Here is a 115,343-nt window from a genome sequence, read left to right as displayed (position 1 = left end):
GCCGAGGCCGAGAACGAGGATCTTGGGGTTGCTCATCTCGACCGTGTTCAGGGTGATCTCGCCCGGGACGAAGGGGTACAGAGCGAACACGCCGAGCACGATCAGATTGTTGAATACCGGTGCCCATGCACCGGGCTTGAAGTTCTGCCGGGTGTTCAGCACCGCGGTGAGCAGGCCGGAGAGCCCGTAGAACATCAGCGCTGGCAGCACCAGGTAGGTGAACGCGATGGTCAGGTCCTCGTTGACCTTCGGATCGCCGTCGAGCATCAGCCGCGCGAGCAGCGGGGCTGCGACGGTTGCCGCGAGCGCTACGGTGCCGAGCAGTGCGACCGCGATGGTGAACAGGCGTCGCACGAAGTCGCGGCCGCCGTCGGCGTCCTCCTGCTCGGCCCGCACCAGCACCGGAACGACGATGGCACCCAGGACGGCACCCAGGACCAGCTCGGAGATCATGTTCGGCAGGATCGTCGAGACCGTGAACGCGCTGGCGATCGCGGGGCCGAGAGTGGCCGTCATGGCGACCTGCTTGGCGAATCCGGTGATGCGGCTGACCAGTGTCGCTACCGCGATCGAGCCCGATGCGGCCAGCAACGACTTCTGGGGCCTGGGCTCGGGTTGCGGTGCAGGTCCGGTCTCGCCCGGAGGAATCCTCGTCGGCGGTACCGTCCCCGACGGCGGCTGGGGATAGTCCTCGTCACGGAACCGCGGAATGAGCTGGGTGACCGCGTCGTCGGCTGCCGGCTGACCGTCGAGCGGGGGCGGTGCCGGATACGAGCGCATCTCCGGAGGTGACTGCCGCTCCCACGGCGCGGATCGCGGTGGCGTCGTACGCCGGAACACCTGTGCTGCGGGCATACGCGACCTCGGCAGGTCCCCGTCGTACGGGACGTTTCCTGTCATGGTCTCTCGTACCCTTCGTCGGCCGGGTCGGGTTGGCCTCTGAATCGATGCCAGAGTCGTCGACCTGCAAGTAACAGTAGGAGAGCGCCGGCGCAGGCGGTAATTATGGCGAGCGCCTGACCGTACGCGTTCGACCGTACGGACACCGTGGACACTTCGCCGAGCCTGCTGCCGTCGAGTGTGGTCACGGAGAAGTCGACCGACAGATTGCGGGTGTCGTCGACCTCGGCCGGGATGGTGATGGTTCGTGATCCGCGAGCGGGGAGCTGGGTGATACCGACGTCGCTGATGGTCATTTCCGGGGGCGCATCGACCCGAAGCAGCACGTTGACCGGTATCGGCAGGTCGTTGCGCGCGACCAGTAGCAACGGGCTCTGCTCGGAGGCGAGCGTGTACACGCCGCCCGGTGCCAACACGGTCACCGATCCGTAGATGGCGTCGATGCCGAGCCTGGTAGCGGCAAGCCGGGTGAATGCTGTGGTGCCGGTCTTCTCGGCCATCGAACTGGCTCGGCCCGCCGTGGATAGCGCGCGCAGCATATCCTCGCGTAGCGGCGCTGTGAACAGGCGCGGGGTGAGTGCCGACTGCGGGTCCTCGACCAGCGACTGCATCAGGGTCTCGATCCGAGCGCTCTGCGAGCGCACCAGCCCGATGGTGCCGGTATCGAGTTCGGTGGCCGCATCGATGCTGCTCACGGGAGTTCCCGAGGTGGGCTCGGCCAACAGTTGCGACAGCGGGCGGGGCGTCGCCAACCCGGAACGCAGCAGTGAGGACACCGTGGACAGAATCGCCGACGGCTCGTCTCCCCCGGCCGTCCAGTACTGCGGCGGCGCGACGGTGACAGTGCGCCCGGGCCGATCGGCACCGACGAGAGCGTGGAAGTTGACGGCTCCGAGAGCGTCCTGCAGGCGTGCCGTACGGGAGTCCGTATCGAGGTCGTAGCGCTGATTGTCGGGAGTGAGGGCAGGTGTGGAGGGGGTGGCTCCCACGCCGGCCAACGCGGCTGCGGTGGCCGAATCGTAGTGGGCGGCGGCGAGAGTCGGTTGGCCCTCGGACGACTGCGTTCCGGTCGGAGGAACATTCGTCGAGAGCAGCTGAGCCATCGGTGCCGATGTCGGCGGGCTGATGCTGTTGTCTGCGACCAACACGGTTCCGCTGCCCGCCGAGCGCAGCGCGTCGGCAGTGTCGGCGTCCACGCCCCCGGTGCTGCTCCAGGTGAAACCGCGGGTCGAGGTGATACCCAGGATGCCGTCGACGACGTCGGCAGGGGTGGAGATCGCGCCCTGGATCAGCGAGGCGTCACCGATGTCGGCTACCGCCCCGAGGTCGGTCTGCGCGAACGGCATCGCCGTCACGCAGGTGCTCGACGCGATGGCTTCGAGGCGCGCGAGCCACGCGGTTGCCGCTGCGCTCCCGGTTCCGTCGCGGGCCGTGCTGGCGGGATCGGCGGGGTCGTCGACGACGAGGTAGCCGCGGGTCATGTTCGAGACCGTGACCAGCAGGTCCGGGTCGATACCGATACACAGGCTCGACGCCAGGTTGCCGTCCGGATCGAGTCCCGGTTGCGTCGCGAATTCCACGGCCTTGAGCAGCGTGTCGAGTCGCCCGCCCGAGGCGAGCTCGCCGGCCAGCTCGTCGTCGATCAGCCGCACTCGCTCGTCGACCGAGCCCGGTAATCCGGCGGCCAAGCGCGGAATGTCGGCCAGTGGCCACAGCACGGTCATCGCGACGGGGTTGCGTGTGTTGGGAGGCAGCGGCATCGCGTCCGGAGCAGCGGGGTCCGTGTCGCCCGGATTGCGGGGCAGGCCGACGACGGGGAGCAGGAAGCGGGCGTCGTCGAGTCGTGCGGTTCCGCCGTACTCGGGTGTGCCGTTGACGTTGAGCAGCAGCGGGTAGACGCCGGGTGCCTCGATCCCGAGCGAGGGCTCGGTGCTGCCCCGCAGTTGCATCGACAGGTCGAACTGCCGGCTCTCGTCCTTCTCCAACGACTGCGCCACAGTGACGAAATCGCCGACGCGGTCGAACCGTTCCTGGTCGAGGGTCAGCGAGGTCCGCAGGCCGGACGCGGTATCGATGGCCCCCGATGCCTGCAGGCGAACACTCACATCGTCGACGCGGCGGTCGCCGGTGTTCTTCACCGTGGCCCGAACGGTCACGAAGGGGTCGCTACTGGTGGTGACGGTCGACGGGGCGACGGTTTCGACGCTCAGAGTCAGAAACGGATTGCCGGACTGCGTCCTCGGAGTGTCCGGCACGGCACTGGTGGTTTCGCTGGCCTCGCCCGCGGAGGCATCGGGTTGGGCTGTGGCGGTGGGGAGCTGCGTGGGCATTGCCGCTGCGACGCCGACGGCCGGTGCGACCGCAAGGAGAAACGAGGTCAATGCGGCGGCAGTGACCTTTCGAGCCCGCACGATCACTTCTCGCCGGGGGTCGGTGCGCTCGAGTTCCCGGTGTTTGCGTCGCCGGTATTCATGTCTTCGATGAGTCGGGTGGCGATTGCGGCCAGTTTGCGTTCGTCTGCGTAGGCGAGCCGTGACGGCAGTTCGCTCAGCGGTACCCAGGCGACTTCGGTGACTTCCAGGTCTTCGTCCGAGAGCTCGCCGCCGAGGAATCGCAGCAGGTAGTGGTGGACGGTCTTGTGGACGCGTCGGCCCTCGGTGACGAACCAGTAGTCGATGCTGCCGAGCGACGCCAAGACGGTTCCGCGGATTCCGGTCTCCTCCGCCACCTCGCGCATGGCCGTCTGTTCGGCGGTTTCGCCCTGCTCGATATGACCCTTGGGCAGGGACCAGAGCAGCCGTCCCCGACGGTCGGTGCGTCCGATCAGGGCGGCGCAGCGGGTGGCGGGCGGACCGTCGAGGCCGTCGACCACCAGGCCGCCTGCGGAGGTTTCGCGGACGGTCCGCAGTTTGGGTGCTTCGGTGTCGGCGCGTGCCTGACGCCGCCGCGGGTTGCGGCGACTCCTGTTCGATCGTTCGGCAGCAGACACCCGATCCATACTAGTTGCCCTTGCGCACTCTTCGACCGTGCCGCACCGCGGTCAGTGGCCGAGACAATCGAGTCCCCGCTGCGCCAGTAGGCTCTTGCACCGTGGCCGATCAGTCCCTGTCCTCCGTTTCCGCCGAGCAGACCGATGCCCGCCGGGAGAGGTTGCTGGCGGGAGCCGCGGTGACGCTGCGTGAACTCGCACCGGTGTTGACTCCGCTCGGTGCCCTGTTCGCGGCCGCCGGACACGAGCTGTATCTCGTCGGCGGCACGGTGCGCGACGCTGTGCTGGGCCGACTGGGAACCGACCTGGATTTCACCACCGACGCCAGGCCCGAGGACGTGCAGGCGATGCTGTCGGGTTGGGCGGATCATCAGTGGGACACGGGCATCGCGTTCGGCACGATCAGTGCGGCCAAGGACGGTCAGCAGATCGAGATCACCACCTACCGCACCGATTCCTACGACCAGGTGTCCCGGAACCCCGAGGTGCAGTACGGCGACACCCTCGACGAGGATCTCGTTCGACGCGATTTCACGGTCAATGCCATGGCCGTACGTCTGGGCGCGGACGGCGTGCAGGAGTTCGTCGACCCACTCGGCGGGATGGACGCATTGCTCGAAGGTGTGCTCGACACGCCGTCGGCACCGGAGGTCTCGTTCGGCGACGATCCCCTCCGCATGCTGCGTGCTGCGCGTTTCGTCTCGCAACTCGGATTCTCACTGATGCCTCGCGTGCACCGGGCCATCGAGGACATGGCGGATCAGATCGACCGGATCACGGCCGAGCGCATCCAGGTCGAGCTGGACAAGCTGATCCTCGGCGCGCACCCGATCGACGGTATCGACGTGATGTGCGAGACGGGTCTGGCGCAGCGAATCATTCCCGAGGTTCCCAACATGAAGCTCGAGATCGACGAGCACCATCAACACAAGGACGTCTACACGCACTCGCTGACTGTGCTGAAGCAGGCCATCGATCTCGAGGACGGCGATCCGGACCTCGTATTACGTTGGGCTGCACTGCTTCACGACATCGGCAAGCCCGATACCAAGCGCAACGAGCCCGGCGGTGGAGTGAGTTTTCACCACCACGAGGTCGTCGGTGCCAAGTTGGTGCGAAAGCGGATGCGCGCCTTGAAGTATTCCAAGAAGATGATCGAGGACGTCTCGCATCTGGTGTTCCTGCACTTGCGTTTCCACGGCTACGGCAAGGGTCAGTGGACGGACTCGGCCGTCCGCCGCTACGCCACCGATGCCGGCGAGCTACTTCCCAAGCTGCACAAGCTGGTTCGGGCGGATTCGACCACCAGGAACAAGCGTCGAGCGGCCGCCCTGCAAGCCACCTACGACGATCTGGAGGAGCGGATCACCCGCATCGCCGAGCAGGAGGACCTGGCGCGAGTACGTCCGGACCTCGACGGCAACGCGATCATGGAGTTGCTGAACATCCCGGCCGGACCCGACGTGGGCAAGGCGTGGAAGTTCTTGAAGGAGCTCCGGCTGGACCGTGGACCCCTCTCGCGTGAGGAAGCCGAACGGGCGTTGCTCGAGTGGTGGCCTACGCACTAGCGCGTCCCGCGCGCACAATGAGCGAAGCTCGGGAAGTTACACCACGTCAGCGCGGTGCGCGCCGGGTGTTGAGCACCGCTGCGGCGAAGCCGACGGCGTAGATTCCTGCTCCGACGAACACCAGCGCGTGCGCAGTGGGATCCTGGCTCAGCTCGGTGGCGTCGGGACCGACGGCGAAAGCGGCGGCCGCGAGGGCACCGACGAACGCCACGTTGAACACGGTGTCCTGCAACGCGAAGACACGCCCTCGATGGGCGTCGTCGATCTCGATCTGCATGGCGGCATCGCCGCTGAGTTTGACGGTCTGCCCGGCGATGCCGAGGAGGAAGGCTCCGATCAGCAAGCTGGTCTGGGTGAGGCCGGAGACGGCACCGACCTGCGCGGCGATCGCGAGCACGAGGGCAACCGCGATGGTGCGGGTGCGTCCGAACCGCGGGATGGCGAACGGAGCGATCACGGCAGCAAGGAACATGCCGGTGGCCGTGGCCCCGACGGCGATGCCGAAGCCGGCGAGCCCGCCCGGCAGGGAACTCTGCGTGGTCTCGCGCAGCACCAGCACCATGATGAGCGTGTTGATCCCGAAGACGATCCGGTGCGCCCCGATGCCGATCATCGCGGTGGTTACCCCCGGCGACTCCCACACGGCAAGGGCGCCCGATTTCAGCCCGGCAGCAACATCTTTCAGTGGATTCTCGGGCCGTTCGTCGGTGTCGGGACCGAGGGATCGCGGCCGGAACCGTGCGGCGGCGACGGCACCGATCACCGATCCGGTCGCCGCCAGCCCGACGGCGACGCCCGAGCCGAGATCCCCCGCTCCGACGACGCCGATCACCGCGACCGCGAGGCCGGCACCGGCCGCCGCGAACCCGGAGCCGACGGTGGCCAGTACCGAGTTCATCGGGACCAGCCACGATTGCCGCACCACGTGCGGCAAGGATGCCGACGCGCCCGCCAGGACGAATCGACTGAGTCCGACGGTGGCCAGAGCCAACAGCAGCAGCGGTGTTGCGTCGACCCCGGAGCACAGCAGCATCGCGGTCGCGGTGATGAGAGCGATGCGAACGACGTTGGCCCACAACAGAACCGATCGACGATCCCAGCGATCGAGCAATGCGCCGGCGAAAGGACCCACGAGTGAGTACGGGACGAGCAACACGGCGAACCCGGCGGCGATCTCGGCCGGATTCGTCGCGCGCTCGGGATTGAACAGGATGGCACCACTGAGTGCGGCTTGGAACAATCCATCACCGAACTGACCGGCGAACCTGACGGTGGTGAGCTTGCCGACTCCCGGGGACTGACGTAGGCGGGTACGGAAGGAGGCGTCGTTCACCGACGGGACTCTATCCGCCGACGCTCACACCGATACTGCGGGCTTACCGGCCTTCCACCATGCGATGGTGGCGGCGGTGCCGTCGCGCAACGGGGTGGGCTGCAGGCCGAGAACGCGCTCGCTGCGGCTCGAATCGAGAATGTAGGGGTAGCGGAACTGGTAGAGGGTGTCTCCCAGTTCCTTCATCGGCCCGGGGATCACGCCGAGAACCTGCATGACCCAGGGTGGTACGAAGCCGACCTTCGGCACGGGCACGTGCGCTGCTGCCGCGTACATTTCGACCATCTTCCGCTGGGATACGGCCGGAGCAGTAGGCGCATGCAAGACGGTGTTCCAGGTGGACGGGTTCGCGGCTGCGGCGATCATGGCCGCTGCGAAGTCGGGCACATACGTGAAGGAGTGCGGTAGGTCTGCGGCACCGATCAGTCGAACCGTCTTACCGGCGAGCACATTGGCGATCACTCGGTCTCCCATGTGGGAGGTCAGCACCCTCGGGCCGTAGAAGTCGGATGCGGCGACGCTGACGGTCGGCGTCGCGTGACGATCGCGTGCCGCCAGCAGCTGGGTGCGTACACCGAGTTTCCGGAACGTTGCGGTGCGAGGTGCATCCTCGCGAATGGGTCCGTCGATTCGGCCGTAGGCGTAGAGGCTCTCGGGAAATGTCACGATCGTGCCGGCGGCGGCGTCGAGAACCCGCTTCTCCATGGCCTCGAGCTTCTCGCGCCACACCTTGTCCTCGTAGGCGACGTGGGTGCAGTGGTAGATGGCGGTCGCTCCGTCGAAGTGAGGTCCGAGGTCGTCGGACTCGATGTCGACCGATCGCCGTTCGACGTTCGGGTGCAGTGGTCCGCTGCCGGAGCGGGTGAGGACGCGAACCGAACGGCCCTCGGCGGCAAGCTGTTCGGCGACTGCCCAGCCGACGGGCCCGGCACCGGTGACGACGTGAAGTTCTGACATGGCTACTCCGTTTCTGTGAACGAGAGCGGTGCTCTCTGTTGTATCGAGTGTGCACCCTTGGTCGGATAAATGCAAGAGCACTGCTCTCGGAAAAGAGCGGGAGTTACAGTAGCGAGCATGGCGAGCACCCCACGCACCCGAGCCCGCGCCCAGACACTGAGCGACATCACCCGCATCGGACGCGAACACCTGGCCGCGGACGGTGCCGCTGCCCTGTCGTTGCGCGCGGTCGCCCGAGACCTGGGCGTCGTGTCGTCGGCGGTGTACCGCTACGTCTCCAGCCGAGACGAACTCCTGACGTTGCTCGTCGTCGATGCGTATTCCGAGCTGGGCGACGAAGTGGACGCCGCCGTGGCCGCGGCGGACGGTCCAGGCAACAAGTTCCGTGCATTGAGCCGGACGGTACGTCGGTGGGGGCTGCGTGAGCCGGCCCGCTACGCGCTCCTGTTCGGCAGCCCCGTTCCCGGCTACCACGCGCCTGCCGAACAAACGACCGGCCCGGGTACCAGAGTGATCACCACGCTGGTCACAGTCCTGCACTCGGCCTGGACGGTCCGTCGCCCGGACATCGCACCGGCCCCCACCGAGTTGACCTCGCTGCACGTCAGTTTCGACGACATCCGCGCCCAGATGGAGATGAACCTGTCCGACGACCTCATCGCCCTGGGCGTGATGGTGTGGGCGTCACTGTTCGGTGCCGTCAACTTCGACGTGTTCGACCAATACGGCGCGACGACCTTCGCCGATCGCGACGCGCTGTTCGAGTTCCAGTTGGGAATTCTGACCAAGATTGCCGGGCTCGAATAGGACCGAGGACTGGCCGTCGTGCTTGTGCCACATCCGACGGTGCGCGGTGCCACAATGGCTATCGTGGCAACGCATGCGGAGGAACCCGAGGACCAGACGGCGTCGGCCTTGCGCGATGTCAGGCCCGGCAGTCTGTTGGTGTCGTCCATCGAACTGGTGGAGCCCACGTTTCGGCGCACCGTCATCTACATCATCGAACACAACGACGCGGGCAGTCTCGGCGTCGTGATCAACCGTCCCAGTGAGACCGCGGTGCAGAACGTGCTGCCCGACTGGTCCGAGCTCGCTGCCAAGCCGCAGGCGCTGTACGTCGGCGGTCCGGTCAAGCGTGATTCGGCCCTGTGCCTGGCGACGCTACGAACCGGGGTGTCGATCGACGGCGTTCCCGGATTGCGTCGCGTCGACGGCCGAGTAGTGATGGTGGATCTCGATTCCGATCCCGCAGACATCGAGCCACTGGTCGAGGGAGTGCGCGTGTTTGCCGGCTATTCGGGGTGGACGTTCGGTCAACTCGAAGGAGAACTCGACCGCGAGGACTGGATGGTGTTGTCCGCCTTGCCGTCCGATGTGATCGGCCCGGCCCGAATCGATCTGTGGGCGCACGTACTGCGTCGTCAGCCGATGCCGTTGGCGCTGCTCGCGTCCCACCCGATCGATGTCGAACGTAATTAGTGAGCGAACGGCCGATCCTGGGAGTGTCCTCCTGATTTCAGGCCATCGATCACCTCGTCGACGGCGACACACAGCATTCGGCCCAGGTCTGCGCTGAAGCCCTCTCGCACGACGATTCGCAGTACTGCGACATCGGTTGCGTTGTCGGGCATCGTGTATGCCGGCACCTGCCAGCCGCGGGCGCGCAACTCGTGGGACACGTCGAACACGGTGAAGTTGCAATGCTCTTTCAGCATGAACGAGAGCACCGGAATGGCCGATCCATTGGTGACAACCTCGATGTCCGGGTGCTTCTCGAGGTGTCGGCTGACGCGAACAGCGGTGTCGCGCAGAGCTTTCATGATGTCGGTGTAGCCGGAGCGGCCGAGGCGCAGGAAGTTGTAGTACTGGCCGATCACCTGGTTGCCCGGTCGGGAGAAGTTCAGGGTGAAGGTGGGCATGTCTCCGCCGAGGTAGTTCACGCGAAACACCAGGTCCTCGGGCAGGTCTTCCTTGGTCCGCCAGACGGCGAATCCGATTCCCGGGTAGGTCAATCCGTACTTGTGGCCACTGGCATTGATGGACTTGACGCGTGGCAGCCGAAAGTCCCACTCGAGCTCCGGATACAGAAACGGTACGACGAAGCCGCCGCTGGCCGCGTCGACATGGACGGGTACGTCGGGACCGCCGCCGTCGGCAATCTCGTCGAGCACCGCGCAGATCTCCTGCACCGGTTCGAGCTCCCCGGTGAACGTGGTGCCCAGAATGGCGACCACACCGATGGTGTTCTCGTCCACGGCATCTCGAACCTGCTCGGGAGTGATGACGTAGCGACCACGTTCGACGGTAAGGTACTTCGGCTCCACGTCGAAGTAGCGGCAGAACTTCTCCCAGACCACCTGAACGTTGCTGCCCAACACCACATTGGGCGTGCCGGTGCCGGCTCCCTTGGCTCGCCAGCGCCACTTGAGCGCCAGGCCGGCCAACATGACGGCTTCACTGGATCCGATCGTCGAGACCCCGGTGGCCGATGACGGGTCCTCGCGGTCGAGTCCAGGGGCATGGAACAGATCGGCGACGATGTTGACGCACCGTTCCTCGATGGCTGCAGTGGACGGATATTCGTCCTTGTCGATCATGTTCTTGTCGAACGTCTCCGCCATGAGCTTCTCGGCCTGAGGGTCCATCCAGGTGGTGACGAACGTCGCCAGATTCAGGCGTGAGCTACCGTCGAGCATCAGTTCGTCGTGGATGTAGCGGTATGCCGCGTCGGGGTCGAGTTGATCCTCGGGAAGTCGCAGTGCCGGTACAGGATTGGTTGCGAGGCGGCCGGTATAGGCCGCGGAGACGACACCGCCGGTACGAAGCTTCCTGGTCATCGTCTTCTCCTCATATCCTCGAGTGACACCCGAATCTAGTCCGCCGGCTGGGCTGCCGGTTCCGGTCGTCGGGCGAAGCGCTGAGCGATCACGGTGCAGACCATCAACTGGATCTGGTGGAAGAGCAGCAAGGGCAACACGATCAGGCCGACGGGTTGTCCGACGAACAGCACCGCGGCCATGGGTAGCCCGCTAGCGAGGCTCTTCTTCGATCCGCAGAACAGCAGCACCAGGCGATCTTCGAGTGAAAAGCCGAACAACTTGCCCGCGTACCAGGTGATGGTCAGTACGAGAGCGAGCAATACGACGCACACACCGACGACGACGGCGATTCGCCATACGGCCACCGAGGACCACACGTGTTGGTTCATCGACGCGCTGAACGCGGCGAAGACGACCAACAGGATCGACCCTCGGTCGACGAGCTTCGTCGGTGCACTGTGCCGGGTCAGCCATCCCGTCACCCAGGGCCTGATGAGCTGTCCGATGGCGAAGGGCAGCAGCAGTTGCAGGGCGATGTCGACGATCGAGCCGGGGTCGATGCTCACCGATCCCGTGGTGGTCATCAAGGCGATCACCAGCAGTGGGGTGACGAACACTCCGATGATGTTGGAGAACGATGCGCTCACCACGGCACCGGCGACGTTGCCCCGGGCGATGGAGGTGAACGCGATCGAGGACTGCACCGTGGACGGCACCAGGCACAGGAACAGCACCCCGGTGTAGAGGTCGTCGCTGATCAATCCGGGTTCGAGTATCCGCAGCGCCAGGCCGAGTGCGGGAAAGAGCAGATACGTCGACGCCAGGATCACCGAGTGCAGCCGCCAGTGTTTGAGACCCTCCCAGGCGTCCCGCGGCGACAACCTCGCACCGTAGATGAGAAACAGCAGCGCGATGGCGACCCGGGTGACCCAGCTCAGCACGTCTTCGGCTGTGCCCGTCGCCGGAAAGATACTCGCCAGAACGGCCACGGCAAAGATGCTCAACAGGAAGGGATCCAGCACGGTATCCCGCAACAACTTCACTCGGAACTCACTCCGCGGTTGTGCTGCGAGTGCGGGCGGTCAAGGTGTTCAACGTGCCGGCAATGGCGTCGGCCCGGGCGGAACCGATGGTGAGCCGGTCGCCGTTGGCGAAGGTGACGAAGGCTGCCGGTCCGGACTCGGTGGCCACGGCATAGTTTCCGCGGCCCTTGGCACGCAGCCCCCACCCGCCGAAGTCCTTACCCGGATCCACAGTCCGCACCGAGGCACCGGTGATTTCGTCGATGTCGTAGTCGAACGCGGCCATCCCGAGGCTGGAGACGTAGAGCCCGTCGCTGTCCACGTGCACGGTGAAGCGCAGCAGCGACAGAATCAGAATTGTCAGCGGGACGAAGAGAAAGATCGGCCACGGCGAGCTGGTCAGGTAACAGGTCAGCGCGGCTCCGGCCACAGAGATCGCGACGACGGTGATCCCGGCGACACGACTGGCACCGACGGCGACCACCAGGGGTAGTTCTGGGTTGCACCGCGGGAGATCGGCGTGCGGCGCGGACGTGGCGACGACGCGTTCGCGGTGGTCGCGCAGTCTGGACGCACCGAACAGGCCGGTGGCGAACCCGATGACGGTCCCCATTGCAATCGCCCAGCCCGGGATGGTGACGCTCTGACCGGAGGCCATATCCAACTCGCGGGTCAGGGTCGCTATGTGCAGGACGCCGATCATTCCGACGACGGTCAGCCCGATGACCAACATCGTTCGACGCATGATCAGCAGCACTCGGGCCAACGACGCCACGGCACTGCACCCGCCGCCCACCAGCACGATCACGATGGCCAGGGTCCAAGAATTGGACAGCGGATCGGAGAAGTCGTCCGGTTCGGTGCCGCTGAAATGGGTAGCGACCTCGTCCGGCAATCGGCCCTGCCACAGGTAGGCAAGTACCAGAACCAGGGCAGCAACCACGAGGGGTACGAGAACGCCGAAGACAACTCCAGCGGGATCGAAGGTGCGTGACGCTCGTGCTTTCATCTGCTCAGCTCGGCTGGCAGGCGTCCTTGAGGCTGCACGAGATGCACGACTGTCCGCATCCGTCCGCCTCGGCGGGCTTCGGGACGGCCGCTGCGGCGCGGGCCCCGATGGATCCACCGGCCGCTGCGATGAACAGGGCGGCGGCGAGGGCCACGACGACGGCGACGAGGGCAGATACGCCGCTCAGAGCGACTGCGGCCACTGCGCCGAGCGCCAAAACTAACGCCGACGCGGCGGTGGTGGGCCCGGCGACGCGATTGGCGAGGACGAACGTCTCCTCGTCGCGCATGGCATCGGCGGTGCGAACACCGGCGAAACGATTGCGCGGGAGCCGGCCCAGTAGCGACAGGGCAGCTACCGCGCCGACGACGAGGGCGAGCACGAACAACACAACCGCAACGATGACCACTTCGCCAGGATACGGCGCAGCGAGGTCCTGGTACCAGGCGGGCCGCGTCACACTTTAGGCTGGTCGACGTGACCGATTCCGTTGACGCACCCACCGAGTCCGCCCCCGAGTACCGCTACACAGCCGAACTCGCCGGGCACATCGAGGAGCAGTGGCAGGACCTGTGGGAAGCCCAGGGCACCTTCGACGCGCCCAACCCGGTCGGGGAGCTCGCCGGAGACGTCCCGAAAGACAAGCTGTTCGTGCAGGACATGTTCCCGTACCCGTCGGGCAGCGGGCTGCACGTCGGCCACCCCCTCGGCTACATCGCCACCGACGTCTTCGCGCGGTATCACCGCATGCAAGGGCGCAATGTGTTGCACGCGCTGGGCTACGACGCGTTCGGGCTGCCCGCCGAGCAGTACGCCGTGCAGACCGGCACGCATCCGCGCAGCACCACCGAAGACAACATCGTCAACATGCGCCGCCAGTTGCGTCGCCTGGGGCTCGGACACGATCGTCGACGGTCCCTGGCGACGACGGATGTCGACTTCTATCACTGGACGCAGTGGATCTTCTTGCAGATCTTCAACTCGTGGTTCGACGCGGACCTCGGCAAAGCGCGGCCCATCTCGGAACTGGAGGCCGCGTTCGCCTCGGGTGAGCGCACGCTGGACGACGGCCGATCCTGGGATTCGCTGACCGTCGGCGAGCGCCGCGAGGTGATCGACGGTTTCCGTCTGGTGTACGAATCCAACTCGATGGTCAACTGGTGCCCCGGTTTGGGCACGGTGTTGGCCAACGAGGAGGTCACCGCCGACGGTCGCAGCGATCGAGGCAACTTCCCGGTCTTCCGAAAGAACCTGCGCCAGTGGATGATGCGCATCACTGCGTACTCCGACCGGCTGGTCGACGACCTCGAACACTTGGACTGGCCCGAGAAGGTCAAGACCATGCAGCGCAACTGGATCGGACGCTCCCGCGGCGCGCAGGTCTCGTTCTCCGGCATCGAGGTGTTCACCACTCGTCCGGACACGCTGTTCGGTGCGAGCTACGTGGTGCTCGCCCCCGAGCACGAACTGGTCGACGGCCTGATTGCTCCCGAGTGGCCGGCCGGCGTCTCCGAGAAGTGGACCGGCGGGGCCGCGACTCCCGCGGAAGCTGTTGCGGCATATCGCGCGTCGATCGCGGCCAAGTCGGATCTGGAACGACAGGAGAACAAGGAGAAGACCGGCGTCTTCATCGGTGCGTATGCCGAGAACCCGGTCAACGGCGAGCAGGTGCCGGTGTTCATCGCCGACTACGTGCTGACCGGTTACGGTACCGGTGCCATCATGGCCGTTCCGGGCCACGACGCACGTGACTGGGAGTTCGCGACAGCGTTCGATCTGCCTGTGCGCGAGGTCATCTCGGGTGGAGACGTCACCGAGGCCGCCTACGTCGGCGACGGCGCGCTGGTGAACTCCGGCTTCCTGGACGGCCTACCGGTCGACGAGGCGAAAGCCGCTGTCATCGCCCGACTGGAGTCCGAAGGCAAGGGCCGCGGCACCATTCAGTACAAGCTGCGCGATTGGCTGTTCGCTCGTCAGCGGTACTGGGGTGAGCCGTTCCCGATCGTGTGGGATTCCGAAGGCAATCCGCACGGCTTGCCCGATTCTGCTCTGCCGGTGGAACTTCCCGAGATCGAGAACTACGCCCCGGTGTCGTTCGATCCGGACGACGCCGGTTCCGAGCCGTCCCCACCACTGGCCAAGGCCGACGAGTGGGTCAACGTCGAGCTCGATCTGGGTGACGGACTGCAGACCTACACCCGCGACACCAACGTGATGCCGCAGTGGGCAGGCAGCTCCTGGTACCAACTGCGCTACGTCGACCCCACCAACTCCGAGGCCTTCGCAGATCCGGAGAACGAAAAGTACTGGGTGGGGCCACGTCCGGAGATCCACGGACCCAACGATCCGGGCGGCGTCGATCTCTACGTGGGCGGCGTCGAGCATGCGGTACTGCACCTGCTGTACTCGCGCTTCTGGCACAAAGTGCTGTTCGATCTGGGGCACGTCAGCTCGAGCGAGCCGTACCGTCGCCTGTACAACCAGGGCTACATCCAGGCCTACGCCTACACCGACGCGCGTGGGGTCTACGTGCCCGCGGCCGAGGTCGTCGAACGCGACGGCGGCTACTTCTACCAGGACCAGCCCGTCAACCGTGAGTACGGCAAAATGGGCAAGTCGCTGAAGAACTCGGTCTCCCCCGACGAGATCTTCGCCGAGTACGGTGCCGACACCTTGCGGTTCTACGAGATGTCGATGGGCCCACTGGATACCTCACGACCGTGGGCGACGAAGGACGTCGTCGGCGCGCAGCGATTCCTGCAGCGCGTCTGGCGACTGGTGCTCGACGAGGTGACCGGCGAGGTCCGCGTCACCGACGCCAAGCCCACCGAGGACACCCTGCGGGTCCTGAACCGCGTGATCGACGGCGTGCACGCGGATTATGCTGCGCTGCGCGATAATACGGCCGGTGCCAAGTTGATCGAGCTGACCAACCACATCACCAAGGCCTACCCGGACGGTGCGCCGCGCGGAGTTGTCGAGCCGCTGATCCTGATGCTCGCTCCCCTGGCTCCGCACCTGTCCGAGGAACTGTGGGGCAAGCTGGGCCACGATAAGTCGTTGGCGCACGGGCCTTTTCCTCGCGTGGAGAAGAAGTGGTTGGTTGCCGATACGGTCGACTACCCCATCCAGGTCAACGGCAAGGTCCGCAGCCGCATCACCGTCTCTGCCGATGCGACCAAGGACGATGTCGAGAAGATGGCTCTGGCGGACGAGAAAATCGTGGCGTTGCTCGACGGCAAGGCCCCGACCAAGATCATCGTCATCCCGGGTCGAATGGTGAACATCGTTGTGAAGTAGTTCCCGCGTGGGCCGAACTCGAAGTTATGGATGAAAATCTGGCGATTTCCGTCCATAACTTCGAGCTCGCGAACTTTTCGTTAGTCTCTGGACATGACCCAGCCCGGCCCCGGTGCGACCGACGAGCACAACGCGGAACCATTGTCCGACGCCGCTCGCGCCATGCTGGCGAGCGCACCGCCCGCGAGTATTCCGGTTCCGCTCAACGCGGTGTTCAGTCCGATGATTCGTGCTCTGACGCGTCGAAAGAACAAGGGCACCAATGCCGATGCTCTGCGCCGCCACCAGGTTGGTGTCGGCACCACGGACCACGCGGGATCGGCCGTCACCGAGTTGACGCCCCGAGACCACTCGCGCGCAGAGGCGGATGACTACCTCGTCTACGTACACGGTGGAGCATTCGTCGTCGGGGAGCCGGTGGATTCGATCTCCATCGGCCTGACCGCCGCGACTGGCCTGACGTGCTTGTCTCTGCATTACGGTCTGGCACCGGCAACCCAGTTTCCGAAATCACTGCATGAGCTCGAAAAAGCCTGGGATGCAGTGGTATCCGGGAGGCGCGGTCGCCCGGTTCTGGTCGCTACCTGCGCCGGTGCCAATCTGGCGTTGGGCGTGCTGAGGCGGTTGCTCGAACGTGCCGGTGTCGCACTGCCCGCGGCTGTCGTGTTGTTCAGTCCCGCCGCCGATCTCCACGACTTCGATTCTGCCCGGCTGGTCAACGAGGGCCTGGACCCGGTCGTGAAGTGGCACGGGATGCTGGACAAGGCGCTGGCCGCATATCTGGGCGGACACGACCCCGACGATCCACGAGTGTCGCCGATACTGGCCGACTTCACAGGCCTGACTGTGCCGACACTTCTGGTCACCGCGGAGCGCGACCTCCTGCGCCCGGATGTCATGAACTTGGCGCGCCGTCTGGAACAGCAAGGGGTGCCCGTCGAAGTAAACGACGCACCGGGACTCTGGCACGCGTATCAGCAAACGCCGTCACCGGAGGCGGACGCCTCCCTCGACCGTGTCCGACGGTTCGTATCGACACATCTGTCCGCGTAGCCGCACTGTCCTCGGCGGCGAGTCCGTACTCTCGCGAAATACCGATCGGTTCGTTACAGTTCTTCGCAGGCAACCGGGGGGTGACTGCCCGGCCTCCGCTACGAATGGAAGGACGGACTGTGTACGGTCCAGGCAATTACGGTTATCAACCGCCACCGGTTGCGTATCCGCCGCAGCCACCGAGGCCTGCGCCCCGGGTGGCACCTCGGCCTGGCGTCGTGTCGATCGTGATACTTGTCGCGGGGTGCGGGGCCGGCCTCGGCTTGCGACTCGCCACGGGGCCACTCGGTAGCACTACCCTCCACGTTCTTGCCGCGAATACGATTCCGTCGATCGCGTTGGCCGTGTTCTGTGCGCTTCAGCCGGTTGCTCCGGTGCGTCGGGTCGTTGCTGTTGCCGCGGTGGCCATTTCGGTCTTGATCACGGTGCTGGCGGAATTGGTACCGCTCTACTTCTGGATCAGCGATTACGTGGTGTATTCGGCGTTCCTGTCCATCATCGTGATGGTGCCTGCCGTACTGGCGTGGGTGCTCGTTCGACGCCGCGCACTGGTGACCTTGGTGGTCGTGGCGATTTCCGTGGTGGCGGGGTCGGTTTTTCAGCTTCTTGCCCACTGGTTGATGTTCGAGACATCCCGTTCTCGTGCCACGCCGACGATTCTCGATGTGGTGCTGCTGGTCAGCATCGCAGTGCCGGCGTGGATTGCCGTCGGTATCGATGCGGTGGTAGGTCCGAAGAGGAACAACGCCGTGGCACCGACCTACAACAGCCCTCCTCCGGGATACGGACCGTCGTTCACACGGTGATCGACGCGATCAGATGGCTCCGAGATCGGCCGACAGCCAGTGTTCGGGCCGCAGGTAGAACACCACGTTCTCTTCGTGCTCGCTGTGCGCCATGTCGAGGTACCCGTCGACCTTCTCCGGCGGTAGGTAGCGGGCCGCCATGGCGCGCAGCATCTCGGGCGTACTCGGTTCCTCTCGCGCCACGGGACCCTCGACGCTGACGTAGCGGATCGTCGGATCGGATTGCTCGATCATCAGGGTGAATCGCTGTGCAGCCCTGATCAACTGGGCCTTCTTCGATGTCTTTCCGGTCAGTACCCAGGCATCACCGCCGGGGGTGTAGTCGTACCAGATAGGGACCGTCAGCGGGCCTCGATCCGGTCCCGCCGCGACCGACAGGGCGGCTATATGCGACTCGGCCAGATACTCTTCGCGTTCTGTCTTCGACAGTGCCATGGATCAACGCTAAGACTTCGCGGTCGGAAGTTCCAGGCCTGATTCGACGCCCTGTGTGGCCCCGTTCGGCTTCGCCGTGGACAGTGGAGGGATGTCGGTCGACGAGCAACAGATTCCGGGTAAGCCCGTGGGTCGCCGAGTTGTGCTCGGGTTGCTGGCGGCCGGTGCTGCAGGCATCGTCGGCGGTGGAGCACTACAGAAGGGTCTGGCGTCGGTTCTCGGCCCACTCGGCAACCACGATCCGACGGGTTTGATCGGACTGATTCCCGTCGGGGACAACTTTCGGTTCTACTCGGTGACGCAGGGCGCGCCGCGTAAGGACGAGAACTCGTATGCCCTGACGGTGGGCGGTTCCGTCGACACCCCGCGTACGTTCACTCTGCAGGATCTACGTTCGATGCCGCAGACGTCGTTGACGCGCGATTTTCAGTGCGTCACGGGATGGCGAGTACCCGAAGTAGCTTGGAGTGGAGTGAGATTGGTCGATATTCTTGATGCCGTCGGACCGACAGCGTCAGCGAATTCTCTTCGCTTCACCTCGTTCGACGGGACGTATACGGAGAGTCTGACGCTCGAGCAAGCACGTCGGGACGACGTCCTGGTTGCGCTGACAATGCTGGACGGTCCTGTCACCCACGATCACGGTGGACCGGTGCGATTGTTCGTCGCTCCCATGTACGGATACAAGAGCCTCAAGTGGTTGTCCGGCATCGAACTGACCGACAACGTGGTTCCCGGCTACTGGGAGAAGCGTGGCTACGACATCGATGGCTTCGTGGGCGAGTCGAACGGACGTCGTGATGAACCGACGAGTTGACGATCGCGCGCGCTTCGATCGTATCGAGCGGTACGTGCACTGGACCGTCGGCGTCCTGGTCATCGTCTGCATCGTCACCGCCGCGATTCTGTACATCGGGTCGCTCGCGGTTCTCGTCGGCCATCGACCGGTCGTGGAGTTCGTGCACGTGTGGTCGGGCTTCCTGCTACCGGTTCCGTTGCTTGCCGGTGCGGTATCGAAGGGCTACCGGCGGGACATGACGCGCCTGAACAGATTCGTCGACGACGACTGGAAGTGGTTGCGTTCCAAGGCCCGTCGGCTCGGCGCAGTGGGAGTGGGTAAATTCAACGCCGGTCAGAAGCTGAACGGCGCATTGAGTGCCGGATCCATGCTGGTCCTGCTCGGCACCGGTGCGGTCATGTACTTCTCGACGTGGAGTCCACTGCAATGGCGGATCGGCGCGACCTTCGTCCACGACTGGTTCGCGCTGGGATTCGGCTTACTGGTCGCCGGTCACATCACATATGCGTGGCGAGACACCGAAGCGATGCGCGGAATGACCGACGGCGTCGTCACCCGGGAGTGGGCGCGCAGCGAGCATCCGGAGTGGGTGGACGAGGATTCCTCGCGCACGTGACGTGCAGAAACTGACCATGGCGGCGGATCGGGCAGGGTGGACCTCATGAAACCGGTCGACGGATCTGTTGGGGCGTGGATCAGACCGCGCTTGACCTCGTGGAGGACGATCACCGGAGTCATCCCCCGCGGGTACGCGCGGTACGTGCGCGTCCTGCACCCGATCGAGTCCGACGACGAACACGCGATACGGTGGCGCGACGTGGCTGCGGTCACCGGCAGGCAGATACATCCCCAAGTCCAGTGGTGGCGCCTGATCGGTTCCGAGCAATCGATCAACCCGTCGAACGAGCTGTGGCCGGGAAGCGATCCCGAGATAGGTGAACTGCTACAACCCGACAACCAGACGTTGCTGGATCTGCTGGCACACCACACCGCCACGCCCGACGATGCGTACTTCGCCGTCTGGCTCGGCAGGGCGGCCTTTCATTATGGATCCACAGTCCGATTCGGACCCAGACCCGATGGGCAGACATACTCCGAGCCGGTCGACGTGGCACCGATGGCCGAATTGCTCTCGCAGGCCTCGTTGCTCGAACATCCTGGGCGAAAGTACGGAGTCTTGTCCGGAGCGCTGGAGGAGGCCGTCACCATCCCCGATCTGCTCGGGTACCTCGGGCCCGGCCCCAACATCGTATGGCCGGCTGATCGCTCATGGTGTGTCGCAACCGAAGTGGACTTCGACTCGACCCTGGTGGGCTGTTCGGAAGAAGTAGCGCGACGCCTGCTCGACTCACCCGACCTCGAGACGCTTTCCATAGCGCCCGAGGATTCTCTGACCTACGACGCCGACGTCGTGAACACTGCGTGAGCTCACTGGAGCAGCGATGTCTCGGCTCGAATCGAGAGCTACCGCAGTGTCGACGGCGACGGCTCCTCACCGACGGCTGCGGTTGGAGGATGCGACGCTCCGACGCCGATAAGGATGGCAATCGCCGTCGTCCACAACAAAATTGCGCACAGGGAGGCCAGGCCCGCCGCGGATAAGAAAGCCCCGTACATCAGCGTGCCGAGAATCCACGGTGCTTTGACCATTCCGCACAAAGCGACGATCGCCGCACATGACCTCGCGACGACTCGCAGTGCTCTCCGGTCGAGCTGTACGGAGACGGCGACGAGCACAGCCACCACTACAACGACCAACAGGGGACGCTGGTGCCATTTCGCAGCATTCTCGGCCCAGGTCTCGGCGTCCGCCCCAAGGAGATCCCGCGACGTCGGCAACGCACCGATACCCGACGCCACCGCCGCCGCACCGATGCCCGCGACCGTCACCCTGTTTCGGACTTTCATGTCACCGCTACCGCTCATCCCGTCTACAAGTTGAGAACCGTTGCGCCGCGTTCCGAGTCACTCGAGGTGGACCATGACCGCGGAGGAGAGAAAGTACACGCCGGATTCGGTTGCCACGATGGACCCGGAGACCGTCGAGCCACTCGCATCGGTCGGCACCGGCCACACCCATTTGTCGTCTCCGGTGTCGGCGGCTGACGCGGTCACCGAGGTGTCTGCCACTGTGTAGACGGTCTCCCCCACTGTCGTCGATCCCGCGAGCGGCTCCTGAAGGCGCCACACCTCGTTCCCCGTTCCGGTATCGACAACCGAGGTGTCCGAGCGTAATTCGAGATTATCGATCGCAGTACCGGTGCGAGGGTCGAAGAACGCTGCCTCACCGCCGAGGGTGACGACACCGCGGCCACCGTCGAGGTGAATCAATGTCCCGTCCAGTCCTTCGTACGGTGAGAACGCGGTGATCGGTAGTGACCACGCGTTGGCGAGGGCGTCGACATCACCGCCGTGCAGGGTCGATTCACTGTCCTCTGGGTTTCCTTCCAGGACGTAGATCGAGGTGGCGTCCGATTTGATCGCGTACGGTTCCCATCCCGTAGGAATCGGCACCCGCCGCACCGTACCGTCCTGCACACCGATCGCGACGAACGCCGGACTACTCGAAAACGAATCGAGACACAGGATTTCACCGCGAACCGGTGTACCGGCGCAACTGTTGAGACCACCGTCCGGCGACACCGACCACAACACAGCTCCATCCGATGCGGCGATCCCCACCAACCGGGCGTCGTCGAGCAGATACGTACGCGGGTTCGGTAGGCCGACCGCGGTGACAAGTACATCGCCGGCGTCGATGACTGTGTTTGTGTCGGAGTCGAACTGCAGACTCGCCGTCGGTGCGACGAAGGCCGCGAACGTGCGCCCATACACGTCGGCGGCATCGATCTGCCACCGCGGATCGTGTGTCGGTGCGGACGAGACATCCGTAGTGGTCGCTGTTTCCTGAGTTGCGGTCTCCGGAGTCGACGCCACCGCAGAGGCAGCGTCGGATGGTTCGGGCGTCGGTCTCTGGTGGGTGACCAGCACGGTCACCGCCGCAGCGACGGCAATCACCGCGATCGCGACGGCAACTCCGGCTCGTCGCGTTCCGGCGCGAGATGACCCAGTGGTCTCCAAATCGGTCACGGCCACATCGCAATCGGTGTTTGCGTCAGCGCTTCGAGTACGTCGTATCCCAGTGGTTCGGGAAGCGAGAGCGGCGCGGTCTGTAGTCCTGGTTCGACATCGGCAGTCGATCGCGCGGACACCTGCACTCCGTCGGGGTGGGTCAGGGTCACCGACCTCGACACGCGGGTGGTTCCGTCCTCCGACACCAACCCTTCGGTGATTCCGGCGTCCTCGGTCTGCATCACCGATCCGTCGGGCAGTGTTCGCGTCACCGGGAGAGGGCCGTACGCAGCATTGGGGTCGTACGGGTCCACCGGGGTCGGCAGCGGTTGATCGCCGATCACCGACAGCGACAATCCTATTCGCGCCCCGACGACGTCGAGGTCGGTGCACACGCCGGAGGTGAAACCGTCGGGAACGAGCGAGCCGATCGGCCGGTCCAGCGTCGGCGCGTTCGGTATGGACGCCCACGTAGCGGTCAGCGCGGCATTCGCAGCATCCACGGACTCCCGGCGAACATCCCGAGCCGTCCCGGTAGAGGACGCGGCGTAGACCGAGCAATCCTGCCGCGGCGCAGGCATTCCCGCAGGGACAGGTGCGGACAGGGCCAGGTCGGGACGCGCAGCGATGGCCGCAGCCACATCGGCATCGAGGGGTAATGCCGTCAGGTCGTCACCAGTGAGGCTGACGCTCACTCGGGTTCCGTCGGGGTGATACGCGACGGCGCTACGCCAGTACGTTCGCGACCCCCGCTCCTCGTACCACGTGTCCAACGTGTCGACGACAGTTCCGTCCGACGTAGTCGTACGGAAGTCGAGATTGCCTGCGACACAATCCGGTACACCGGCATCGGCCGGCCCGACGGCGAAGGTGGTGTAGGCGGACACCCCTTCGCGGACAAGCTGACCGAATGCCGACGTCGTAGGGATCGCTCCCTGTGGACCCGTGTCGCCGAAGTCTTCGACAGGCTGAAATACGAACGAACTCGACGGCGGAGCCAACGCGACGGTGACATCGGCGGGCAGCGCTGCGCGGACGGCGTCCGACATCGCCGATGCTTTCCCTGCCGTCAGCCACGGATACGACGGGTTGTCGTAGCTCGGTGTCTCCCCTCCGACGATCGCAGAGGAATAACGCGTGATTCCGTTTTCGGCCGGCGGAGGTTGGACTGAGGTGCATCCCGGAATCTCCACCGGGTACTCCACGGGTTCGGACACGATCTGGGTGTCCGCCATCGGCGAATTAGGTTCTGGCGCTTCGCCGGCCTGCGGCAACAGGCCTGCGACGACGATGCCGATCGATACAACGGACACGACGACTGCCGTATCGATGATCACATTGTGTCGCCTGGCTTCGGTCACGGTCAGACGATACAGACCGTATGGCCTGATCGACCCGATTGCGCGCCGGATTGTCAGTCCTTCGCGGAATGGCTGGGCGGCACCACCCCGGGCTGTGGCTGACGCCCGGGCGAGTTCATCGAACCACAGGAATACAAAGGTCTTCGTTGTGAGCGGAAACTCGACCCCCACTACGAAGTTCCACTCACCTCGTGCGCAGCACCAATTCCGTTGGGTGAGCGTCCGCAGGCGTATCGATGGCGTTGCGAACGGCGAGGGCAACGGTGCCGGGCTGCAAGAACTTCGAGCCGTCGTACTCTCCACCCTCGTGGGCCACGATGTCTCGCTGCATTTCGGTGTCGATGCGCCCGGGATGCACCGACGTCACTCGTAGCGACGGTTCCTCCAATCGCAATGCGTCAGCGAAGGCCCGGAGGGCGAATTTGCTCGCCGCGTAGGCACCCCAGCCAGGGTTGGCGCGTATGCCTGCGCCCGAATTGATCAGCACCACATGACCTTCGGCGGCGCGCAGAGCGGGGAGCAGCAATCGAGTGAGTTCGACGACGGCGATGACGTTCACCTCGTACTGGCGACGCCAATCGTCCGCCGTCGACTCTTCGACCGTCCCCAGCGCCGCGATCCCGGCGTTGTGCACCAACACGTTCAGAGAACCGATGCTCGACGCGGCTGCCGCCACCGCGTCCGAGTCGGTCAATTCCACCGGCCACGGGGTGGCTCCGGGCAGTTCCGACGCAATCGGGGCGACGGACTCAGCGGAGCGACCCCCCAACAACACGTGATGATCCGGAGCGAGCAGTCGAGCGATATCGGCCCCGAGGCCACGGCTTGCTCCGGTCACCAGTGCAGTACGAGTCATGCAATCAGGTTAGCTAGAAGCTCATCCCCGCCTCGGATGCCCAGGCCTGGGTGGTGTTCGCACCGTCGAGTTCTTCGCGAATGATGTCCGCGTGGCCGGCGTGCTGCGAGATTTCGCGCAGAATGTGCAACACGGTGAACCGCGCGCTCTGCCAGATTCTTGTCGGTGCCCAAGGCGCTGTCGGGACCGGGACGGACAGGTCGAGGTCCATCGTCGCCAGGGCGTCGGTGGTGGCGCGCGCCACCTCTTCCCACTCCGCAAGCAGCCCTGCCACACTCTCGTCGTCGGCCATCACGTACTCGCTGCCCACCCCGGCCATGTCGAATTCGGCCGTCTCGTCCAGGTCGGCGATCACCTTCATCCAGTGCCGTTCGTTGCTCACAACGTGGTGGAGCAGCCCGCCTAGTGTCAGCTCGCTCGAGGTGGTGCGGGTACGTGCCTGTTCGTCGGTGATGCCACGGACGGTGATGAGAAAGTTCGCACGCTGTTCGTCGAGCATTTTCACGATGTCGGTGTTCTCGGTGGCCATTGTTTTCCTCCTGGTAGCTGGTGAAACTCACACTACGAACAATTGCGGACAGCTTCGGTCCCCAATCGAACCGAGCAGAAATCGGCCGGCGGACGCAAACTATCTGCATGGGCGATCGAGGTTTCACTTCCACGCAGTTGGCGGCACGGGCGGCCTACCTGCTCCGAGGAAACGACCTGGGCACCATGACCAGCGCGGCGCCACGGTTGTATCCGCACATGTGGAGCTGGGACGCGGCATTCGTCTCCGTCGGCCTGGCACCGCTGAGTGTCGAGCGTGCCGTGGTGGAGATGGACACGCTGCTCTCGGCGCAGTGGAAGAACGGGATGATCCCGCACATCGTGTTCGCCAACGGAGTCGACGGCTACTTTCCCGGCCCGGCGCGGTGGGCCACCGGCACCCTTGCCCCACACGCTCCGATGAACCCGCAGACATCGGGCATCACGCAACCCCCCGTCCATGCCATCGCAGTGCAGCGCATCCTCGATCACTCCAAACGGCACGGGCGTACCACCCGCGCGGTCGCCGAAGAGTTTCTCGATCGACGCTGGAGTGATCTGGTGCGGTGGCATCGTTGGCTCGCGCACGCCCGCGACGTCGACGACAACGGCCGGATCGCACTGTTCCACGGTTGGGAATCCGGCATGGACAATTCGCCGCGTTGGGATTCGGCCTACGCCAATGTGGTTCCGGGAGAGATGGATCCGTACTTCAGGGAGGACAAGGCGGTCATCACCGACGCGTCCCAGCGGCCCAGTAATCTCGAGTACGACCGCTACATCTGGTTGGTCGAAGAGATGAAGCAGGTCGGCTACGACGACGATGCGCTCAAGACCAAGATGAGCTTCGCCGTCGAGGACGTGTTCGTCAGTGCGATCTTCGCGGTGGCCTGTGACGTGCTTGCCACCATCGGTGAGGACCACTCACGTCCGCGCTCGGATGTGCGGGAGTTGCGATCGTGGGCGGAGAAGTTCCGTACCGGGGTCGTGGCGTCGACGGATGCGCGATCAGGTGGAGCCCGCGACTTCGATCTGCGGACGGGTCAGTGGATCGGTACCGAAACCATCGCGATGTTCGCGCCGTTGCTGTGCGGCGGCTTGCCGCGCGAGCAGGAACGCAATCTACTTCGAATCTTCGAGGGCACCCGATTCTGCGGGCATCCGGATCTGCGGTACGCCGTCCCGCCTTCGACGTCGCCGGTATCGAAGGATTTTCGTGCCCGCGAGTACTGGCGGGGACCGGTGTGGCCGGTGATGACGTGGCTGTTCTCGTGGGCGTTCGCGCGTCGCGGATGGTCCGAGCGATCTCTGTCGCTGCGGGACGAGGGACTGCGGCAGGCCAGCGACGGAAGTTTCGCGGAGTACTACGAGCCGTTCACCGGCAAGCCGCTCGGCAGCATGCAGCAATCATGGACGGCCGCGGCAGTGCTGGACTGGCTGGGCTAGGGGCGCGGATCAGCCGAGGTAGCTGTCCACCAACGGGCCGACGACGTCGAACGAGGTGGCGTCGGGCACGAGGTACTTGGCCACGGTGCCGCATACGAAGGGATGCCATGCGGAACCGGAATCGGTTCCCATGGACGAGACGGCCAGGATGTCGCCGAAGTAGATGCCGGGCAGGTGCCGCTGAACGAGCTCGTCGTTGTGCGAGGCGACGGCCAGCAATTCCTCGACGTGGCTGCGATCGATCTCGTCGCCCATCGAAGCCAGGAGATCTGCTCCCTCGGCGCGAGCGCGGACCGGGTCGCTGTCGAGGAGCGTCAGGGCACCGACGGTGACGCCGCGGCTCTGCAGTTCGACGGCGATGGCGTGGGCGAGTACTCCGCCGAAGGACATTCCCAGGAGATGCACCGCACCGGAGGGCTGGACGCGAAGGATGTCGTCGGCGTAGGAGGCGGCCAGTGCTGCGAGGGACTCGGCGCGCTCACCGGAAGTCGGCACCTGGATGCCGTAGATGGGCCGGGCGTCGTCGACGTGCGTGGCCAGACCGGCGTAGCAGTCGACCAGGCCCACCAGAGGGTGGACGCAGAAGACCGGCGCGAGATCACCGGAGGTGCGGATCGGTGCGATGGTCGGCACCACGTAGTCGGACGGGTCGAAATCCGTGATGGCCACATGCGAGAGATCGTTCACGACAGTCATGGGTGCGCCTCCGAGCCGAGAGATGTAGTTCGTGTTTCCATAAGGTTGGTTCGTGCCGACTCTGGGTATGTCGCCGTCGGCAGCGTGAGTGTTACCCACGTCTCATTACCGACGACTCAACCACGTCCGCGAACAGAACGCATTAGTGACTGTTCACCACGATTTCCCGGAAGCGACGCCTACGACTACGCGGGCACGCAGGGTTCGTCGAGCCCTGCGGCTCGTCCGTGATGCCGCTCGACCTGCAGGTCCCACAGCCACACGAGCAGGGCGAGGACCGCGAATCCGGCTCCGGCGATACAGACGCCCGCCCACTCGAAGTGCTCCCAGGCCAGCGTGCCGACAGCGGATCCGGCCGATGCGCCCACGAAATACGTCGTCATGTACACGGAATTGATGCGGGCCCGAGCGTCGGGTTGGAGGGCGTAGACGACGTTCTGATTGCTCACGTGCACGCCCTGCAATGCCAGGTCGACGAGCACGAACGCAATCACGAACACCACCCAGTACCGCCCGCCGAGTGCGAACAGCGGCCATACTGCGAGCAACAGGACGGCGCAGGTACCGCTGGCCCACTGGACCAGTCCACGGTCTGCGAGTCTGCCCGCGACCGAGGCCATCACGGCACCTGCAACGCCGGTCAGGCCGATCAGACCGATCTGTGCGGCACTGAATCCGAAACGGTCACCCGAGAGCAACAGCGTCATGCTGGCGAACACGGTGCTCACCGACGCGAATGCCAGGCCGCCGAGCAGAGCGCGAGTGCGCAGCCGCGCGTGGGTGCGCACCAGCCGGCCCATGGAGAACAACGCCGACCCGTAGGTAACGTCCACGGTGGCGGTGCGACGCGGCAGCACCCGCCACAGTCCGGCGGCGGATATCAGCATCAGCACGGCAGCCAGACGGTAGACGCCCTGCCATCCGGTCACCGAGGACAGCAGTCCGGAGATGCTGCGAGCGAGCAGAATTCCGGTCAGAAGCCCGCCCATCACGATCCCGACGATTCGGCCGGACTGTTCCGGGTGCGCCATCGACGCGGCGAACGGAACGATGACCTGCGCGGCAACCGAGAACAATCCGGCGATTGCAGTGCCGAGCAGTAGCCACGACAGTCCCGGCGCGAAGCCGGTGAGGGCCTGGCCCGCTGCCGCGAGGACCATGAGGCCGACGCTGAGCTTGCGGCGGTCGACCACATCGCCAAGAGGAACGATCAGCAACAGACCCAGCGCATACGAAATCTGTGCGACGGTCACCGAGACCGCGGCGGCCGATTCCGACACTCCGAATTCGGTGGCGATGAGGTCGAGAAGTGGTTGGTTCAGATAGTTGCCGCCGGCCGAGAGTCCGGTGGCGACGGCCATCAGCGCCACGACGGGAGTGCTCACCCCGGTGCGCGAGGTAGTTGCTGTGTTCACACAACAAGAGTTCACCCATTCGATCGTGCTGTCCAATAGAACGTTCCGCACGATCGATCTATCGGAGAGATAAGATCCACGTCTGTGGAGCTACGACACATCCGTTACGCCGTCGCGGTGGCAGAAGAGCGGCACTTCGGTCGGGCGGCCACCCGGCTGCGGGTTGCTCAATCGGCCTTGAGCAGCCAGATTCGAGACCTCGAGAGAGAACTCGGCGTCGAGTTGTTCGCGAGAACCAGCCGCAGTGTCAGCGTCACACCGGCCGGTGAGATCTTCCTCGAACGCAGTTACAGCGTGCTCGGTGCGGTGTCCCGATTGATCGCCGATGTGGCACCGGACCCCACCACCACCATCAGACGCTTACGTGTGGGGATGATCGTGCCCCTCGCCCGCGTCGATATCGTCGAGGTCGTCGGGCGGATCTCCCGGCAGTATCCGAACACGACGGTGACACTCCTACCCCGTGCCAGTGCGGACATTCTCGACGCTATCGCCGATGGGGATCTCGATCTCGGCATCATCGGTCTGGCCCCGGGCCGACCGAACACGGGGTTGACAGCAACCGCCCTGTGGACCGAGCCCCTGTCTCTCTTCGTTGCGCCCGATCATGCTTGGGCCGCGCGCGCGACGGTGAGGCTGGCCGATCTGTCCGGAGTGACGATGATCGACCGGCCCGCAGGGAGCGAGGCCAGACTGCAGTCCGATCACGCCTTCACCCGATCGTCGGTGACACGTGGGCACGTCCTCGAGGCCGATTCCGCCGAGCTCATCGGCCGGCTCACCGAGGCAGGACTGGGTGTGACGCTGCTTCCCACGTCATTGGCTACGGAGTTCCCGAGACTGCACATGATCGACGTGATCGACGCCCCGACGCGAACGGTGTCCGTGGTGACCAACCCGAACAACGCCAATGCCGTCATCGCGGCCTTCGTCAATGATCTGGTGACCACGGTGCGACGGTGACCGGTCCCATCGCAGCGTAGTGACCGAAGAGCTCAGCGCAGGGACCGGAGAGCTCAGCTCAGCGCCCGCTCCAATGTCGGCCACGATGCCCGCAGTGCGTCCTGCCAGTACTGCCAAGAGTGTGTTCCGGTCGCCGAGAAGTTCGTAGTGACCGGGATGCCGAGTTCGCCCAGGCGGTTCACCAGATTGTGGGCGCAGGCGTTGGATCCGGCCTCGATGAGACCACCGAGCACCGCCTGGTCCGCCAGCGGCGGCGAGCCGGCGGGGCGTACATTGCCGGGCATCTCGTAGGGCCCGGGCAGCCCGCTGGCATTGGAGACGAACAGTTCGAGTCCACGAAGCTTCTCGGCGTTGACGAGCGGATCGTGCTCTACCCACCGTGGATCACCGTCGGGTCCCCACATGTTGTCGGTGTTTCCGCCGCCACGTAGCTGTACCAACGCGCGAATGAAGCTTCGGCTGAGCGGATCACTGGTCTGCGCGCAGCCGCTGTACGACGCCACGCCCCGGTACAGTCCGGGAGCCTGAATTGCGAGATCGAGTACCGATCCCGCCGACATCGACAGCCCCCCGATGGAATTGACGCCGTTGGCACCCAACGCCTCGTCGAGCACCGCTGGTAGCTCGTGGGTGAGAAACGTCTGCCACTTGTTGCGCCCGAGCTTCGGATCGTCGCGTTCCCAGTCGGTGTAGTAGCTCAGGTACCCACCGACGGGCATGGCGACATTGACGTTCTTGTCTGCGAAGAAGTCCACGATGTCGGTCTTGGCCAACCAGTTGGCACCGTCGACACCTGCGCCGGCACCGTTGAGCATGTACAGCGTCGGCCGCGGCACCGACGTGTCGGCGGGCCGGATCACCTGAATCTTGATGTCGGCGTCCATCGAGGGCGAGTGGACGAGCACGTCCCACCGAACGTCGTCGATCTTGTCGACTCCCACGACGGTTCCCACCGGCCCACGGTTCTGCCCGGCGGCGGGTGTCATCGGATCTGCCGTTGCTACCGCGGGCAGCCCGAACAGCAATCCGGCGGACAGTGTCAGCACCGCGAGGCGGCGGACGACGACCGTCGGGAATGGAGCTTTCATCGATTCGTCAGTTCTTTCTTTTCGGCGGAGCGAAGTTCGTGGGCGATCCGAGGACCGATGGCGGCGAGTGTGGCGGGCGCGCACATCTGCCAGTGCGTGGCCTGTGCGGAGACAACGGTGGTCGAGCCCGCAACATGCGGATACCACTGCCCGACGCCACCGCGGCCGTCCAGGCCTGCCGCGACGTACAGGACATCGCCCGGGTAAACGCTCGGCCGATGTTGTTGCAGCAGCACGTGATTGTGCTGCGCTGCTCCGATGAGACGCTCGATGTCGGAGCGGTCGAGGATGCCGCCGGTGTCGACGGAGTCGAGCAGTTCGCCTGCGGACTCGAGGGAGACGACCTGACCGTCGGGCACCGCGAGGTCGATGCCGAGCCCTGACATCAGATCTGCCACCGCGATCTCCTCCGCCCAGTTGCCCTGATTGCCGAGGTGCGCGTCCAATAGCGACAGCGAGGCCACGGTTCGGCCGGACGCGGTGAGCTGAACTGCCAACTCGTGAGCGATGACGCCGCCCAGCGACCACCCGAGCAGATGCACCGGGCCTTCGGGTGCAACCCGGATGATCTCCTCGAGGTAGCGAGAAGCCAACTGCGTCAGAGTGTTCGGCAGTTCCTTCGGTGCCGGCGTCTGCAGGCCGTACAGCGGATTGTCGATGTAGCCGCCCAATCCGGTGTAACACCAGGCCAATCCGAGGATCGGGTGAATGCAGAACACCGGAGCGCCTGCGCCCGCCTCCCGTAGTGGCAGTAGGACGGCCAGTTCTTCGGTATCGATCGCGTCGGACGAGATTCGCTCGGCAACGGCACTCACCGATGCATCCATCAGCAGCGATTGCATGCCGATCTCGTAGGAGCGCCCTCGCAGCTCGCCGATCACCCGCATCGCAGACAGCGAGCTACCGCCGAGATCGAAGAAGTTGTCGTCCAACCCGATTCGCTGTGTCTGCAGCACTGCCTCGAAGGCCTCGACCACGGCGATCTCCGATGCCGTCCGTGCGGGCCGGTAGCCGGTGGTGCCGAAGATCGGCGTCGGTAGCGCGGCGACATCGAGCTTTCCGGTTCCGGTACGCGGAATCTGATCGATGACCGTCACCGCGGACGGCACCATATGAGCGGGCAGCGACCGCCTGGCATGCTCGCGGACGGACGCGGGCGCTGCCGTGCCGGTGATGTAGGAGACCAGGGTCTGCTCCCCCGCGGGCCCGGGCACGGCCAGAGTCACCGCGACATCGACGTCGGAGTGCGTGGTCAGTACCGCGTCGATCTCGCCCGGCTCGATGCGGAACCCGCGAATCTTGACCTGCTGATCGCTGCGGCCGCTGTAGAGCAACCGGCCGTCGACGGTGCGCCGCACCAGGTCGCCGGTACGGTACATCCGCGTTCCCGGTTCCAGCGGATCGGCAACGAATCGTGTTGCCGTCAAACCGGACCGGCGGTGATAGCCGCGCGCGAGGGCCGGGCCCGCCACGTACAACTCTCCTCGCACTCCGATAGGAACGGGATGCAGACGGGCGTCGAGCACCATCGCACGCAGACCGTGCAATGGTCTGCCCAGCGTGATCGGTTCGGCGGTGCGCACCACACCGAGGGTGGAGATGTCGGTGGCTTCGGTCGGCCCGTAGCCGTTGAGCATCAGTCGCCCTCGACTCCACCGGGCCACCAGTTCTGCGCTGCATGCTTCCCCGCCGACGCACAGCACCTCGAGGCAGTCGAGTCCTTCAGGATCCAGGGTCGACAGCGCCGACGGTGTCATCAATGCGTGGGTGATCCGCTCGTCGCGGATGAAGGTGGCCAGCTCCGCTCCACCGAGAATCGTCGGCGGTGAGACCACCAGCGTTGCGCCGGCGGACAGTGCGGAGATCATCTCGCCGACCGCCATGTCGAAACTCGGAGACGTGTTGTGCAGGAATCGCGACGACGGTTCGACGCGATGCATCTCCTTACGTGAGGCCGCCAGGTTCGCGAGACCTCGGTGGCTGACGACGACACCCTTCGGTCGGCCGGTGGACCCGGAGGTATAGATCACGTATGCGGCAGTCGACGCCATCACCGGACCGGTGAGTTCGCTTGCTGCGACCGGTGTCTCGGTTGCCTGCTCGAGTTCGGCGATCGACGTGGGGTCGTCGAGTTCCACCCAGGGCACATCCGCCGGCATGCTGCGAGCCACCACCGAAATGGTCAGTCCGAGTACGGCACCGGAATCGGTGATCATGTGGGTGATGCGCTCGGCCGGGTATCCCGGATCGATCGGAAGGTAGGCCGCGCCGGTTCGGGTGACAGCCCAGGTGCACAGGACCGACTCCGCCGAGCGTGGAAGGGCAACAGCTACTACGGTTTCCGGGCCGACGCCGTATCCGAGCAGTACGCGAGCCAATCGATTCGCGTACGCGTCCGCCTGGCGGTACGTGTAGTCGATTTCGTTCCAGCGCAGCGCAACTGCATCCGGTCGGGCGGCCACAGCATCGTCGATCAACTGACCGAGGGAGCGGACCGGGGCGTCCGCCGGGCCGTGCAGCACGGTGTCCTGGGGCGGGGCAAGATCGCCGACCGGTGCCGACGGATCCGCCAGCGCCGCGTCGAGCAGCGCGGTGAACTCATCGACGAACCGGGTGGCGGTCGAGGCGTCGAACAGATCGGTTGCGTACCGCAGCGATCCGCGGAGTCCATCGGATTCGGTGATGGTCAGGGCCAGATCGAAGCGAGTGACCTCCGATTCGTAGGGGAACGGAGTGATCTCGAGACCGGGCAGCTGCATGCCCTCGGGCCGTGCGGTCTCCAGTGCGATCAGGGCCTGAAACAGCGGGGAGTGTGCAGTGGAGCGAGCCGGTGCCACTGCCTCGACCACTCGCTCGAACGGCACGTCGGAGTGCTCCATCGCGGCCAGATCCACGGTGCGGGTGTGCGCAACGAGTTCGGTGAACGATCGACTCGGGTTTACGTCGAGACGGAGGACCAGGGTGTTGACGAACATGCCGACGACGTCGTCCAGCGCACCGGATCCCCGGCCCGATACCGGGGTGCCGACGGGAATGTCCGTGCTGCCGGTCAATCGAGCCAGCAGCACGCCGTACGCCGCATGCAACACCATGAACGTCGAGGCTCCGGTGGTTCGCGCGAGCGAACGCACGGCCGCAGTAGTCTGCTCGGAGAGGGAGAACTCCACGGCCCGTCCACGTTTGGACGCCGCTGCCGGTCTGGGTCGGTCGGTGGGCAGATCGAGCACCGCGGGCAGGTGGGCCAAAGTCTGCTTCCAGTACCTGATCTGCTGTGCCAGAACCGAAGCGGGATCCTCGTCGTTGCCCAGTACTCGTCGCTGCCACACGGCGAAGTCGGCGTACTGCACCGGCAGTGGAGTCCATTGCGGTGGGGTGCCGTGTGACCGCGCCCCGTAGGCAAGGGCGACGTCGCGCGCCAGTGGCGTCATCGACAGCCCGTCCGCGCTGATGTGGTGCACCACGAGGACCAGCACGTGCGCCTTCGGTCCGGTCCGCAGCAACGTGCCGCGCAGCGGCACAGCGTCGGTGACGTCGAACCCGCGGCCGATCACCGCCGCCACCCGGGCCAGCACCTCGTTCTCGGCGACGTCCACCGGATGCAGGTCGAGTTCTACGTTCCGGGCGATCACCTGTGCCGGAACGCCGTCGACCACCGGGAAGTAGGTTCGCAGCGATTCGTGTCGGGCGAGCACATCGGCGACGGCGAGTTGCAGTGCGGCGTCGTCGACAGTCCCGTTCAACTGCACCGCAAAGGCGATGTTGTATGCCGCCGATGTCGGATCGAACCGATTGAGCAACCACATCCGCATCTGCGCGTAGGACAGCGGGATTACCGACGGTCGCGGACCGGCGACCAACCGCGGCAACGCGGAGCGTTCGGCCGAGTCGACCTCCGCGGCCAACGACCGCACCGTCGGCGACTCGAACACCGCGCGCACCGGTAGTGCCGTTCCGACCGCATCGTTGATGTGCGCGATCAACCTGGTGGCCGACAACGACGTACCGCCGAGGGCGAAGAAGTCGTCCCCCGCACCGACGGTTCGGTGCCGGGGCGCCGGTGTGTCGAGAACCTGGGCGAAGGCGTCGGCGACGATGCGCTCGGTGGCAGTGGCGAGCTCGGTGCAGACCTGCGTGGGGGCTGTCGGAATCGGCAGCGCGGCTCGGTCGATCTTGCCGGACCCCGTTCGTGGGATCGCCTCCAGCACCGTGATCGACTGCGGCACCATGTGAGTGGGCAGGAACCGGCGTGCATGATGCCGAACGAGTTCGGGGTCGAGTACTCGCCCGGCTGCCGGTACGACGTAGCCGATCACCTGAGATCCGTTCACCGCACTGACGGACTGTGCGACGCCGTCGTATCGGGCCAGTATCGCGTCGATCTCACCCAGCTCGATCCGGAATCCGCGTACCTTCACCTGCGCGTCACGGCGGCCGATGTGTTCGTACCGATTTTCGGCTGGAGTCGAGCCTGCGGAAACGACCCGGGTGATCAGGCGCACCAGGTCGCCGGTGCGGTACAACCTGCGGCCGTGGTGATCTGCGACGAAAGATGTTGCCGTCAGCCCGGATCGACGGTGATAGCCGCGGGCCACTCCATCTCCGGTGAGGTAGAGCTCGCCGACGGACCCGGTCGGCACGGGATGTAGACGATCGTCGAGAACCACCGACTCGACCCCGCGAACCGGCCCACCGATCGAGACCGGAGCGCCTGGTTCGAGTGGTCCGTCGATCGTGGCGAAGATCGTGGTTTCGGTGGGTCCGTACCCGTTGAACATTCGCAGGCGAGCAGACCACGCATCGGCGAGCGTGGGCGGGCAGGCCTCGCCGCCGACGACGATGGTGGTCGTCTCCGAAACGTCGGACGGGTCGACGGTGGCCAACGCTGCCGGGGTCACGAAGGCGTGGGTGACGCGTTGCAGCTCGGCGGCGAGTTCCAGCCCACCGAGTACGTCGGCGTCGGCGATCACCATGGTCGATCCCGCGCCGACGGCCAACAGCAGCTCGAGGACCGAGGCGTCGAAGCTCGGTGACGCGAAATGCAAGGTGCGTGAGGTGGTATCGAGTGCGAAGCGATCGACGAGGTCGGCAACGAGATTGACCAACCCGCGGTGCGATACGACGACGCCCTTGGGTTGGCCGGTGGTCCCCGAGGTGTAGATCATGTACGCGGGATGATCCGATCGCAGCACCGCAGACCGGTCGAAGTCGCCCACCGGTGTGCTGTCCGCGCCGCCGACGGCCGCGTCGTCGATGCAGATCCAGGTGGCGTCGGTCGGCAGCGATTCGAGGTGCCGATCGTCGGTGATGCCGAGCGTGACGGCGGAATCGGTGAGCATGTACTCGATGCGCTCGGCCGGATAGGTCGGGTCGATCGGGACGAACGCGGCACCGGTCTTGGCGACGGCCCAGGTCGCGAGGATCGAGGAGAGCCCGCGTCGTAGCGCGACCGCCACATACTGCTCCGGCCCCACTCCGCGTCGAATAAGGTTGCGCGCCAGTGCGGTTGCAGCGTCGTCGAGCTCGCAGTAGGTCCACCGAACTCCGCCGACCTCGAGCGCGACAGCGTTTCCGCCTGCACTCATGACGGCACCCGCCAGTAGATCGGGCAGAGTGCGATGCGCAAGTGCGGGTGCCCCGTGCAGGCGTTCGGACTCGTCGGCGGTGAGGATCTCGATGTCTCCCACCGGCCGAATCGGGTCTGCGAGCGCCGAGGCGAGGATCGTGCGGAACCGGTCTGCTAGAAGGGTGACCGTCGCTTCGTCGAATATGTCGGTGGCATAGATGATTTCCACCGAGGTGGCGTCGGACGACGACGAGAAAGACATGGTGACGTGCAGGTCGAACTTGGCCGCCACATGCGCGGTATCGAGTGGGCGTACGGACAGGTTCGGTAGCTCCACCGACGGCGGCGACGCGTCCTCGATCGAGAGCATCACCTGGAACAACGGGTGGTATGCCGTCGAGCGGGGCGGCTGCAGGATGTCGACCAGTCGCTCGAAGGGAATGTCGGCGTTGGCATAGGCGTCGAGATCTCGCTCGCGCACCGACGTCAGAATGTCGGTGAACGAGTCGGAGGGTTCGATCTGCGAGCGCAATACCAGAGTTCCGACGAACATGCCGACGAGGTCGTCCACTGCCCGCTGCCCGCGGCCTGCCACCGGAGTGCCGATCGTGATGTCGCGGGTGCCCGATACGCGAGCGAGGGTCGCTGCCAGTGCCGCGTGCGCGACCATGAATCGCGTCGATCCGGTGCGTTCGGCCAATGCGGTCATTGCTGCAGCGGTATCGGGGTGCAGATCGACGGACAGTCGGCTCCCTCGATGGGACGCCACCGCCGGGTGGGGCCGGTCGGTCGGCAACGCGAGTCGGTCGGGAACACCGTCCAGTGCTTCCGTCCAGTACCGAATCTGTTTCGCTGCAACCGAATCAGGATCGCTCTCGGCACCGAGACGTTCGAGTGTCCACAGCGCGTAGTCGGCGTACTGCACCGGCAACGGCGTCCACGTCGGAGCGTGGCCGGCTGCCCGAGACCCGTACGCGATCATCACATCGCGCGCCAGCGGGTTCATCGACCACCCGTCGGCGGCGATGTGGTGTGCAACGACGACGAGCACGTGCTCGTCGGCCGAGAGTTCGAGTACTGCGACTCGCAAGGGTGGCGCGACCGTCACGTCGAATCCCTGGGCTGCCAGGGCATACAGCGCGCCGTCGAGTAGTGCCTCGGTGGTCCTGGAGACGGTGACGTCCGGGTACCGCGACGTGACGACTTGCTGCGGGCCGTTCGGGCCGTCGGGGTACACGGTCCGCAGAATCTCGTGGCGTTCGACCACGTCGACCACACCGGTGCGTAGCGCAGCGACGTCGAGGATACCGCTGACCCGGAAGGCGGCGGCGATGTTGTAGGCCCCCGACGACGGGTCGAATCGGTTCAGCAACCACATCCGGTGCTGGGCCGGCGACAACGGGATTCGTTCCGGTCGGGGTCCTATGGCGATGGCGTGGCTTCCGCGACCGTGGCCGAGGCGGGTAGTCAGCAAGCGAACCGTCGGGGCTTCGAAGAGGTCTCGGACGCCGAGGTCGGAGTCCAGTTCCGCATTGACCCGCGCGATCACCTGGGTGGCGGTGAGCGAATCGCCGCCGAGGGCGAACCACGATCGCGTCACGCTGACCGGATCGGAGACGAGCACGTCGGAGAAGATCTGCGCAACAGCCGCTTCGGATGTTCCTACCGGCTCCACGATCTTCTCCGCGGCGGCCAGCGGGTCCGGGAGCGCTGCGCGGTCGAGCTTTCCGGCCGTGCCGAGTGGCATCGCGTCGAGCAGGACGATGGCCGACGGCACCATGTATTCGGGAAGGGTGAGTGCCGCGTGGGCCGTCACGGACTCGGTATCCGCCGGGCCGACGACGTACGCGATCAAGCGGTCCGAGCGCACGACGGCAACCGCCGAGTGCACACCGTCGACCGCCAGCAGGGCCGCTTCGACCTCGCCCAGTTCGAGCCGTTGACCGCGAAGTTTCACCTGGAAGTCGTTGCGGCCCAGGTACTGCAGTGCACCGTCCTCGGACCATCGCACGAGGTCTCCGGTGCGGTACAGCCGGCGTCCCGAGTCGGCCGCGACGAAGCGGGCCGCCGTCAGATCCGGCCGTGCGGCGTACCCGCGGGCCAGCTGCACTCCGCCGAGGTAGAGCTCGCCGGCAACGCCCACCGGCACGGGCTGCAGGAGCGAATTGAGAACGTGCACGGTGGTGTTCCACACCGGCGTGCCGATCGGGACGGGGCCTTGTTCGCCGGCTCCGGTGCGGTGGTAGGTGACATCGACTGCAGCCTCGGTCGGGCCGTAGAGGTTGTGCAGTTCGGCGTCGATCGCCCCGTGAAAGCGTTCGACGATGGCACGCGGCAGTGCCTCTCCACTGGAGAACACCTGCCGCAGCGAGGTGCAGCGGTCCGGGCCACCGTAAGTGAGGAACAACTCCAGCATGGAGGGCACGAAATGTGCTGTTGTGACGCTGTGTTCGCCGATGAGGTGGGACAGGTACACCGGGTCACGATGACCGTCGGGTTCGGCGATGACCGTGGAGGCACCGACGAGATGCGGCCAGAACAGCTCCCATACCGAGACATCGAATGTGGCCGGAGTCTTGTGCAGCACCACATCCTGGGTAGCGAGCGGGTACTCGTGCTGCATCCACAGCAGTCGGTTGACGATGGCGCGGTGAGAGACGGTGACGCCCTTGGGCTTACCGGTGGAGCCGGAGGTGAACAGCACGTAGGCCGCGTGGTCCGGACGCAGCCCGGGTGCGGGTCCGAGGGGCCCGGTGCCGAATGCGCTCAGATCCAGAGTGTCGAGATCGACCGCGTCGACCGGAACATCGACCAGTGTGCCGAGTATCAACGACGGCGCTGCGGTGGTGATGAGATGCTCGATGCGAGTCCGCGGCATCGACGGGTCGACGGGGAGGTACGCACCGCCGGCGGCCAGCACCGCGTGGACTGCCACGAGTTGATCGAGGGAGCGGGCCATCGCCACACCGACCACGTCGTCGGGTCCGATTCCGACGCTGCGCAGATAGCGGGCCAGGCACCGCACGCGGGCACCGAAGTTGGCGTAGGTCAGGCTCTTTCCCTCGAACACCGCCGCGGTAGCGTCGGCATGCTTATTCGCCGCGGCTGCGAGGAGGTCGACGAGGGTGTGCGCGGCCACCGGGTGGTCGGTGCGGTTCCACTCCGTCCGCCGCGAATGCTCGTTCTCGGAGAGCAAGTCGAGTTGCGCAACCGGGCGGCGCGGGTCGCCGGTGAGTCCGTCCAGGGCACGGCGGAATCGCTGGGTGATCGATGTTGCGCGAGCCGAATCGATGCTGGCCTCCGCGTATTTCAACGTCATGTGCACCGTCGGCTCGAGGACGGTGATCAGCGTCAACGGATAGTGGGTGGCATCGGTGACGCTCAGGTCGCGTACTCGCATGCCCGCGATGTCGGTATCGCTGTTCAGCGCCGAGTGGTCTACCGGATAGGACTCGAACACTGTCAGAGTGTCGAACCCGGCTCCGGCACCCACTCGCGACCGGACTTCGGGCAGCCCCACGTGGTGACTGTCCAGCAGGTCCACACCCTGGGCCTGCACACGTGCGAGAAGCGATGCGACGGTGTCGTGTCGGTGCACACGGACCCGGACGGGCAGGGTGTTGATGAACAATCCGAGAGTGTCTTCGACGCCGGTCAGATCGGCCGGTCGGCCCGAGACCGTCGCCCCGAACACCACGTCGTCCCGGCCGAGCTCGGCGACCAATACCAGTGCCCAGGCAGCCTGGACGACGGTATTGACGGTGACCGACAACTCTCGTGCGGCGTCCTTCAGGGCCGAAATCGACGTGTCGTCGAGGGGTACCGACAACTCCGCGGGCATGTCGTGGTCTGCGCCGTGGCCGGGCACGAGCAACGACGGTTCCTCGACGCCGGACAGAGCATCGGCCCACTTGTCCAGTGCGGCTGCGTGATCACGCTGGTCGAGCCACTTCAGGTAGTTCCGATACGTCCTGGCCGGGACAGGAATGGGACCGTCGGCGGCGTACAGGACCAACAGTTCCTTGACGAAGATCGGCATCGACCACCCGTCGAACAGGATGTGGTGGTTGGTGACCACGAGTGACGGACCGTTCTCGGTCTCGATCAGTACGAACCGCAGCAACGGCGGTTCGCCCAGGTCGAACCTGGTGACGCGTTCGGCCCGGGCGATGGCGGGTACGTCGGCGGAATCGGCTTGGATTGTGCGCCAGCCTAATTCGGGATCGGCCAGGACGAGCTGCACCGCGGTCCCTCGATCGTCTCGAACGAAGGCCGTGCGCAGGCTGTCGTGGCGGGTGAGCAACCGGTGGGCGGCCCGCCGCAAGCGGGCAGCGTCGACGTCTCCGCCGAGCTCGAATACCAGCTGGGCGGTGTAGACGTCGACGTGCCCGCGGGTGAGCTCGGATTGGAACATCAGTCCCTGCTGCAGCGGGGCGAGTGGCCAGATGTCGTCCAGCTCGCCGTACTTGCTCTCCCACCGGTCTATCTGCTGCTGATCGACGTCGACCAGGGATACATCGCTCGGTGTGAGCCCACCCGCATCCGGGGCCGCTGCGTGCGCGGCGAGCCGAGCAAGCGCAGACGTCCATCGATCGGCCAACCTGTCGACCTCGTGGCGGTCCAATACGCCGCGAGGGAATGCGAACGTTGCCCGCAATCGACCGTTGGTGACCATCGCATTGATGTCGAGAGCGACCGTGACCGGCAGCCGGTCGCCGCTGCCGGAGCCGATGTCCATCGACGCGTCCGGGATCCAACCGCGGCCGCGCATGGCGTCGGGAATGTCGGTGTCGATGCGTCCGAGGTAGTTCATGCTGATCTGCGGTGCATGGCTCTCGGCGAGGACGGCACCGGTGTCGTGATTGAGGTATCGCAGCAGACCGAAGCCGCTGCCATTTCCTGGTATCGCGCGTATCTGTTCCTTGACGCGCTTGATGGCACCGGACGCCGACGCAGCACCCTCCAGGATGTTCTCTGCATCGATACCGTCGAGGCACAGGCGGACCGGGTGGGTGGAGGTGAACCAGCCGACCGTTCGAGACAGGTCGGCACCGGGTACCAGATCCTCGTCGCGACCGTGGCTTTCGACCGACACGAGAAACGACGACGGCCGTTCGGACCAGATCGCCAGCGCCAGTGCCGTGAGAAGCACGTCGTCGACGGTGCCGCGGTAGGTGCGTGTCAGCGGCCCCGTCAGAGCCTCGGTGATCTCGGCGGTGAGCTCGACCGAGACTTCGTCGCGGGTGGCACCGACGTCGATGCTCGGATCGAGGGGCCGCGAGCCGATCATCTCGTGCGGGCCGTCGAGAAGTGTTGTCCACCCGGCTAATTCCGAGTCCGATCGAGCGGCGACGTCGCGCAGGCCGTGGGCCCATCGGCGCATCGAGGTGGACACCGGCTGCAGCATCACGGCGGATTTCGACTGCACCTGATGCCAGGCTGCGGCCAGGTCGGGAACCAGAATGCGCCACGAAACGCCGTCGATCACCAGGTGGTGGGCGATGACGATCACGCGTCCGATGCCGTGGGTGTCGATGATCTCGGGGTGGCCGGTATCCGGGGCCACCCAGACCACCTGCAGCATGACGCCATCACGCGGACGCAGACGGCCGGCGAAGATACGAGCGGATTCGACCAGTACGGAAGCGAACTCGCGGCTGCCGGGTCTGCTGCTGGTCGACACCCTGGTGACGACCGCATCGAGATCCACACTGCCGGCCGGCCGAATCGTCAGGCCGTCGTCGGTCAGTACCGATCGCAACGCGTCGTGATGGTCGAGTATCGCCGCGACGGTGTGCCGCAGCCCGTCCAGTTCGAGATCTGCCGGTGCCGTGAGGACGAGAGTCTGGTGGAATGCGTCCATTCCGGCGGCCCCGGTCAGCGACCCGACCGTCTGCTCCATGATGGGGGTCAACGGCATATCGCCCACGCCGCCGCCCGGTAGCTCGTCGAGCGTCACCTGGTGCGCGACGTCGGTCGCGACCTCGGCCAACCCGGCGACGGTCCGGCGCTCGAAGACGTCACGAGCAGTGATCACCACACCCAGCGATTTCGCGCGAGCCACCAGCTGGATGGCAACGATGCTGTCGCCGCCCAGAGAGAAGAACGAATCGTCGATGCCGATCGAGTCGCGCTGCAGCACAACGGCCATGGCGTCGGCCAGAATGGTCTCGACCGGTGTCGACGGGGCGCGGTAGGCAGTGGCGTCGGACTCGAAGACGGGTTCTGGCAGTGCGGATCGATCCACTTTCCCGGTGGGGGTCAGGGGGATGGCGTCGATCTCGAGCACCACCCCGGGCACCATGTGGGCGGGCAGCGAGCGAGAGACGAACGCACGCAACGCCGTGTGATCGAGAGCGCCCGTCGGTTTCACGTAGGACACCAGGATCGAGGCGTCTCCCCGGCGGTGCACCACCGACACTGCGAAGTCCACCGACTCGTGTCGGGACAGGACTGCGTCGATCTCACCGAGTTCGACGCGTCGGCCGTGGATCTGAACCTGGAAGTCGCTGCGGCCGACGAACTCGAGCGTGGCCGAGTTCAGCGGACCGATCCACCGAACGATGTCTCCGGTGCGATAGAGGCGCCGGCCGTGTCCGAACGGGTCGGCGACGAAGCGGGCGGCCGACAGACCGGTTCTGTGGTGGTAGCCGCGGGCGATGCCGGGGCCGCCGAGGTAGAGCTCCCCTGCAGATCCCGGCGGCACGGGCCGCAGCCGGCCGTCGAGGACGACTGCGTACGAGCCCTGGACCGGTCGGCCGATCGTGATGCCGCGCGGATCCGTCTGAGGCTGCGTCATCGTCACGACGATGGTGGTCTCGGTGGGGCCGTAGCTGTTGAACAGCAGCGCTTTCGCGCCGAATCGACGCACCAGGTCCGGTGGCATCACGTCTCCACCGACGACGACGGCGACCAGGTCGTCGAGCTCGGAGGCGTCGACGGTGGTGAGCAACGCGGGGGCACAGATGATGTGGGTGATGCGCCGCTCACGAAGGAAGTGGGTGAGCTCGTCCCCGCCGATCACGCTGGGAGGGGCGACGACCATGGTCGCTGCCGCACTGAATGCCTGAATCATCTCGAACAGGGAGGCGTCGAAGCTGGACGACGAGAAACGGAGCAGGCGCGACGACGTGGTGACGCGCAGTTCTTCTCTGGCGTCCGCGGCGAACGTCGCCAGTCCTGCGTGGGTGACCAGAACGCCCTTCGGAGTGCCCGTGGATCCGGAGGTGTAGATCATGTAGGCAGCGTGCTGCTCGGTGAGCAGTGCGCGCCGATCTGCATCGGTGACGGGCGCAGACGACCTGCCGGCGCATTCCTCGCGACACTCGACGGCGTCCATGTCGAGCCAGGCCACGTGTTGCGGAAGCGTCTGCGACAGCACGTGTTCGGTGATTCCGATGGTCGCCGCAGAGTCGACGAGCATGTGGGCGATGCGTTCGGTCGGGTAGTCGGGGTCGACCGGAACGAACGTGGAACCGGACGCGGCGACGGCCCACAGTGCGACGATGGATGCGATCCCGCGAGGTAGGGCCACGGCGACGACGCTGCCCGGACCGGCTCCGCGCGCGATGAGGGTACGGGCGATCGTGTTGGCGCGTTCGTCGAGTTCGCGATAGGTGAGCTTCTCGGCACCGAACTCGACAGCGACGTTGTCGGCCGCAGCGTCCACACCGCGGCGGAGTAGGTCCGGAAAGAGAATGGGTGCAACAGCATCGGACCCGGCCAGCGGTACGAGGGCCGATCGCTCGGCTGCGTCCAGCACATCGAGGTCGAGTATCGCTGCGTCGGAATCTGCAGTGAGGAATCGCTCGAACAGGGCAAGGAAACGGCGGTGCAGATCCGTGAATTGTTCGGCCGCATAGATGTTGGGGTTGCCCTCGAACTCCAAGCGGGACCGGGTTCCGTTCGATGCCGGATAGATGTTGATCGACAGATCCTCCACGGGCCCGGTGGAGAGCACGTTGAACTCGCCGGTGAGCGGTCCGAATGTCACCTCGGTCTCGTAGGCCATGATGTTGAGCGCCGGGCCGAAGAATCCGCGAGTGTCGCTGCCTGCACCGCAGTCGCGCCGGATGTCCTCGGCTCGATAGCGCTGGTGCCGCAACGCGCCGGTCAGCTCCAACTGCACGTCCGCCACCAGTGTCGACAGCGTGCACCCCGGGTCGATGCGGACGCGGACGGGCAGCACGTTGGAGACCATGCCTCCGGAGCGTCGCAACAACGCGGTCGTGCGGCCGGCCACGGGCAAGCTCAGCACCACGTCGGTGGTTCCGGTCATCCGAGCCAGGAACGTCGCGACGGCGGCGATGGCGAGCGGAGCGAAGGCGGAGTCGAGGCGTCGCGCGGCATCGTCGAGCACTCGTTCGATCGGCTCCGGAAGGTACCCACCGCGCACGTGGGACCGCGCCGCGGGAGGGGCGAGGACGCCGGTGATCGATGGCGGCGGCGGCATGTCGATCGTCTTGCCTCGCCAGTACTCGCGATCCTTGGCGAAGCGAGGGGACTGCCGATAGAGGGACTCGGCGGCGTAGACGTCGGCGAGCGAACCGGCCCGAGACGGTGTGGGCTCGCGTCCCTCGCTGATGTCGGTGTAGATCGACGCGACGCGTCGCATGAACTGAACCGCGCCGTACCCGTCGAGCACGATGTGGTGGACGTGGGAGTACCAGAAGGTGCGGTCGTCGGCGATGCGCAGCATCGCGCCCATGATGAGGCGACCGTGCGTCAGATCGACAGGGGTGCTGTACGCGGCACGCATCCATTCACGCGCCGCGGACTCCGGATTCGATTCTCGGCGAAAGTCCACTACCGCCGAATCGTCGATGTTCTCGACGTCGATGTACTGGTGGGGTTCTCCGTCCACCTCGATCAAACGCACAGAACCGACACCGAACTCGCGCGCGGTGCGACGGCAGGAATAACGCATCAGGTCGAGATCGACGGCACCGCGAATATCGAGATAGTTGGCAATGGTGATCGGAACGGTACTCAACAAATGTTGAGCGAACCACAATCCACGTTGGGCGGCGGTGAGAGGAAAGGGTTCGGTGTCTTCCACAGACGTCCGATCCGGCTCTTCTTCCCGAATCGTCAGTGAATCAGGAGATTCCAATGACTCGCCTCTTCGTGCACGTAAGGGAGCGGATACCGGCACGCCGTCGTGCGATGAAAGGAAATCGACGTTGCCCCGAAACGTCCTCCACTGCGAATGGAGTTCCAGCTACCGGCTTATCGACGTAGGTTTACACACCCGTTACCAACGGGTCAACCGTCTTTGGCCCATCGCCGTAGTCCTTGTTAATTCACAGAATCCCAGGAGGCCATTCGATGACACCTAACAATGCCGAAGGGCACCTACAGCCGACCGTGTTCGACTATAAGTGCCCTCAGGCCTGCGAAACAGCTACGGCTAAGCCGACTTCCACACTGCGACCACGGACGGCCGCGGCTGGGTGTCGCCGCCGTCGGGCCAATGCGAGATGGGTGCATCGGCGGTGGCGTCGTCGCTCTCACCCGGGTGCTGCACGCACACCATGACACGCTCGTCGGTGACGATCGGCCCGCAGGTCTCGCCGCCCGCGGGAACCGTCAGGAACTGTCGCGTCTCGCCGCGACGGTCACCGTCCAGCACCACCGCGAACAGTCCGTCGTTGGAGTCGAGGGCGTTGCCGTCGGTGGAGACCCACAGGTTGCCCTTCGCGTCGAACGCCAGGTTGTCGGGGCACGAAATGGGGCTGACCTGGCTCTTGTCGAAGCCGCCGTAATAGGTGTCGGCCTCGTTCGGATCGCCGCAGACCAGCAGCAGATTCCACGTGAAGGACGTGCCCGCGTGGTCGTCGTCGAGCTCGAGCACCTGGCCGTTCTTGTTGGTGTTGCGCGGGTTCGCCTCGTCGGCCGCAGCTTTGCCCTCGGTGCCACGATTGGAGTTGTTCGTCAGCGCAACATAGACCTTGCCGGTCACCGGGTTGGGCTCGAAGTCCTCGGGACGGTCCATCTTGGTTGCGCCCACCTTGTCGCCTGCCTGGCGGGTGAACACCGCGACCTCTTCGGCGGACATGCCGTCGACGAGGGACTTCCCGCGCCCGTCCTCGCCGGTCTCGAGCAGGGGGATCCACGTTCCGGTGCCGCGGAATTCACCGTTGGCCGGCAGGGTGCCGGATCCGTCGATCTCGTCGGGAGTATCGCCGGTGAGGGTCGCGACGTACAGCGTGCCCGCATCGAGCAGCGTCAGGTTGTTACGCATCGCGGCCGCGCCGGTGCCGGGCATCATCTTTCGGCTCGAGACGAACTTGTACATGTAGTCGAAGCGCTCGTCGTCGCCGCTGTAGGCCACCACGGTGCCGTCGTCGGTGACATGGATCGTCGCGGCCTCGTGCTTGAAGCGGCCGAGCGCGGTGTGCTTGATCGGGGTCGACTGCGGATCCCACGGGTTGACCTCGACGATGTAGCCGAATCGGTTGACCTCGTTGGGCTCCTGGGCCAGATCGAAGCGCTTGTCGAAGCGTTCCCACTTACGATCGCTCGCCGCACCTTCCACGCCGTAGCGCGAGAGACGCTTCGCCACAGTCGGATCCGTGACGCTGTCGGCGTTGGCGAAGTACTGGTTGAAGTTCTCCTCGCCCGACAGCACGGTTCCCCAGGGCGTCAGACCACCCGAGCAGTTGTTGAACGTGCCGAACACCTTGGTGCCGGTGGGATCGACGCTCGTCTTCAGGAAATTGCTGCCCGCAGCCGGGCCGGTGACGACGAACTCGGTGTTACCGGTGATGCGGCGGTTGTACTGCCCCATGGCCGGGGTCAGCTTGCCGGTGCCGGATTCTCCCTGCACCTGCACCACCGAAAGTCCGTGTGCGGCAACGGCGATGTCGAACTGCTCACGGGTGGGGTTCTCGGCGTCGTAGCCCTTGAACATGGCGGGCTCGGTGCTGTACTCGTGGTTGACCACCAGCAGATGCGCGTTCGGTGTGCCCTCGATGGGCAGCAGACCGGCGAAGTCGTTGTTGAAGCCGAACTGCTTCTCCTGCGCGGCGGCAGTCTGAGAATCGAAGTCGAATGCCGGTGCGCCGGCCACCACGGCATCGCCCCAGCGGATGACGACGCCCTGCTCGTAACCCTCGGGAACCACGACCGCGTCCTCGGTGTTCGGTTCCACCGCAACGAAATCCACGCCGTCCACGGGCGGGGTGGCGGAGCCGGAGGTATCGGAACTTCCCGTGGCCGCCGGCTCGTCCGTGGAACACGCAGCCAGAGCACTACCCGCGCCCACGGCGAGTACGGCCATCGCCCCGCCCTTGATGACGCCGCGCCGCGACATCGCTGTCCTGACGATGTCGCCGAAGTACTCGCCCTTCGACGTGTTGGGAATCTCGTGGAAGCACGCATCGCCGCACTTGTACTTGCACGTCAGTGATGAGCGCTTGGAGCTTCCGTCGTGAACGGCGAACAAGGGTAGTGGCTTCATGTCACGGCACGCTGTCACCCAAAAGCGAAAGTAAAGGAACGTTCAGGTGAAGTCCCGGATAACGAGGTAACCCTTGGTCGCTAGAGCACCTGCGAGAGGAACGTCTTGAGGCGGTCGGTGTGTGGGTCGTCGAACAGTTGTTCCGGCGTGCCGGTTTCGACGGCGCTGCCATGATCCATGAACAGGACCTTGTTGGACACCGATCGCGCGAAGCCCATTTCGTGGGTCACCACCACCATGGTCATCCCGCCCTTCGCGAGATCGGCCATCAACGCCAGCACGCCCTTGACCAATTCCGGGTCGAGCGCGGAGGTGGCCTCGTCGAAGAACATCACCTCGGGCTTCATCGCCAGTGCTCGCGCAATGGCCACGCGCTGCTGCTGGCCGCCCGAGAGATTGCCGGGACGCGAGTCGGCCTTGTTTGCCAGGCCCACCAATTCGAGCTGCTCCATCGCGGCCGCGCGCGCCGCATCCTTGTTGAGCCCGAGCAGCTTCTGCGGCCCGAGTGCGATGTTGTCCGCGACGGTCTTGTGCGGAAACAGGTTGAAGTGCTGGAACACCATGCCGATCCGCTGCCGGAGTTCGTCCGGATTGTCTTTGAGCACCGACTTGCCGTCGAGCAGAATGTCACCCTGCTCCGGCTCGTGCAGGCGATTGAGGGCCCGCAGCAGCGTCGATTTTCCCGAGCCTGACGGCCCGATGACGGTGGTGGTCTTCCCTGCATCGACGTGCAGGCTCACCCCACGCAGAACCTTGTTGGTGCCGAACGACAGGTGAATGTCCTTGCCGGTCAGAGAAACTGAAGTCACGTCGGCTACCTCTCCACCACGATGGATGTTTCGACGGGACCGAGGGTGCCCGAGGTGTCGGCCTTACCGGATCGCAGGCGTCGGTCGATGAAGTTGACCAAGTGAGTCAGCGGAATGGTCAGGATCAGATAGAACAGCCCGGCCGCCAGTAGCGGCGACAGATTGCCGGTCTGGGCGGCGGTGTCCTGGCCCACGCGGAACAGTTCACGTTGCGAGGCAAGCAGACCCAGGAAGTAGATCAGCGAGCTGTCCTTGATCAACGAGATGAACTGGTTCACGATCGCGGGCAACACGCGCCGGATGCCCTGCGGCACGACCACCAGGTTCATGGACCGGCGGTAGCTGAAACCCAGTGCGCGGGACGCTTCGAGCTGACCGGAGTCCACGCTCTGGATTCCGGAGCGGAAGATCTCGCCGAAGTACGCTGCTGCCATCAAAGACAGTGCCAGGATGCCCAACGGGAACGGGCTTCTGCTGCCGGTGAACTGGGTCAGCGTCGGGCCGAACCCGAGGCCGATGAGCAAAATGACCACGGCGGCGGGTAGTCCACGGAAAATGTCCGTGTACACCCGCGCCGGCCAGCGGAGCCAGCGGGTGCGGGAGATACCCGCCACCGCCAGCCCGAGTCCGATCACGGTACCGATCACCCCCGACGAGGCCGCCAGAATGAGGGTGTTCGGCAATCCGACCGTGACCAGTTTGGGAATGGTCTCGCCGATCAGTTCCCAATCGAAGAACGTGTCGTACAGATTCGACAGTGTGCTCATGGGCTACGAGGCAGGCAGAACGGAAGCCTTGCTGCCCGGCTTCCAGTCGGCGGGAACCTCACGGTCCGGGTACCACTGCTTCTCGAGCGTGCTCCAGGTGCCGTCGTCCACCACGGCGTCGAGGCCGGCGTTGAGCGCGTCGACCAACGGCTGGTTGTCCTTGGCGACGGCGTAGGCGGTGAAGTTGGTGGTGTTGATCGTCCTCTCCAGGATGGAGACGCCGTCCTCGGTCTTGACCTGGCCGGTTGCCTGCTGCGACGGAGCGACCCAGGCATCGACCTGTCCGGACTTCACGTTGGCGTACGCGGTGTTGTAGTCCGGGAACCGCACCGGCTCGATGCCGAGCGTGTTGGTGACGTAGTCGTCCTGCACGGTGCCCTGCACCACGGCGATGCGCTGATCGGCGTTCAACTCGGCGATCGTCTTGATCGAGTAGTCGTTCTTCGCGACCAGTGCCATCTCACCGAAGTCGTAGCCGTTGGTGAAGGCGACGGTCTGACGACGCGCATCCGTGGTCGAGATGGACGAGGAACCGGCGTCGTAGACCTTGTTGTTGACCGCTGCGAGCAGTCCGGAGAACTCGGTGGCCGAGAACTCGACGGTGAGGTTCAGCTTGGCGGCGACGGCCTTGAGCAGCTCGTTGTCGAAGCCGGTGAAGTTGCCGGCCTCGTCGATGAAGATGTTGGGCGGGGCGTCGGACAGGGTGCCGACGTACAGCGTTCCCGGCTTGATCAGACCGAGGTTCGCGGTGTCGATCTGGTCGAGCGCGGTGACGCTGTCGGTCGTGTACTTGTCCAGCGATGCCTGGTCGGAACCGGCCAGGGCGTTCTCGCCGGTGCCGCCCGAGCTTCCGTCGGAACACGCGACGGCTCCGAGTGTGAGTGCGAGCGTCGCAGCAACGGCTGCGATGGCACGGCCTCGTAAACGACGAGTGTTCAAGATGGAGCTCCTAGGTGTAAATCGGGAGGGACGAACGAGGCTATCGCGCCGGTGGAGGCACACGACAATCACGTTGCAGTTGTATTAAGCACCCCACTTGTTCCCGAAATTCCCGAAGCCCAATCGCGCCTAGCGGTGTGCGTCCCGCCACGCGATGGCCTGGCCCAGCTCGGCGAGGTCGTAATCGGGCCCGTTGACGCCGACGGTGAACAGCGTGGCTCCGGCGTCGACGAAGTCCGCAGCGGTGTCCGCACCCGGCCACGAAACGGATCGAGTGATGCCCGAGACGTCGCGCCCGACGGTGGTGCCGTGCTCGGCGAGAATCTCCGATTTGCGCTTCAGGGCCTCGAGGTCGGCGAAGCTGTGCCAGATGTGCGCGTACTCGGCCACCATCTTCAGCGTCTTCTTCTCGCCGCCGCCGCCGATGAGGATCGGAATGTCGCGGGTGGGTGCCGGATTACCGACATCGAGACGGTGACGAATGCGGGCCAGGCTTTCCTTGAGCAGCGCCAATCGTGAACCGGCCGTGCCGAATTCGTAGCCGAAGTTCTCGTAGTCCTTCTCGTTCCACCCGGCGCCGATGCCGAGGATCAACCGGCCGCCGCTGATGTGGTCGACGGTGCGCGCCATGTCGGCCAGCAGGTCCGGGTTGCGGTAGCCACCGCCGGTGACGAGGGCACCGATCTCGACGTTCGACGTCTGCTCGGCCCACGCACCCAGCATCGTCCAGCACTCGAAGTGAGCGCCGTCGAGATCACCGTAGAGCGGGTAGAAGTGATCCCAGTTGAAGACGATGTCGACTCCCGCGTCCTCCGAGCGCAACACCGCGTCGCGGATGAGCTGGTAGTCGGGAGCGTGTTGGGGCTGAAGCTGAACACCGATCTTGACGGTCATGTACGTCTCCTCGTCGTGTGGGCTGTCTCACCCATGATGCACCCGAATGTGACTAGCCGATGCGGACGCCGCTCTCGGCCATCATCGCCCGCAGCACGAACCCTGCCTCGGAACCGACGATCTCGCCGACCAACGTGGTGTAGCGGTCGACGAACGCGCCGCCGTGCTGTTGCTCGTCCTCGTCACCGAAGTGGTGCGCCATTTCGTGCAGCACCACCAACTCGCGCAGCGCCCAGGCTCGATTGCCCTGGTGCAGGGGCACGGCGATGGTGGCGGTATCGCGCTCGTAGTGGGCGGCACCCGAGCCCGAACGCGCGCGGACGGTGATCACACGGCCGACGTTCGGCCAGGTGGCCGTGATCCAGTCCAGCGCCAGCACCGCATCGACGTAGGTCTGCACGGATGTCAGCGAGGCGAACTTCCGCTCGATCGGCAGCGTGATCTGGGAACCCATCACCGTGACGACGCGGTTGTCGCGCTCCTCGGCGCGATCGAACATGGTCCGCACCAGTTGTTCGGCGTCGTAGACGGCCGACCGCTGTGCGTCCCTCGGCCTGCTCACCGGGCCAGCATAAGCGTCGCCGAGTTGTTTCCCGTACGGCGCTCGCCTATGGTTCAACCGACAACGATTGTCGAAGTCATTCCCACTTCCAGGCTCAGGAGTTCGTCGTGCTCGTCGTCGAGGATCTATGCGTCGACGCCGGCCGCACCCGCATCGTCGACGGCGTCTCGTTCGAAGTACCTGCCGGTCGACGCGTGGGCTTGCTGGGCGCCTCGGGCTCGGGAAAGTCCTCCATCGCGTCTGCTCTGGTCGGATCTCTGCCGCCGGGACTGACGTGCTCCGGTCGCGTCGTGGTCGACGGCCACGACGTCGCAGGCGTTCCGACGCCGCAACGTCCGCGCAGCGCTCGTCCGGCGATGGTGTTCCAGGACTCCGCAACCGCGCTGAACCCGATGGTCACCGTCGGTGGGCAGTTGCGCACTCGGGACGCCGCCGCGCTGCTGGAACGCGTCGGTCTGCACGACACCGCGCGCGTCCTGGCCTCGCACCCACTCGAACTCTCCGGCGGGCAGCGTCAACGTGTATGCATCGCACTGGCATTGGCGCGTCAGTCGTCACTGGTAATCGCCGACGAGCCGACGACGGCGCTCGACGTACTGAGTCAAGCGCGCGTTCTCGATGCACTGGGACAGGTGCCGTCGCTGCTGCTGATCACCCACGACATCGCCGTCGCCGCCCAGTTGTGCGACCACGTGCTGGTTCTCGATTCCGGCCGGATCATCGAATCCGGCTCCACTGCAGAGGTACTGAAGAGCCCTCGCTCGGATCGGGCACGGCAGATGCTCGACGCGGCTCGGGCGGCTGATCCGTTCCGTCAGCTGGTCGCGTTGTGAGTGTGGACGAGGCTGCCGGTCTGGTCGCCACCGCAGTCACCAGACAGTACGACCGGCACGGCACCTCCCATACCGCCTTGGACGCCGTGACTTTCGCGGTGCCGCCGGCCGCACGTGTGGCCGTGGTCGGTGAATCCGGCTCCGGGAAAACGACGTTGCTGCGTCTACTGCTCGCCGTCGATGCACCGAGCGGCGGGAAGATCGCTCTCGATGGTCAGCCCGTCCGGCCTGGATCGCCGCGAAAATTGCGGTGGTTCCGCCGCCGTGTGCAGTACATCCCGCAGGACCCGGCGACGAGTCTCGACCCGCGCCGTTGCGTCCTCGACCTCGTCGCTATGCCGCTGCGCCTACTGGGTATCGAGGGTGATCACCGGGCCATGGCCACTGGCGCGTTGTCTGCCGTCGGACTCGACGCGCAATTCCTGGCCCGCCGGCCGGCCGAGCTGTCCGGCGGACAGAAGCAGCGAGTAGCCATCGCCCGCGCCGCGGCCTGCGAGCCGCACTACCTGCTGGCGGACGAGCCGGTCAGTGGGCTCGATCCCGACCTGCGAGAGCAGGTCCTGTCCGTCCTGGCCGAACTACCGGGCGCACTGCTGATCGTCAGCCACGACCTGTCGGCCGTTGCGCGCCTCTGCTCCGACGTATCGGTGATGCACGAAGGCCGCATCGTCGAAACAGGCACTGTACGAGCCGTTCTGACGCAGCCCCAGCACGAGCACACCCGAAATCTGATCGACGCCGTTCCCCGGCTCACGTAAGGACACCAGGAGTTACTTTGACCAGCAACATGTTCCGCATCGGCGCGCTCGCAGCAGTGGGCACGCTGACCCTCACCGGATGCTTCTCCTCCAGCTCTGCCTCGTCCGAGAGCGGCGAGAACCGGGTCCGCGTCGCGATGCTGCAGCCACCGCGATCGGGTTTGTCCCAGTTCAGCGACGACGCGTTCAAGCTGTCACGCTGGTCGACGGCCGAGACATTGATCATGCTCGACGATCTCGGAGAGGCCGAACCGGGTCTGGCCACCGCCTGGAACCGCGTGGACGACCGCACCTGGAACTTCGACATCCGCCCGGACGTCACGTTCCACAACGGTGCCCCCCTCGACGCGGCGGCCGTCGTGACCGCACTGATCGCCGCCACCCAGTCCGCACCCAAGCCGCGCATCCTCGACGGCGTCGACATGACGGTGACCGCGATCGACGCCGACAGCGTGGCCGTGACCACCGCCGATGTGGATCCATTGGTGCCGCAGCGACTGTCGAGCCCACAGTTGGCCATCCTGGCACCCGAGGCGTACTCGACGGGCACCAGCAACCCGGTCGGCACCGGCACCGGACCCTTCGTGCTGAAGGCCGTGAACGGCACGTCCACCGCGACCCTCGACCGTAACGAGAACTACTGGGGCGAGCCCGCGAAGATCTCCGGCATCGACGTCGATTTCGTACCCGACGGCACCGCCCGCGCCGCTGCGCTGCGCAACGGCACAGCCGATGTGGTGGAGGCGATTCCGGTGTCGCAGGCCGCCAACGTAGACGAAGCGCTGGTGCACGAGGTGCCGATGCCGCGCACCAACACGCTGTATCTGAACACTGCGTCTGGGGTCTTCGCAGACCCGGCCATGCGCGCCGCCGCCAGGGAATCGGTCGACAAGGATCGACTGGTCGACCAGGTGTACGAGGGCCGCGCCGACGCCGCGAACGGGCTGCTCGGACCCGCTCTGCCGTGGTCGGCGAACCGCCCGGCACGTACGCAGACCCCGGCTGGCGACGCCGCAGGTAAGAAGATAACCCTCGCCACGTTCACGGACCGAGCCGAACTCCCCGAGGTCGCGGTGCTGCTGCAGCAGGAGCTCGAAGCGAAGGGCTTCGTCGTCGAACAGGTGGTGCGCGAGTATCAATTCATCGAAACAGATGCTCTCGCAGGTGCATTCGACGCCTTCATACTCTCCCGCGCCACCGTGCTCGATTCCGGCGACCCGGCCGCCTACATGTATTCCGACTTCGCCTGCGAGGGATCGTTCAACATCTCGCAGTTCTGCGACCCGCAGGTCGATGCCGCGCTGGCCGACGCCGCAGCCACCGCCCCCGGCGACGAGCGTCGCACCGCCGTTCTCGAGGCCGAGAAGCTGATTCTCGAAAAGGACGCCGCCGTGCCACTGCTGCACGAACGTGTCATCCAGGGCGAGTCCGAGAACGTGACCGGCGTAGCCCGCGATCCACGCGAGCGGACGTTGATCACCAACCAGACCGCGTTCGAGTAGGCGGTGAGAACGACTGTCTCCCGGCTGCTCTCGGTGGCGGGCGTCGTACTTCTCGTCGGCATGCTGCCGTGGTTGTCCGACCGAGATCCCGCCCTGAGCATTCTCCGGGCACGCTCGGCCGAGCAAGAGGCAACCCCCGAGGCCCTCGCGGCCATTCGCGCCGATCTCGGTCTCGACGCCGGGCCGCTACGAACGTTCTGGAACTGGCTCACCGGCCTCGCGTCGGGCAACCCCGGAACATCCTGGAACACCGGCAAACCCGTACTTCCCGGTGCACTCGAGGCACTGTCCGTTTCGCTGACGCTGATGGGTTTTGCGATGGTCGTCGCGCTCGTCACGGCCGCTCTCGTCGTCGTGCCCAGCATGCGAGCCGGGCTGCGCGGCACGCCGAAACGTACCGGCGGCAGCATTGCGGCTGCCCTGACGTCGTTGCCGGAGTTCTTGCTGGCATCGGTACTCGTGGTAGTCGGGGCAGTGTGGTTGTCGTTCCCGGCGTACGGGTGGAACGGTCCGGAGTACGCGGTGCTGCCCGCACTGGCACTGGGCCTTCCGGCCGGTGGCTTGATCGGCCGCCTTCTCGCCGACGCGGTTGCCGTGACGTTCACCGAGGGGTGGGTCATCACGTGGACGGTGGCCGAATTCTCCCGGTGGCAGATCGCCGTTGCCGTGCTGCGCCGCGCCGTCCCCGGACTCGCGTCACAGGTCGGCCTGATCATGGTCGCCATGACGGGCGGCGCAGTGGCCGTCGAAAAGGTCTTCGCAATACCGGGATTGGGCCGCTCGACCCTCGGTGACGCGCAGTCGCAAGACCTGCCCGCACTGCAGATCGACATACTGTTGTTGTTGGCCGTCAGTGCTGCACTCGGTATCACGGCGGAACTGCTGCGCCGTCTGCTGCTCGGCAGCGCCCTGCACGAGAAGGCCATGCCGATTCCCGCCGGGGTGTTCCACCCGTCGCCGCGTCGGTGGGCCGTTCCGATCACGGCCGCATCGTTGCTCGCCGTCATGGTTTTGGTGGGGCTTCCACGAGACGGGCAGGTCACCACCCGTGAGAAGTTCGCTCGACCGTCGTCGGCGTTCCCGTTCGGAACCGACGCATCCGGTCGTGACCTGCTCGCCCGGGTAGCGGACGGAGCCGTGCGGTCGATCGGACTGTCTCTGGCGGTCACGCTGGCGGCCTTGTTCGTCGGGGTACTGCTGGGCTTGATTCCGCGAGCGACCAGAGGCCTCGTCGAGGTCACCAATGCCGCACCTCCCGTGGTGACCGGTATCCTCATAGCCGCGATCTGGGGTCCGAGTGCCGGTGGTGCGGCAGTAGCCGTGTTGATCGTGACGTGGGCTCCACTGGCCGCGCACACCGCCGCACTCGTCGACGAGGCACGGGCCCAGCCCTACATCTCCATCCTGCCCACACTCGGTGCCGGTAACGGCCGAATTCTGTTCGGCTCCATCGTTCCCGGCGTGCTGCCGGCCGTTCTTCGACACGCGATGATCCGACTGCCCGGGGTCGCTCTGGCGCTCGCGGCCCTCGGATTTCTGGGGCTCGGCCCGCAGCCTCCGACCTCGGATTGGGGACTGATCCTGTCCGACGGGGTAGCCGCCGTGGAGCGAGCACCGTGGGTGGCGGCAGCGCCACTGGCGTCGCTCATCGCGTTGGCTGTCCTCGCCGTGTCCGTCTCCAGTGCGACGTCGGGGCGAGTGAGACAGACACGGACAACCGGTAGCGTCGTCGAGAAAGTCGATGCAGGAGGGCGCGTTACATGATGGCGAGGACCGACAGATCGCCGACGCGATGGCGGTGGTCGTTTCTCGTGGATCTGCAGCGGGCCACCCCCACCGTCCGACTGCTCGTGCTGACCCAGATGACGTTCAACATCGGCTTCTTCATGGTGTTGCCCTATCTGTCGGTGCATTTGACGAACGACCTGGGTCTGGGGGCGGCGCTCGTCGGTGTTGTGCTGGGTATCAGAACGTTCTCGCAGCAAGGTTTGTTCTTCGTCGGCGGTACGCTTGCCGATCGATGGGGCATCAAGCCGGTCGTCCTGGTCGGCTGTGTGTTGCGGGTGCTCGGATTCCTCGGTCTGGCGTTGTTCGATTCACTGGCCGGTGTCTTGACCGCCACGGTGATGGTGGGATTCGCTGCGGCATTGTTCTCTCCTGCAGTCGAATCCGCGGTCGCAATCGAGGCAGGCAAGAGCGAGCGCAGTGGCGGTTCCACCCGGGTCGAAACGTTCGCTCTGATGTCGGTGTGCAGCCAGATCGGCTCGTTCACCGGCCCGCTCGTCGGGTCCCTGTTGCTGTTGGCCGACTTCCGTATCGCATGCCTGGTCGCTGCAGGCATCTTCGTCGGCGTCGTCGCTGCGCACGTTCGCTGGCTGCCACGTGAGCCCGGCGAGCATCGCGATGATCCTTGGCTCTCCGGCTGGACCGACGTGATCCGCAATCGCACCTTCGTACTGTTCGCCGTCGCGATGAGTGCGCAGCTGGTGGCCTACAACCAGCTGTATCTGCTGCTCCCCCTCGAGGTCGAACGGGCCTGGGGATCGCAGACGGTACTCGGCTGGTTCTTCGCAATTTCCGCGGTATTCGTCGTCACGACGCAACTACCCATCAGCCGACGCGTCGCCGCAGTGTCGCCGCGTATCACGCTGCCCATCGGATTTGCCGTCATGGCAGTCTCTTTCGCGCTGGTGGCGGTCTTCAGTCCACTGCAGTTGACGGGTTTCATCGGCCTGATTCCGGCCGCGCTGTTCGTGTTGCTGCTGGCTCTGGGGCAGATGATCGCGATGCCTCAGGCCCGAGACTTGGTGCCGCGCATGGCCGCCGAACGCCGGCTCGGCTCTTACTACGGATTCATGGCCTCACTCGGCGGCATCGGGGTACTCATCGGCTCGATCGCGGTGGGTGCGGTGATCGACGCCTCGCCCGACACCGGCTGGGGAGCAGTAATCCCGTGGCTGGTCGCTGCGCTCTTCCCGATCGCCAGTGTCGTCGGGCTGCGCGTGGTACTCGCTCGCTTGGATTGAGTGCGGCATCCTCCGTCGCGCACTCAATCCCCGTCGCCGCCCCGCAGTCCCCGTCCGCCGCCTCGAGTTTCTCGCACGCCGCCCCGAGTTCCTCGCAAACGCGCGCGCGTTCGCCATACGCGAGCAGATTCGCGGGCTATTCCGCGCGCACCTGGCAAACGCGCTCGCGTTTGCGGCGGCCCCGACTACAGCCGAGAGCCCACTCTCCCCCACTGGGAGGGGTCAGAATGTCGGCATGAACGGATTGCTGACGATCGGCGAGTTCTCTCGAATCACGCATCTGTCGGTGAAGACGCTGCGCCGCTATCACGAGTCGGGTTTGCTCGAACCCGCGACGGTGGACGAGTGGTCCGGCTACCGGTATTACGCCACCGACCAGGTCGCGGTGGCGCAGATCATCAGCCGATTCCGGAAGATGCAGATGCCCGAGCGTGAGGTGCGGGCAATCGTGCAGACACCCGACCCCGATGCCCGCGCCCGACTGATCACCGAACATCTCACCCGACTCGAGCGCCAGTTGGACGACACCCGATCAGCGGTGACGGCGCTGCGACGGTTGCTCGACCCGACACCGCCTGCCATCGATGTTCGACGCGTTCTTGCCGAACCGTTCTCTGTAGCAACCATTTCCGAGGTGGTCGAGGAGTCCGACGTGTTGGCCTGGTACTCCGACGCTATGGCCGAGCTCGACGCGGTCGTGTCCGACACCACCGGCCCACCGGGCGGGTTGTACGACAACGAATTGTTCACCGACGGTCGCGGCAAGATGACCGTCTACGTCCCCACCGTCGATGCCCCGTCCGTCGGGAGAATTCGGCCGTTGACGCTGCCTCCCGTCGAACTCGCGGTGACGACCCATCATGGACCTCACGACGACATCGACGTCACGTACGGTGCGCTCGGGGTGTACGTGGAGACCAACGGTCTGTCCATTGCCGGGCCGGTTCGCGAGGTCTACGTCGTCGGGCCGCGGGATACCGAGAATTCGACGCTGTGGCGTACCGAAATCGGGTGGCCGGTGTTCACGGCATCCCCAGCGGCGACGCCGTAAGAGTCAACGGCCCAGCTGCCTGCTTGCCCCACCGATCTCTGCGTGGGTACCGATCTTGGCGTTCCGTCCCGCTCGATCCCCGGCCTTGCGTGCGCCCTCCGAGTAGCCGGCGTTTGCGCTCTGGCCGCGCCAGTGCCCGCGTGCGGTGGAGGTCTGTCGGTAGTAGTCGCGTAACTCGATCTCTTTGTCTCGCAACACCAGAGCGGTGCCGGCACCGGAGGTCTCCTGTGCGATGGCCTTGGCTTCGGTGTCTTTCTTGACCTCCGCGAGCCGTTGACCGATGCGCGACGCGAATGCCGTCTGGAAGTTCAGACGCGCGGTCACGGCGGCGACGGGCACCTCCTCGCGTCGGGTGTAGCGTCGACGATTCTTGATCTCGGTGACGGTACGAATGGCGGTCTCGGACTTGTAGGCACCGGACTTGATGTAGGCGTCCGATGCTCGAACCATCTGGATGAGCAACGAGGAGTACAGCGCTTCGGCGGTCTCGATATCGGAGTCGAAACCGTAGGCGAACACCTGCGTCGACGACCTCGACACGTCGCACTGGACATCGTTGGCGTGCGCGATGGATACGAACAACTGGACGTAGGTCTTGAGCCCACGCTTGCCGGGCTCCCCGATGGGGATCACTTTCTGGGTCGGCGTCGCCTGCCGTTCTCGCGATGCGCTGTGTGAACGCGCCACTGCCAGATCGACCGATGCCGACGTGGCCAATCGCTGCGCAGCCTCCATGAAGGCCTCGGCCTCGTGGGGATTGTCGGTGGACTCCGCCTGGCGCAGCAATCCGCCGATTCGCGTCAGCATCTTGTCCGAACTCATGGGCGAAAGGCTACCGGGCACCTCCGACACGTCCGGGTTGACCGATTCAGGAACTCGATAATGACCCCGGTGCGGTGAGTTGTGTGCCACAGTACCCATCGACATATGTGTCGGGGGAGCATCACAGCACGATTCTGCGTGCCCATCTCCGGGCGCATACCACCGCGTAGAAGTAAGTGGAGAAAACAATGGCGTCTTTGATCACGAAGGTGGCAGTGGTTGCAACAGCAGCCACGCTGCTGACGCTCACCGGATGTTCGAGCGACAGCGGTTCGAGCGGCGGCGATTCGGGTGCCGCATCCGAAAACGCCGACGGCCGTGGCCCTATCACCTATGTAGAGGGACAGGACACCACCGAGACCGGTGTCGTCCAGCAGATCGTCTCGGAGTGGAACGCCAGTCACCCCGACGAGCAGGTCACCTTCAAGGAGCAGTCCGCCGACGCGGATCAGGCCCACGACGACTTCGTTCAGCAGCTCCAGGCACAGCAGAGCGACTACGACGTGATGGCACTCGACGTCGTCTGGACCGCCGAGTTCGCCGCCAAGGGCTGGCTCGTGCCGCTCGAGGGCGAATTCGCACTCGACAACGCAGGGGTTCTGCCCGCGACCGTCGCCAGCGCAACGTACAACGGCAAGCAGTACGCCGCACCGAAGAACACCAACGGCGGATTGCTCTACTACCGCAGCGACCTGCTCCCCGAGGCACCCACCACCTGGGCCGAGCTCACCGAGGATTGCCAGGTCGCCCGCGACAACAACATCGATTGCTACGCAGGGCAGTTCGCTCCCTACGAGGGTCTGACGGCCAACGCGTCGGAGATCATCAACGCGCACGGCGGATCGATCGTCGCCGAGGACGGCAAGACCCCCACCGTCGACAGCCCGGAGGCCAAGGCCGGACTGCAGACCCTCGTTACCGCGTTCGAGACCGGCGTTATCCCGGCCCAGGACACCACGTTCAAGGAGTCCGACAGCCAGCAGGCGTTCCAGGACGGACAGACTCTGTTCCTGCGTAACTGGCCGTATGTCTACGGCACCGCGGGCGAGGAAGGCTCGGCTGTGGTCGGCAAGTACGCGGTTGCACCGCTTCCCGGAGTCACCGGCGTCGGCACGTCGACGCTCGGCGGATACAACGCCGCGATCAGCGCGTACTCCGAGAACAAGGCCACTGCTGCGGACTTCCTGCGATTCATGCAGGGCGAGAAGGCCCAGCGCATCATCGCCGAGGGCGCTCTGCCCCCCGTGCTCTCGTCGCTGTACGACGATCCCGCACTGATCGCTGCGATGCCGTACCTTCCCGCATTGAAGACGTCCATCGAGAACGCCGTTCCGCGTCCCGTCACCCCGTTCTACCCGGCCGTCTCGAAGGCTGTGCAGGACAACGTCTCTGCCGCCATCAAGGGTGAGAAGAGCGTCGACCAGGCGATCACGGACATGCAGGCCGGTATCGAAACCGCCGGCGCCAACTGAATTCGGGAGAACCAATGGCTGTACCTGCTGGGGTAACCAGTGGGGCCGCCGCAACCACCGCGGCCGGGGGCTCGTCCCCCGGCCGGCATGTGCGGTCCAAGAACAAGCGCTTCGGCCTGACGCCGGGTCGGGCTTGGCTGTTGATCGCACCGACGATGGTCATTCTCGCGATCGTCATCGTCTACCCGGTGATTCGAGCTCTGGTGATGTCCTTCTCGAAGGATCCCGGTCTCGATCCGGCCACCGGCATGTTCGTCACCGGTGGATCCGCCGGCTTCGACAACTACACGCACTGGATCCTGCAGCAGTGCACCTCGGCGTCGGGCACATTGGTGCCCTGCCCTCCGGGAACGCTGGGGTCGCAGTTCTGGGGTGCGGTCGGGAACACCGCGTTCTTCACTGTCGTGACGGTGTCCATCGAGGTCGTGATCGGCTTCGGTATGGCCGTCATCATGGGCAAGACCTTCGCCGGCCGCGCTCTGCTGCGCGCGGCGATCCTGATTCCCTGGGCCATCCCGACGGCCGTCACGGCCAAGCTCTGGTACTTCATCTTCGCGTACGACGGTATCGCCAATCGCATTCTGGGAACGAACATCCTGTGGACCGGCGACGCCTGGCCGGCTCGTTTTGCAGTGATCATCGCCGACGTGTGGAAGACGACGCCGTTCATGGCGCTGTTGATTCTGGCCGGGCTGCAGATGATTCCTGCCGACGTCTACGAGGCCGCTCGCGTCGACGGGGCCTCGGCGTGGCAGCGTTTCACCAAGATCACGCTGCCGTTGGTCAAGCCCGCGTTGATGGTGGCGATTCTGTTCCGCACCATGGACGCGCTGCGTATGTACGACCTGCCCGCCATCCTCACCGAGGGCAATCCCGCCACGCGAACCATCTCGATTCTGGTGGTGGATCAGATCCGACAGGGATTCAACAGCGCGGCGTCGTTGTCGACCATCTCGTTCATCATGATATTCATCGTGGCGTTCATCCTGGTGAAGTTCCTCGGTGCCAATGCCGTTGCCACTCAGGACAATCAGCGTAAGGGGCCCGGCCGATGAAGCAGGCTCGCATCTATCTCGGTGTCGTCGTCATTCTCGTCTGGGGGCTGGCGCCGTTCTACTGGATGGTCGTCACCGCATTCCGCGACCCGCGCTACACCTTCGACACCACGCCGTGGCCGACGCACGTCACGTGGGTGAATTTCGAGAACGCGTTGTCGACGGCGAACGGCAACAACTTTCTTCGGGCGGTGGGAAACAGTCTGATCGTGGGTGGAGCGACGACGCTGATCGCATTGATCATCGGCATCTTCACGGCATACGCGCTCTCGCGCATCGACTTCCGCTTCAAGTACGTCGTGACGGGCATCATCCTGGGAGCCTCGATGTTCCCCGTCGTCGCGCTGGTGACCCCGCTGTTCCAGTTCTTCACCAATATCGGCTGGATCGGCAGCTACCAGGCGATGGTCATCCCGAACATCTCGTTCGTCCTGCCGCTGACGATCTATACGCTGGCCGCGTTCTTCGCCGAGTTGCCCTGGGAACTCGAAGAAGCCGCACGGATCGACGGCGCCGGACGCTTCCAGGCATTCCGCCTGGTGATGCTTCCACTCGCCGCACCGGCGCTGTTCACCACTGCGATTCTTGCGTTCATCGCCGCGGTGAACGAGTACCTGTTGGCCAGTCAGCTCTCGAGCGACAAGACCGAACCGGTGACCGTGGCTATCGCGCGCTTCACCGGCAACGATCCTTTGGTGGTGCCGTACGCCGCAATCATGGCCGCCGGCACCATCGTTGCGATCCCACTGGTGATCATGGTGCTGCTGTTCCAGCGTCGCATCATCTCCGGACTGACGGCGGGTGGCGTCAAGTCGTGACGGCGCAGGACCACCTTCAGCTGCTCGCGGGAATCCTCGGATTCTTCGCGCTGGTAGCTCTCGGATTCGCAGTAGCCGGGATCATCGGAGGTGATCCCGGCGTGCTTCCGTCCGTAGCGCTACTGGGCTTACTGGTCGCACTGTGGTTCGTCGTCAGGAAGTTTCGCTGAAACTCGTTCGTGCGACCGCCACCAGTTCGGTCAAGGCCGGACTCATCGCACTACGCCACACCAGGGCCAGCAGGGCGGCGGTGTGCGAGTCGGTCAGCTCGACCGAGACGAGCCGATCCGCGTAGGACGACGCCATCGACGCGCTCAGAATTGCGACGCCCAAGCCCCGCGCCGCGAGGTCTGCTACTGCGTCGGGGGCGGTGGCCTGCAATGTAATCGACGGCGTCAGTCCTACTCCCGCACAGTCCCTGTCGAACACCGCACGAATGCCGGTTCCCTGCGGTAGCGACACGATCGGGTACCCGCACACCTGGGCCAGCGTTACTTTTCGATGCTCGGCCAGTGAGTGCGTGGGCGGAACGGCCGCGACGATCCGCTCGTCGATCACCAGCACCGATTCGAGCCCGGCTGGGATTCGAGCGGCGATGCCGACCAATGCAACATCTAGCTCACCGGATCGAACGTCTGCTACCAGCTGATCCAAATTACCTTCTTGCAGTGCAAGTTCGACGCCGGGATGAGCATCGTGGAAGCGAGCCAACGCGTCGAACAATTGTGGAACGGTGCAGGCCGTGACCATCCCTACGCTCAACGATCCGCGCAGTAGTCCGGTCACATCGTCGACGGACTGCTTCACCGATCCTGCTGCGGCCAATGTTGCCCTTGCCTGCGCCAGAGCCGCTTGGCCTGCGGTGGTCAAAGTGGCTGTGCCACCTGATCTGTCGATCAGCTCGGCACCGAGTTCTCTTTCGAGCGCTCTGATCTGCGCGCTGACCCCCGATTGACTGATGTGCACGCGAGCGGCAGCACGGGTGAAATTCGCTTCCTCGGCCACGGCCACGAAGTACTCGAGTTGTCTCAGTTCCATTGCCGGACTCCCAGATCGGGACCGTCGCCGGCGTCGAGTCGGGCAACGCTGCGCTTGGGTGCTGTGATGCGATAGCTGCAGTCGATCAGTTCGGCGGCCTCGGCCCAGACGTCGTCGGCGGCCTCGTCATCGGGGAGAATGTTCAGGTCGAATCCGACCCAGCCGGCGGGTCCGAGGTAGGCGGGATGGAAGTAGCGCGGTTCGAGCTCGCAGGCCTGCTGCTCCTCGACGCTCTCGCACTTGACGAGGATCGCCAGATCGAATTGGTCGCCGCCCTTGACTCCACCGCCGAAGTAGACGAACACCGAGTTCGTCCGAAAGGTGGGCCTGCCGTGAGAGATCTTCTCGGTTACGTCGGGGTACGCGAACGCCAGTGTCCGGACGCGTTCGAGAACTGGGTGCTTCGAGGTGGGGTCGATGGCCACTCCAGAACCATAGCGCAGCGACCCTAGCTGGGGCTATGAGTAGAAGTTCTGACGGTCAGTCGCACAAACTGTTGGACTTCTGGCACGGCCGGTTCGAGACTCGATGTCATGACACGAACAGCCGAAGAAATTGCAGCGACCTACTTCGAGGCCTGGAAGGCGAAGGATTTCGACACTCTGGCATCCATCCTGCATGCAGATGCAACTTTTCGGGGCCCACTGGGCACGGCCGACAGCGGCGAGGAATGCATCGCTGGGTTGAAAGAAATGTCGCAGATCGTCACCGACTTCGACATCGAGCACGTATTCGTCGATGGCCCGAACGTGCTGACGTGGTTCGACCTGCACACCTCGATAGCACCCCCGGCCGCCACCGCGAACTGGCAACGAATCGAGAACGGAAAAATCGAAGCAATCAAGGTGACCTTCGATCCCCGGGCCATCATCGAGGCGGGATAAGCGAACGCCCGCCGGCACTCGATGTGACATTTGGTGTCCCTTTCGGGGGTCAATGTCACATCTAATGCACCGGCGGGCGTCTGTGGTGCGGAGAATTACGCGTCGATGATGAACGCTTCGAGCTGCTCGCGAGCGACGTCGTCGGCCAGCTGCTTCGGCGGGCTCTTCATCAGGTATGCGGATGCCGGGATGACCGGTCCACCGATGCCGCGGTCCTTGGCGATTTTCGCAGCGCGGACTGCGTCGATGATGACGCCGGCGGAGTTGGGCGAGTCCCATACTTCGAGCTTGTACTCGAGGTTCAGGGGAACGTCACCGAAGGCGCGGCCTTCGAGGCGGACGTAGGCCCACTTGCGGTCGTCGAGCCAGCCGACGTGGTCGGACGGTCCGATGTGGACGTCCTTGGCGTTGAATTCGCGCTGCAGGTTGGAGGTGACTGCCTGCGTCTTGGAGATCTTCTTCGACTCGAGGCGGGTGCGCTCGAGCATGTTGAGGAAGTCCATGTTGCCGCCGACGTTGAGCTGCATGGTGCGGTCGAGCTGCACGCCGCGGTCCTCGAACAGCTTTGCCATGACGCGGTGGGTGATGGTGGCACCGACCTGGCTCTTGATGTCGTCGCCGACGATGGGGACGCCTGCGTCCTCGAACTTCTTGGCCCAGACGGGGTCGGAGGCGATGAAGACGGGCAGTGCGTTGACGAAGGCGACGCCTGCGTCGATGGATGCCTGTGCGTAGAACTTGTCGGCTTCTTCGGATCCGACGGGCAGGTAGGACACGAGCACGTCCACCTTGGCGTCACGCAGTGCCTGCGCGACGTCGACGGGCTCGGCGTCGGAGATCTCGATGGTCTCGGAGTAGTACTTGCCGATGCCGTCGAGGGTCGGTCCGCGCTGGACGCTGACGGTGCTCGGGGGCACGTCGGCGATCTTGATGGTGTTGTTCTCGCTGGCGAAGATGGCCTCGGAGAGGTCGAAGCCGACCTTCTTGGCGTCGACGTCGAACGCGGCGACGAACTCGACGTCGCGGACGTGGTACTTGCCGAACAGGACGTGCATCAGGCCGGGAACGGTGGCGTTCTCGTCTGCGTCCTTGTAGTACTCGACACCTTGGACCAGGGATGAGGCGCAGTTGCCCACACCCACAATGGCCACGCGGATTGCGTTGTTGTTCTCACCCATGGTCGGGTTCTCCTTCTGTCTTGACTGTCCTGTTTGGTGCTGTGTGGGACGGTGCTGGGTTGGGGGCGGCCTGCTCGGCTGCGATGACTTCGTTGAGCCAGCGCACCTCGCGTTCACTCGATTCGAGACCGAGCTGGTGGAGCTGCCGGGTGTAGCGGTCGAGGGTTCCGTTTGCTTTGGCCACAGCGTCGCGGAGGCCTTCGCGACGCTCCTCGACCTGGCGGCGTCTGCCTTCGAGGATGCGGACCCGAGCTTCCGCTGGGGTTCGACTGAAGAAGGCCAGATGTACGCCGAATCCGTCGTCGGTGTAGTTCTGCGGTCCGGTGTCGGCCACCAGTTCGGCAAATCGTTCCCTGCCGAGTGGGGTGAGTACGTACACCCGTTTCGCTCGTCTTTTGACGAGCAGTTCGGGTCCGGCGTCCTCGGCGATGAGACCGTCGGTTTGAAGTCGACGGAGTGCCGGGTACAGCGATCCGTACGAAAATGCTCGAAAAGCTCCGAGTAGGCCTGTCAGCCTCTTGCGGAGCTCGTAGCCGTGCATGGGTGATTCGAGAAGCAAGCCGAGAATTGCGAGCTCGAGCATGCAACTCCCCCTTCTCGTATCCAACAACTCTTCATGGCGATGCGATCGACCGCTCTATCGGAGAATGTATCGCGCCGATACATGTTGTGACAAGCCGATGCCCCGTTTTCGCGACGTACATCGGTAGCGGAAGATGCGTTTTTCTGGATTCGGCCCGGGTATCGAAGCAGGAACAAGCTGCATCGAAGGAGGGCACATGAACGAACACGATCCACTGTCGGGCCAGGTCAGCGCGGACAACCATGCCCCAGATTCCCATGTGGGCGAGCTGTCGACTGTGCAATTGGTCGAACGGCTGACCGCCCAGGTATCGACGCTCGTGCGGACCGAGATCGACGCCGGCCTCGCCGAAGTCAAGAGCAAGGGAAGCCGACTCGGCGTCGGGATCGGGATCTCGGGTGCGGGGGCGCTGCTGTTGTTCCTCGGACTTGCGACCGCCATCGCTACCGCAGTGCTCGGACTTGCAACGGTCCTGTCCGCCTGGCTCGCCGCACTGATCGTCGCCTTCGTAGTGCTGGCGATCGGGGGCATCCTGGCCGCCGTCGGTGCGTCACGGGCGAAGAAGGCCCTGCCACCGGTACCTGCAGACACCGCAACCCGGGTCGGCGAGGACATCGCCGCAGTCAAAGAGGGAATCCGATGACCGACTCATCGGCTCACGGCGGCTCCGATCAGCCGCCCAGCATCGAGGAACAGCGTTCCGACCTGGCCGAGACGGTCTCCGCACTCGCAGCCAAGGCAGACGTACCCACCCGAGTGAGTGACGAGGCCTCCCGTCAGGCCGCGCGCGTCCGATGCCGTGCGCCGCAGCCCGGGTGCTGCTGCGGGTGCCGTCGGGGCCGTCGTAGCCGCGTTGCTGGTGGCGCTTCTTCTTCGTCGCAGGCGTACGAGAAAGGCCTTCCGATGAGTGCGGTATCGAAAGCTTTCTACACACCCATGTCCTTGGCGACCAGCGTGCTCGGCGGGCTGGCGGCCGGCGCGGTCTTCAAGCAGGTATGGAAGCGCGTCGGCGATAACGACGCTGCCGCGCCGGATCCGAAGGACCTGAGCCGCTCACTACAAGAGGTGCTTGTAGCGGCAGCAGTTCACGGCGCGGTGTTCGGCCTCGTCAAGGCCGCTGTCGACCGAGCCGGTGCCACCGGCTATCGCGCCGTTACCCACGAGAGCCCGAAATAGGGAATTTCACGCGTCGGCGACCGTAGCTCGAGAACGTAGTGTGCGACGCATGACTCCGGTCGACGCGCTCGCCGCCGCTGCCGCCGTCAATCTGGGCTTTCAGCTGGTGGTGACCGCCGTTGTCTACCCGGCGCTGGCGGAGGTGCCGGACGGCGACTGGCCGCGTGCCCACGACGCCCACTCTCGGCGAATCACTCTCGTGGTCGGCTTGGTCTACGGACTACTCGCTGCCGCGTGTCTGTGGGTGTTGGTCTCCGGTTCGACCGATCCTTCCGTCCTTATCAGCGTGGCCGGCGCAGTGATCTCCGCGCTTGCGACTGCGTTTGTGGCTGCCCCTGCCCACGGCGAACTAGGGCGTACGGAACGTACTGAACACCTGATGCGTCGGCTGCGAACAGCAGACCGCGTACGTCTCGGTGGTGCAGTGTTGTGCGCCGTGTTCGCTCTGGTGGCGTGATCGTGCGGGCAAACGTCGTGAACCGCGAGGCAGGCGATGGTCGGTTCAGCGAACCGGTGCCACCATGAGCACCGCGTCGACTCGGTATTCGCCCCACTGCTGCGCAGATGTCCCGATTCGGTGCCAGCCTCGCTTGAGGTAGAAGTCGAGCGCGGCACCACTCGGATCGACGAGCAGCACCGGTACCCGGCCCATGTCGCGTGCAGCATTCACTGCGTGTGCGAGCAATGTCGTTCCGCTCCCCGGTATGGAGCCGTCGGTCACCAAACGCGACACCACGGCGAGTCGATCGGCAGAGACCCCCGCTGCTCGCTGCCATTGCGCGCTCGCATCGTCCGCGCCCGCATCCTGTTCCGTCGATTCCGCGGGATGCAGCGCGATATGTCCGACGACGGCACCGTCGTGTTCGGCGACCCAGGCCGCGAGTTCGTTCGGTGGCGCAAGCCAGTCGGCCCGCACCGCCGCGGCCCGCACGGGGTACCGGTGCGTCACGTGCGCATGTTGCAAGATGGGCAGGAGGGTGGTCAGGTCGCCGTCCCGTCGGGGCCGCACGCGGATTCCCGATGTGGCGAGCATGTCGACGAGTGTAAGGACGTACGGATCTCTGCTGTCCAATACCTGTGCCCTTCGACCAACCACGTCACTCGTCGTGGTGGATCGGAAGGTTCCCTTACCTCTGATGCGAGTGAACTATCGGCTCACCGAGACGATGTTGCCCGCGAAGTCCGCCTCGATGCGCCCGCCGTTGTCGTCTTGGTCGTGCGCAGTGACAGAGATGCGTCGGTTGCCCCGAGTCTCGTCGATCATGGCGTACTCGACGACGGCGTTCGGAACACCGACGGCCTCGGGTGTGCTCGCAATCAAACCCGCGAGTACCTCGGAATCGATTGTGCGCCAATCGAACAACGCGTCATCGGCGTCGGCGGGGTCGGTGTCGAGATTCACTTCGAAGCCACCGGAGACGAACACTCGCTCGCGTCGGCCTTGCGCCGACGGGCGATAGACGTCGGCACGATTGTCACCGAACTGGATGTACACCTCCAGCACCTCGGAGCTGCCGAAGCGTTGGACGTAGCGTTCGCGGAAGTCGTCGAGCCCGGCTGCGGTGTCGAACACGAAGGGGCGGGCGACGATGGGAGTCACTCCTACCGGTACGTCCATCGGAACGGTGGGGGCACCGCTGCTCGTCGTCGGTGATGCGACGACAGCCGCAACCGGTACGGGTTCTTCCTTGTCGTTCGTGGTCAGGAACGCCACCAGCGCGACGGCAACGATGACGACCGAGCCGAGGGCAAGCAAAAGCCGGCCTTTGGGTTCGGCGGTTCGAGGAGCTGGTTCAGGAAGGTCCATATCCACCTGAAGGTCCGAGACCAAGCGTCGTAGATCGCTCAGAGTGATCGCCACCCGTGCCCGATCTGTGCGGAGGTGATGTTCGTCGAAGGTGAGCTGACCGTCGGCGTACGCGGAGTCCAGCACGGTGCCGGCCAGCGCGCGGTCGATCTCGCGAGCACGGAAATCCGGTCTTCGAGCCATGCGGTGGCTTCCTTTCGGGGTGGTCAGCCGAACGAATACGGCGTGACGCGCAGGAAGTTGCCTGCTGGATCGAACGCGAGATTGCCGCTCTCCATGTCGGAGTTCTCGGCCGAGAGATATATCTGCGGCCCGTTGTCAGTGCCGGAAAAGGTCACGTTGTAGCTGTCGACGCGCGACATGTTCAGACTTTCGGAGGCACCGGCGATGATTCCCGCCGCTTTGTTCAGGTCGACAGTTGCCAGATCGATTTGAGGCTCGTCGAAATCCCGCGTGGTCGAGAAGACGTCGTCGAGGCCTTCGATCACGCCGTCGCGGTAGGTGTAGCTGATCTGTTTCTGTGGCAAACCGGGGGCGGGAACCCAGATGACGGCGTAATCGACGTACAGGCCCAGCCGGTCCACCACGGACGTCCCGGTTTTCTGCTGCAGAGCATCCACGATGTCCACCACGGCCGCAGGATTCTGGTAACCCCCGGCCCCGAGTCCCGAAGCGGGGTCCTCGGTACTCGAGCAGGCGCGAATCACGAAGGTGAGCGCCACGAGCGCGGCAACCGCGGGAACCGCGACCGTCATGAAACCCAGGCGTGAGCCTTTCGCCGTCGCGATCGGATGCGCCAGCTCGACGGGGCCGGCCATCGGCTGCAGGGCGGTGTCGTTCTGTAGATCCTCGATGAGGATGTGCAGATCGGCGATAGTCGGGGCTTCTTTCGCCAGATCGATCCTGGCTGCGTGCTCGAAATCGGACAGCTGGCCGTCGGCCAGTGCCTCGTCCAACGTGGCGCAGGTATCGGAGCGATCCACATCACGTGCCCGAGTGGTGGGTGACAATCGTGTCGGCACAGGTGGAGCATAGTTTTCTGGCGCCGAAATGGGACCGCTTCGCTGCGGAGACGGGGGTTCGCAGGTCCCCGTCGGAGGGGGCGCACGTACTCTGGTCTCGTGCGACTTCAGCGACAGGTGGTGGACTACGCCCTTCAGCGTCGGTCGCTGCTGGCCGAGGTCTACTCCGGTAGAACGGGCGTGGCAGCGGTCTGCGACGCGGATCCTTACCTGCTCCGTGCGGCCAAGTTCCACGGCCGCGGCAGTGATGTGGTGTGCCCCATCTGCCGCAAGGAGCAGCTCACCTTGGTGTCCTGGGTTTTCGGTGAGAAGCTCGGTGCGCTCTCGGGATCGGCGCGGACGGCCGACGAACTCGTCCGGCTCGCAGCAACCCAGGAGGAGTTCTCGGTCCACGTGGTCGAGGTGTGCCGCTCGTGCAGCTGGAACCACCTCGTCCAGTCCTATGTTCTCGGGGCTGTCCCCGCGCCCAAACAACCCCGTCGTCCGCGATCGGGTTCCCGCCAACCGAACCGTCGTACCGCGAGTGAGTGACACAATCGCTCGGCTGAAGCCTTCTCGCGAGAAGTCGACGCGGCCGCCGACATTACTGGAGATCCGTACGTGAGTTCCCCCTACGACAACAACCCGGGTAACAACGAACCTGGCCGTAGCGACTCCGGACGGCGTCCCGACGTGCCCGGTCCGCCGCGCGGCAGCAGACATTCCGATCCGCCCGGGCGTCGTCCGGTACCTCCTCCCGGTCAGCGTCCTATGCCGCCGCAGGGTCGGCCGTCGATGCCGCCGCCCGGTCAGCGCCCCGGTCCTCCCCCGGGTCAACGGCCCGGTCCTCCTCCCGGTCAGCGCCCCGGGCCTCCCCCCGGTCAGCGCCCGATGCCGCCGCAGGGACGGCCGCCCATGCCGCCGCCCGGTCAGCGTCCGATGCCGCCGCAGGGTCGGCCACCTATGCCGCCGCCCGGTCAGCGTCCCGGACCGGCTACCGGCCGGCGTCCCGCGGCACCGCAGGGTCGGCCCCCTGGCGAGCGTCGCTACGGCGAGCCGCCTGTGCACTCGGCAGTAGGGCCGGCATCCGCCGCGGCCGGAATCACCCGATCGGGATCCGTCCCACCCCCGTACGAACCGAACGATCCATCAGCTCGCTCCTCGGGCAACGAACCGCCCGAGCCGCCCGAAAGAGGTCCCGCCGCGAAAACGAAGAAGAAATCCAAGTGGCGGGTCGTTCGGCGCACGATGTATGCGTTGGTCGCCTTGGGTCTGATCGTGCCGATTCTGGCCTTCATGGTGGCCTACACGCTGGTGGACGTTCCGCGGCCCGGTGACCTCAGAACCAATCAGGTCGCAACCATCTTCGCGTCCGACGGCTCGAGCGTGCTCGGGAAAGTGGTTCCCCCCGAAGGCAACCGGACCGACGTGACGATCGACCAGATTCCGGAGCACGTGCGTAACGCCGTGCTGTCGGCGGAGGATCGCGACTTCTACTCCAACCCCGGTTTCTCGGTGACCGGCTTCGGCCGCGCATTGCGCGACAACGTGCTCGGACGCGACAGCGCCGGAGGCGGTTCGACCATCACCCAGCAGTACGTGAAGAACGCTCTGGTCGGCAACGATCGGACGCTGACACGAAAGATGCGTGAGCTGGTCATTTCCTCGAAGATGGCGCGGCAGTGGTCCAAGGACGACATTCTCGCGGCGTACCTCAACACCATCTACTTCGGCCGCGGTGCGTACGGCATCGCAGCCGCGTCGACGGCATATTTCGGTAAGTCGGTCGATCAGCTCTCGGTCGAAGAAGGCGCTGTGCTGGCGGCGACCATCCAGCAGCCCTCGGGTCTGGATCCGGAATTCAACCCCACTGGCGCGCAGTCGCGCTGGAACTACGTGCTCGACGGCATGGTCTCGCAAGGCCAGTTGGACCAAACCCAGCGAGCCGCGATGCAGTATCCGGCGTGGATTCCCAGCTCTCAGGTGGACTCCGGCGATGCCGACGACGCCGGCCCCAACGGCCTGATCAAAGCCCAGGTGCTGCGTGAGTTGTCCGCTGCCGGGGTCAGTGAGCAGGACCTCAACACCGAAGGTCTGCAGATCACCACGACGATCGATCCGAAGGCACAGGCAGCTGCAGTCGAGGCCGTGGAGAACAACCTCGAGGGCGAACCATCGGAGCTGCGGACGGCGTCGGTGTCGGTCGATCCGCGCTCCGGCGCGGTCCGTTCGTACTACGGCGGCGCGGACGGGCGTGGATTCGATTTCGCGCAATCGGGCCTGCAGACCGGTTCGTCGTTCAAGGTGTTCGGCCTCGCCGCTGCCCTGGACCAGGGCATACCGCTGTCGAAGATGTACGACAGCTCCTCGCTCGAGGTCAACGGCATCCAGATCAGCAACGTCGAGGGCGAGTCCTGTGGAACGTGCACCATCGCCGAGGCCCTCAAGCGGTCGCTCAACACGAGCTTCTATCGCATGATGCTCGGCATGGACAACGGACCGCAGGCCATCGCGGACATGGCCCACAAGCTCGGTATCCCGCAGGAGATCGAGGGCGTCGGCCCCACGTTGACCGAACCCGACAACGCGGGCCCGAACTACGGAATCGTGCTCGGCCAGTACCAGTCTCGGGTCCTCGACATGGCCTCCGCCTACGCCACTCTCGCAGCGTCCGGGGTCTACCACACCCCGCACTTCGTGCAGAAGGTCGTCACGGCGGACGGCACGGTGCTGCTCGATCGTGCACCCGAGGCGGGCCAGCAGGTGGTCTCGGCTGCGGTCGCGGACAACGTGACGTCGGCAATGCGTCCGATTGCCGGATACTCCAACGGCCACAACCTCGCAGGCGGTCGCCAGTCGGCGGCCAAGACCGGTACCGCGCAGCTCGGCGACACCGGACAGAACAAGGACGCCTGGATGGTCGGATACACCCCGTCACTGTCGACCGCGGTGTGGGTCGGGACGGAGCAGGGCCTGCCGCTGGAGAACAGTTACGGCGGTCCGATCTACGGATCGGGCATACCGTCGGACATCTGGAAGGCGACAATCGACGGCACGCTCGAGGGCACCTCCAACGAGACGTTCCCGACGCCGGAGGCCATCGCAGGTCAGGCGGGCGTGCCGCAGTATTCGGCACCGGCTGCCCCGGCCACGACGGTGGCACCGTCCGCTCCGCCGCCGGTGACGTTGCCGATTCCGACGGAGATCTCCCCGCCGGTCGTCATCACGCCGCGACAGGTGGAAATTCTGCCCGGCGTGACGATTCCGCTTCCCGGATTGGCACCGGCCCAGCCGGCACCGGCAGCGCCCGAACCGGCAACACCCGGGCAGTAGCGACCCACCGGTGACGACCGAACCCGATCGCAAGGGTCGCGCACTCGCGAGCCCCGGTCGCCTCGACTCGGCCAGCGCGGCGGGCCGAGATTTGCCCAGGAGCGCAGCGGGCAGAGATCTTCCCAGTCGGACCGATCCGATGGTCGGGGAGCTGTCCTCGGTCGTCGGTGGTCCGGTCGGCCGACATGCCGTGATCGGACGGCAACGATGGTTCACCGCTCTGCGGGTGATCCTGCTGCTGGCGGTGATCTTCCTGTCCTTCGGTTGGTTCGCGAAGGCGGCGTGCATTCAGCAGGCTCCGGTGGGCCCGGGCGGCGAGCTCGGATTGGATTGGAGTGGCAGCCGCCAGTACGTGGCGATGTGCTACTCGGACACTGTGCCGCTCTACGGTGCCGAGCGACTCGACCAAGGCGCGTTCCCGTACAAGAAGTCCTGGGAAGAGACCAAGGCCGACGGCTCGACGCAGGTTCGGTACATGGAGTACCCGGTGCTCGCTGGGCTGTATCAGTACGGCTCGATGGTCGTCGGGAAGATGTGGAACTCGCTGAGTTTCCTTCCCCAGGCCTTGCCCGTCGTCGTGTACTTCAACGTGGTCGCCCTGGGTCTGGCTGTCGCCTGGCTGGTCACCGTGTGGGCCACGGCAATAGCTGCCGGACGTCGGATCTGGGACGCGGCCCTGGTGGCTGCCTCACCGCTGGTGATCGTGCACGGTTTCACCAATTTCGACGCTCTGGCCGCGGCTTTCGCGCTCACCGGTCTGTTGGCATGGGCCAAGAAGCGGCCGGTTCTCGCCGGCATCCTGATCGGTCTGGGCGGTGCCACCAAGCTCTATCCCCTGTTGTTCCTCGGCCCGATGTTGGTGCTGTGCTGGCGGACCGGACGGATGCGGGAGTGGGGTCTGACGGCCGGTGCCGCAATCGGAGCCTGGCTGGCCGTCAATCTTCCTCTGGCGCTGCTGTATCCGTCGGGCTGGTACGAGTTCTTCCGGCTCAATTCCGAGCGCGGAGCCGATCCGGATTCGCTGTACAACGTGGTCACCTCGTTCACCGGCTGGCCCGGGTTCGACGGTCCGCTGTACGCAGGGGCCAAGCCACTGATCCTCAACGCCGTGACGTTGGTGCTGTTCGCCATCGTGTGCGCGGTGATCGCGTACATCGGCACGACTGCCCCTGTGCGGCCGCGGCTCGCGCAGTTGGTGTTCCTGGTGGTGGCCGGATTCCTGCTCACCAACAAGGTGTGGAGCCCGCAGTATTCGCTGTGGCTGGTTCCACTGGCCGTGCTGGCGCTACCGCATCGCCGAATTCTGTTGGCGTGGATGGCAATCGATGCCTTCGTGTGGTTCCCGCGGATGTACTACTACCTGGGCGTGGACAACAAGGGCTTGCCCGAGCAGTGGTTCACCGCGGCTGTCGTGGTGCGCGATATCGCAGTGATCGGATTGTGCGCGTTGATCATTCGACAGATCTACCGCCCGTCCGAGGACCTCACCAGAAACGGCAGCGCCGCCGACCCGCTCGGTGGCGTGCTCGACGGCGCTGCAGATCGGACAGTAGATCGGACCGGGGCCCGCACGGTCACATATAGCGGCCGAGCTGTTTGACGGCTTCACCGGCATGCTTGGCCGCGATGCCGTCGCCGATGGCCTGTAGTTTCCATTCGCTGCCCTGGCGATACACCTTCGCCATCACCAGGCCGGTGAACGGCATGCCGCCCTGCAGGGTGAAACGGGCCAGTTCGGTGTTGGTCGTGTTGTCCACCAGACGGCAGAATGCGTTGGCCACCTGCTCGAACGTCTGGCCGCGGTACGAGGTGACCGTGAAGATGATCGCGGTGACGTGCTGGGGCACCCGCGTGAGGTCGACGACGACGACCTCGTCGTCCCCCTCGCCCTCACCGGTGAGATTGTCGCCCTGGTGCACGATCGAGCCGTCCTTGGCCTTGAGCTGGCCGTAGTAGACGACGTCGTTCACATTGCGGTCGGCGAGCATGATCGCCGACGCGTCCAGGTCGATGTTCGCGGCGCGACCGCCGCCGCCGAACAGGCCACCCTTCTTCGGGGTGGTGACCGGGTCCCAGCCCAGTCCCATCCGAATGACCGTCAGGGCCACGCCGCCGTCCTTGCGGAGCGTGACCTTCTGGCCCTTGGTGAGACTGACGGGCTTGGACTTGGTGAGACTGACTTCCGGTGCCTCGCTGCGAACCGGAGCCGCGGGAGGTGCCGGTGGCGCGGAAGGTGCCAGCGGCGTGGCAGGTGCGGCCGGCGCGGGAGGTGCGGGAGCGGCTGAGGGCGGCGTCGCAGCGGGGGCGTCGTCCACGGATACACCATGATCGGTCACCAGTGCGGCGAATCCACCCGCGTAACCCTGCCCGACGGCGCGAACCTTCCAGCTTCCCTGGCGCCGGTAGATCTCCAGCGCGATGACGATGGATTCGGAGCTCAAGCCGTCGATCGTGTACTCGTACAACACGTTTCCGGCGGTGTCGCTGACCCGCGCGACGGGAGCGGTGGAACGACCGAAGTTGCTCGACGCGTCGTCCAAGGTGATGACCGCGCGGATCTGTTCGATGTCGGTGGGAACGGCGGCGAGCGACACAGCCAGCCGGGCCGGACCTCCCTGGCCGGGCTCGAGCCGCACGCCGGGGCCGGTGGGTTGATTGAAGAACACGAAATCGGCGTCCGTACGCACTTTTCCGGCGTCGGTGACCAGGAGCGCGGAGAGATCGGCTGCAACATCGAGAGCGATGGAGACGACGACGTCGCCGACTGTGAGGGGGCCGTTCTGACCCTTGGACAACGGTTGACCGGCCGGAGCAGACAATGTGGTGGACTCTCTTCTCGAAGTGCTGGTTACCGCCATCCAATGTACTTGTTCGATTTGTCCGGCTGATGGTGCCGAGCGGCATCAGATCTGGCGCAGGGTGAACAGGTCGCCCGGTGTGCAGCCGAGCACCCGGCATACCGCGGTGAGCGTCGAGAATCGGATGGCCTTGGCGCGATCGTTCTTGAGTACCGAGAGGTTCACGACGCTGACGCCGGCCAGACGCGAGAGCTCGGCAAGCGTCATGCCGCGGGCGTCGAGAATATCGCCGAGATGGCAGACGACCAGATGGTCGACGAATTCGTCCGCCATCAGACCAGACCATCGGCATCGCGAGCGAGCTTGGAGCCCTGAGTGATCGTGGCGTAGACGAACTGCAGGAAGGTAGCGACCACTACCGCGATCCACAAGCCGGTGACGGGTCGTGAGGTGTCTATGGTTCGGCTCAGTTCGAGTGCGCCGACGATGCTGTTGGTGCCGAGCATGTTCAGGAAGCCGGTGATGACCGGGTACGCGATGATGCAGACACCGATCATGACGACGTCGTTGCGCGCAGCGTTGGTGAAGGGGTTTCGGTTTATCACGCGGTCGCAGAATCGGTAGAAGAACAGCATGCCCACGAGGATGATCACCAGCCCGACGACGATCGAGCCATATCGCATCACGTCGATGATGCCCATCAGCCGTGCGACTTCGGCTTTCGGGACACTGAGTTCGATCGAGTTTCCCGGTTGCAGCTGGCCCCCGAACAGTTCTACCGGTGCGGTGTTCCGCATGGGTTCGACCGTTGCGAGGACGTAGTCCGACGAATGGTATTTCCACGCCTTCCATCCCGACCACACCACCGCTATGGCCGCGTACAGCGCCATTGCCCATTTGTTGGCTCGTGCCGAGCCGAGTCCGTATGCCATCCCGCCGCCTCCATATCGATAGTCGATAACAACGAATATCGATACCCTATCGCTTATCGATAGGGCGTCAAGGGGTTGGGCATGATCACCGTCGTAGCGCGACCGCCATGTGGTGTCCGATCTCCGACGCCAACCCGGCAGAATCGGCCGGCAGGATGTCGATGGTGTCCTCGGAGTAGACGATGTATCGCCCGTCCCGATCGAAGTCCATCCAGAAGAACGCGACGGCGTCGGTGTCGCGTCGATTGTCGTACGTCTTCCCGCGCGCCACGATGATTTCACCGGCCGCCGAGCGTGGTCGGTGAAAGAAGGCCTGGAACTGCTCGTCGGCGGTGGCGTCACGGGTGGCCGTGGACAGATGCCTTCCCCCGGATGTCGTTGTGGCCCCGGCACGTTCGAGTCGCATGGTCGGTCGTCGGCCCGCCGCGCTGGCCGGCAGGGACCCCAGAACTCGGTCGGGTGCTTGGGCCGGGCTGATCAACTCGATCGTGACGGCACCTCCCGAGGAGGCGTCGGGCCCGGGCTGCTGGGTGAGCACCACGGCAACATCGTGTCGCACCGCTGCATGGGCGCGGACCGTTCCTCGACGGGGATCTGTTGTGTCGCCGCGACATTCGATTCGTACGATCGGGTCGATGAAGGCGCGGACCGCTGTGCCCAGATCGTCGTCTATCAGCGCATCGATTCTCGCCGATGCTTCCCGGCGCATCAGTTGGTACCGATCCTGGGTGTCGACGTCGATGGTGACCGCGAGGGGATAGGGCAGTCGGTCCCGTCCGAATCGACTGCAGAGCATCATGAAATCGATGCCGTCCATGGTCCAGTTCGTCATCCTCAACCGCCGAGTACCGGGGGCGCTACCAGCGGTAGATCACCGATCAACTCACTACCGTTGCTGACGTCCACCAGGTACCCCGGAGTGGCATGGTCGGTGTCGTTGTCGCCGGCTCCTCTGGCACCTCCTGCGCCCATGCCCCCCATTCCGGGTGTGCCGTGCGCCCCTGCCCGTCCGGCTGCCGCTGCGCCACCCGGCCCACCGCTGCCCGGACCACCACTGCCCAATCCACCACTGCCCGATCCGCCACCGGTGGTCCCGTTGCCGCCGATCGGTGAGCCGAGAACGGAGCCGTATCCGGCGTTGCCGTAGCCGCCGCCCGCGCCGCCGCCGTAACCTGCCCCGGCTCCCGCGCCGCCGCCGCCGTAACCCGAGCTGCCGTAATTCGAGCCGTTGTAACCCGAGCCGCCATAGCCGTTGCCGGATCCAGGACCAGCTCCGGAGCCGCCGGTAGTTCCGGGTCCGGACGCCGAAGCGGCACGCGTCTCACCGGTACTGTCGGACGGCGGCAGCGATCTCGCTTGCCCGGACGCCGACTGTTCCGCTCCAGTTCCTGGCCGCCCGGCATCGGCGGGCTCCGCGCCTTCGGGTTGCGTCCGAGCGGCATCGTTGGCGGCCGGCCCCGCATCGACACCCCCGGTGGATCCGCCTCCTCCGCCGCCCGACCCCCAGCTGCCGCCCGACCCCCAGCTGCCGCCCGACCCCCAGCCGGCGGGCGAACCGCCGCCGCCACCACCGTCGGCGACGGGGTTGTGTGCGGCAGGCAGCACCGGCACCTGGGCGTCGGATTGCAGTACCCCGGGAACGTAGACCGATCGCATGACCTGGCGTGCCTGCTCTTCCTGCTCGTCGTGCAGTCGCGCAATTTCCTTGATGGAATCGGCGAACGGCAGGCCACTCGGAAACGACGACTCGAGCATGCTCGCCCCGACGCCGATGTCGACGATCGGAGGGACTGCAGCCCTGGTCTGGGTGAATCCTGCGTGTGCCTCGAGCAGTTTGTTGCTGATCATGGTCATGGCGGTGGACAGCGCGGTGGCCGAGGACGTGTAGTCGCCGATCCCGCCCCGCACGGCGGTGGAGGTGGGCCCGGACCAGCCGGAACTCATCGCGCTCTCGATGCCGTTCCGGAAGCCGTCGGATCCTTCGGTGGCTGCGGCGGCCAAGTCGTTCCAGTTCTGCGACGACGTCGATATCGACCCCGCTGCAAGCGTGTTGACCTTCTGCAGGATCTCCGCGTGCTTCATCACCTCGAACGGCTCGGTGACCACGACTTCGTTCGGTTCGTACTCACCCTCGTACCCGTAGGAACCGTTCTTCTTCGAGAACGTGTTCTCGATCAACGAGTTGACGGCCTCGGGACCGAAGCCGGCTGCAGGACCGTGATCGATGAAGGCCTGCACCTGCTCTTGGAGTTCCTCGTACGGATTCGCCATGCCCACCCCTTGCCACGCGCCTGTCCCCCCGACGACCTGTTAGACGCGGCGCATGGCAGTTCGGTTCCGTAGCCATTCGAGAATTTCCTCGCTGGCCCGCACACCGGAGGAATCGGTGACCACCAACCCGGGGCGGGCGAAACCCAGCAGCTCGAGTTCGCCGTGCCGCGGACGGATCGCCGCGTGTGCCGCGATGAGCATCTCGGCGTCGAGCGCACCGTCACCTGCGGCGAAGATCGGGGCTTCGGCGTCCAGGGTTCCGTCGTCGATCAGCCGGGACTGAACCTCGGCCACCGCGGAACTCTTGCACACCGCGTTGGGCATCGTGTAGATCTTGCGTCCCTGCTGCGAGACGTTCCAGTCCCGCGCGGCACACCACTGCGACCACTCGGAAACGAAATCCTTCGGCACCTGGGCCGTGTTCACCACCAGATAGCAGAACAGACCGTCGGCCTCGCGGTACTTGAGTACCCAGTCCTCGGACACTCGCGATCTCAATTCGGCACCGATCCCGGCGAGGTCCATGTCGAAGCTGTTGCGCCACTGTGTATCCGGCTCACCGTCGACGAGGATGTTGCCGCCGTTGCTGGTGATGGCGTATCGCCACGGGGCTCCTGGGAGCGAGATCCGTTGGAATTGTTCGATGGTACGAGTAGTGGTCGGCACCACGACGACACTCTCGCTCAACTCGCGTAACAGTGAGACGGAACGAGTACTCATGTAGGACAACGGTTTTCCCTCGTACACCTCCACGCATTCGAACCCGTCGTCCAGCGGTACCCCGAGCGCCCCTTCCGAGTAGATCATCGTCCGGTCCAGGTCCACCGCGACCAGAGCGCTCACGACGCGTCCTCGGCGGAGACGTTCTTGATCAGTCCCATGCACGAATAGGCGAGGTCGGGCACCACGTCCACCGGTACTCCCCTGGCGGCGGCGAGCATCCGGATGTGTTCGTGTTCGGGCGCATCGGCGTCGCGCACCAGCACTCGCCACGGAACTCGACGCAGCAGGACCCGGGTGGTTTCACCGACGCCGGGTTTGACGAAATTGACGTGCGAGATGCCGTACTCCGCACGGACTTTCTCCACCGATGCCCAGCCCGACCAGGTGGGGGTTCGGTCGGAGCGGAGTACTGCGGCCACCGAGTCGTCCACCTCGTCGCGGACGTCGCCGAAACGCGCGGCGACGGTGTCGAGCAGGTGGCGGGAGACGTCGTCGGGCGCGAGGTCGACGTAGTACTTCGCGCCGTGAAAGTCCCCTGGTCGGATCAGGCTGTCGTTGAGCACAGTTCGTGAAACCAGGCCGGAGACGGTCGAGTTGAGGCAGGCCGACGCGATGAGGAAGTCGTCTCGCGTGCCGTAGGTGCGTGCGCAGTTGCCCGGATCGGCCAGCACTGCCAGGTCGTCGTCGAACTCCGCCCCTGGGAACGCGCGTAATGCCGCAGTGAGTTCGCGTGCGATGGCTCCCTTGCCGGTCCAGCCGTCGACGAACACCACCGAACGTGGATCGTGATGCTCGGCGAGGTATCGCAGGGCCACCGCGTCGATGCCTCGATCGCGAACGATCGAGACGGCGTAGTGCGGAATGTCGATCCCGTGGGCCGCGAATGCCCAGCGCCGCATCAGGATTCCGACGGGGGTGCCGGCGCGTGCGAGGGAAGCAAGGGTGATGTCGTGTCCGCGCTCGACCAGCACGACCTCGGTGACGGTGCCGACCGCGACCGCCAGCCGTGATGCGCTCTCCTGCAACACCTTCTCGAACAGTTCGCGATAGGCGAGATCCGGTTGGTACTCGACCGGCAGCGATTCGGCGTAATGGGCTGTACCGGCCTGAATCGCCTTCTCGCGCTCGTCGACATCGGCTTCCAGCGACACGGTCGAGAGATCCTTGAGTAACCAGGTGACCTCGTCGGCTGCGTACGAACCGAACTCGGGCCCGCGAAGCGGTCGGGCGCGCCGAGCGACCTCGAGGGCTACCGGGTCTGCACCGGTGACGACGACGAGCACCACGTCGGCACCCGAGGCGGCGAGAGTCTCGGCCGCGGCTGCGAGAGCGTCGGTGTCTGCGGGGGCATCGGCAACCAGCACCAGCGTCGCGTCGTTCGGTGCCGATGCGTTGTAGAGGTATCGCAGTCCTGATTCGTCCTCGGGGGCGGCGAATTCGAAACCGCGCCGCAGTGGGTAGCCGGGTACGTCCAGTACGTACGCCGGTGAACGAGTCGTGGTCTGAAACAGTGCGGTGTGGCCCAGTTCCTGTAGCGCGGCCGCCAGGCGGAGCGGTAGGTACATCAGCTCCTCGTGGCCGATCACCACCACCGATGTCGCGTCGGCCAGCGCAGCATCCACGACCGCTGCCACGGTGTCGATCGCGAGGTCGAAGCCGGCGGTGTCGGAGCGCAGAAAGCCGTGCCGTCCGCCGTCGGGCAGCGTCGCTGGCCACAATGCGTCGACCCGACGCACCGAACCGGGCCGATCGGCAACGGGATTGAACTCCGGATCAGGAAGTGCGAGCACCGTCTCCGTCAGTCCGGAAGCGAGATCGACCGATCCCTGTGCCAGGCTCACGTTGTCGATCCTGATGTCGAGTTCGGCGGCCACCGCTGCGGCAGCAGAGAGATGTTCCTCGGTGCGCATATCGACCAGGGATGCGATCACGTAGTGCGTGCGTCCGGCCGCCGAGTGAATGTGGCGCAACGCATCCAGCGCGGTGGCTCCGGTCGAGATCTCGTCGTCCACCAGAACCATCGGCAGCTCGCCGGCGAGAAGGTCGGGGGAAGTCGGCATCAGCAGGTGGTCGGTGGCGTGGGAGTGACCTTCCTCGAACTCACCGTGGACGGTCATTCCGGGAACGGTGCGGCGGGTCGAGTGCAGGTAGCAGTGTGCACCCAGGGCGTTCGCCACGGTGTGCCCCAATCCGGTTGCGGTCTCGGCGAATCCGAGCACATCGACATCGGACCCGTCCACGGCGGCGGAGACGAGGGTCGCCAGTTCTTTCCCGGCCGCGATGACGACCTCGGGATCGACGGGGATGTGCTTGCCCAGCACGGTCGAGACCAGCAGGTGGGCACGCCGGGGGTTGCGCCGCAGACCGGGCCGAACCAGTTGCGTGGCAGTCCAGGACGACGACGTGCCGGTGTCGGACAGGACGATGCCGTCGGCCGGATTGTGGTTCATCGCTGGGCCAGCGCGGTCAGTAGGTCCACGAATGTAATTCCTTCGTTGGTCACCCCGAAAGCCTTGGCTCGCAGTACCGTCTGCTTCGCCCAATTACGATGTGGGCCCAGTTCGTTCATCTTGTTCCGGTAACCGGACGCCTGTACGCCACCCTGGTCGGATGAGAGGATGTCGAGGGCATCGTGATACTCCTCGTGCGTCACCGCGGACAATGCGTGCACGGCGGGGACGTGCGAGGGATGGATGACGGTCTTGCCCTGGATGCCGTTGGCCCGGTCGAGAGCAACCTCGCGCAACAGGGCGTCGAGGTCACTGCTCACCAGTTGTTGGCGGAAGCGGACGGCGTCCTGGTCGACGAAGGGTGTCTGCCGGAGCAACGGTCGGAACATGCGTTCGTGGTCTGCGAAGTACTCCCACACCGGGCCGGTGATGACGAATCCAGATCCGTCGTTGCGCCCCAAGTGGTTGACGATGGCGCTGATGACGTCGGCGACGACTCGGACGTCGTAGATCGTCAGGTCGCGGTCGCGTCGGATGCCGAAGGTGCCACACATGTCGGTGGCTCCGATCCGTACGGCCAACACCGTGTCGCGGTAGTTCCCGAGTAGTTCCCGGATGGCAACCAGTTCGGTGTCGCGGGTCTCTCGGTGCACCACCTCGGGCGATTCGAGCACGGGCATCGCGAACAGGCGGGTGCCGTGTGCCTGTGACGCAGCGACTATCTCGTCGAGAAAGTCGGCTCCGCGTGCCGCGGTGAACTTCGGCACGACGAACCCCGCGAGTCCACCGGCGCCCCGAGTGAGACCGGCGCAGATGGTTCGGATGTGTTCGGGGGTGCGGGCCCGGACGAACACCAACGAATTCGAACCCGAGAGTTCGTTCAGAGTTCGGATGGCGTTTGCCAACGCGTCGTCCAGATCGTGATCTGCGACAGCGTCTTCCAGATCGATGACGATGGACCGCACACCCTCGTCGGTGCGCTTGTTCACCGTCGCGGTCAGGTCGGGGCGCGTTGCCGGGATATACAGCGTGGCACCGAGAGCTGTTGCCACGACGTCGTTTCCGTCGCTCGTCTCGATGTCCTCCGGTCGCCGGAAGAACACACGTGCACGGGTGTCTGCGTCGAGATGGCGAAAGTGTTGCACCACTGTCCTTCGTGTGAATGTGATCAGTGCGAGCCGCGCATGCGTTCGATCACGCCTGCGATGAAGTCCGAAATGGTATTCAGATCCTGCAGATATGACCAGTAGTCGGGATGGGTTCCCGTCAGGGCCGAGCTCGCCCTGTCGATCCGGGCGAGCTGAGCATCCAACACCGAGCCCCATTCGGCAACCAGGCCGCGATTGATCGCGAGTTGTTGCGCGTCACGCAGTTTGAACCGCACTTTGTTCTCGGTCTCTTTCGGGTCTGCCTTCACCGCGCGCAGCAGCCGAACTCGGTCGGTCACCGCGTCCACCAAGTGCTCTGCGTCGCTCAGGTGGCTTCGCGCCTGGGTCACCAGCTCCAAGGACTGCTCGGGGTTACCGGCGTCGAGGGCCGAACGTGCAGCCCTCAGGTCCTCGTCCGCCTGCTCGATGTGGCGCGCACTGGACCGTTCGTTGCGCGAGAGATCCGCCGAGCTCTTGGCGTTGAATTCGCGAAGCAGGCTGGAGAAGGCAGGGGCGATACCCTCGGATCGTGTTCGGACGGCCTCGATCCTGGTGCGGACGGAGGACAGGGCCGTTCTGGCTTCCTGCAGTCGTCCGGGTGCCGAGTCCACTGCCGCGCGTAGAGCGGCGGCACGTTCGCGAACCTGGGTCGCGTGATCACGCGCGCGCAGTGGATCTCGTTGATTGTTCTTCAATGCTGTTGTCGCAGAATCGAGTTCGTTCCATGCCTGACGGAGCGAGGGATACCCGGCGTACTGCTCGTCGACGGTGGCGCGGGCGGCATCGGCCTCAGCCAACGCATCCTGAACCAATCGCGGGGTGGCCGCGAACTGCGACGAGGCCTGCTCCAGAGTGCCCCGGTGGGCGTCGTAGAACCGGTCGACGGCCGCGCTGGCGTCGTGCAGCAGTCGGGTCGCGTTGTCGAATGCAGATCTGGCGGCAGCGGTGGTGATTCCGTCGAATTGCTCGGTTGCGGCGAGGTACGCGGCTCCGGCATCGAAGCACAGCTTCTCGGTATCGGCCCACCGGCGGGCCAGCCCGTCCTGCGGACGTAGCGCGGTGGAGGCCTCGACGCCGGCGGACGCGATGGACTGTCGCTTGTCCATGTCTAGGAAGGCGGCGACAGCAGTGTCCTGGGAACGACGCGCGGCGGCGTCCGATTCGGAACCTCGGCGAAACACCCCAGGCCAGCGACTTGTCACCTGCTCGATACTACCGACGGGAACCTCCGCATCACCGTGCTCGTTGATCGAGTACGTCCAGAAACCGGACATTCCCACTACGGTTGTACCCGTAACGGGAAACCATTTGCGAAAGGACCTCTCCATGGGCGTCAGCCTCAGCAAGGGTGGCAATGTCTCGCTCACCAAGGCAGCTCCGAACCTGACCGCGGTCGTGGTCGGACTCGGGTGGGACATCCGCACGACGACCGGTACCGACTTCGACCTCGATGCCAGCGCCATCGCGCTGAACTCGACGAAGAAGGCTCTCAGCGACGGACACTTCGTGTTCTTCAACAACTTGAAGTCTCCCGACGGCTCCATCGAGCACACCGGGGACAACACCACCGGCGAAGGCGACGGCGACGACGAGCAGATCAAGGTCGATCTCGCTGCGGTACCGCCGGAGATCGAGACCATCACCTTCCCCGTATCGATCTACGATGCGGACGCTCGCTCGCAGTCGTTCGGTCAGGTGCGTAACGCGTTCATCCGCGTGATCAACCAGGCCGACAACTCCGAGCTCGCGCGCTACGACCTCAGCGAGGACGCCTCCACCGAGACCGCCATGGTCTTCGGTGAGCTGTACCGCAACGGCGCGGAGTGGAAGTTCCGCGCAGTCGGTCAGGGCTACGCATCCGGCCTTGCCGGCATCGCTCGCGACTTCGGAGTAAATGTCTAGTAAAGACACTCCCAAGATTGGGGATACCCCCGCTTCGTCATTCATGATGGGCGGGGGTTTTCCCGTTTTGTCACCTCTCCGGACCACCTCTGCAGGCTCCGTTCCTCGCCAGAAAGGCCACCGACTGTGGTTATGAGAATCTTCGGCTGGTCGATCGCGGTCACCATCGTGTCCGTCATCGTGGCCTTCCTGTACGGCGGACTCGAGGCGATGATTCTCGTCCTCATCCTCGGTGTGCTCGAAGTATCACTGTCCTTCGACAACGCCGTCATCAATGCCACCGTGCTGCGACGAATGAGCGAGTTCTGGCAGAAGATCTTCCTCACTATCGGCATCATCATCGCCGTCTTCGGCATGCGCCTGCTGTTCCCGTTGGTCATCGTGTGGGCAGCGTCGGGCCTCGGCCCCGTGGCAGCGATCGATCTGGCGCTGAACCCGCCGCCGAACGACGCTGCGTACTTCGACGACGGACGGCCCAGCTACGAAACTCTGCTCACCGACGCGCATCCACAGATTGCGGCGTTCGGCGGCATGTTCCTGCTGATGCTGTTCCTCGGCTTCATCTTCGAGGATCGCGAGATCACGTGGCTGAGCTGGTTGGAGGAGCCACTGGCCCGCATCGGTCGACTCGATCAGCTCTCCGTCGTCGTCGCAGGTCTGTTGTTGGTTCTGAGCGCAGAGTTCCTGGCCGAGGACGACAAGATCTCCACCGTCATGGTCTCCGGTGTGCTGGGCATGATCACGTACATCGCGGTGAACGGTCTGGGCGAGTTGTTCCACGTCGAAGAAGAGGGCGAAGAGTCCTCCAGCGGACCTAGTGAGCTGGCGAGAGCGACGGGTAAGGCCGGGTTCTTCCTGTTCCTGTACCTCGAGGTGCTCGACGCGTCCTTCTCGTTCGACGGCGTCATCGGTGCGTTCGCCATCACCGCAGACCCGATCATCATCGCGCTCGGCCTGGGCTTCATCGGCGCGATGTTCGTCCGCTCGATCACGGTGTTCCTCGTACGCAAGGGAACGTTGTCCGATTACGTCTACCTCGAGCACGGCGCACACTGGGCCATCGGTGCGCTGTCGATCATCCTGTTGGTGTCGATCGGCGTTCACATCAACGAACTGATCACCGGCTTCGTGGGCATCCTGTTCATCGGAGCTGCGCTGTTGAGCAGCATCCGACGCAACAAGCGTCTCGAGAAGGAAGGCGCGGACACCGAGATCCACGTCTGATCCCGTGGCCCTGCCGTGCTCTCGGCACGGCGGGTCACAGTTCCGCGATGTCCACCAAACCGTCTTGCAAAGCCCTGGCCACCAAACCGGCTTTGGTCGGTGCCGGACGTCCTACCGAGGTGTACTTCGCGCGAATGCGGGTGAGGTGCGTGTTGACGGTGCCGAGCGAGAGAAACAGTGCCCTGGCCACCTCGGTCTTGGAATCGTGCTTGATCCAGCAGAGCAGCACCTCGATCTCGCGGTCGGTCAAGCCGGGTCGAGCCGGGAACGGGCTGGGCGGGGCCGGTACCGGGTGTATCTGCATCGCGGTCGGGACCAGGCCGATAGGCCGCAGCGACCGGCGTGCCGTCGGGGCCGACGCGTTGTTCGCAGAGGGCAAGGGGTCGAGCAGTGCAGACATCAAATCTCCCGGACGCCGAAGTGGTTGAGACCTACTAAACCAACGTGCATGATTCTCACAGGTAAAGCCCAGCTTTTCTGCCCTGATTTATGGGGGCCTTGAAACGTCAACTTTCGCGTCAGCGTGTCACGGCGATACGACAGACTCGTGCCCGTCGGCATCGAGCTCGATGCGCACGTCCCCGCTCGAGCCGCTGACCAGGATGGACGCGACCGATGCCCGGCCGGGCGGCAGAATTCGGGCGGTCACGATGCCGCCCTCGGCACCTCGAAGTGCACCGGAAACCGCACTGCTCACACGCTGCGAGATTGTGGGTTGAACCACAGCAAGACCGCCGTCGCGCGCGAGACGTTCCTCCGCGCTGGAATTGTGTATCAATCCCGTGGCGGCAGTTCGGGCATCGGCAACCAACCGTCTTCGACGGCCCGCTTGTACAGATCGGTCTTCGTCGGTGCCGGACGCCCTGCCTCGGCGTACTTGTTCCGAATGCGCACGAGGTAGTCGTTGACGGTCTGCTCGGACAGTCCGGCGAGACTGGCGACTCGTGCGGCCTTTTCGCCCGACGCATACAGCGCGAGTACCTCGCGTTGACGTGGACTGAGCCCGACGTCGGGTAGCTGCGGATCGCCGTCGATCGCAGCGGCCCAATCCGTCGTGACGACCTGGCCACCGCTGGCGGCGCGCCGGATCGCAGAGACGATAGCGGCAGCGGGGGCGGACTTGCGCACCACACCCAGTACACCGGCACGCGCAGCCGAGCGCACCAGAAAAGCGTTCTCGGCACCGGTGTAGACCAGCACGCGCGCTCCGGCGGCGTGCAGTTGCTCCACGTTGGACCTCGGGGACGAGCCGTCGCCGAGACGGAGGTCCAATACCACCAGATCGAGGTTCTGCTGCTGAGCCAGCAACTCGCCGACCGTGGCGACCATGCACACCAATTCGAGGTCGGGTTCGTCGGCGAGCATCGCCTGGAGGCCGAGAGCCACGGATTCGTGATCTTCGACGAGTCCGACGCGGCGTACCGCGGTGCTCGGTTCCTCCGTCTTCCCATGACCGTGCTGAAGCTGTGTCATGATCCCGCCCCGCTCTGCGTGCTATTGCCCCGGTGATGTCGTCAGCGATATCTCTGCTGGTCGAGGCGATATTACAGACGACTGGTCGGTTTCGCCCGGGAAAGGGACGCGCATCCGAGCCCGGATGAACAGCACGAAGAACACCACCAGCAGCAGCGCCCGGCCCCATACTCCGACGAGCACGAAGAACTCCTCGTCGTTGGCGTCCGTACCCGAGGCGAGCGCCGCGAAATATTTGAAGACGCCGATTCCCATCGACGCATCGACCACCAGATACGCGCCGACCAGACCCCACGGAACCCGCAGCAGGATCAGGAACGGCAGCAGCCAGAGTGTGTACTGCGGTGAGTGCACTTTGTGCAGCAGCATGAATCCGCAGAGCATCGATCCGCTGACCGCAACCCACGGGTAGGTGCCGACAACCTTCGCGCGACGCCAGCCCAGCCACAGCGCGAGAGCGAAGGCGAGAAACACCAGCAGCGGCGACGCGACATCGACCAGATTCTGGAACGACGCCTCGGCCTCGGCGTAGGCGTCGGGAGTCATCCGGTCGGTGATGTACAGATGGCGAAGTCCCCAATACCAGATGGAGTTGGTCGTCAGGTCGGCCTGCCGCAACGATTGGAACGTGAACGAGGCGCGCCACCCCTCGTAGCCGAGTACGGCGAACGGCAGATTCACCGCGGCCACGGTCCCGATGGCGGCACCGGCGACCATCAGGCCACCTCGGATGTCGAAACGGCGTCCGGACTCGCGGCCGTCGATTCCGCCGGTGACCACGTAGGCGATCAGTGGCAGGACGAATGCGCCGGGATAGAGCTTGAGGCAGAATCCGACGGACAGCAGTACCGACGCGATGACCGCCCGCCGCCGCAACGGCATCGGCAACGTCATGACGAAGACCGCGCCGACGGCGGCAGCGACGACGGGCAACTCCCAGTTGTGGAATGCGTACATCACCAGCGGTGGGCCGATCGACCACAGCAAGGCCGGCCAACCGGCCATGCGGCCGAGCATCCAGGCGGTGAGTAGTCCGAAAGGTGCGAGTATCAGGGCCGAGGTCAGCAGAAATTGCGCGTCGGTGTGGGCCGGGATCGCGCCGAGCCACATCAGCACACCGCTGAGGACCGGATATTCCACCGTCCCCCCGGTGAGGACTCCGTCGCTGGTGATGGCCCCGTGGATGTACGGGAAGATGTGGTTGTCGATATCGCGGCCGAGCCACAGGAACTGGATGTCGGAGTAGCAGACCGAGGAATCCTTGATCGCGTCGAACATCGTGCTTCGCCCCGACGCGTCGAACGGCGCAACCGCGCAGCGGGCCTTGTTCAGATATCCCAGGATCAGTCCGAGTGCAGCCATCGCGACGACCACGACGATCGTCGTCGGATTGGCGCGGACCCCGGATCGCATGGTGCAAGACTATGACGCGCTGGGTCGGGACTGTACGTCCGACAGGAATTAGCAGGTCAGCGACCTGTCGTGTATCTTCGAGGGGTTGCTGACGCAACGACCCTCCTGCCACGGATAGTCCGTGGCCGTTTTCACTAGTCCACAGGAGGTGATGAGGTCTTATGCGTCATTACGAATTGATGGTCATTCTCGACCCCAATCTGGACGAGCGCACTGTCGCTCCGTCGCTCGATACGTTCCTCAACGTCGTTCGCAAGGATGGCGGCACCGTCGACAAGGTCGATGTGTGGGGCAAGCGTCGTCTGGCTTACGAAATCCTCAAGCATGCCGAGGGCATCTACGCCGTTGTGAACCTCAACGCCGAGCCTGCCACCGTCAGCGAGCTGGATCGTCAGCTCGGACTCAACGAGTCCGTGTTGCGTACGAAGGTCCTGCGACAGGGCAAGTAATTGTCGGTGACCGGCCCTAGGCTGGCACTCACAACGCTTACTACTGAAAGAGGAACCATGGCAGGCGAGACCGTCATCACCGTCATCGGAAACTTGACGGCTGATCCCGAACTTCGATTCACCCCCGCCGGTGCGGCGGTTGCCAACTTCACGGTTGCATCCACCCCGCGCACATTCGATCGCCAGACGAACGAATGGAAAGACGGCGACGCGCTGTTCATGCGCTGCAACATCTGGCGCGAGGCAGCGGAGAACGTTGCCGAGAGTCTGACCCGAGGCTCACGAGTGATCGTGAGCGGACGGCTGCGGCAGCGTTCGTACGAGACGCGCGAGGGTGAGAAGCGGACAGTCGTCGAGCTCGAAGTCGACGAGATCGGACCTTCACTTCGCTACGCCACCGCAAAGGTCAACAAGGCCAATCGCGGTGGAGGTGGCGGCGGAGGCGGCTTCAACTCCGGCTCGGGTTCCTCCGGCGGATCGGGCGGCGGCCGCTCGAACTCCTCCTCCAACTCCGGTTCCGGCGGAGACGATCCCTGGGGCAGTGCCCCGGCGGCATCGGGCTCCTTCGGCGGACGTGGCGGAGACGAAGAGCCACCGTTCTAGATCCTTCGATCGAGAACAACCAGATGTAACGGAGAAAGACCCATGCCCAAACCGCCATTGCGCGACAAGGTGCTCAAGAAGAAGGCGTGTTCCTTCTGCAAGGAAAAGAACACGGCGATCGATTACAAGGACACGACGTTGCTCCGTAAGTACGTCAGCGATCGCGGAAAGATCCGTGCTCGCCGTGTCACCGGCAACTGCGTCCAGCATCAGCGTGACGTGGCCGTTGCCGTGAAGAACTCGCGTGAGGTAGCACTGCTGCCCTACGCCGCGACGGCTCGATAGAAAGGGGCGATTGGTATGAAACTGATCCTCACCGCTGATGTGGACAACCTCGGTGCGCCTGGCGACACCGTAGAGGTCAAGGACGGCTACGGCCGTAACTTCCTGCTGCCCCGCGGACTGGCCATTCAGGCCACCCGTGGAGCTCAGAAGCAGGTCGACGGCATTCGCCGCGCGCAGGAAGCTCGTGCCGTTCGCGGACTCGAGCACGCCAACGAGCTCAAGCAGGCCATCGAGGGCCTCGAGTCCGTCACGCTGTCTGTCAAGACTGCTGGCGATTCGGGCAAGCTGTTCGGCTCGGTCACCGCGTCGGACGTCGCTTCTGCACTCAAGGCTGCCGGTGGACCGATTGTCGACAAGCGCAGCATCGATCTGCCGAAGGCTCACGTCAAGACCACGGGCAAGCACGACATCGTCGTGAACCTGCATCCCGACGTGACCGCCAAGTTCAAGCTGGAGGTCGTCGGAAGCTGATTTCAGCTTTCGGCCCGAAACGGCTGACAAAAACCCCACGAACTCCGGTTCGTGGGGTTTTTTCGTGCCATCTCACAAAAATCAACTGTCACAACGGTTTCCGGATTGTGAACGATCTCTCTCTATGGCTGCTTCAGCCAAGGTTTGCGTACCCTTTACGTGGGGGCGACATTCGACGCCGGAACAGATCGACCGACCTGACGCCTAGACGCCCGGAGGAACTGCCGTGACAACAACAGCAGAGCACGACTCGGAACCCAGCCCGACGACCCGATCCGAGCCGCCGTCTCGGTTCGGGTCGGTGATCAAGTACGACCTTCCGGCATCACTCGTCGTTTTCCTTGTGGCAGTGCCGCTTTCGATCGGCATTGCCGTTGCCTCCGGCGCACCGATCATGGCCGGCCTCATCGCCGCCGTGGTCGGCGGTATTCTTGCCGGTATTCTCGGCGGTTCGCCGTTGCAGGTCAGCGGCCCCGCGGCGGGTCTGACCGTGGTGGTGGCGGAGTTGGTCAACCAATTCGGTTGGGCAGTAACGTGCGCCATCACCGTCCTGGCCGGTGCCGTGCAGATCATGTTGGGCATGAGCCGCATTGCGCGCAGCGCCCTTGCCATCTCGCCCGTGGTGGTGCACGCCATGCTCGCTGGTATCGGTACAACCATTGCGCTGCAACAGGTTCACGTACTGCTCGGGGGTGAGTCCGAGAGTTCGGCCGTACAGAACCTCCTCGCGATCCCCACGTCCGTCGCGAACGGCCAATGGCCGTCGATCGTCGTCGGCGGAATCGTGGTCGTGCTCATGTTCGCCTGGCCACGATTGGCCGAGCTGTCCAGTGTGTTGGCGAAGGTCGCCAAGGTTCCCGCCGCACTCGTCGCAGTGGTCACCGCCACCGCGGTCTCGATCCTGTTCTCCCTCGACGTCGAGCGAATAGAGTTGCCGGGCAACCTGATCGAAGCACTGAGCTTTCCGATCATGCCCGATGGGCAATGGAGCGCATTCGTCACCGGAGTCATCACCATCGCGTTGATCGCCAGCGTCGAAAGTCTGTTGTCCGCGGTTGCCGTCGACAAGATGCACAGCGGCGAGCGCACCAACTTCGACCGCGAGTTGATGGCACAGGGTGTGGGCAACATGGCGTCCGGTGCCATCGGTGGTCTGCCGATCACCGGCGTCATCGTGCGTAGTGCCACCAACGTCAAGGTCGGTGCCAAGTCTCGTGCGTCGGCCATTCTGCACGGCGTGTGGATTCTGATCTTCTCGGTGCTGTTCATCTCGATCGTCGAACTCGTCCCGTTCGCTGCACTCGCCGGTCTGTTGGTGATGATCGGTGTGCAGTTGATCAAGTTGGCGGACATCAAGATTGCCAACAAGACCGGCGACATCGCGGTCTATGCAGTGACCGTCGTCGGTGTGGTGGCCCTCAATTTGCTCGAAGGCGTGTTGATCGGATTGGCGCTGTCGATCATCTTGGTTCTGCGTCGCGTGGTGTGGGCGAAGGTCCGAGCAGAAGAAGCGGTGGACGGTACCTGGCGCGTCGTCGTAGAGGGTTCGTTGAGTTTCCTAGCGCTCCCGAGACTGACTCACGTGCTCTCGACAGTCCCTGTGGGTACAACCGTCACCGTGCGCTTGGGCGTCGACTTCCTGGACCACGCGGTGCACGACGCGTTGAACGAGTGGATGCGGCAACACGAACTCGGCGGCGGCACAGTGAAAGTCGAGGAAGTGGGTACAGCCTCGATGGCTGCCGCTGCCGAGGGGCCACCCAAGCGTGGGTCTGCGACGATCCGCAGTTCCTTGGCTCCGTGGCGCGCATGGCAGGTCAAGAGCGATGTGACGCAGAAGGATTCGCCGGTAGCGCTACGGGCGGTGATGAGCGGCGTGGCCGAATACCACCGCACTCATGCTCCCAATATTCGTCCGCACCTCGAGGGGTTGACCGACAAGCAGGATCCGGACACCCTCTTTCTTTGCTGCGTGGATTCGCGCGTCATGCCCAACACGATCACCAGTAGTGGCCCGGGCGATCTGTTCACGGTCCGCAACATGGGCAACCTCGTTCCCGCCAAGGGGCAGGATTGCTCCGTGGAGGCTGCGTTGGCGTTCGGTGTGGATCAGCTGGGCACCTCGTCGGTGGTGGTGTGCGGGCACTCTGGCTGCGGTGCCATGAAAGCGGTGCTGAGTGGGCCGGAGAATGCCGCCGACGAGTCCGTGGCGGAATGGCTGGGTCACGCGGTGGCGAGTGTGGACGCGTACCGCAGCGGGCACGTGGTGGGTCGTCAGGCAGCGGAGCTCGGTTTCGGCGAGGCGGATCAACTCGCCATGGTGAACGTGGCCGTGCAGTTGCAGACGCTCACTCGCCACCGGGTGGTGGGGCGCGCCCACGCCGAGGGCCGCCTGCACATCACCGGGCTGTTCTTCGACATTCCGACGGCCCGGGTGCTCCGGATCGGCACCAGAGAGGTCACAGTGCTCGATCCGGCCGATTGCCCGCAGTGACGCCTGATCGGCGGTGACGAGGGGTCCGATTCCAAGTCTGGAATCGGGCCGTTTCCGTGGAAACGGGACAGCGGTCTGTTTATGTGATGAATCCCAGACTCTGTGACCTAGTTCACCCTGGGGTTCACTCGGCATTTACTCAACACGCCCGAGCTGTCAATTCGACCGACACGCCGATCCAGAATCAATGCACAGGAAGAAAACTTTATGTACACCCGTCGACCAGGCTGAACAGGCAAAACCGCCGAAGTTATACCCAGGTTATCCCCAGGTGGTCAACACCGTTGTTCAAGCCCATCCACATTTCATCCACAGATTCATCCCCAGGCCGTGTTGTGACTACTGCCGATTGCGCTTAACGTCCGTGCAGCGTCTCTCTCGACGGCCGTGAACGGCGACGAGACTGCGTGAATCCGGTGGCGGTCAGGACATGTCGGTGCCCGGGGGTAGAACTTGCTCGAGAGCACGGCCGAGTGATATTCGGCGGTGCTGACGACTATGGGGAGAGGACGGCCGGTTCGCGTGGCAGTTGTGGACGATCGAGGACAGTCCGACTACTCCGGCTCCTCCTCCAGCGAGGGGCCCGGTGAGGACTTCGGTCGCCAACCTCCGCAGGACATGGCCGCCGAGCAGTCCGTGTTGGGCGGCATGCTGCTGAGCAAAGACGCCATTGCCGACGTGCTCGAGGTGCTGCGGCCGGGAGACTTCTACCGGCCGGCGCACCAGAACGTGTACGACGCGATTCTGGATCTCTACAGCCGCGGTGAGCCTGCCGACCCGGTGACCGTCTCGGCCGAGCTCGATCGACGCGGCGAGCTCAAGCGCATCGGTGGCCCGCCCTACTTGATCACGCTCACTCAGACGACGCCCACGGCAGCCAACGCTGGTTACTACGCCGAGATCGTCGCGGAGAAGTCGATCCTCCGACGCCTCGTGCAGGCCGGCACGCGCATCGTGCAGTTCGGTTACGCAGGTGCCGACGGCCAGGACGTCGCCGAGGTCGTCGACCGCGCGCAGGCCGAGGTCTACGAAGTCACCGAGCGACGCACCTCCGAGGACTTTCTGCCTCTGGAAGAGCTGCTGCAGCCCACGATGGACGAAATCGACTCCATCGCCAGTCGCGGCGGCATCTCCCTCGGCGTGCCGACGGGATTCGCCGAACTCGACGAAATCACCAACGGTCTTCACCCTGGTCAGATGATCATTGTCGCGGCTAGACCTGGCGTGGGTAAGTCGACCCTAAGTATGGATTTCATGCGCTCGTGCTCCATCAAGCACGGTATGCCCAGTGTCATTTTCTCTCTGGAGATGAGTCGCACCGAGATCGTCATGCGTCTGTTGTCCGCGGAGGCGAAGATCAAGCTCGGTGACATGCGTTCGGGAAAGATGACCGACGACGACTGGACCAGGTTGGCCCGGCGCATGAGCGAGATCAGCGAAGCACCGCTGTTCGTAGACGACTCCCCGAACCTGACGATGATGGAGATCCGTGCGAAGGCGCGACGCCTGAAGCAGCGCAACGGCCTGAAACTCATTGTGGTGGACTACCTTCAGCTGATGTCGTCCGGCAAGAAGGTCGAGTCGCGGCAGCAGGAGGTCTCGGACTTTTCCCGTCAGCTCAAGCTGTTGGCCAAGGAACTCGAATGCCCGGTGGTCGCTGTCTGCCAGCTCAACCGTGGTCCGGAGCAGCGAACCGACAAGAAGCCGATGGTCTCGGATCTCCGTGAGTCCGGCTCCTTGGAGCAGGACGCCGACATGGTGATTCTGCTGCACCGCCCCGACGCGATCGAGCGAGACGACCCCCGCGGCGGTGAGGCCGACCTGATCCTCGGCAAGCACCGTAACGGTCCGACAGCGACAATCACTGTGGCGCACCAGCTTCACCTGTCGCGGTTCGTGGATATGGCGCGGGGCTAGTCGGAGCAGTCGGTAGACCGCAGATCTTTCGTCAGTGCGGTCCACACGTCGATCGGGCCGGGATGAGGACGCCGCAGCCACGCGGCGGCCTGGTCGTCTACGTAGAGGAAGAAGAGTGTGAACGTGTGCGACCCGTCGGGATTTCGTGCCCCGCCGCTACCGGCCAGCAGTTCGTTTCCGGCCGGCATGTCATGTTCGACTGTTTCGAGTACGTCCTCGCGTGTCCAGTTCCCGTGGAGCGGTCCAGGAATCCTCAGTGTGGGTGTGCCGGGAAATGGAGTCGCTTCGACGATCCGTATGTCGCGCACATGAATCCCGTCCGCCCGGAAGGTTCCGGCAATGGTTACCAGGTTGCCGGCCGAGGAGGCATCGAGATCGGAACCGATCAACGGTAGCCGCGACACACTCGAGGACTCCGGTGTCCGATTGGGACTATCGGGTTCGATGAACAGCGAACCGTCGGAATCCGCCACGAGTGTGCCGCGTCCGATGATGGGGTCGCCGACGGCGACGACGACGTGCTCGAGATCCACGAACCCGAGTCTGCGCTCGTGCGGCGGCGACGGTCAACTGTCTTCGTCCCCACTGTCCTGCGGAATACCGGGCAGCAATCGAGACGTCGTTTCGCCCGCGCACAGGGGTTGAACAAACCCAGCGTTCGGTTTATGGTGACGCCACCGATCCGACGAGAGGCCGAACATGAAATCGAACCGCGTGCGCACCCTGGTCGTATCCAGCTTCGTTGCTGTGGCAATGCTGGGCGCAGCCCCCTCCGCATCGGCTGCTCCCACCGATCCGGTGCCACCGACTTTCGGATCGTCGGGTCTGACCGTGGCGCAGGTCGACGACATCATTCGGCTTTTCCTACCGGGTCACTGCACGATCATGGGCAGTGTCGGCTGCGTCTCCCCCGCAGCCCTTCTCGGCTGACCTGCGCGTTGATGCTCCGGGACGCGACACGGATGCCCGTCCCGAACCACTCTCGCTATGTGCGTGTGCGCGGACAGCATCTCCGAGGTCGCTAACCAACACCAACGGCGCTGGTCCAACGCTGGGTCGCGTATTCTCGCTGAGATCGACCGCATCATCCGACGCAGCAATCGACGAAAGTAATCATGCCCGAGGACCAGAACGCAGACGTTCCCCCGAATCATCTCTCCATCGATCCGCGCAGCAAGTTCTACGACGAAGAAGTTCTTCGCCGCGACGTGGGCATTCGCTTCAACGGCGTCGAGAAGACGAGTATTCGCGAATACAACGTCACCGAGGGCTGGGTGCGCGTCGAAGTTCCGACCGCCAAGGATCGCTACGGAAACCCCATGCTCGTCAAGCTCAAGGGCACGGTCGAACCGTACTTCCGCGACGCACAGTAGCAAGCCTCGGCGTCTGAGCCGAGTAGCCGTCGGGCAGCAAACAACAGTGCGATGGCAGGCGCGGTCCCTAGGTTCGACGGCGAGTGGCGGCACTTGCCCGTGTTCAAGACCTTCCGGATATACGTAGACACATGCCAGGCGGATACGTCCACGCAATGGTGGATGCATGACCAACACCTACTTGCACGACGCGGTCGACGGTGCTCGAACCGCCTCCGTCATAAACGAACTCGATACTCTGCTCGCCGTCGATGGTCATCCGATTCGGTCCCGGGCGACCGTAGTGGGGAGTGATCCACTCGTCCCGTCTCCACATCGACTCGCGGACGCGACCTCGGCCGCTATTGCGGCGTTCGGACTCCAGATCGCAGGCATTGCCGAGGATGCAGGGCTTTCTCCGCAGACCGTCACGGTGAAGGCGGAGGACGCAATCGATCAGCTCCGCGCGTCCTACCTCACTACGGTGTCGGGCGTACCCGCGGCGCATCTGGTCGAAGATCCTCGCGCACTGGGCAACAACGATTTCTATCAGTGTCGGGATGGGCGATGGATCTTTCTGATCACCACCTACGCCGGCCTGCGTGACGCCGTGTGTCGAGCGCTGAATTGCCCGCCGTTTCCCGATCGAATCGCTGAGGCGGCACTTCACTGGGATGCTGATGCCCTGGAGCAGGCTGTGGTTGCCGGCGGAGGCGTTGCTGCCGTCGTGCGCAGCACCGAGGAGTGGCGTTCTTCGGAGATGGCCCGCTACCTACTGGGGCGAGGGGTGATCGAACTCGAGCAGATAGGCCCGGGACCTCGCGAGGCATTGCCCAGCGCCTCGGAGTGGCCCCCACTCGGCTCGCTTCGGGTGGCCGACCTCACCCACGTCATCGCGGGACCGGTCTCGACGCGTTTACTGGCAGCGTTCGGTGCCGACGTGATGCATGTGTCCAGGCCGGACCTGCCAGATCCCAACGCGATGGTGGCGATGACAGGAGGAGGAAAGCGAAATGCTTTTGCCGACCTGCGGGATCCGGAACAGAGTGAAGCGTTTCGCCGGTTGTGTGCGGGTGCCGATGTCGTGGTCGACTCCTACCGCGGCATGGATCGGCGGGGCTTCGGAGCACACGAACTGGCCGCAGTTCGTCCAGGGGTGGTGGTGTGCGAGTATCACTGCTGGGGTGCGGACGGACCGTGGGGAGCGCGCGGTGGATTCGACCAACTGGCCTGCTCTGCAACGGGGTTCGCTGATTCCGAGAACTTCGATGGGCGTCCGTCACTTCCGCCTACCTACCTGCTCAACGACTACCTTGCGGCTTATTTGGGCGCAGCCGGAACGGTAGCGGCGCTGCGTCGTCGTGCGATCGTGGGCGGTTCCTGGCGGGTCCGCGTCAACCTCGCTCGGGTGTGCATGTGGGTACAGGACCTCGGCCTGTTCGATCAGGACGATGTAGCCGCACTCCCCCGGCCCAGTCGACCGAACATCGACCTGGTGACCGTGGACTCTCCATTCGGACCGATCGCCGAGCCTGTACTTCCGCTGACGTTCGGCGACCTACCCACGCCGGTGTGGGGAGTGCCGCGGACCCTGGGAAGCTCACCGTTGCAGTGGTGAGTGTCTAGCGCGAACTGTGTTGCGCTGCTGCGCGGAACAGCATCGCGGCGGCCGCATCGGTGCGTCCGGAGTCCCCTGTGGTGAAGCGGTCCAGAAGCAGTCCTCGAAAAGCCGCACCCACGGTTGTTGCCTGGACGAGTGCCGCTGCGGAGTCCATCCCGCAACGGGCCATGGCGGCGGCCAAGGCGTTTGTGAGGGCACGTACGCTGTCGCGTGCGAAGTCCGCGAGCACACCGGACTTGATCGATGCAATACCGATGACTTGCATCAGGATTCGTGAGCTGACTGCATCTCCTCCATCGGACATCGACATCCACAGGCGATGCAGTCTCTGCTCGAGCTGCGCGTAATCGTGCACGTCGCCGAACATCTCGTCGAACGCAGGTCGTTGGCTGCTCAGCGCCTGCACGATCAAGTTCTCACGAGAATCGAAGTAGTAGATCAACATTCGAGAGCTGGTACCGAGTTCGGCGGCCAGCGGACGAAGCGTCAAGTCGTCGAGTCCATGGGTGCCGATGTATTCGACAACGCGGCCGAGCAGTTCGATTCGCTTGTCATGATCGAGGGGACGGGCCACGGTTTGACTGTACCGGTCGCTACATGTATTTATGGGCACTATGAGTGAACCGATCGCTACACAAACTTCAGACCACGCCGTCGTCACCGGTTATGTGGCGACGACGGCGCTCGCGGACGACGCCGACGTCACGTGGGAGCGCTTGCTCGACGGTCGTAGCGGAATAGGCCCCCTCGAGAGTGCGTTCGTCTCGGATTACGACCTTCCGGTCCGCATCGGCGGGGTGTTGCAGATGGCACTGTCCGATCATCTGACCCGCGTGGAGCAGCGCAGATTGTCCTTTGTCGAGCAGCTGGCGATAGTGCTGGGGCGTCGACTGTGGGGTTCCTCCGGTCTGCGCGGCATGGACCCGGACCGACTCGCCGTGGCAGTGGGCACCGGACTCGGTGGCGGTGACGCCTTGATCGGGGCCGTCGACGCGATGCGGGCAGGTGGATACCGAAAGGTGTCGCCGATGTCGGTGCCCATGGTCATGCCGAACGGCCCTGCGGCTCATATCGGTCTCGAGGTCGGGGCCCGTGCTGGGGTGTTCACACCGGTGTCGGCGTGCTCGTCTGGTTCGGAAGCCTTGGCTCACGCATGGCGATTGATCGCGACGGGCGAAGCGGACGTCGTTATCGCGGGTGGTGTGGAGGGGCATATCGATGCCGTTCCGATCGCAAGCTTTTCGATGATGCGTGCCATGAGCACGCGGAACGACGAACCGACCCGCGCGTCGAGGCCGTTCGATCGTGATCGCGACGGATTCGTGTTCGGGGAAGCCGGAGCGCTGCTGATCGTAGAGTCGGAACAACATGCGGTCGCTCGTGGTGCACAGATTCATGGTCGGTTGCTGGGCGCGGGCATCACCTCGGATGGATTCCATATCGTGGCACCCGACCCGGAGGGACGAGGAATTCGTAAGGCGATGGAAAAAGCCCTTCGCACAGCGGGTTTGAGTGCTCGGGATATCGCTCACGTCAACGCACACGCAACCGCGACTCCGATAGGCGACCTGTCCGAGGCCAAAGCCATCGCCGCTGTCGTCGGCCACGCCTCCGTCTACGCGCCGAAGTCCGCGCTCGGTCATTCGATCGGTGCGGTCGGAGCACTGGAGGCAATACTGACAATGCTGACGATCCGCGATTGCGAGGTACCGCCGACCTTGAATCTGGAGAACCAGGATTCCGCAGTCGATCTCGACGTCGTGGGTTCCCGACGTAGTCAAAGTATCGACTACGCGTTGAGCACGTCGATCGGGTTCGGTGGTCACAACGTCGCCCTCGCGTTCGGGCGCTACTGATCAGATTCGATATCGGATCAGACGCGAACTGTTTCCGACCACCGCGACCGACGAAGCATTGTGCAAGATCGCTGCGAGCACGGGAGACAATGCGCCACCCGCGCTGACGACGAGGCCGAGAGCGTTGACGGCAATGGACATCCCGTAGTTCTGGCGGATGACGGACACCGAGTGCCGGCCGAGGTCACGCACGTCGAGCAGGCGCGACAAGTCGTCGCTCGCCAGGGCCACGTCCGCGGTCTCGACGGCAACGTCGGTGCCCGCCAACCCCATCGCGATGCCGATGTCGGCGACGGCGAGAGCGGGGGCGTCGTTGGTACCGTCTCCGACCATCGCCACGACGTAGCCCGCCTCCTGCAATTCGCGCACTGCCTCGAGCTTCTCGTCCGGCATGACCTCGGCCCGCCACTCGGTGATCCCGAGTTCCGCTGCGACTGCCGCCGCAGTCTTCGGGTGGTCGCCGGTGAGCATGATGATTCGCTCGACGCCGTCGGCGCGGAGTGCATCCAGAACGGCGGATGCGTTGGCACGGACCTCGTCTCGCAAGCTGATCAAGCCGACGAGTACGCCGTCGACGGCCAACAACAGCGGCGTCTCGGCTTCGCCCTGTAGCCGTGAAACCCATTGCTGTGCATCCTCGGACACAGCGACGTCCTCGCTCCGCAGAAGAGAGGGACTGCCCAGTAGCAGCGTCCTCCCGTCCGCGACCGTCCGCATGCCGAGTCCGACGATCACCTCGCACTCCTCGTGCGGAGGAATGACGATGTGCCGCTCCTCGGTACTCCTGATGACGGCCTCCGCCAGAGGATGTCGAGAGTGAATCTCGGAACTGGCGGCGTAGGCCAGCACCTGCTCCGGCTCCCAATCATCCTGGAAAGACACGACATTAGTCACGACAGGGCGGCCCACCGTCAGGGTGCCGGTCTTGTCGAAGACGAAGGCGTCGACTCTGCCCGCCTGTTCCAGATGCGATCCGCCCTTGATGAGAATTCCCCGACGAGCCCCGTTGCCGATGGCGGCGCTGATCGCCGTGGGCGTGGACAGCCCAACCGCGCACGGGCACGCGACCAGCAGCATCGTCATGGCTCGTCGAACATCGCGGGTCACGACGAGCGTCAGAGCCGACAGGATGAACGATGCGGGGACGAAGCGGCGTGAAAAATTCTCTCCCACAGTCTGAATCGGTGCGCGATCCTCCTGCGCCTCCTCGACGCGGGAGATGATGCGGCCGATCGTGGTGTCGCGACCGACGGCCGAAGCGCGTACGACGAGGCGGCCGCGGACGACGACGGATCCCGCATGAATCCGGTCGCCGGCGACGATCGATACCGGCAGGGTCTCGCCGGTGATAGCGGACTGATCGACGACCGCATCACCGTCGACCACGGTCCCGTCGACGGGAACGCCCACGTGATCGTGTACGACCACCTCGTCGCCGATTTCCAGTCGATCGACGTCGACCGAGATTTCGGAGCCGTCGGGCAGCCTGATCCAGGCGGTGTCCTGAGTGCCGGTCAACAGATCGGAGATGGCGCGTCGAGTGCGCTTGAGGGTCAATTCCTGCAGGTACTCACCGATGTTCAGCAGCCACAGCACCGTGAGGGCGACGACATTCTCGCGCAGCACGAGGCTGGCCACGGTTGCGGCGCTGACGAGTGCGTCGGTTCCTGCCGTCCTGTTTCCGGCCAGCGAGCGCACGGCTCCCTTGAGGAACGGGTAGCCGGTGAAGATCGTCGCGCCGGTGGCGACGAGACGGCTGGTAGGACCGAGGAGGGGCGGCCGACGGAACGCGTACCGGCGGAATCCGAGCAGGACCAGTGCCGCGCCGCCGATGGTCATCCGCAGAACGTCGCCGCTGGTGACGTCGGCTGAGCGCGGACTACGTACCGGTACCAGGGCCCAGTTCGTCGTGCGTCCGGCATGGACCGCGTCGAAGAGTTCGGCCCTGTCGATACGTGTGCGGGAGTACCAGATGACGACCGACGCAGTTCGCGGATACGCATGAACTGCGCGCACTCCGCGGATCTTGTCCACGTGGTCCTCGACCGCAACGGCTCGGCCCGGACTCGAGCGGAGCCAGTCGACGCGCAGTCGCATGCGACCGGCAGCGTCGGAGAGGATTTCGATTCCGTCTGCGTGCGTCGCGTCGATGTCGAGGGGACGTTCGGCGAGGGTCGTCATAGTCGAAAGCAGTCGCGGTCAGTGCGCGTGGCCGTGGCCGGTGTCGGTGACAGAGGGCGGCGGAACCTCTTCGCCGATTCGATCCCGCGCCTCGGCGACGACGTCCGACACGGCCAACCGTGCCGATTCTGCATGGACTTCTGCCTTCCGGGCGGCGCGGAGGCCCAGCTCGGTTGCCGAGACAGCAGCCTGGCGAACGGGGGCCTTCTCGTACAGCTTCTTGGCACCGTTGTAGGCGGCGACGCCGACTGCGCCGGTCACGACCGTCGATACTGCCTTCGCGACGATGATCGGAAACGCCATGTTGTAGCTCCTCGAATTCGAACCGACATCAACTTATTGGGAATCGTATTCGTTTTCGCCCGCAGTAGCGACTCGCGGGGGCACGAGGGTCTGTCGGTTTCGTCATCGAGCGCGAGCGAGTGGACCGGTGACGTCATCGGATCGGCCGGGTGGTGCGGAATGCTCTGGTCACGTACGGCAACTCGATCGTCGTCGAACCCTGCAGCCCCAATTCGTCGAACAACGTTGCCAGATCCCGATCTATAGCGTTGCGCCCGTCGGCCGTCGCGGTGATGTAAAAACTGCGCGATCGAACCAGGTCGGTCAGCAGCCCCCGGTTCACCGTGCGAGACCACACCCATTCTCGCTGCTCTAGTTGATCGAAGGGCTCCGCTACCGGCGGCGGCCCGGCGTCGAACATCGATAAAGCTCCGCCACGTGAGACCACCGAGTTGAGTCTTCGGACCCAGTCCTGCGCCTCGTCGCGAATATTCCAGATCAATCCCAGCACGCCGCCGGGTCGCAGCGCTCGGCCGATTTCATGGGACGCGGCCACTGGATCTACCCAATGCCAGGCCTGTCCGAGTAGGACTCCATCGAGACTCCCGTCGTCTGCTGGGAATGACTCGGCTGTACCGACCAGGGTCGGCACACCCGGTACCGCGACGCTCAGGGCATCGAGCATGGCTGGATCAGGGTCGACGGCGATGGCGTCGCACCCGGCGGCAACGATGCTGCGAGTGAGTTTGCCGGTGCCTGCACCGACGTCGGCGACTCGTGGCGTTCGGGCCGACGCGAACGCAGGTTCCAGCAGCCAATCAACCGCGTCCGACGGGTATTCGGGGCGAGCCGATTCGTACACCTCAGCAGCGGTCCCGAACGACGTCGCATTGTTATCTCGGCTAACCATATGGCTAGGTTACCTCGCCCGGGTCGAGCTCGAGTTCGTAATAGAGAGCGTTCGGTCCGACGCCACAGCCTTCGTGGCAGTCGAAGCCTCGCTTTTCGTAGACGTGACGAGCTGCGTCGTCGTCCTCGGAGGTATTGAGGTCCATGTAGGTGGCACCCCTGTCGCGTGCATGCTCGATGACCGAATCGAGAAAGTTTGTGCCGTAACCCTTCCCGCGATGGTTCGGCTGAATGTAGAACTCGGCGAGATAGGCCTCGACGTCGGCGCTCCACGTTTGGATCCGGAAGCGAAGAACCGCAACACCGATCGCAGGAGTGCCGAATGTCAGTACGCTGGTGTCGCCGGATTGGACCAGCGTGTGCAGATGCGCAGCAAGCCAATTGGGCTCGGGTGCGGGGTCGTCGTACTCGCGGTTGAAATCGACCAACATGTGCGCGGCCTCGACGAATCCGTCGGAATCTTCGACCTCACGTATGCCTGTCATTTCGAATGCTCGAGCCGTCATTTGTCCCGTTGAACGGGCTTCTTCGCCTCGACGCCCTCGGCAGGTACAGCCCCGGGACCACCCCTGTCGGGAGAGGTCCTGTGCTCTCCGTACCAGATGAACACAGCGGCTACAGCAAGCACTGCGAGCTTCGACCAGTTCCAGACAGAAGGATCGGACACGATGTCGCTGATCGCTGAGAACACGAGGAAAACCGCGAGAGCGACCAGCGCATATCGAGGCCATGGGCGTTTGCGGGCGTTCATGTTCTCGATGCTGTCATCGCCTCGTCATTCGGACAACGCGTCAGCGTCGCAATTCGGTATCGAGTTGGACGAGCAGCATGCCGAATTTCGTTCGCCCGGCGGCGGGTTGTGGGAATCGTCGCAGAACCTCTCGAACTTCAGGGACACTGTTGTCGAGGATCCATTCGACATGCTCTGCAACAGCTTCGGAGTCCGTCAGCACCAGATGCACAGCCGATCCCAGGATGTGCTTGACCTGATGGGGGCTGTACAGGGGATGGAGGAACGCGGCCCCGGCCGCATGCATGGCAGCAAGAGCGGCATCCGTCGCCGCGGATTCCGTCACCTCGCGGGCGGCCTTGTGCGCGTCCCAGGCGAGTCGGCGTAGCTCCGCCGTTCGGTGGCCGGTCTCGGCAAACGCCTCAGCACCGTCGATCGCCGAGCCCGGACGCGAATCGTGGGGACGGGACATCTCGAAAATCGGTAGAGCGCGACGCGCACAGGCCGCTGCGAAGGCGGCCACATTCTGAATGTCGTCGAGGGTCAACTCCACTTCAGCTGGGTCGCCCATCTCAAAATAGCCTCAACCGTCGTACACCTCTGTGGTGATGCAGAACGGGTGTCCGGCAGGGTCGAGCAGAACGCGCCATCGCGCATCGGGCTGTTCTGCTGCTTCGGTTGCCCCACATTCGACTGCGTAGGCGACGGATACGGCGAGGTCGGCTCCCGCGTTCAGATCGAAATGCACGATGGACGACGAAGGCCACTGGGGCGGAACGTAGTTCGATACACGCTGCGCGACGAGGTTCAGACCTGCCTGCGTTCTGAACCCGGCGCTCTCGGAGTTCTCCCACAGCAGTTCTCCGCCGAGAAGTGCGAGGTAGAAGCGAGCGAGCACCGCTGGCTCGGAGCAGTCGATGGATATCCCCGCTACGTCGAGGTGTGGGCGCGACATGTCACGAGAATACGGTGGCTCCCAGCGTGACAAGGACAATCACAAAGATGACCAGGAGTAGCCAGCCCTCCCAGGTGTGCGGGCTGATTCCCCAGCCGTGGCGCTTCTCACCGAACCACGTTCGGGGTGGATTGAAAACCATTGCGAGGTCCTGCCTGCTAGGGGTCGCATCCACCCTACGAAAGGATCCGGTTATTCGCAATAGTAACAACTTGGTCATCGGTGGTGTCCTCAGCGTCCACAATTCGGACCGCGAATCGGGAAAGCGACTCGGCATCGAAATAGTGGACGTTGAGCGCACCTTCGAGAAGCAGCCGCCCTTGACCTCGAGTGCACTCGAGGTTGCAGGGTGGTCTCATGCAGATGACCTTCGACGAGTTACCCCGACTCATGACGCTGATGACGGGTGACGAAAAGCACGGTGCCAGCGCCACATCCACGCTCGACGTGCTGTGGGTGCTGTACTCCGATGTGCTCCGACTCGACCCGGCAAGACCGGACGATCCCGATCGCGACCGGTTCTACCTCTCGAAGGGGCATGGTCCGATGGCGTACTACGCAGTGTTGGCGGCGCGGGGGTTCCTGTCGCGCAGCGAGCTCGAATCGTTCGGCAGCTACCACTCGCCCCTGGGTAGTCATCCGGATCGCACGCTGGTCACCGGTGTCGATATCGGATCCGGGTCTCTCGGCCATGGTCTGGCATTGGCCGCCGGAACTGCTGTGGCGCTGCGCATTCGACGAAGCCCAGGGCGGGTGTTCGTGATGATCGGTGACGCGGAGCTCGACGAGGGCAGCAACATGGAGGCCATTCAGTTCGCGGCCCGATCGCAGCTGGGAAATCTGACGGCGGTGGTGATAGACAACAATTCTGCGGGCTTGGGTTGGCCCGGTGGCATCGCGTCGCGATTCGCCGTCGAGGGGTGGACGACCTCCGACGTCGACGGACGAGACCACAGTGCACTGCGGCGGGCGTTTCTTACCGAAGACGACAACGGTCCGCGCTTGGTGGTTGCCCACGTCGAGAAGAAGGAGAGCTGATGACGTCGACCATGAACAGGACTTCGGATCAACGTGAGTCGTTCTATCGACTGATGCCCGAGCTGCTTGCCCGAGACGAGCGAATCGTGCTGGTATTGGCCGAGATCGGTGTCGCCTATCTCGAGCCGCACCTCACTCCTGATATTCGACCGCGGGTGGTCAACGTGGGTATTCGAGAGCAGGCGATGATCGGTGTCGCAGGCGGGATGGCGCTCGCGGGCCTACGTCCGATCGTGCACACATTTCCGCCCTTTCTGATCGAGCGGCCCTTCGAACAGGTGAAACTCGACCTGGGGCATCAGGACGTCGGCGCTGTGTTGGTCAGCTCCGGTGGGTCCTACGGGTGGCCGCAGGGTGGTGAGACGCATTTCGGTCAACGGGACGTCGCACTACTGGACACTCTGGACGGGTGGACGGTGCACGTGCCGGGACATGTCGACGAAGTCGAATGGATGCTGCGCGCTGCGGCCGCATCAATGGACCGCGTCTACATCAGGTTGGACGGCGTCTCGAACGATCATCCTCACGCCCGTACCGACGGTTCGATGACCGTTCTGCAACAGGGGAATTCGGGCACTGTGATCTCGGTCGGTCCGATGACGGATCGCGTCCTGGCCGCCGCCCGTGGACGTGACGTGACTGTGCTGCACTCGTCGACGGTCAGGCCGTTCGAAGGCACCACCCTGCGTGCGACGCTGACTGCGCCGGACATCATGATCGTCGAGCCCTATCTCGCGGGAACCTCTGTGCCGCAGATCGATCGGGCAGTAGCAGACATCCGGCATCGGGTGATGGGACTCGGGGTGGAGCCCGGAGAGCGAAGGAAGTACGGCACGGTGGCCCAGCACGACCGAGCCAACGGCCTCGACGGGCTGTCCCGATCGATGGACGACTTCTTCGCGTGATCAGTGTCGGCGGCGCTCGTACCTGGCCTTGGCGACGCCGTAAGCGGACTCGAGCAGTTCTTCGATCTGCGATCCGGTCTTCGAAGACGGGTTGACCACCGACAACCAGCCGGCGGTGCCGTACTGAGGATGGGCGGCAAGGGTGTCGTCGGTATCGGCCTGGGGTGCATGAGCTGCGTCGCGCGGAGCGACACCCAACAGCTGCTCGAATTCCTGCTTCGTCGCAACGACATTGACGCGGAACGCGTCCGGCCGGTCCAGCCGAGACAATTCGTCACCCGGGTAATTCTTCGTCACGATGGTTGCGAAAGGCTGGGTGGACGTCGGAACAGTCCCGTCCGGCGAATAGTAGAAGAACGCATCCCCCCACGCGAGTTCCGGAGTCCCATCGCCTTCTCGGGGCCGCTGCGCCAGCGTGCTGTCGAAACTGCCGACCAGGTTGACGATGTCGTCGAAAGTCATGGATCGATCGTCACACGTTCTGCAGCTTTTGCCCAGCACTCACCCCACTTTGTATGTTCCCGTACCGGTCGCTACGAGGCGACCGGATTCTGTACCGACGATATCGACTCGGCACGTCTTCAGGCTCCGCCCGCCGTGCAACCGCGTGCCGACGATGTCGATGCCCTCGGCGTATACAGGCTCCAAGAACTGCACCGACATGGATACTGTTACGCCCCGAAGCTTCTCGGGGACTGCAGCTCCCGCCCACGCCGCAGTCATGATGCCGATGTCGATGCAGCCGGCGATCACACCCCCGTGCAGCATCTCGCCCACGGTCGACAATTCGTCTCGGTACGCCAGTCGAAGTCGAGCGGCACCTTCGTCGATATCGATCAGCTCGATTCCCAGCTGCTGTACGAAAGGTGACTGCGGTAGGAAGGTGACCATTGCCGCGCTACCGCTCTTCGGGGCCGGTGACTCATTGTTCGCCATCTCGAACTCCTCTATCCTAATTTGATTCCGTTATCGGAATCAGACTACGATATTGACATGGTCTTGGACACCCCCAGCGACAAGCGGAAACGTCGAACACATACCGCCGTGCTCGACGGTGCTCGCTCACTCATTCTGCGTCACGGATATCGCGGAACCACGATCGAAATGCTGGCCACGGCAGCCGATGTGGCGGTGAGTTCGATCTACGCAAACTTCCCCGCCGGCAAGGCGGATGTCTACGCCGCCCTCGCGTGGCAAACCGCCCGAAGCCACGCGGAGGAGATGACTGCACCCACGGATGCGGTCGATTCTGCGCACGTGGTTGCCGAATTTCTCGACCGGTACATCGAATTTCACCGCGACAACCCACTCGCATTGCGCCTGCTGGCGCTGACGGATGTGGACAAGTCCGAGTCCGCGTCGGTCGGTGAGGCGAAGAAGAAGATCGACACAGCACTCGGTGAACTCATCGATTCGGTGACGCGTGCGGTGGTGGATGCCGGCGCCGACGTCGTCCCGCGTGCATTGGTTCTCAATGCCTGGGCAGCAATGAACGGCGCTCTGGCACTGCGTCAACGACGCATCGTCGATCAACCCATGCTCGACGCGATGCTCGCGATCACGCGGTCGGACATGCTCCGTCACCTGAACGGGGCGTCCGATGAAACCCGGTGATCTCAGCGCAAGACGTCGCGCCGAAATCGTGGGATCGGCCGTGCAAGAACAACTCGCGCAGTTGCCCGGTACTGTGCTCGGTTCCCGGCGACGTTCGTCGGATGCTGCATGGCACATAGTCGATGGCCCGGATTCGAAGTTGTGCCGGGAAGCGCTGGAGGAAGCGAGGGAGTGTCTGACCACACCCGTGTTCATGCACAGCATGCGGTGTTTTCAGTACGCATCGGCCTTTGCGGACATCGATGGTCTACGAGCGGATAGGGAGGCGCTGTACCTCGCGTGCCTGTTGCATGACATTGCTCTCGGCGCAGAACGGAACCCGGTGGCCGGATGTTTTGCGCTCATCGGTGCCGAGCGAGCCGAAGAGTTCGTCCGTTGTCACGAAGGCGACGATCGAACGGCACAGATGGTCCACGAGGCGATAGCCAGGCACATGGACGTCGCGACACCGAAACATTCGGAGGCGGCGCTGCTGCACGACGCTGCACACCTGGACGTCAGTGGCCGCAGGGTTCGAGACGTCGATCCGCACTGCCTCGATGCCGTCGAATCTCGCTATTCGCGACAGGGTTTCGTCGTGGAGTTCGCCACCAGGATGAGAGTCGAAAGCAAGACGCGGCCGAAGTCGACGGCCGCGACGCTGTGGCGGTCAGGAATGTATCTGGCGATGAAGACCAATCCACTGGAACGCAGAGTCACATCGTCGAAGTAGCCGTCGCGCGGTGGATGATCTGCTCGATCATCTGGGCGTCGTCGGAATCTCTCGGTGCGTACAGGAAGACGTAGGTCTCGGGTAGTCCGAACACGGCGCGTCCGGCCAGCGGGTGCAGTTCGCCCCATCCCGCAGAAACGACGGTCTGCGCGTCGTCCGGCTGCAGGACGACGTGCAGCGAACCCTCGGTGTCGTGTACGTGCACGATCTCGCCTTTGGTTCGAGAGATCCAGGGCGAAGCAGAGCGGAGGTCGGACAGATACAGGGCATCGCCCCTACGCTCGAATCGACTGCGCGCCAGATGAAACGGCCGGTCCGACGCGGCCTCGGCGGTGACAGCAGCAGTCAGCCGGTCGATCAGGGCAGGTGTACCTCGCTCGGTGAGCTGGCGATGTGGAATCGGATACGGTGCCATCGACGGCCGTTTTCCGGGGCGGGGTTCGAGTTGCCAGTGCAGACCGGTGCCGGACGCGCCGTCGACGGTGAGTGGGTCGCGTCGCGCACATGGCCTCAGGGCGGTGGTGATCAGCCAGCCGGCGACATTGGCCGGAAGTCCCCCAGGCCCCAGTTCCATCCACGCGGTGTAGTCGTTCTTGACGCGCTGCACAATTCCCCCCGAGTCACGTAGGTCCAGACCAACGTAACCCGAGGGGAAGCGCAGACTCAGGCCGGGCAGCCGACGGTGTAGGTCCAGACTGTTCCGACAGGTCCGGTGACGCGGACCAGCACAGCTGTGGCGGTGCCGGCCGGAACTGCTACCACCACCGAGTCGACGCCGGTGCTGCCGCCGACATAGCCGGTGTTGTGGATCAGCGCACCCTGGTAGAAAACCTCGATCTGATCGGGAACGTCCACGGTGTCGTAGCTGAGGACGAACGAGGTCGGTCCGGTTCGGCCCAACTCGTGGAGGGTCTCTGTGACGCCCTCCTCACCCGACTGCGTGGAGGCTTGCTCGACACAATTCCTCCACCGAAGTACATGACGGGCTGTCCGTCTCGGCGATCGTGACACGATGCCATCGGATCGAATATCCCACGTTCGGATGATTCTTCGAGACCGAAAGCCCTGTGCCCCAAAGACTGTTGTCGTTCGTTCGACTCAATGGCCGGCCCTGACTCCGACGGCTACACGTACATCTTCGGATGTACGGCGAGATACCCGCGTAGACCGATGTGCAGACGATTCTCCACTCGTACCGTCGGTAGGGTCATCGAAACTTCGAGCGCGGAGGAGCCGTCGTGCAGGTCGTAACATTTCTCTCTCAGCAACCGTCGACCACCGAGCAGGTGCTCGGTGTGGGATTGGGAACCTTGGGCCTGGTGATCGCTCTGGTACTGACATTCGGCGCGGTGTTCTTGTTCATCGCCGCGTTGGTCAGCATCATTCGTTCCCCCAACTACACCGTCGCCGGACGGGCAGTGTGGATCTTCGTCGTACTGGCGTTCCCCTTCCTCGGTCCCCTGGTCTGGTTCGTGTGGGGTCGCAAGTCGACGTTCGCCGTGGATGTATCCCACGGCCTCAGATGATGGACCCGATCGTGCGCGCAGCATCGGGAAATTCGCCCGGGTTGGGGCCGGCATAGTTGAGGCGAAGATATTTACCGGTGGGTTCGGCGGGGAAGTAGTCGTTTCCGGCTCCGACGATCACACCGGCGGATTTACATTGCTGCACAATTTGTTCCAGGTCGACGTCATCGTGCAGGCGCATCCACAGATTGAGACCGCCACGCGGTACGGCATCGAGATGACCACGGGGGGCGAACTCGATCAGGCTGTTTGCCAACAAGTCTCGGCGAGAAGCCAACTGCGTGCGCAGATGCCGTAGATGCGTACGCCATGCGGGTTGCGTCACCACGTCCAGCGCGACTGCCTGCAGGATCCCACTGACGTACATGGATTCGGCACCGGTGTCGGCAAGGATTCGCTCGTGTGCGGGGCCGCGAGCGATCAAGCCTGCCAATCGAACCGACGGCGACACCGTCTTGGTGAGCGATCGTAGGTAGACCACATGTCCGGCATCGTCACGCGCAGCCAACGGATTCGGCTCGGCGGTGATACCGAAATCATGAGCCGAGTCGTCCTCGATCAAGAACGCTCCATGTTTGCGAACGGTGTCGAGAACCTGCTCACCGAGGCTCGGCGACCAGTGGGCTCCGGTGGGGCTGGCAAACGTGGGTTGGGCGTAGAACGCCCGAGAACCGGTGCGCACGAACGCCTGCGCCAGTGCATCGGGGTCGGGGCCGTCTACGCCGCTGGGAACTGGTACGACGCGGACGCCCGCCTGGGTGGCGGCGAGAATCGCACCCCAATATGTCGGCGATTCCATCAGCAGCGGACGGCCTGCACCGACGAGCGCACGGAATGCGGTACTGAGGCCGGTCTGGCTACCGGGGATGATGACAACATCGCTGGCCGACGGCGGAGTAACGCCCACCGGCGTCGATGCCCCCAATTCCGCGGCGAACCATGCCCGCAATTCGGGCAGTCCGGCGGTCGGGGGCCGAGCTATCACTGCGTCGGTACGGGATGCGCGAGTGAATGCGGCGTGAACGAGTCTCTCCGGCAACAACTCCCGAGCCGGGTAGCCTGAATGCAGTGCAATCACATCGCTCGATGTGGACTGTAGCGCGGCCGGAAGTTGTAGTCGGTTGCCCGGCGCGCCCAGAGCCGCTGTCTGCCAGCCGTAGTCGTTGGGCCGAGCCGTACGTATGGCTCTGACAAAAGTGCCGACACCGGGACGGCTTTCGATGACGCCATGCGCGGTGAGGGTCCGTAGTGCCTTCTGCACCGTGACCGGGCTGGCCGAATGCTGGGTCACCAGGAAGCGGGTGGACGGAAGCTTCGCCTCGGGGGGCGCGGTCGCGATCCATTGCTTCAGTGCGGCCACGATCCGTGAACTGCTATCGTCAGACATGACACAGCATAGTAGCGCTACTCCTTCCGGGGTGAACCCGCTATCGCGCGCTGGAGTGTTGTGGGGCCTGGCGGGCGTCACGGCGTTCTCGTTCACCGTTCCGCTCACTCGTGTCGCCGTCACCGGAGGTCTGGTGCCGCTGTTCGTGGGCACCGGGCGTGCCGTGTTCGCAGCTGCATTGGCGGCGGTAGCGCTGGCGGCGACGAGACAACGGCTTCCCCAGGGTGGGCAGTGGGTTCGGCTGGCCGTGATCGCGGCCGGTGTCGTCGTCGGTTTTCCGGTTCTCACCTCGTACGCCCTCACCACGGCATCGGCCGGTCACAGCGCTGTCGTCATTGCCCTGCTCCCGGCCGCCACCGCTGTCGCCGCGGTCCTGCGAGAACGTCAACGTGTCCGGCCGATGTTCTGGCTCGTCGCAGCCATGGGCGCTGCCGTCGCGGTCGGTTTTGCGGCCGTTCAGGGTGGTCGGCTGACCGGTCTCGGGTGGTCGGACCTGTTGCTCATCGGGGCGGTGGTCGCAGCCGCGGTCGGGTACGCCGAGGGAGGCCTGCTGGCCCGCGAACTCGGGGCCTGGCAGACGGTCTCGTGGGCTCTGGTGGTCAGCATTCCGGTGACCGGCGCTCTGGCCGCCTGGTCTTGGTGGACGCAACCGTCGACAGCAGGTGCGCCCGTATGGGCATCGTTCGCCTACCTGGCGGTGGTGAGCATGTACCTCGGATTCTTCGCCTGGTACCGAGGCCTGGCCATTGGCCCCATGTCGAGCGTGAGCCAGATACAGCTGATTCAACCGGTGCTCACCATCTGTTGGGCCGCGGTCATCCTGCGCGAGGGGTTGACGTGGCCGGTGGTCGGGGGTGGAGCAGCAGTCATCACATGTGCAACAGTGGCGGTCCGAACCCGGATGTCGCCGTCCGTTCGACAGGAGGAATTTTCGTCATGACGCGATCGATCGATCAGGCACGCAAACTCGAGAATGTTCGCTACGACATCCGAGGCCGCATCCTGGACAAGACGGAGGAGCTCGAGGAGCAAGGGCACAAGATCCTGCGCCTCAACGTAGGCAACCCGGCCCCGTTCGGCTTCGAGGCACCCGACGAGATCATGATGGCGATCATCCGCAATCTGCCTACCGCGCAGGGGTATTCCGACTCGCGCGGTTTGTTCTCGGCACGCACCGCCGTGGTGCAGTACTACCAGACCAAGGGCTTGACGGACCTCGACGTCGGCGATGTCTACCTGGGCAACGGTGTCTCCGAGCTGATCACCATGACGATGCAGGCGCTGTGCAACCCGGAGGACGAGATCCTGATTCCCTCCCCCGACTACCCGCTGTGGACGGGCTCGGTGGCTCTCGCCGGGGGTACGCCCGTGCACTACCTGGCGGACGAGACGCAGGACTGGGCCCCGGACTTCGAGGATCTCGAAGCCAAGATCACGCCCCGCACCCGCGCGATCGTGGTGATCAATCCCAACAACCCGACAGGGGCTGTGTATTCACGCGAGGCACTGCAGCGATTCGTCGATCTTGCCCGTGAACACGATCTGATACTGCTCGCCGACGAGATCTACGAGAAGATCGTCTACGACGGTGCGGAGATGACGAACCTGGCGACTCTCGCGGGTAAAGACGTTCTGTGTCTGACCTATTCGGGCCTGTCCAAGGCGTACCGGGTGTGCGGCTTTCGGGCCGGGTGGCTCGCGATCACCGGTCCGCGTCGACGGGCGGCGAGTTTCATCGAGGGCATCACCCTGCTGTCCAACATGCGCATGTGCGCGAATGTGCCTGCACAACATGCAATACAGACCGCGCTCGGTGGACGGCAGTCGATCGAGGATCTACTGCTCCCGGCCGGACGACTGACAGCGCAACGTGACCTGGCCCATCGCATGCTCAATTCCATCGACGGAATCAGCTGCGTGCAAGCAGCGGGCGCGCTGTACATGTTCCCGAAACTCGACACCGAACGCTTCGGTA

At 64.7% G+C, this 115,343-nt stretch carries 104 protein-coding genes and 2 pseudogenes (2 of these 106 cut by a window edge); 48 read left to right on the top strand and 58 right to left on the bottom strand.

What is annotated here, in order from left to right:
• The 3 genes in view from ACFI9K_RS11475 to ACFI9K_RS11465 are tightly spaced (each overlapping or abutting the next) and all read right to left on the bottom strand, a layout consistent with a single transcriptional unit that may run on beyond the window.
• On the bottom strand, positions 1-900 hold the 5' end (the start) of the coding sequence (locus ACFI9K_RS11475) for a murein biosynthesis integral membrane protein MurJ (protein WP_462663605.1). 3,330 nt of this gene lie to the left of the window's left edge; 900 of the gene's 4,230 nt are visible here — the first part of the coding sequence; the start codon lies at positions 898-900; its stop codon lies off the left edge, out of view.
• On the bottom strand, positions 897-3,317 hold the full coding sequence (locus tag ACFI9K_RS11470; RefSeq protein ID WP_462663604.1) for a glycoprotein: 2,421 nt from the start codon (positions 3,315-3,317) through the stop codon (positions 897-899). The genes ACFI9K_RS11475 and ACFI9K_RS11470 overlap by 4 nt, the downstream gene beginning before the upstream one ends.
• Complete coding sequence (locus ACFI9K_RS11465) at positions 3,314-3,889, bottom strand: NUDIX hydrolase (RefSeq protein WP_462663603.1); 576 nt, start codon at positions 3,887-3,889, stop codon at positions 3,314-3,316. Before ACFI9K_RS11465 ends, ACFI9K_RS11470 begins: the two co-directional genes overlap by 4 nt.
• Positions 3,890-3,990: 101 nt before the next feature.
• Here ACFI9K_RS11465 and ACFI9K_RS11460 point away from each other — a divergent pair, with 101 nt between their 5' ends.
• On the top strand, positions 3,991-5,457 hold the full coding sequence (locus tag ACFI9K_RS11460) for a CCA tRNA nucleotidyltransferase (RefSeq protein ID WP_462663602.1): 1,467 nt from the start codon (positions 3,991-3,993) through the stop codon (positions 5,455-5,457).
• A 46-nt stretch (positions 5,458-5,503) separates the two neighbouring features.
• Here ACFI9K_RS11460 and ACFI9K_RS11455 read toward each other — a convergent pair whose 3' ends face one another.
• Together ACFI9K_RS11455 and ACFI9K_RS11450 are read right to left on the bottom strand one after the other, a co-directional pair.
• A complete protein-coding gene (locus ACFI9K_RS11455) occupies positions 5,504-6,790 on the bottom strand; it encodes an MFS transporter (RefSeq protein WP_462663601.1) in 1,287 nt (428 codons plus the stop codon).
• Between the two features lie 24 nt (positions 6,791-6,814).
• A complete protein-coding gene (locus ACFI9K_RS11450; RefSeq protein ID WP_462663600.1) occupies positions 6,815-7,747 on the bottom strand; it encodes an NAD-dependent epimerase/dehydratase family protein in 933 nt (310 codons plus the stop codon).
• Between the two features lie 117 nt (positions 7,748-7,864).
• On the opposite strand from ACFI9K_RS11450, the gene ACFI9K_RS11445 reads away from it, so the two are divergent.
• Entirely contained in the window at positions 7,865-8,554 is a 690-nt protein-coding gene (locus ACFI9K_RS11445; protein WP_462663599.1) for a TetR/AcrR family transcriptional regulator, read from the top strand.
• Between the two features lie 54 nt (positions 8,555-8,608).
• The gene (locus ACFI9K_RS11440) at positions 8,609-9,226 is read left to right on the top strand and encodes a YqgE/AlgH family protein (RefSeq protein ID WP_462663598.1); all 618 of its coding nucleotides are present in this window, start codon (positions 8,609-8,611) and stop codon (positions 9,224-9,226) included.
• On the opposite strand, the gene ACFI9K_RS11435 is transcribed toward ACFI9K_RS11440, so the two are convergent.
• Genes ACFI9K_RS11435 through ACFI9K_RS11420 form a run of 4 tightly spaced genes read right to left on the bottom strand, consistent with a single transcriptional unit; the run spans position 9,223 to position 13,006 of the window.
• Complete coding sequence (locus tag ACFI9K_RS11435; protein ID WP_462663597.1) at positions 9,223-10,584, bottom strand: glutamate decarboxylase; 1,362 nt, start codon at positions 10,582-10,584, stop codon at positions 9,223-9,225. The genes ACFI9K_RS11440 and ACFI9K_RS11435 overlap by 4 nt on opposite strands.
• A 35-nt stretch (positions 10,585-10,619) precedes the next feature.
• Positions 10,620-11,609: a bile acid:sodium symporter family protein gene (locus tag ACFI9K_RS11430; protein WP_462663596.1), complete on the bottom strand. Its 990-nt coding sequence runs from the start codon at positions 11,607-11,609 to the stop codon at positions 10,620-10,622.
• A gap of 7 nt (positions 11,610-11,616) precedes the next feature.
• Positions 11,617-12,597: a DUF1648 domain-containing protein gene (locus tag ACFI9K_RS11425; protein ID WP_462663595.1), complete on the bottom strand. Its 981-nt coding sequence runs from the start codon at positions 12,595-12,597 to the stop codon at positions 11,617-11,619.
• Between the two features lie 4 nt (positions 12,598-12,601).
• Positions 12,602-13,006 (bottom strand): SdpI family protein, encoded by a 405-nt coding sequence (locus ACFI9K_RS11420; RefSeq protein WP_462663594.1) that lies wholly within the window; start codon positions 13,004-13,006, stop codon positions 12,602-12,604.
• A 68-nt stretch (positions 13,007-13,074) separates the two neighbouring features.
• Between ACFI9K_RS11420 and leuS the strand changes: the two genes are divergently transcribed.
• From leuS to ACFI9K_RS11405, 3 genes are all read left to right on the top strand, one after another.
• Complete coding sequence (leuS, locus tag ACFI9K_RS11415; protein WP_462663593.1) at positions 13,075-15,897, top strand: leucine--tRNA ligase; 2,823 nt, start codon at positions 13,075-13,077, stop codon at positions 15,895-15,897.
• A 93-nt stretch (positions 15,898-15,990) separates the two neighbouring features.
• Positions 15,991-16,950: an alpha/beta hydrolase fold domain-containing protein gene (locus ACFI9K_RS11410; RefSeq protein ID WP_462663592.1), complete on the top strand. Its 960-nt coding sequence runs from the start codon at positions 15,991-15,993 to the stop codon at positions 16,948-16,950.
• A 218-nt stretch (positions 16,951-17,168) separates the two neighbouring features.
• Entirely contained in the window at positions 17,169-17,756 is a 588-nt protein-coding gene (locus tag ACFI9K_RS11405) for a hypothetical protein (RefSeq protein ID WP_462663591.1), read from the top strand.
• Between the two features lie 9 nt (positions 17,757-17,765).
• On the opposite strand, the gene ACFI9K_RS11400 is transcribed toward ACFI9K_RS11405, so the two are convergent.
• On the bottom strand, positions 17,766-18,191 hold the full coding sequence (locus ACFI9K_RS11400; RefSeq protein ID WP_462663590.1) for a pyridoxamine 5'-phosphate oxidase family protein: 426 nt from the start codon (positions 18,189-18,191) through the stop codon (positions 17,766-17,768).
• A gap of 91 nt (positions 18,192-18,282) precedes the next feature.
• On the opposite strand from ACFI9K_RS11400, the gene ACFI9K_RS11395 reads away from it, so the two are divergent.
• The 3 genes from ACFI9K_RS11395 (at position 18,283) to ACFI9K_RS11385 (ending at position 20,416) form a co-directional block, all read left to right on the top strand.
• Positions 18,283-19,008 carry a molybdopterin-dependent oxidoreductase gene (locus tag ACFI9K_RS11395; RefSeq protein WP_462663589.1) on the top strand — a complete coding sequence of 242 codons (726 nt, stop codon included), beginning with the start codon at positions 18,283-18,285 and terminating at the stop codon, positions 19,006-19,008.
• Positions 18,992-19,606, top strand: a complete 615-nt coding sequence (locus ACFI9K_RS11390; RefSeq protein WP_462663588.1) for a cytochrome b/b6 domain-containing protein — start codon at positions 18,992-18,994, stop codon at positions 19,604-19,606. Before ACFI9K_RS11395 ends, ACFI9K_RS11390 begins: the two co-directional genes overlap by 17 nt.
• Positions 19,607-19,696: 90 nt before the next feature.
• A complete protein-coding gene (locus ACFI9K_RS11385) occupies positions 19,697-20,416 on the top strand; it encodes a hypothetical protein (protein ID WP_462663587.1) in 720 nt (239 codons plus the stop codon).
• A gap of 38 nt (positions 20,417-20,454) precedes the next feature.
• Here ACFI9K_RS11385 and ACFI9K_RS11380 read toward each other — a convergent pair whose 3' ends face one another.
• The 5 genes from ACFI9K_RS11380 to ACFI9K_RS11360 form a co-directional block, all read right to left on the bottom strand.
• Entirely contained in the window at positions 20,455-20,916 is a 462-nt protein-coding gene (locus tag ACFI9K_RS11380) for a hypothetical protein (RefSeq protein ID WP_462663586.1), read from the bottom strand.
• A 39-nt stretch (positions 20,917-20,955) separates the two neighbouring features.
• Positions 20,956-22,080 (bottom strand): hypothetical protein, encoded by a 1,125-nt coding sequence (locus ACFI9K_RS11375; RefSeq protein ID WP_462663585.1) that lies wholly within the window; start codon positions 22,078-22,080, stop codon positions 20,956-20,958.
• On the bottom strand, positions 22,077-23,423 hold the full coding sequence (locus ACFI9K_RS11370; protein WP_462663584.1) for a hypothetical protein: 1,347 nt from the start codon (positions 23,421-23,423) through the stop codon (positions 22,077-22,079). Before ACFI9K_RS11370 ends, ACFI9K_RS11375 begins: the two co-directional genes overlap by 4 nt.
• 184 nt (positions 23,424-23,607) lie before the next feature.
• Positions 23,608-24,279, bottom strand: coding sequence for an SDR family oxidoreductase (locus tag ACFI9K_RS11365; RefSeq protein ID WP_462663583.1), 672 nt, complete (start codon positions 24,277-24,279; stop codon positions 23,608-23,610).
• A gap of 13 nt (positions 24,280-24,292) precedes the next feature.
• Positions 24,293-24,808, bottom strand: a complete 516-nt coding sequence (locus tag ACFI9K_RS11360) for a DinB family protein (RefSeq protein ID WP_462663582.1) — start codon at positions 24,806-24,808, stop codon at positions 24,293-24,295.
• Positions 24,809-24,915: 107 nt separating this feature from the next.
• On the opposite strand from ACFI9K_RS11360, the gene ggh reads away from it, so the two are divergent.
• On the top strand, positions 24,916-26,253 hold the full coding sequence (gene ggh, locus ACFI9K_RS11355; RefSeq protein WP_462663581.1) for a glucosylglycerate hydrolase: 1,338 nt from the start codon (positions 24,916-24,918) through the stop codon (positions 26,251-26,253).
• 9 nt (positions 26,254-26,262) lie between these two features.
• Here the strand turns inward: ggh and ACFI9K_RS11350 are convergent, their stop codons facing one another.
• Positions 26,263-26,949: a thioesterase domain-containing protein gene (locus ACFI9K_RS11350; protein ID WP_462663580.1), complete on the bottom strand. Its 687-nt coding sequence runs from the start codon at positions 26,947-26,949 to the stop codon at positions 26,263-26,265.
• A 185-nt stretch (positions 26,950-27,134) separates the two neighbouring features.
• A complete protein-coding gene (locus ACFI9K_RS11345; protein WP_462663667.1) occupies positions 27,135-28,310 on the bottom strand; it encodes an MFS transporter in 1,176 nt (391 codons plus the stop codon).
• A 138-nt stretch (positions 28,311-28,448) separates the two neighbouring features.
• On the opposite strand from ACFI9K_RS11345, the gene ACFI9K_RS11340 reads away from it, so the two are divergent.
• On the top strand, positions 28,449-29,327 hold the full coding sequence (locus ACFI9K_RS11340) for a LysR family transcriptional regulator (protein ID WP_462663579.1): 879 nt from the start codon (positions 28,449-28,451) through the stop codon (positions 29,325-29,327).
• A 53-nt stretch (positions 29,328-29,380) separates the two neighbouring features.
• Here the strand turns inward: ACFI9K_RS11340 and ACFI9K_RS11335 are convergent, their stop codons facing one another.
• The 7 genes and pseudogenes from ACFI9K_RS11335 to ACFI9K_RS11305 all read right to left on the bottom strand — a co-directional run bounded on the left by ACFI9K_RS11335 (position 29,381) and on the right by ACFI9K_RS11305 (position 51,410).
• The gene (locus ACFI9K_RS11335; protein ID WP_462663578.1) at positions 29,381-30,415 is read right to left on the bottom strand and encodes an alpha/beta hydrolase; all 1,035 of its coding nucleotides are present in this window, start codon (positions 30,413-30,415) and stop codon (positions 29,381-29,383) included.
• Positions 30,412-45,036 carry a non-ribosomal peptide synthetase gene (locus ACFI9K_RS11330; RefSeq protein ID WP_462663577.1) on the bottom strand — a complete coding sequence of 4,875 codons (14,625 nt, stop codon included), beginning with the start codon at positions 45,034-45,036 and terminating at the stop codon, positions 30,412-30,414. The genes ACFI9K_RS11335 and ACFI9K_RS11330 overlap by 4 nt, the downstream gene beginning before the upstream one ends.
• A gap of 351 nt (positions 45,037-45,387) precedes the next feature.
• Positions 45,388-47,439 carry a PhoX family protein gene (locus ACFI9K_RS11325; RefSeq protein ID WP_462663576.1) on the bottom strand — a complete coding sequence of 684 codons (2,052 nt, stop codon included), beginning with the start codon at positions 47,437-47,439 and terminating at the stop codon, positions 45,388-45,390.
• Positions 47,440-47,519: 80 nt separating this feature from the next.
• Complete coding sequence (locus ACFI9K_RS11320; RefSeq protein ID WP_174557188.1) at positions 47,520-48,248, bottom strand: amino acid ABC transporter ATP-binding protein; 729 nt, start codon at positions 48,246-48,248, stop codon at positions 47,520-47,522.
• Between the two features lie 5 nt (positions 48,249-48,253).
• Positions 48,254-49,957 (bottom strand): annotated as a pseudogene (locus ACFI9K_RS11315) (ABC transporter substrate-binding protein/permease).
• Between the two features lie 126 nt (positions 49,958-50,083).
• Positions 50,084-50,848 (bottom strand): LLM class F420-dependent oxidoreductase, encoded by a 765-nt coding sequence (locus tag ACFI9K_RS11310; RefSeq protein ID WP_283550940.1) that lies wholly within the window; start codon positions 50,846-50,848, stop codon positions 50,084-50,086.
• A 52-nt stretch (positions 50,849-50,900) separates the two neighbouring features.
• Positions 50,901-51,410, bottom strand: a complete 510-nt coding sequence (locus ACFI9K_RS11305) for a TIGR04338 family metallohydrolase (protein WP_462663575.1) — start codon at positions 51,408-51,410, stop codon at positions 50,901-50,903.
• A 107-nt stretch (positions 51,411-51,517) separates the two neighbouring features.
• Here ACFI9K_RS11305 and ACFI9K_RS11300 point away from each other — a divergent pair, with 107 nt between their 5' ends.
• From ACFI9K_RS11300 to ACFI9K_RS11275, 6 genes are all read left to right on the top strand, one after another.
• A complete protein-coding gene (locus ACFI9K_RS11300; protein WP_462663574.1) occupies positions 51,518-52,243 on the top strand; it encodes an ATP-binding cassette domain-containing protein in 726 nt (241 codons plus the stop codon).
• Positions 52,240-53,001 carry an ABC transporter ATP-binding protein gene (locus tag ACFI9K_RS11295; protein WP_462663573.1) on the top strand — a complete coding sequence of 254 codons (762 nt, stop codon included), beginning with the start codon at positions 52,240-52,242 and terminating at the stop codon, positions 52,999-53,001. Before ACFI9K_RS11300 ends, ACFI9K_RS11295 begins: the two co-directional genes overlap by 4 nt.
• A 17-nt stretch (positions 53,002-53,018) precedes the next feature.
• Entirely contained in the window at positions 53,019-54,503 is a 1,485-nt protein-coding gene (locus tag ACFI9K_RS11290) for an ABC transporter substrate-binding protein (protein WP_462663572.1), read from the top strand.
• A 3-nt stretch (positions 54,504-54,506) separates the two neighbouring features.
• On the top strand, positions 54,507-56,267 hold the full coding sequence (locus ACFI9K_RS11285; RefSeq protein ID WP_462663571.1) for an ABC transporter permease subunit: 1,761 nt from the start codon (positions 54,507-54,509) through the stop codon (positions 56,265-56,267).
• Positions 56,264-57,529: an MDR family MFS transporter gene (locus tag ACFI9K_RS11280; protein WP_462663570.1), complete on the top strand. Its 1,266-nt coding sequence runs from the start codon at positions 56,264-56,266 to the stop codon at positions 57,527-57,529. The genes ACFI9K_RS11285 and ACFI9K_RS11280 overlap by 4 nt, the downstream gene beginning before the upstream one ends.
• A 235-nt stretch (positions 57,530-57,764) precedes the next feature.
• The gene (locus ACFI9K_RS11275; RefSeq protein ID WP_462663569.1) at positions 57,765-58,580 is read left to right on the top strand and encodes a MerR family transcriptional regulator; all 816 of its coding nucleotides are present in this window, start codon (positions 57,765-57,767) and stop codon (positions 58,578-58,580) included.
• A gap of 3 nt (positions 58,581-58,583) precedes the next feature.
• Here ACFI9K_RS11275 and ACFI9K_RS11270 read toward each other — a convergent pair whose 3' ends face one another.
• Positions 58,584-59,402: a DUF2786 domain-containing protein gene (locus ACFI9K_RS11270; protein WP_462663568.1), complete on the bottom strand. Its 819-nt coding sequence runs from the start codon at positions 59,400-59,402 to the stop codon at positions 58,584-58,586.
• 188 nt (positions 59,403-59,590) lie between these two features.
• Between ACFI9K_RS11270 and ACFI9K_RS11265 the strand changes: the two genes are divergently transcribed.
• Genes ACFI9K_RS11265 through ACFI9K_RS11250 form a run of 4 tightly spaced genes read left to right on the top strand, consistent with a single transcriptional unit; the run spans position 59,591 to position 62,917 of the window.
• Positions 59,591-60,874, top strand: a complete 1,284-nt coding sequence (locus tag ACFI9K_RS11265; RefSeq protein ID WP_462663567.1) for an ABC transporter substrate-binding protein — start codon at positions 59,591-59,593, stop codon at positions 60,872-60,874.
• A gap of 14 nt (positions 60,875-60,888) precedes the next feature.
• The gene (locus ACFI9K_RS11260; protein ID WP_462663566.1) at positions 60,889-61,929 is read left to right on the top strand and encodes a carbohydrate ABC transporter permease; all 1,041 of its coding nucleotides are present in this window, start codon (positions 60,889-60,891) and stop codon (positions 61,927-61,929) included.
• On the top strand, positions 61,926-62,747 hold the full coding sequence (locus ACFI9K_RS11255; RefSeq protein ID WP_462663565.1) for a carbohydrate ABC transporter permease: 822 nt from the start codon (positions 61,926-61,928) through the stop codon (positions 62,745-62,747). Before ACFI9K_RS11260 ends, ACFI9K_RS11255 begins: the two co-directional genes overlap by 4 nt.
• Entirely contained in the window at positions 62,744-62,917 is a 174-nt protein-coding gene (locus ACFI9K_RS11250; protein ID WP_462663564.1) for a hypothetical protein, read from the top strand. Before ACFI9K_RS11255 ends, ACFI9K_RS11250 begins: the two co-directional genes overlap by 4 nt.
• Here the strand turns inward: ACFI9K_RS11250 and ACFI9K_RS11245 are convergent.
• Complete coding sequence (locus ACFI9K_RS11245; RefSeq protein WP_462663563.1) at positions 62,901-63,785, bottom strand: LysR family transcriptional regulator; 885 nt, start codon at positions 63,783-63,785, stop codon at positions 62,901-62,903. The genes ACFI9K_RS11250 and ACFI9K_RS11245 overlap by 17 nt on opposite strands.
• Positions 63,776-64,210, bottom strand: a complete 435-nt coding sequence (locus ACFI9K_RS11240; RefSeq protein WP_462663562.1) for an MmcQ/YjbR family DNA-binding protein — start codon at positions 64,208-64,210, stop codon at positions 63,776-63,778. The genes ACFI9K_RS11245 and ACFI9K_RS11240 overlap by 10 nt, the downstream gene beginning before the upstream one ends.
• 108 nt (positions 64,211-64,318) lie before the next feature.
• Here ACFI9K_RS11240 and ACFI9K_RS11235 point away from each other — a divergent pair, with 108 nt between their 5' ends.
• Positions 64,319-64,669, top strand: coding sequence for a nuclear transport factor 2 family protein (locus ACFI9K_RS11235; RefSeq protein WP_462663561.1), 351 nt, complete (start codon positions 64,319-64,321; stop codon positions 64,667-64,669).
• A gap of 95 nt (positions 64,670-64,764) precedes the next feature.
• Here the strand turns inward: ACFI9K_RS11235 and ACFI9K_RS11230 are convergent, their stop codons facing one another.
• Together ACFI9K_RS11230 and ACFI9K_RS11225 are read right to left on the bottom strand one after the other, a co-directional pair.
• The gene (locus tag ACFI9K_RS11230) at positions 64,765-65,847 is read right to left on the bottom strand and encodes an inositol-3-phosphate synthase (RefSeq protein WP_222091483.1); all 1,083 of its coding nucleotides are present in this window, start codon (positions 65,845-65,847) and stop codon (positions 64,765-64,767) included.
• Complete coding sequence (locus tag ACFI9K_RS11225; protein ID WP_027495058.1) at positions 65,840-66,430, bottom strand: PadR family transcriptional regulator; 591 nt, start codon at positions 66,428-66,430, stop codon at positions 65,840-65,842. The genes ACFI9K_RS11230 and ACFI9K_RS11225 overlap by 8 nt, the downstream gene beginning before the upstream one ends.
• Before the next feature lie 196 nt (positions 66,431-66,626).
• Here ACFI9K_RS11225 and ACFI9K_RS11220 point away from each other — a divergent pair, with 196 nt between their 5' ends.
• The 4 genes and pseudogenes from ACFI9K_RS11220 to ACFI9K_RS11205 all read left to right on the top strand — a co-directional run bounded on the left by ACFI9K_RS11220 (position 66,627) and on the right by ACFI9K_RS11205 (position 68,063).
• Complete coding sequence (locus tag ACFI9K_RS11220) at positions 66,627-67,073, top strand: phage holin family protein (protein ID WP_462663560.1); 447 nt, start codon at positions 66,627-66,629, stop codon at positions 67,071-67,073.
• Positions 67,070-67,171: pseudogene (locus tag ACFI9K_RS11215) on the top strand (DUF3618 domain-containing protein); the annotation flags it as partial. The gene ACFI9K_RS11220 and the pseudogene ACFI9K_RS11215, both read left to right, overlap by 4 nt.
• 162 nt (positions 67,172-67,333) lie before the next feature.
• On the top strand, positions 67,334-67,606 hold the full coding sequence (locus ACFI9K_RS11210; RefSeq protein WP_462663666.1) for a DUF4235 domain-containing protein: 273 nt from the start codon (positions 67,334-67,336) through the stop codon (positions 67,604-67,606).
• A 49-nt stretch (positions 67,607-67,655) separates the two neighbouring features.
• A complete protein-coding gene (locus tag ACFI9K_RS11205; protein WP_462663559.1) occupies positions 67,656-68,063 on the top strand; it encodes a hypothetical protein in 408 nt (135 codons plus the stop codon).
• A gap of 45 nt (positions 68,064-68,108) precedes the next feature.
• Here ACFI9K_RS11205 and ACFI9K_RS11200 read toward each other — a convergent pair whose 3' ends face one another.
• The 3 genes from ACFI9K_RS11200 to ACFI9K_RS11190 all read right to left on the bottom strand — a co-directional run bounded on the left by ACFI9K_RS11200 (position 68,109) and on the right by ACFI9K_RS11190 (position 70,435).
• Positions 68,109-68,639: a GNAT family N-acetyltransferase gene (locus ACFI9K_RS11200; RefSeq protein WP_462663558.1), complete on the bottom strand. Its 531-nt coding sequence runs from the start codon at positions 68,637-68,639 to the stop codon at positions 68,109-68,111.
• Positions 68,640-68,753: 114 nt separating this feature from the next.
• Positions 68,754-69,596 carry a DUF1707 SHOCT-like domain-containing protein gene (locus ACFI9K_RS11195; protein ID WP_462663557.1) on the bottom strand — a complete coding sequence of 281 codons (843 nt, stop codon included), beginning with the start codon at positions 69,594-69,596 and terminating at the stop codon, positions 68,754-68,756.
• A 23-nt stretch (positions 69,597-69,619) separates the two neighbouring features.
• Positions 69,620-70,435 carry a DUF1707 SHOCT-like domain-containing protein gene (locus ACFI9K_RS11190; RefSeq protein WP_462663556.1) on the bottom strand — a complete coding sequence of 272 codons (816 nt, stop codon included), beginning with the start codon at positions 70,433-70,435 and terminating at the stop codon, positions 69,620-69,622.
• 99 nt (positions 70,436-70,534) lie between these two features.
• Between ACFI9K_RS11190 and ACFI9K_RS11185 the strand changes: the two genes are divergently transcribed.
• The 3 genes from ACFI9K_RS11185 (at position 70,535) to ACFI9K_RS11175 (ending at position 75,347) form a co-directional block, all read left to right on the top strand.
• On the top strand, positions 70,535-70,966 hold the full coding sequence (locus ACFI9K_RS11185) for a DUF5318 domain-containing protein (protein WP_170944655.1): 432 nt from the start codon (positions 70,535-70,537) through the stop codon (positions 70,964-70,966).
• Between the two features lie 243 nt (positions 70,967-71,209).
• Positions 71,210-73,747, top strand: a complete 2,538-nt coding sequence (locus ACFI9K_RS11180) for a transglycosylase domain-containing protein (RefSeq protein ID WP_462663665.1) — start codon at positions 71,210-71,212, stop codon at positions 73,745-73,747.
• A 139-nt stretch (positions 73,748-73,886) separates the two neighbouring features.
• On the top strand, positions 73,887-75,347 hold the full coding sequence (locus tag ACFI9K_RS11175) for a glycosyltransferase family 87 protein (protein ID WP_462663664.1): 1,461 nt from the start codon (positions 73,887-73,889) through the stop codon (positions 75,345-75,347).
• Here ACFI9K_RS11175 and ACFI9K_RS11170 read toward each other — a convergent pair.
• The 9 genes from ACFI9K_RS11170 to ACFI9K_RS11130 form a co-directional block, all read right to left on the bottom strand.
• Positions 75,322-76,605 (bottom strand): TerD family protein, encoded by a 1,284-nt coding sequence (locus ACFI9K_RS11170; RefSeq protein WP_462663555.1) that lies wholly within the window; start codon positions 76,603-76,605, stop codon positions 75,322-75,324. The two genes, ACFI9K_RS11175 and ACFI9K_RS11170, sit on opposite strands and share 26 nt — an antisense overlap.
• Positions 76,606-76,650: 45 nt before the next feature.
• Positions 76,651-76,878, bottom strand: a complete 228-nt coding sequence (locus ACFI9K_RS11165) for a helix-turn-helix domain-containing protein (protein WP_462663554.1) — start codon at positions 76,876-76,878, stop codon at positions 76,651-76,653.
• A complete protein-coding gene (locus ACFI9K_RS11160; protein ID WP_462663553.1) occupies positions 76,878-77,477 on the bottom strand; it encodes a hypothetical protein in 600 nt (199 codons plus the stop codon). Before ACFI9K_RS11160 ends, ACFI9K_RS11165 begins: the two co-directional genes overlap by 1 nt.
• Positions 77,478-77,562: 85 nt before the next feature.
• On the bottom strand, positions 77,563-78,309 hold the full coding sequence (locus ACFI9K_RS11155) for an ESX secretion-associated protein EspG (RefSeq protein ID WP_462663552.1): 747 nt from the start codon (positions 78,307-78,309) through the stop codon (positions 77,563-77,565).
• Positions 78,310-78,311: 2 nt separating this feature from the next.
• Positions 78,312-79,748: a WXG100 family type VII secretion target gene (locus ACFI9K_RS11150; protein WP_462663551.1), complete on the bottom strand. Its 1,437-nt coding sequence runs from the start codon at positions 79,746-79,748 to the stop codon at positions 78,312-78,314.
• Between the two features lie 39 nt (positions 79,749-79,787).
• Positions 79,788-80,591 carry an HAD family hydrolase gene (locus ACFI9K_RS11145; RefSeq protein WP_462663550.1) on the bottom strand — a complete coding sequence of 268 codons (804 nt, stop codon included), beginning with the start codon at positions 80,589-80,591 and terminating at the stop codon, positions 79,788-79,790.
• Positions 80,588-82,921, bottom strand: a complete 2,334-nt coding sequence (locus tag ACFI9K_RS11140) for a phosphoribosyltransferase (RefSeq protein ID WP_462663549.1) — start codon at positions 82,919-82,921, stop codon at positions 80,588-80,590. The genes ACFI9K_RS11145 and ACFI9K_RS11140 overlap by 4 nt, the downstream gene beginning before the upstream one ends.
• On the bottom strand, positions 82,918-84,066 hold the full coding sequence (locus ACFI9K_RS11135) for an HpcH/HpaI aldolase/citrate lyase family protein (RefSeq protein WP_462663548.1): 1,149 nt from the start codon (positions 84,064-84,066) through the stop codon (positions 82,918-82,920). The genes ACFI9K_RS11140 and ACFI9K_RS11135 overlap by 4 nt, the downstream gene beginning before the upstream one ends.
• Positions 84,067-84,089: 23 nt before the next feature.
• Positions 84,090-85,175: a hypothetical protein gene (locus ACFI9K_RS11130; protein ID WP_462663663.1), complete on the bottom strand. Its 1,086-nt coding sequence runs from the start codon at positions 85,173-85,175 to the stop codon at positions 84,090-84,092.
• 220 nt (positions 85,176-85,395) lie between these two features.
• On the opposite strand from ACFI9K_RS11130, the gene ACFI9K_RS11125 reads away from it, so the two are divergent.
• A complete protein-coding gene (locus tag ACFI9K_RS11125; protein WP_027495074.1) occupies positions 85,396-85,971 on the top strand; it encodes a TerD family protein in 576 nt (191 codons plus the stop codon).
• Between the two features lie 126 nt (positions 85,972-86,097).
• Entirely contained in the window at positions 86,098-87,195 is a 1,098-nt protein-coding gene (locus tag ACFI9K_RS11120) for a DUF475 domain-containing protein (RefSeq protein WP_462663547.1), read from the top strand.
• Positions 87,196-87,229: 34 nt separating this feature from the next.
• Here the strand turns inward: ACFI9K_RS11120 and ACFI9K_RS11115 are convergent, their stop codons facing one another.
• From ACFI9K_RS11115 to ACFI9K_RS11100, 4 genes are all read right to left on the bottom strand, one after another.
• A complete protein-coding gene (locus ACFI9K_RS11115; RefSeq protein ID WP_462663546.1) occupies positions 87,230-87,595 on the bottom strand; it encodes a response regulator transcription factor in 366 nt (121 codons plus the stop codon).
• A gap of 126 nt (positions 87,596-87,721) precedes the next feature.
• The gene (locus ACFI9K_RS11110) at positions 87,722-87,892 is read right to left on the bottom strand and encodes a hypothetical protein (protein ID WP_462663545.1); all 171 of its coding nucleotides are present in this window, start codon (positions 87,890-87,892) and stop codon (positions 87,722-87,724) included.
• A gap of 77 nt (positions 87,893-87,969) precedes the next feature.
• Positions 87,970-88,668, bottom strand: a complete 699-nt coding sequence (locus tag ACFI9K_RS11105) for a response regulator transcription factor (protein ID WP_462663544.1) — start codon at positions 88,666-88,668, stop codon at positions 87,970-87,972.
• 21 nt (positions 88,669-88,689) lie between these two features.
• Positions 88,690-90,081, bottom strand: a complete 1,392-nt coding sequence (locus ACFI9K_RS11100) for a hypothetical protein (RefSeq protein ID WP_462663543.1) — start codon at positions 90,079-90,081, stop codon at positions 88,690-88,692.
• Between the two features lie 161 nt (positions 90,082-90,242).
• On the opposite strand from ACFI9K_RS11100, the gene rpsF reads away from it, so the two are divergent.
• The 6 genes from rpsF (at position 90,243) to dnaB (ending at position 96,300) form a co-directional block, all read left to right on the top strand.
• Complete coding sequence (gene rpsF / locus ACFI9K_RS11095) at positions 90,243-90,530, top strand: 30S ribosomal protein S6 (RefSeq protein WP_008711385.1); 288 nt, start codon at positions 90,243-90,245, stop codon at positions 90,528-90,530.
• Positions 90,531-90,587: 57 nt separating this feature from the next.
• On the top strand, positions 90,588-91,133 hold the full coding sequence (locus ACFI9K_RS11090) for a single-stranded DNA-binding protein (protein ID WP_027495079.1): 546 nt from the start codon (positions 90,588-90,590) through the stop codon (positions 91,131-91,133).
• A 42-nt stretch (positions 91,134-91,175) separates the two neighbouring features.
• Positions 91,176-91,418, top strand: a complete 243-nt coding sequence (rpsR, locus tag ACFI9K_RS11085) for a 30S ribosomal protein S18 (RefSeq protein WP_027495080.1) — start codon at positions 91,176-91,178, stop codon at positions 91,416-91,418.
• 15 nt (positions 91,419-91,433) lie between these two features.
• On the top strand, positions 91,434-91,889 hold the full coding sequence (gene rplI, locus ACFI9K_RS11080; RefSeq protein WP_462663542.1) for a 50S ribosomal protein L9: 456 nt from the start codon (positions 91,434-91,436) through the stop codon (positions 91,887-91,889).
• A gap of 226 nt (positions 91,890-92,115) precedes the next feature.
• Positions 92,116-94,383, top strand: a complete 2,268-nt coding sequence (locus tag ACFI9K_RS11075) for a SulP family inorganic anion transporter (RefSeq protein WP_462663541.1) — start codon at positions 92,116-92,118, stop codon at positions 94,381-94,383.
• A 522-nt stretch (positions 94,384-94,905) separates the two neighbouring features.
• Complete coding sequence (dnaB, locus tag ACFI9K_RS11070; protein WP_222091507.1) at positions 94,906-96,300, top strand: replicative DNA helicase; 1,395 nt, start codon at positions 94,906-94,908, stop codon at positions 96,298-96,300.
• Here the strand turns inward: dnaB and ACFI9K_RS11065 are convergent.
• Entirely contained in the window at positions 96,297-96,833 is a 537-nt protein-coding gene (locus tag ACFI9K_RS11065) for a hypothetical protein (RefSeq protein WP_462663540.1), read from the bottom strand. The two genes, dnaB and ACFI9K_RS11065, sit on opposite strands and share 4 nt — an antisense overlap.
• A 166-nt stretch (positions 96,834-96,999) precedes the next feature.
• Between ACFI9K_RS11065 and ACFI9K_RS11060 the strand changes: the two genes are divergently transcribed.
• From ACFI9K_RS11060 to ACFI9K_RS11050, 3 genes are all read left to right on the top strand, one after another.
• A complete protein-coding gene (locus ACFI9K_RS11060) occupies positions 97,000-97,230 on the top strand; it encodes a hypothetical protein (RefSeq protein ID WP_462663539.1) in 231 nt (76 codons plus the stop codon).
• A gap of 185 nt (positions 97,231-97,415) precedes the next feature.
• The gene (locus ACFI9K_RS11055; RefSeq protein WP_462663538.1) at positions 97,416-97,673 is read left to right on the top strand and encodes a DUF3297 family protein; all 258 of its coding nucleotides are present in this window, start codon (positions 97,416-97,418) and stop codon (positions 97,671-97,673) included.
• Between the two features lie 166 nt (positions 97,674-97,839).
• The gene (locus ACFI9K_RS11050) at positions 97,840-99,270 is read left to right on the top strand and encodes a CoA transferase (RefSeq protein ID WP_462663537.1); all 1,431 of its coding nucleotides are present in this window, start codon (positions 97,840-97,842) and stop codon (positions 99,268-99,270) included.
• 4 nt (positions 99,271-99,274) lie between these two features.
• On the opposite strand, the gene ACFI9K_RS11045 is transcribed toward ACFI9K_RS11050, so the two are convergent.
• A complete protein-coding gene (locus ACFI9K_RS11045) occupies positions 99,275-99,847 on the bottom strand; it encodes a TetR family transcriptional regulator (RefSeq protein ID WP_462663536.1) in 573 nt (190 codons plus the stop codon).
• A gap of 31 nt (positions 99,848-99,878) precedes the next feature.
• On the opposite strand from ACFI9K_RS11045, the gene ACFI9K_RS11040 reads away from it, so the two are divergent.
• Positions 99,879-101,129 carry a KasA/KasB family beta-ketoacyl-ACP synthase gene (locus tag ACFI9K_RS11040; protein ID WP_462663535.1) on the top strand — a complete coding sequence of 417 codons (1,251 nt, stop codon included), beginning with the start codon at positions 99,879-99,881 and terminating at the stop codon, positions 101,127-101,129.
• Here ACFI9K_RS11040 and ACFI9K_RS11035 read toward each other — a convergent pair whose 3' ends face one another.
• The 6 genes from ACFI9K_RS11035 to ACFI9K_RS11010 form a co-directional block, all read right to left on the bottom strand.
• The gene (locus ACFI9K_RS11035) at positions 101,130-103,310 is read right to left on the bottom strand and encodes a heavy metal translocating P-type ATPase (protein ID WP_462663534.1); all 2,181 of its coding nucleotides are present in this window, start codon (positions 103,308-103,310) and stop codon (positions 101,130-101,132) included. It abuts the gene before it with no gap.
• 18 nt (positions 103,311-103,328) lie between these two features.
• Positions 103,329-103,613, bottom strand: a complete 285-nt coding sequence (locus ACFI9K_RS11030; RefSeq protein ID WP_462663533.1) for a DUF1490 family protein — start codon at positions 103,611-103,613, stop codon at positions 103,329-103,331.
• A gap of 133 nt (positions 103,614-103,746) precedes the next feature.
• Complete coding sequence (locus tag ACFI9K_RS11025; protein ID WP_462663532.1) at positions 103,747-104,502, bottom strand: class I SAM-dependent methyltransferase; 756 nt, start codon at positions 104,500-104,502, stop codon at positions 103,747-103,749.
• A gap of 4 nt (positions 104,503-104,506) precedes the next feature.
• Positions 104,507-104,986, bottom strand: a complete 480-nt coding sequence (locus tag ACFI9K_RS11020; protein WP_462663531.1) for a GNAT family N-acetyltransferase — start codon at positions 104,984-104,986, stop codon at positions 104,507-104,509.
• A 306-nt stretch (positions 104,987-105,292) separates the two neighbouring features.
• The gene (locus ACFI9K_RS11015) at positions 105,293-105,802 is read right to left on the bottom strand and encodes a putative immunity protein (protein WP_462663530.1); all 510 of its coding nucleotides are present in this window, start codon (positions 105,800-105,802) and stop codon (positions 105,293-105,295) included.
• A 12-nt stretch (positions 105,803-105,814) separates the two neighbouring features.
• Positions 105,815-106,186, bottom strand: coding sequence for a VOC family protein (locus ACFI9K_RS11010; RefSeq protein ID WP_462663529.1), 372 nt, complete (start codon positions 106,184-106,186; stop codon positions 105,815-105,817).
• Between the two features lie 357 nt (positions 106,187-106,543).
• Between ACFI9K_RS11010 and ACFI9K_RS11005 the strand changes: the two genes are divergently transcribed.
• The gene (locus ACFI9K_RS11005; RefSeq protein ID WP_462663528.1) at positions 106,544-107,224 is read left to right on the top strand and encodes a thiamine pyrophosphate-dependent enzyme; all 681 of its coding nucleotides are present in this window, start codon (positions 106,544-106,546) and stop codon (positions 107,222-107,224) included.
• Positions 107,224-108,129, top strand: coding sequence for a transketolase family protein (locus ACFI9K_RS11000; protein WP_462663527.1), 906 nt, complete (start codon positions 107,224-107,226; stop codon positions 108,127-108,129). Before ACFI9K_RS11005 ends, ACFI9K_RS11000 begins: the two co-directional genes overlap by 1 nt.
• On the opposite strand, the gene ACFI9K_RS10995 is transcribed toward ACFI9K_RS11000, so the two are convergent.
• Positions 108,130-108,591 (bottom strand): DUF6194 family protein, encoded by a 462-nt coding sequence (locus ACFI9K_RS10995; RefSeq protein WP_462663526.1) that lies wholly within the window; start codon positions 108,589-108,591, stop codon positions 108,130-108,132.
• 39 nt (positions 108,592-108,630) lie between these two features.
• The gene (locus ACFI9K_RS10990; protein WP_462663525.1) at positions 108,631-109,065 is read right to left on the bottom strand and encodes a PaaI family thioesterase; all 435 of its coding nucleotides are present in this window, start codon (positions 109,063-109,065) and stop codon (positions 108,631-108,633) included.
• 57 nt (positions 109,066-109,122) lie between these two features.
• Between ACFI9K_RS10990 and ACFI9K_RS10985 the strand changes: the two genes are divergently transcribed.
• Both ACFI9K_RS10985 and ACFI9K_RS10980 read left to right on the top strand, forming a co-directional pair.
• Positions 109,123-109,743, top strand: coding sequence for a TetR/AcrR family transcriptional regulator (locus ACFI9K_RS10985; RefSeq protein WP_462663523.1), 621 nt, complete (start codon positions 109,123-109,125; stop codon positions 109,741-109,743).
• Between the two features lie 193 nt (positions 109,744-109,936).
• Complete coding sequence (locus tag ACFI9K_RS10980; protein ID WP_462663522.1) at positions 109,937-110,455, top strand: HD domain-containing protein; 519 nt, start codon at positions 109,937-109,939, stop codon at positions 110,453-110,455.
• Here the strand turns inward: ACFI9K_RS10980 and ACFI9K_RS10975 are convergent.
• Both ACFI9K_RS10975 and ACFI9K_RS10970 read right to left on the bottom strand, forming a co-directional pair.
• Positions 110,439-111,062 carry a luciferase domain-containing protein gene (locus tag ACFI9K_RS10975; RefSeq protein ID WP_462663521.1) on the bottom strand — a complete coding sequence of 208 codons (624 nt, stop codon included), beginning with the start codon at positions 111,060-111,062 and terminating at the stop codon, positions 110,439-110,441. The genes ACFI9K_RS10980 and ACFI9K_RS10975 overlap by 17 nt on opposite strands.
• A 56-nt stretch (positions 111,063-111,118) precedes the next feature.
• Positions 111,119-111,355 (bottom strand): hypothetical protein, encoded by a 237-nt coding sequence (locus tag ACFI9K_RS10970; protein WP_462663520.1) that lies wholly within the window; start codon positions 111,353-111,355, stop codon positions 111,119-111,121.
• 338 nt (positions 111,356-111,693) lie between these two features.
• On the opposite strand from ACFI9K_RS10970, the gene ACFI9K_RS10965 reads away from it, so the two are divergent.
• Positions 111,694-111,981 carry a PLD nuclease N-terminal domain-containing protein gene (locus ACFI9K_RS10965; RefSeq protein WP_462663519.1) on the top strand — a complete coding sequence of 96 codons (288 nt, stop codon included), beginning with the start codon at positions 111,694-111,696 and terminating at the stop codon, positions 111,979-111,981.
• Here the strand turns inward: ACFI9K_RS10965 and ACFI9K_RS10960 are convergent.
• A complete protein-coding gene (locus ACFI9K_RS10960) occupies positions 111,974-113,368 on the bottom strand; it encodes an aminotransferase-like domain-containing protein (protein WP_462663518.1) in 1,395 nt (464 codons plus the stop codon). The two genes, ACFI9K_RS10965 and ACFI9K_RS10960, sit on opposite strands and share 8 nt — an antisense overlap.
• Here ACFI9K_RS10960 and ACFI9K_RS10955 point away from each other — a divergent pair.
• Together ACFI9K_RS10955 and ACFI9K_RS10950 are read left to right on the top strand one after the other, a co-directional pair.
• Positions 113,367-114,308, top strand: coding sequence for a DMT family transporter (locus ACFI9K_RS10955; RefSeq protein ID WP_462663517.1), 942 nt, complete (start codon positions 113,367-113,369; stop codon positions 114,306-114,308). The two genes, ACFI9K_RS10960 and ACFI9K_RS10955, sit on opposite strands and share 2 nt — an antisense overlap.
• Positions 114,305-115,343: the 5' portion of a pyridoxal phosphate-dependent aminotransferase gene (locus tag ACFI9K_RS10950; RefSeq protein ID WP_462663516.1), read on the top strand. Its footprint extends 182 nt past the window's final position; the window shows 1,039 of its 1,221 coding nt (coding positions 1-1,039); it begins with the start codon at positions 114,305-114,307; its stop codon lies beyond the right edge, outside the window. The genes ACFI9K_RS10955 and ACFI9K_RS10950 overlap by 4 nt, the downstream gene beginning before the upstream one ends.

Source organism: Rhodococcus sp. PSi06, from assembly GCF_054960675.1.
The sequence above is the reverse complement of the archived record's forward strand: the minus strand, read 5'-3'. Positions and strand labels throughout refer to the sequence as shown.

Excerpts from the sequence above, each read along its gene's own strand:
- ACFI9K_RS11230 (WP_222091483.1), bottom strand. The coding sequence starts at position 65,847 with ATGGGTGAGAACAACAACGCAATCCGCGTGGCCATTGTGGGTGTGGGC.
- ACFI9K_RS11015 (WP_462663530.1), bottom strand. The coding sequence starts at position 105,802 with ATGGGCGACCCAGCTGAAGTGGAGTTGACCCTCGACGACATTCAGAAT.
- ACFI9K_RS11445 (WP_462663599.1), top strand. The coding sequence starts at position 7,865 with ATGGCGAGCACCCCACGCACCCGAGCCCGCGCCCAGACACTGAGCGAC.
- ACFI9K_RS11265 (WP_462663567.1), top strand. The coding sequence starts at position 59,591 with ATGGCGTCTTTGATCACGAAGGTGGCAGTGGTTGCAACAGCAGCCACG.
- ACFI9K_RS11435 (WP_462663597.1), bottom strand. The coding sequence starts at position 10,584 with ATGACCAGGAAGCTTCGTACCGGCGGTGTCGTCTCCGCGGCCTATACC.
- ACFI9K_RS11170 (WP_462663555.1), bottom strand. The coding sequence starts at position 76,605 with ATGGCGGTAACCAGCACTTCGAGAAGAGAGTCCACCACATTGTCTGCT.
- ACFI9K_RS11235 (WP_462663561.1), top strand. The coding sequence starts at position 64,319 with ATGACACGAACAGCCGAAGAAATTGCAGCGACCTACTTCGAGGCCTGG.
- ACFI9K_RS10995 (WP_462663526.1), bottom strand. The coding sequence starts at position 108,591 with ATGACTTTCGACGACATCGTCAACCTGGTCGGCAGTTTCGACAGCACG.
- ACFI9K_RS11310 (WP_283550940.1), bottom strand. The coding sequence starts at position 50,848 with ATGACCGTCAAGATCGGTGTTCAGCTTCAGCCCCAACACGCTCCCGAC.
- ACFI9K_RS11155 (WP_462663552.1), bottom strand. The coding sequence starts at position 78,309 with ATGACGAACTGGACCATGGACGGCATCGATTTCATGATGCTCTGCAGT.
- ACFI9K_RS11010 (WP_462663529.1), bottom strand. The coding sequence starts at position 106,186 with ATGTCGCGCCCACACCTCGACGTAGCGGGGATATCCATCGACTGCTCC.
- ACFI9K_RS11195 (WP_462663557.1), bottom strand. The coding sequence starts at position 69,596 with ATGGCTCGAAGACCGGATTTCCGTGCTCGCGAGATCGACCGCGCGCTG.
- ACFI9K_RS11000 (WP_462663527.1), top strand. The coding sequence starts at position 107,224 with ATGACGTCGACCATGAACAGGACTTCGGATCAACGTGAGTCGTTCTAT.
- ACFI9K_RS11400 (WP_462663590.1), bottom strand. The coding sequence starts at position 18,191 with ATGGCACTGTCGAAGACAGAACGCGAAGAGTATCTGGCCGAGTCGCAT.
- ACFI9K_RS11205 (WP_462663559.1), top strand. The coding sequence starts at position 67,656 with ATGACTCCGGTCGACGCGCTCGCCGCCGCTGCCGCCGTCAATCTGGGC.
- ACFI9K_RS11175 (WP_462663664.1), top strand. The coding sequence starts at position 73,887 with ATGGTCGGGGAGCTGTCCTCGGTCGTCGGTGGTCCGGTCGGCCGACAT.
- ACFI9K_RS11255 (WP_462663565.1), top strand. The coding sequence starts at position 61,926 with ATGAAGCAGGCTCGCATCTATCTCGGTGTCGTCGTCATTCTCGTCTGG.
- ACFI9K_RS11030 (WP_462663533.1), bottom strand. The coding sequence starts at position 103,613 with ATGGCGTTTCCGATCATCGTCGCGAAGGCAGTATCGACGGTCGTGACC.
- ACFI9K_RS11275 (WP_462663569.1), top strand. The coding sequence starts at position 57,765 with ATGAACGGATTGCTGACGATCGGCGAGTTCTCTCGAATCACGCATCTG.
- ACFI9K_RS11225 (WP_027495058.1), bottom strand. The coding sequence starts at position 66,430 with ATGCTCGAGCTCGCAATTCTCGGCTTGCTTCTCGAATCACCCATGCAC.
- ACFI9K_RS11090 (WP_027495079.1), top strand. The coding sequence starts at position 90,588 with ATGGCAGGCGAGACCGTCATCACCGTCATCGGAAACTTGACGGCTGAT.
- ACFI9K_RS11105 (WP_462663544.1), bottom strand. The coding sequence starts at position 88,668 with ATGACACAGCTTCAGCACGGTCATGGGAAGACGGAGGAACCGAGCACC.
- ACFI9K_RS11380 (WP_462663586.1), bottom strand. The coding sequence starts at position 20,916 with ATGAGCGGTAGCGGTGACATGAAAGTCCGAAACAGGGTGACGGTCGCG.
- ACFI9K_RS11270 (WP_462663568.1), bottom strand. The coding sequence starts at position 59,402 with ATGAGTTCGGACAAGATGCTGACGCGAATCGGCGGATTGCTGCGCCAG.
- ACFI9K_RS11325 (WP_462663576.1), bottom strand. The coding sequence starts at position 47,439 with ATGAAGCCACTACCCTTGTTCGCCGTTCACGACGGAAGCTCCAAGCGC.
- ggh (WP_462663581.1), top strand. The coding sequence starts at position 24,916 with ATGGGCGATCGAGGTTTCACTTCCACGCAGTTGGCGGCACGGGCGGCC.
- ACFI9K_RS10985 (WP_462663523.1), top strand. The coding sequence starts at position 109,123 with ATGGTCTTGGACACCCCCAGCGACAAGCGGAAACGTCGAACACATACC.
- ACFI9K_RS11060 (WP_462663539.1), top strand. The coding sequence starts at position 97,000 with ATGAAATCGAACCGCGTGCGCACCCTGGTCGTATCCAGCTTCGTTGCT.
- ACFI9K_RS11360 (WP_462663582.1), bottom strand. The coding sequence starts at position 24,808 with ATGGCCACCGAGAACACCGACATCGTGAAAATGCTCGACGAACAGCGT.
- ACFI9K_RS11125 (WP_027495074.1), top strand. The coding sequence starts at position 85,396 with ATGGGCGTCAGCCTCAGCAAGGGTGGCAATGTCTCGCTCACCAAGGCA.
- ACFI9K_RS11115 (WP_462663546.1), bottom strand. The coding sequence starts at position 87,595 with ATGTCTGCACTGCTCGACCCCTTGCCCTCTGCGAACAACGCGTCGGCC.
- ACFI9K_RS11160 (WP_462663553.1), bottom strand. The coding sequence starts at position 77,477 with ATGGCATACGGACTCGGCTCGGCACGAGCCAACAAATGGGCAATGGCG.
- ACFI9K_RS10990 (WP_462663525.1), bottom strand. The coding sequence starts at position 109,065 with ATGGCGAACAATGAGTCACCGGCCCCGAAGAGCGGTAGCGCGGCAATG.
- rplI (WP_462663542.1), top strand. The coding sequence starts at position 91,434 with ATGAAACTGATCCTCACCGCTGATGTGGACAACCTCGGTGCGCCTGGC.
- ACFI9K_RS11140 (WP_462663549.1), bottom strand. The coding sequence starts at position 82,921 with ATGAACCACAATCCGGCCGACGGCATCGTCCTGTCCGACACCGGCACG.
- ACFI9K_RS11345 (WP_462663667.1), bottom strand. The coding sequence starts at position 28,310 with ATGGCCGTCGCCACCGGACTCTCGGCCGGCGGCAACTATCTGAACCAA.
- ACFI9K_RS10980 (WP_462663522.1), top strand. The coding sequence starts at position 109,937 with ATGCACAGCATGCGGTGTTTTCAGTACGCATCGGCCTTTGCGGACATC.
- ACFI9K_RS11040 (WP_462663535.1), top strand. The coding sequence starts at position 99,879 with ATGGGCACTATGAGTGAACCGATCGCTACACAAACTTCAGACCACGCC.
- ACFI9K_RS10955 (WP_462663517.1), top strand. The coding sequence starts at position 113,367 with ATGACACAGCATAGTAGCGCTACTCCTTCCGGGGTGAACCCGCTATCG.
- ACFI9K_RS11020 (WP_462663531.1), bottom strand. The coding sequence starts at position 104,986 with ATGACAGGCATACGTGAGGTCGAAGATTCCGACGGATTCGTCGAGGCC.
- ACFI9K_RS11220 (WP_462663560.1), top strand. The coding sequence starts at position 66,627 with ATGAACGAACACGATCCACTGTCGGGCCAGGTCAGCGCGGACAACCAT.
- ACFI9K_RS11440 (WP_462663598.1), top strand. The coding sequence starts at position 8,609 with ATGGCTATCGTGGCAACGCATGCGGAGGAACCCGAGGACCAGACGGCG.
- ACFI9K_RS11165 (WP_462663554.1), bottom strand. The coding sequence starts at position 76,878 with ATGGCGGACGAATTCGTCGACCATCTGGTCGTCTGCCATCTCGGCGAT.
- ACFI9K_RS11280 (WP_462663570.1), top strand. The coding sequence starts at position 56,264 with ATGATGGCGAGGACCGACAGATCGCCGACGCGATGGCGGTGGTCGTTT.
- ACFI9K_RS11100 (WP_462663543.1), bottom strand. The coding sequence starts at position 90,081 with ATGCGATCCGGGGTCCGCGCCAATCCGACGACGATCGTCGTGGTCGTC.
- ACFI9K_RS11365 (WP_462663583.1), bottom strand. The coding sequence starts at position 24,279 with ATGACTCGTACTGCACTGGTGACCGGAGCAAGCCGTGGCCTCGGGGCC.
- ACFI9K_RS11200 (WP_462663558.1), bottom strand. The coding sequence starts at position 68,639 with ATGCTCGCCACATCGGGAATCCGCGTGCGGCCCCGACGGGACGGCGAC.
- ACFI9K_RS10960 (WP_462663518.1), bottom strand. The coding sequence starts at position 113,368 with ATGTCTGACGATAGCAGTTCACGGATCGTGGCCGCACTGAAGCAATGG.
- ACFI9K_RS11025 (WP_462663532.1), bottom strand. The coding sequence starts at position 104,502 with ATGGTTAGCCGAGATAACAATGCGACGTCGTTCGGGACCGCTGCTGAG.
- ACFI9K_RS11150 (WP_462663551.1), bottom strand. The coding sequence starts at position 79,748 with ATGGCGAATCCGTACGAGGAACTCCAAGAGCAGGTGCAGGCCTTCATC.
- ACFI9K_RS11390 (WP_462663588.1), top strand. The coding sequence starts at position 18,992 with ATGAACCGACGAGTTGACGATCGCGCGCGCTTCGATCGTATCGAGCGG.
- ACFI9K_RS11130 (WP_462663663.1), bottom strand. The coding sequence starts at position 85,175 with ATGGACAAGCGACAGTCCATCGCGTCCGCCGGCGTCGAGGCCTCCACC.
- ACFI9K_RS11395 (WP_462663589.1), top strand. The coding sequence starts at position 18,283 with ATGTCGGTCGACGAGCAACAGATTCCGGGTAAGCCCGTGGGTCGCCGA.
- ACFI9K_RS11335 (WP_462663578.1), bottom strand. The coding sequence starts at position 30,415 with ATGAAAGCTCCATTCCCGACGGTCGTCGTCCGCCGCCTCGCGGTGCTG.
- ACFI9K_RS11035 (WP_462663534.1), bottom strand. The coding sequence starts at position 103,310 with ATGACGACCCTCGCCGAACGTCCCCTCGACATCGACGCGACGCACGCA.
- ACFI9K_RS11245 (WP_462663563.1), bottom strand. The coding sequence starts at position 63,785 with ATGGAACTGAGACAACTCGAGTACTTCGTGGCCGTGGCCGAGGAAGCG.
- ACFI9K_RS11350 (WP_462663580.1), bottom strand. The coding sequence starts at position 26,949 with ATGACTGTCGTGAACGATCTCTCGCATGTGGCCATCACGGATTTCGAC.
- ACFI9K_RS11410 (WP_462663592.1), top strand. The coding sequence starts at position 15,991 with ATGACCCAGCCCGGCCCCGGTGCGACCGACGAGCACAACGCGGAACCA.
- ACFI9K_RS11005 (WP_462663528.1), top strand. The coding sequence starts at position 106,544 with ATGCAGATGACCTTCGACGAGTTACCCCGACTCATGACGCTGATGACG.
- rpsR (WP_027495080.1), top strand. The coding sequence starts at position 91,176 with ATGCCCAAACCGCCATTGCGCGACAAGGTGCTCAAGAAGAAGGCGTGT.
- ACFI9K_RS11210 (WP_462663666.1), top strand. The coding sequence starts at position 67,334 with ATGAGTGCGGTATCGAAAGCTTTCTACACACCCATGTCCTTGGCGACC.
- ACFI9K_RS11450 (WP_462663600.1), bottom strand. The coding sequence starts at position 7,747 with ATGTCAGAACTTCACGTCGTCACCGGTGCCGGGCCCGTCGGCTGGGCA.
- ACFI9K_RS11180 (WP_462663665.1), top strand. The coding sequence starts at position 71,210 with ATGCCGCCGCCCGGTCAGCGCCCCGGTCCTCCCCCGGGTCAACGGCCC.
- ACFI9K_RS11425 (WP_462663595.1), bottom strand. The coding sequence starts at position 12,597 with ATGAAAGCACGAGCGTCACGCACCTTCGATCCCGCTGGAGTTGTCTTC.
- ACFI9K_RS11260 (WP_462663566.1), top strand. The coding sequence starts at position 60,889 with ATGGCTGTACCTGCTGGGGTAACCAGTGGGGCCGCCGCAACCACCGCG.
- rpsF (WP_008711385.1), top strand. The coding sequence starts at position 90,243 with ATGCGTCATTACGAATTGATGGTCATTCTCGACCCCAATCTGGACGAG.
- ACFI9K_RS11050 (WP_462663537.1), top strand. The coding sequence starts at position 97,840 with ATGACCAACACCTACTTGCACGACGCGGTCGACGGTGCTCGAACCGCC.
- ACFI9K_RS11055 (WP_462663538.1), top strand. The coding sequence starts at position 97,416 with ATGCCCGAGGACCAGAACGCAGACGTTCCCCCGAATCATCTCTCCATC.